At 52.3% G+C, this 83,592-nt stretch carries 71 protein-coding genes, 2 pseudogenes and 1 other annotated feature (1 of these 74 cut by a window edge); of the genes and pseudogenes, 25 read left to right on the top strand and 48 right to left on the bottom strand.

Going from position 1 to position 83,592, the window contains the following annotated elements:
* Nucleotides 1-1,972, top strand: the 3' portion of a protein-coding gene (locus RB297_RS11975) for an MMPL family transporter (RefSeq protein WP_375120514.1). Its footprint begins 1,196 nt before the window's first position; 1,972 of the gene's 3,168 nt are visible here — the last part of the coding sequence; the start codon falls outside the window, past its left edge; the stop codon is at nt 1,970-1,972.
* Between the two features lie 163 nt (nt 1,973-2,135).
* On the opposite strand, the gene RB297_RS11980 is transcribed toward RB297_RS11975, so the two are convergent.
* Nucleotides 2,136-2,816: an O-methyltransferase gene (locus RB297_RS11980; protein WP_375120515.1), complete on the bottom strand. Its 681-nt coding sequence runs from the start codon at nt 2,814-2,816 to the stop codon at nt 2,136-2,138.
* 133 nt (nt 2,817-2,949) lie between these two features.
* Between RB297_RS11980 and RB297_RS11985 the strand changes: the two genes are divergently transcribed.
* The gene (locus RB297_RS11985) at nt 2,950-3,837 is read left to right on the top strand and encodes a LysR family transcriptional regulator (protein ID WP_096776118.1); all 888 of its coding nucleotides are present in this window, start codon (nt 2,950-2,952) and stop codon (nt 3,835-3,837) included.
* 98 nt (nt 3,838-3,935) lie between these two features.
* Here the strand turns inward: RB297_RS11985 and RB297_RS11990 are convergent, their stop codons facing one another.
* The 6 genes from RB297_RS11990 to RB297_RS12015 all read right to left on the bottom strand — a co-directional run bounded on the left by RB297_RS11990 (nt 3,936) and on the right by RB297_RS12015 (nt 11,027).
* Nucleotides 3,936-4,376 carry a hypothetical protein gene (locus RB297_RS11990; RefSeq protein WP_375120516.1) on the bottom strand — a complete coding sequence of 147 codons (441 nt, stop codon included), beginning with the start codon at nt 4,374-4,376 and terminating at the stop codon, nt 3,936-3,938.
* A 78-nt stretch (nt 4,377-4,454) separates the two neighbouring features.
* Nucleotides 4,455-5,384 (bottom strand): carbohydrate ABC transporter permease, encoded by a 930-nt coding sequence (locus RB297_RS11995; RefSeq protein ID WP_375120517.1) that lies wholly within the window; start codon nt 5,382-5,384, stop codon nt 4,455-4,457.
* The gene (locus RB297_RS12000; RefSeq protein ID WP_375120518.1) at nt 5,384-6,295 is read right to left on the bottom strand and encodes an ABC transporter permease; all 912 of its coding nucleotides are present in this window, start codon (nt 6,293-6,295) and stop codon (nt 5,384-5,386) included. The genes RB297_RS11995 and RB297_RS12000 overlap by 1 nt, the downstream gene beginning before the upstream one ends.
* 10 nt (nt 6,296-6,305) lie before the next feature.
* The gene (locus tag RB297_RS12005; protein ID WP_375120519.1) at nt 6,306-7,922 is read right to left on the bottom strand and encodes an ABC transporter substrate-binding protein; all 1,617 of its coding nucleotides are present in this window, start codon (nt 7,920-7,922) and stop codon (nt 6,306-6,308) included.
* Between the two features lie 334 nt (nt 7,923-8,256).
* Entirely contained in the window at nt 8,257-10,530 is a 2,274-nt protein-coding gene (locus tag RB297_RS12010) for a helix-turn-helix domain-containing protein (RefSeq protein WP_375120520.1), read from the bottom strand.
* Between the two features lie 152 nt (nt 10,531-10,682).
* Entirely contained in the window at nt 10,683-11,027 is a 345-nt protein-coding gene (locus tag RB297_RS12015; RefSeq protein ID WP_375120521.1) for a winged helix-turn-helix transcriptional regulator, read from the bottom strand.
* 199 nt (nt 11,028-11,226) lie between these two features.
* Here RB297_RS12015 and RB297_RS12020 point away from each other — a divergent pair, with 199 nt between their 5' ends.
* The 4 genes and pseudogenes from RB297_RS12020 to RB297_RS12035 all read left to right on the top strand — a co-directional run.
* Nucleotides 11,227-12,402: an MFS transporter gene (locus RB297_RS12020; protein ID WP_375120522.1), complete on the top strand. Its 1,176-nt coding sequence runs from the start codon at nt 11,227-11,229 to the stop codon at nt 12,400-12,402.
* Nucleotides 12,403-12,562: 160 nt separating this feature from the next.
* On the top strand, nt 12,563-13,450 hold the full coding sequence (locus RB297_RS12025; RefSeq protein WP_375120523.1) for a cupin domain-containing protein: 888 nt from the start codon (nt 12,563-12,565) through the stop codon (nt 13,448-13,450).
* A gap of 451 nt (nt 13,451-13,901) precedes the next feature.
* Complete coding sequence (locus RB297_RS12030; RefSeq protein WP_036660112.1) at nt 13,902-15,263, top strand: dipeptidase; 1,362 nt, start codon at nt 13,902-13,904, stop codon at nt 15,261-15,263.
* Nucleotides 15,264-15,973: 710 nt separating this feature from the next.
* Nucleotides 15,974-16,421 (top strand): annotated as a pseudogene (locus RB297_RS12035) (MDR/zinc-dependent alcohol dehydrogenase-like family protein); the annotation flags it as partial.
* A 207-nt stretch (nt 16,422-16,628) separates the two neighbouring features.
* On the opposite strand, the gene RB297_RS12040 reads toward RB297_RS12035, so the two are convergent.
* Entirely contained in the window at nt 16,629-17,000 is a 372-nt protein-coding gene (locus tag RB297_RS12040; RefSeq protein WP_375120524.1) for a VOC family protein, read from the bottom strand.
* Nucleotides 17,001-17,073: 73 nt separating this feature from the next.
* Nucleotides 17,074-18,009, bottom strand: a complete 936-nt coding sequence (locus RB297_RS12045; protein WP_375120525.1) for an aminoglycoside phosphotransferase family protein — start codon at nt 18,007-18,009, stop codon at nt 17,074-17,076.
* Between the two features lie 189 nt (nt 18,010-18,198).
* Here RB297_RS12045 and RB297_RS12050 point away from each other — a divergent pair, with 189 nt between their 5' ends.
* The 3 genes from RB297_RS12050 to RB297_RS12060 all read left to right on the top strand — a co-directional run bounded on the left by RB297_RS12050 (nt 18,199) and on the right by RB297_RS12060 (nt 20,060).
* Complete coding sequence (locus RB297_RS12050; protein ID WP_015736790.1) at nt 18,199-18,696, top strand: DinB family protein; 498 nt, start codon at nt 18,199-18,201, stop codon at nt 18,694-18,696.
* A gap of 63 nt (nt 18,697-18,759) precedes the next feature.
* Nucleotides 18,760-19,752 (top strand): helix-turn-helix transcriptional regulator, encoded by a 993-nt coding sequence (locus RB297_RS12055; RefSeq protein WP_375120526.1) that lies wholly within the window; start codon nt 18,760-18,762, stop codon nt 19,750-19,752.
* A gap of 5 nt (nt 19,753-19,757) precedes the next feature.
* Entirely contained in the window at nt 19,758-20,060 is a 303-nt protein-coding gene (locus RB297_RS12060; protein WP_009591286.1) for a putative quinol monooxygenase, read from the top strand.
* A 70-nt stretch (nt 20,061-20,130) separates the two neighbouring features.
* Here RB297_RS12060 and RB297_RS12065 read toward each other — a convergent pair whose 3' ends face one another.
* Entirely contained in the window at nt 20,131-20,958 is an 828-nt protein-coding gene (locus RB297_RS12065; RefSeq protein ID WP_015736793.1) for an AraC family transcriptional regulator, read from the bottom strand.
* A 119-nt stretch (nt 20,959-21,077) separates the two neighbouring features.
* Between RB297_RS12065 and RB297_RS12070 the strand changes: the two genes are divergently transcribed.
* The 3 genes from RB297_RS12070 to RB297_RS12080 all read left to right on the top strand — a co-directional run bounded on the left by RB297_RS12070 (nt 21,078) and on the right by RB297_RS12080 (nt 24,332).
* The gene (locus RB297_RS12070; protein WP_375120527.1) at nt 21,078-22,427 is read left to right on the top strand and encodes an alpha-L-fucosidase; all 1,350 of its coding nucleotides are present in this window, start codon (nt 21,078-21,080) and stop codon (nt 22,425-22,427) included.
* A 226-nt stretch (nt 22,428-22,653) separates the two neighbouring features.
* Nucleotides 22,654-23,538 (top strand): ATP-binding cassette domain-containing protein, encoded by an 885-nt coding sequence (locus RB297_RS12075; protein ID WP_375120528.1) that lies wholly within the window; start codon nt 22,654-22,656, stop codon nt 23,536-23,538.
* The gene (locus tag RB297_RS12080) at nt 23,535-24,332 is read left to right on the top strand and encodes an ABC transporter permease (RefSeq protein WP_096776130.1); all 798 of its coding nucleotides are present in this window, start codon (nt 23,535-23,537) and stop codon (nt 24,330-24,332) included. Before RB297_RS12075 ends, RB297_RS12080 begins: the two co-directional genes overlap by 4 nt.
* Nucleotides 24,333-24,615: 283 nt before the next feature.
* On the opposite strand, the gene RB297_RS12085 is transcribed toward RB297_RS12080, so the two are convergent.
* The 3 genes from RB297_RS12085 to RB297_RS12095 form a co-directional block, all read right to left on the bottom strand.
* Nucleotides 24,616-25,416, bottom strand: coding sequence for a TetR/AcrR family transcriptional regulator (locus tag RB297_RS12085; protein WP_375120529.1), 801 nt, complete (start codon nt 25,414-25,416; stop codon nt 24,616-24,618).
* Between the two features lie 296 nt (nt 25,417-25,712).
* Nucleotides 25,713-26,453: an SDR family oxidoreductase gene (locus RB297_RS12090; RefSeq protein ID WP_096776131.1), complete on the bottom strand. Its 741-nt coding sequence runs from the start codon at nt 26,451-26,453 to the stop codon at nt 25,713-25,715.
* 69 nt (nt 26,454-26,522) lie between these two features.
* Entirely contained in the window at nt 26,523-26,786 is a 264-nt protein-coding gene (locus tag RB297_RS12095) for an Atu4866 domain-containing protein (RefSeq protein ID WP_096776132.1), read from the bottom strand.
* A gap of 197 nt (nt 26,787-26,983) precedes the next feature.
* On the opposite strand from RB297_RS12095, the gene RB297_RS12100 reads away from it, so the two are divergent.
* Nucleotides 26,984-27,907: an AraC family transcriptional regulator N-terminal domain-containing protein gene (locus tag RB297_RS12100; RefSeq protein ID WP_375120530.1), complete on the top strand. Its 924-nt coding sequence runs from the start codon at nt 26,984-26,986 to the stop codon at nt 27,905-27,907.
* A 116-nt stretch (nt 27,908-28,023) separates the two neighbouring features.
* Here the strand turns inward: RB297_RS12100 and RB297_RS12105 are convergent, their stop codons facing one another.
* From RB297_RS12105 to RB297_RS12115, 3 genes are all read right to left on the bottom strand, one after another.
* Complete coding sequence (locus RB297_RS12105) at nt 28,024-28,857, bottom strand: carbohydrate ABC transporter permease (protein ID WP_009591022.1); 834 nt, start codon at nt 28,855-28,857, stop codon at nt 28,024-28,026.
* 16 nt (nt 28,858-28,873) lie between these two features.
* Entirely contained in the window at nt 28,874-29,764 is an 891-nt protein-coding gene (locus RB297_RS12110) for a carbohydrate ABC transporter permease (protein ID WP_009591023.1), read from the bottom strand.
* Nucleotides 29,765-29,862: 98 nt separating this feature from the next.
* Nucleotides 29,863-31,263 (bottom strand): ABC transporter substrate-binding protein, encoded by a 1,401-nt coding sequence (locus tag RB297_RS12115; protein WP_213579440.1) that lies wholly within the window; start codon nt 31,261-31,263, stop codon nt 29,863-29,865.
* A 282-nt stretch (nt 31,264-31,545) separates the two neighbouring features.
* Here RB297_RS12115 and RB297_RS12120 point away from each other — a divergent pair, with 282 nt between their 5' ends.
* Both RB297_RS12120 and RB297_RS12125 read left to right on the top strand, forming a co-directional pair.
* Nucleotides 31,546-32,031, top strand: a complete 486-nt coding sequence (locus tag RB297_RS12120; protein WP_192570967.1) for an anthrone oxygenase family protein — start codon at nt 31,546-31,548, stop codon at nt 32,029-32,031.
* A gap of 123 nt (nt 32,032-32,154) precedes the next feature.
* A complete protein-coding gene (locus tag RB297_RS12125; protein WP_096776137.1) occupies nt 32,155-32,841 on the top strand; it encodes a G1 family glutamic endopeptidase in 687 nt (228 codons plus the stop codon).
* Nucleotides 32,842-32,923: 82 nt separating this feature from the next.
* Here RB297_RS12125 and RB297_RS12130 read toward each other — a convergent pair whose 3' ends face one another.
* A complete protein-coding gene (locus RB297_RS12130) occupies nt 32,924-34,150 on the bottom strand; it encodes an amidohydrolase (protein ID WP_375120531.1) in 1,227 nt (408 codons plus the stop codon).
* 49 nt (nt 34,151-34,199) lie between these two features.
* Nucleotides 34,200-34,856, bottom strand: coding sequence for an ankyrin repeat domain-containing protein (locus tag RB297_RS12135; RefSeq protein ID WP_375120599.1), 657 nt, complete (start codon nt 34,854-34,856; stop codon nt 34,200-34,202).
* A 142-nt stretch (nt 34,857-34,998) separates the two neighbouring features.
* Here RB297_RS12135 and RB297_RS12140 point away from each other — a divergent pair, with 142 nt between their 5' ends.
* Nucleotides 34,999-35,868, top strand: a complete 870-nt coding sequence (locus RB297_RS12140) for a LysR family transcriptional regulator (protein ID WP_090909331.1) — start codon at nt 34,999-35,001, stop codon at nt 35,866-35,868.
* 78 nt (nt 35,869-35,946) lie between these two features.
* Here RB297_RS12140 and RB297_RS12145 read toward each other — a convergent pair whose 3' ends face one another.
* From RB297_RS12145 to RB297_RS12180, 8 genes are all read right to left on the bottom strand, one after another.
* A complete protein-coding gene (locus RB297_RS12145; RefSeq protein WP_375120532.1) occupies nt 35,947-37,800 on the bottom strand; it encodes an ABC transporter ATP-binding protein in 1,854 nt (617 codons plus the stop codon).
* A complete protein-coding gene (locus tag RB297_RS12150; protein WP_375120533.1) occupies nt 37,784-39,559 on the bottom strand; it encodes an ABC transporter ATP-binding protein in 1,776 nt (591 codons plus the stop codon). The genes RB297_RS12145 and RB297_RS12150 overlap by 17 nt, the downstream gene beginning before the upstream one ends.
* A gap of 264 nt (nt 39,560-39,823) precedes the next feature.
* Complete coding sequence (locus RB297_RS12155; RefSeq protein ID WP_375120534.1) at nt 39,824-41,890, bottom strand: HelD family protein; 2,067 nt, start codon at nt 41,888-41,890, stop codon at nt 39,824-39,826.
* 201 nt (nt 41,891-42,091) lie between these two features.
* Nucleotides 42,092-42,931 carry an ABC transporter permease gene (locus tag RB297_RS12160; protein WP_375120535.1) on the bottom strand — a complete coding sequence of 280 codons (840 nt, stop codon included), beginning with the start codon at nt 42,929-42,931 and terminating at the stop codon, nt 42,092-42,094.
* Nucleotides 42,928-43,878 carry an ATP-binding cassette domain-containing protein gene (locus tag RB297_RS12165; protein WP_375120536.1) on the bottom strand — a complete coding sequence of 317 codons (951 nt, stop codon included), beginning with the start codon at nt 43,876-43,878 and terminating at the stop codon, nt 42,928-42,930. Before RB297_RS12165 ends, RB297_RS12160 begins: the two co-directional genes overlap by 4 nt.
* 62 nt (nt 43,879-43,940) lie before the next feature.
* Entirely contained in the window at nt 43,941-44,759 is an 819-nt protein-coding gene (locus tag RB297_RS12170; RefSeq protein WP_192570959.1) for an NAD(P)H-binding protein, read from the bottom strand.
* A 50-nt stretch (nt 44,760-44,809) separates the two neighbouring features.
* Nucleotides 44,810-45,703 (bottom strand): helix-turn-helix transcriptional regulator, encoded by an 894-nt coding sequence (locus tag RB297_RS12175; protein ID WP_096776146.1) that lies wholly within the window; start codon nt 45,701-45,703, stop codon nt 44,810-44,812.
* Between the two features lie 277 nt (nt 45,704-45,980).
* Nucleotides 45,981-46,739, bottom strand: a complete 759-nt coding sequence (locus RB297_RS12180; protein WP_375120537.1) for an MBL fold metallo-hydrolase — start codon at nt 46,737-46,739, stop codon at nt 45,981-45,983.
* Between the two features lie 126 nt (nt 46,740-46,865).
* On the opposite strand from RB297_RS12180, the gene RB297_RS12185 reads away from it, so the two are divergent.
* A complete protein-coding gene (locus RB297_RS12185) occupies nt 46,866-47,297 on the top strand; it encodes an Lrp/AsnC family transcriptional regulator (protein WP_036660077.1) in 432 nt (143 codons plus the stop codon).
* A 93-nt stretch (nt 47,298-47,390) separates the two neighbouring features.
* On the opposite strand, the gene RB297_RS12190 is transcribed toward RB297_RS12185, so the two are convergent.
* From RB297_RS12190 to RB297_RS12245, 12 genes and pseudogenes are all read right to left on the bottom strand, one after another.
* Nucleotides 47,391-48,662, bottom strand: coding sequence for a Gfo/Idh/MocA family protein (locus tag RB297_RS12190; protein ID WP_192570955.1), 1,272 nt, complete (start codon nt 48,660-48,662; stop codon nt 47,391-47,393).
* Nucleotides 48,663-48,696: 34 nt separating this feature from the next.
* Nucleotides 48,697-50,310 (bottom strand): extracellular solute-binding protein, encoded by a 1,614-nt coding sequence (locus tag RB297_RS12195; protein ID WP_090909321.1) that lies wholly within the window; start codon nt 50,308-50,310, stop codon nt 48,697-48,699.
* A 50-nt stretch (nt 50,311-50,360) separates the two neighbouring features.
* Nucleotides 50,361-51,245 (bottom strand): carbohydrate ABC transporter permease, encoded by an 885-nt coding sequence (locus RB297_RS12200; protein WP_375120538.1) that lies wholly within the window; start codon nt 51,243-51,245, stop codon nt 50,361-50,363.
* 18 nt (nt 51,246-51,263) lie between these two features.
* Nucleotides 51,264-52,223: an ABC transporter permease gene (locus RB297_RS12205; protein ID WP_192570954.1), complete on the bottom strand. Its 960-nt coding sequence runs from the start codon at nt 52,221-52,223 to the stop codon at nt 51,264-51,266.
* Nucleotides 52,224-52,954: 731 nt separating this feature from the next.
* The gene (locus tag RB297_RS12210; protein WP_096776151.1) at nt 52,955-53,995 is read right to left on the bottom strand and encodes a LacI family DNA-binding transcriptional regulator; all 1,041 of its coding nucleotides are present in this window, start codon (nt 53,993-53,995) and stop codon (nt 52,955-52,957) included.
* A gap of 241 nt (nt 53,996-54,236) precedes the next feature.
* Nucleotides 54,237-55,421 (bottom strand): MFS transporter, encoded by a 1,185-nt coding sequence (locus tag RB297_RS12215; RefSeq protein ID WP_375120539.1) that lies wholly within the window; start codon nt 55,419-55,421, stop codon nt 54,237-54,239.
* A 142-nt stretch (nt 55,422-55,563) separates the two neighbouring features.
* Nucleotides 55,564-55,866 carry an ArsR/SmtB family transcription factor gene (locus RB297_RS12220; RefSeq protein WP_375120540.1) on the bottom strand — a complete coding sequence of 101 codons (303 nt, stop codon included), beginning with the start codon at nt 55,864-55,866 and terminating at the stop codon, nt 55,564-55,566.
* A 118-nt stretch (nt 55,867-55,984) separates the two neighbouring features.
* Nucleotides 55,985-57,196, bottom strand: a complete 1,212-nt coding sequence (locus tag RB297_RS12225) for a glucuronate isomerase (RefSeq protein WP_375120541.1) — start codon at nt 57,194-57,196, stop codon at nt 55,985-55,987.
* A 29-nt stretch (nt 57,197-57,225) separates the two neighbouring features.
* Nucleotides 57,226-58,797: an extracellular solute-binding protein gene (locus tag RB297_RS12230; RefSeq protein ID WP_096776154.1), complete on the bottom strand. Its 1,572-nt coding sequence runs from the start codon at nt 58,795-58,797 to the stop codon at nt 57,226-57,228.
* 427 nt (nt 58,798-59,224) lie between these two features.
* Entirely contained in the window at nt 59,225-60,793 is a 1,569-nt protein-coding gene (locus tag RB297_RS12235) for a 2-isopropylmalate synthase (protein ID WP_096776155.1), read from the bottom strand.
* Nucleotides 60,794-60,888: 95 nt separating this feature from the next.
* Nucleotides 60,889-61,118 (bottom strand) — a binding site (T-box leader).
* An 81-nt stretch (nt 61,119-61,199) separates the two neighbouring features.
* Nucleotides 61,200-62,269 (bottom strand): annotated as a pseudogene (locus tag RB297_RS12240) (bifunctional 3-deoxy-7-phosphoheptulonate synthase/chorismate mutase).
* A gap of 428 nt (nt 62,270-62,697) precedes the next feature.
* Nucleotides 62,698-63,906 (bottom strand): DUF418 domain-containing protein, encoded by a 1,209-nt coding sequence (locus RB297_RS12245; protein ID WP_375120542.1) that lies wholly within the window; start codon nt 63,904-63,906, stop codon nt 62,698-62,700.
* Between the two features lie 344 nt (nt 63,907-64,250).
* Here RB297_RS12245 and RB297_RS12250 point away from each other — a divergent pair, with 344 nt between their 5' ends.
* Complete coding sequence (locus RB297_RS12250; RefSeq protein WP_192570948.1) at nt 64,251-64,946, top strand: response regulator transcription factor; 696 nt, start codon at nt 64,251-64,253, stop codon at nt 64,944-64,946.
* Nucleotides 64,943-66,400: a sensor histidine kinase gene (locus RB297_RS12255; protein ID WP_375120543.1), complete on the top strand. Its 1,458-nt coding sequence runs from the start codon at nt 64,943-64,945 to the stop codon at nt 66,398-66,400. Before RB297_RS12250 ends, RB297_RS12255 begins: the two co-directional genes overlap by 4 nt.
* Before the next feature lie 64 nt (nt 66,401-66,464).
* Here RB297_RS12255 and RB297_RS12260 read toward each other — a convergent pair whose 3' ends face one another.
* Nucleotides 66,465-67,421 carry a 3'-5' exoribonuclease YhaM family protein gene (locus RB297_RS12260; RefSeq protein WP_375120544.1) on the bottom strand — a complete coding sequence of 319 codons (957 nt, stop codon included), beginning with the start codon at nt 67,419-67,421 and terminating at the stop codon, nt 66,465-66,467.
* 356 nt (nt 67,422-67,777) lie between these two features.
* Between RB297_RS12260 and RB297_RS12265 the strand changes: the two genes are divergently transcribed.
* Entirely contained in the window at nt 67,778-68,674 is an 897-nt protein-coding gene (locus tag RB297_RS12265) for an NAD(P)-dependent oxidoreductase (RefSeq protein ID WP_375120545.1), read from the top strand.
* 146 nt (nt 68,675-68,820) lie between these two features.
* Here RB297_RS12265 and RB297_RS12270 read toward each other — a convergent pair whose 3' ends face one another.
* Entirely contained in the window at nt 68,821-69,741 is a 921-nt protein-coding gene (locus RB297_RS12270; protein WP_096776162.1) for an aldo/keto reductase, read from the bottom strand.
* Nucleotides 69,742-69,952: 211 nt separating this feature from the next.
* Between RB297_RS12270 and mgtE the strand changes: the two genes are divergently transcribed.
* From mgtE to RB297_RS12285, 3 genes are all read left to right on the top strand, one after another.
* On the top strand, nt 69,953-71,308 hold the full coding sequence (gene mgtE, locus RB297_RS12275) for a magnesium transporter (RefSeq protein ID WP_375120546.1): 1,356 nt from the start codon (nt 69,953-69,955) through the stop codon (nt 71,306-71,308).
* 189 nt (nt 71,309-71,497) lie between these two features.
* The gene (locus RB297_RS12280) at nt 71,498-72,094 is read left to right on the top strand and encodes a DUF1349 domain-containing protein (protein ID WP_375120547.1); all 597 of its coding nucleotides are present in this window, start codon (nt 71,498-71,500) and stop codon (nt 72,092-72,094) included.
* 272 nt (nt 72,095-72,366) lie between these two features.
* A complete protein-coding gene (locus RB297_RS12285; RefSeq protein WP_375120548.1) occupies nt 72,367-73,443 on the top strand; it encodes an SDR family oxidoreductase in 1,077 nt (358 codons plus the stop codon).
* 66 nt (nt 73,444-73,509) lie between these two features.
* On the opposite strand, the gene RB297_RS12290 is transcribed toward RB297_RS12285, so the two are convergent.
* Together RB297_RS12290 and RB297_RS12295 are read right to left on the bottom strand one after the other, a co-directional pair.
* A complete protein-coding gene (locus RB297_RS12290) occupies nt 73,510-73,884 on the bottom strand; it encodes a winged helix-turn-helix transcriptional regulator (protein WP_192570941.1) in 375 nt (124 codons plus the stop codon).
* Between the two features lie 32 nt (nt 73,885-73,916).
* Nucleotides 73,917-75,266: an aminotransferase-like domain-containing protein gene (locus RB297_RS12295; RefSeq protein ID WP_375120600.1), complete on the bottom strand. Its 1,350-nt coding sequence runs from the start codon at nt 75,264-75,266 to the stop codon at nt 73,917-73,919.
* Between the two features lie 167 nt (nt 75,267-75,433).
* Between RB297_RS12295 and RB297_RS12300 the strand changes: the two genes are divergently transcribed.
* Nucleotides 75,434-76,417, top strand: coding sequence for a glycoside hydrolase family 43 protein (locus RB297_RS12300; protein ID WP_375120549.1), 984 nt, complete (start codon nt 75,434-75,436; stop codon nt 76,415-76,417).
* Between the two features lie 100 nt (nt 76,418-76,517).
* Here RB297_RS12300 and RB297_RS12305 read toward each other — a convergent pair whose 3' ends face one another.
* From RB297_RS12305 to RB297_RS12320, 4 genes are all read right to left on the bottom strand, one after another.
* A complete protein-coding gene (locus RB297_RS12305; RefSeq protein ID WP_375120550.1) occupies nt 76,518-77,156 on the bottom strand; it encodes an SdpI family protein in 639 nt (212 codons plus the stop codon).
* Entirely contained in the window at nt 77,140-77,424 is a 285-nt protein-coding gene (locus RB297_RS12310; RefSeq protein ID WP_096776170.1) for an autorepressor SdpR family transcription factor, read from the bottom strand. Before RB297_RS12310 ends, RB297_RS12305 begins: the two co-directional genes overlap by 17 nt.
* A 227-nt stretch (nt 77,425-77,651) precedes the next feature.
* Nucleotides 77,652-78,161, bottom strand: a complete 510-nt coding sequence (locus RB297_RS12315; protein WP_375120551.1) for a GNAT family N-acetyltransferase — start codon at nt 78,159-78,161, stop codon at nt 77,652-77,654.
* Nucleotides 78,162-78,247: 86 nt separating this feature from the next.
* Nucleotides 78,248-78,829: a TetR/AcrR family transcriptional regulator gene (locus tag RB297_RS12320; protein ID WP_375120552.1), complete on the bottom strand. Its 582-nt coding sequence runs from the start codon at nt 78,827-78,829 to the stop codon at nt 78,248-78,250.
* Between the two features lie 278 nt (nt 78,830-79,107).
* On the opposite strand from RB297_RS12320, the gene RB297_RS12325 reads away from it, so the two are divergent.
* Nucleotides 79,108-80,376, top strand: a complete 1,269-nt coding sequence (locus tag RB297_RS12325; RefSeq protein WP_375120553.1) for an MFS transporter — start codon at nt 79,108-79,110, stop codon at nt 80,374-80,376.
* A gap of 202 nt (nt 80,377-80,578) precedes the next feature.
* On the opposite strand, the gene RB297_RS12330 is transcribed toward RB297_RS12325, so the two are convergent.
* Together RB297_RS12330 and RB297_RS12335 are read right to left on the bottom strand one after the other, a co-directional pair.
* Nucleotides 80,579-81,883 carry a stalk domain-containing protein gene (locus tag RB297_RS12330; RefSeq protein WP_375120554.1) on the bottom strand — a complete coding sequence of 435 codons (1,305 nt, stop codon included), beginning with the start codon at nt 81,881-81,883 and terminating at the stop codon, nt 80,579-80,581.
* A gap of 124 nt (nt 81,884-82,007) precedes the next feature.
* Nucleotides 82,008-83,309 carry a DUF1963 domain-containing protein gene (locus RB297_RS12335; protein ID WP_375120555.1) on the bottom strand — a complete coding sequence of 434 codons (1,302 nt, stop codon included), beginning with the start codon at nt 83,307-83,309 and terminating at the stop codon, nt 82,008-82,010.
* Between the last annotated feature and the right edge of the window lie 283 nt (nt 83,310-83,592).

Genomic DNA, 83,592 nt, shown 5'->3' on the forward strand with positions numbered 1-83,592 from the left:
TGATTCGGTCAAGGGCTTTAATATCATTTCGGACAGCTTCGGTCCCGGGCAGTCGCTGCCTTCCACCATCGTGATCAAGAACGATGACCGGATGGATACGGCGGAGTACATGGGACTCGCGGAAAAAATCAGCCGGGAAGCGGAAAAGGTTGAAGGCGTTTCGAGCGTTCGCGGACTTTCGCGTCCAACCGGCGAGCAAATCAACGATTTCCTCATTCCGACTCAAGTCAAAACGTTAAATGAAGGATTGGGAGAGTCCAAAGACGGGCTGACCCAAATTCAGAACGGACTTTCCGAAGCAGGCAAGCAGCTCAGCGAGAATGCGCCGAAGCTGGATGAGGCTGCTGCGGGAGCGCAAGAGCTGACGAAGGGAACGGCCGACCTGAAGGACGGCATCACCGAGCTTGGTCAGGGTCTCAGCGCCATTCAAAAAGGGATTCAAAGCGGAAGCGCCGGCGCCGGCGAGCTGAAAGCCGGACTTGCCAAGGCAGCGCAAAGCGCGAAAGAGTTGGCTGCTGCCCACGACCAGCTGCTTCAAGGCTACAAACAGCTCGACACCGGATTAGCGGCCCTAAACGGCGGCGTTGCCGGAATCCAGGAACAGCTGGGCGGCGTTGCCGCTGCTCTGAAAGGACTTGAAGGCTCCTTCACGGGATTGGAGAGCAGCCATCCGGAACTCGTTCAGGATACCGATTATCAAACGATTAAAGGCACCGTTACCCAAACGGCAGCAGGCACGGCAGAGCTGGCCGCGGGGTTGGGACAGATCTCCGAGCAGCTTAAGGGCGCATCGGCAGGCTTGTCGGAAGCCAACGCCGGCTACGCCAAGGCAGCCGCAGGGCAAACGGCGCTTGCCGACGGTCTGCAGCAGCTTGTGTCCGGGATCGCGGAGCTTCAATCCGGCCTCTCGCAAGCCGCTAACGGGCAGGGCCAAATCGTAAGCCAGATCCCTTCCATTACGGGCGGGCTGGACCAGCTGCAGGGCGGCCAGAAGCAGCTTGCCGACGGGTTCGGCGATCTTACCGGACAGATCGGAGAGCTGACGGAAGGTCTGAATTCCAGCGCCGACGGGCTGAAACAAATTTCGGACGGACTGCATTCCGCTCAGGATTACCTGCAGCAAATTCAGGACGTTCAGGATGAGGACCTCAGCGGATTCTTCATCCCGCAGGAAGCCCTGGAGAACGAAGAATTCCAGACGGTATTCGATACCTACTTGTCCGATGACCGCAAAGTGATGACGCTGGATGTGGTGCTGTCAACCAATCCGTACAGCGAAGAAGCGCTGGGCAGCGTCGAACAGATTCAGGCAGCCGTCGACCGTGCAGTAAAAGACACGAAGCTGGAGAACGCCGAGGTTGCCATCAGCGGCATTACCAGCACCAACAACGATTTGCAGAGCATCTCGAATGAAGATTACACGCGTACCGTGATTCTCATGCTGAGCGGAATCTTCATTATCCTGGTCGTGCTGCTGCGATCCATCGTGATGCCGATCTACCTGATTATTTCGCTTGTCATCACGTACTTTACCGCCGTCGGCGTTACGGAGATGATCTTCGTCCACGGCTTCGGGTATTCCGGCATTACTTGGGCCACGCCGTTCTTCAGCTTTGTCATGCTGATCGCGCTAGGGGTGGATTACAGCATCTTCCTGATGGCACGCTTCAACGAGAACAAAGCCTGGAACGTTCAGGATGCCATTCTCCATGCCATGCGCAACATGGGCACGGTCATTCTGTCCGCGGTGGTCATTCTTGGCGGTACCTTTGCGGCCATGTATCCATCCGGCGTATTGTCCATGATGCAGATCGCCACGGTCGTCTTGGTAGGACTTGTGCTTTATGCACTCCTGTTCCTGCCATTCTTCGTGCCGGTGATGGTTCGCATCTTCGGCCGGGCCAACTGGTGGCCGTTCAGCCCTAAGGAACAGGGCGACGCTTCCAGAACGGGTCATGACCTAAAGATGTAATTAACATATTATGTTGAATACGATAAAAAGGGCTGCACCCTCGTTAGGCATACGGGGGATGCAGCCCTTTTGTCGCTCCCTCCCAAATATCGGAATCTTCATGCCATTCTTCCGTAAGGGCAGGGCTATCGCATTCAGAGCATGGTACGGGCCGTTATGTCCTCTACTGCACAATTCCGATATAAAACCCGTCATATCCCTTGCTTCCAACCGTTTGAATGGCCGTGCCGGCAATCGAGGAGTCTGCCGACAGCATATCCATGAATTTTCGGATGCCATGCACCCGAGGGTCTGTGCTGTGATAATCGACGACTTCTCCGTTCCGGATGACATTATCGCTAATGATGACGGTGCCGGCCTTGGAGAACTGCAGCGCCCACTTCAAATAATTCGGATTGTTCGGTTTATCGGCATCGATGAATATCAGATCGAACGGATCCGCCTTTTCCTTAGCCAGCTGCTCCAGCTGCGCCAATGCATCGCCTACGCGGATGCTGACCCTATCCTCCAGTCCAGCCAACGCTACGTTGGATTTGGCAACCTTCGCATGATGCGGATCGAGCTCCAATGAAATCAGCCGCCCTTCTGCCCCGATCCCCCTAGCCATCCAGATCGTGCTGAAACCGCCAAGCGTACCGATCTCCAAGATTCGTTTCGCTCCCTTGATCTGAACGATCACGTTCAGCAGCTTGCCCTGAGCGGGAGATACATCGATCTCAGGCAAGCCTGCCTCCCGGTTTGCGGCCAACACCTTCTCCAGCACCTCGTCATAAGGAATCAAATGTTCCGTCACATAATCGTCCACTTTACCCCAAGTCGCAGCATCATTCGCATTCGCTTTCATGCCTGTTTCCTCCCTTAAACTTCAAATTGGATTTTACACATTCATTGTATGTGATTTAATATTATAAAAATAATATATAATTAAATGGGTTATATAAATATAATATATAAATTAGACAGGAGTGCGGCTCCATATGAATTTACATGCCTTACGGCTGTTTCACGTCATTGCCACAACCGGCAGCGTCACCCGGGCTGCCGAATTATTAAATATAAGCCAGCCGGCCATAACGGCACAGGTTAAGAAATTCGAAAAGGAGCTTTCCCTTACCCTGTTCAAGCCGCAGGGCAGAGGCATCGGATTGACGCAGGCTGGCGCCGAGCTGCTCCCCCTTGCCAAAAGGCTCTTCTCGGTTGAGCAGCAGATCGAACAATTCTGCCGGGATTACCGCAGCGGTTCGAGGGGGCATATCCGACTGGCCGCAACCTACCTCCCCTCCCATTTTCTTCTGCCGGCCTGGCTCGCAAAATACAAGCAGCGGTACGAAGACGTCGAAATGAGCATTACCACCACGAATTCCAGCGATGCGCTTAAGCAGCTGCTGAACATGGACGTGGATCTTGCGATATACGGCGGCCTCCCTGAGGAATCGCCGGATACGATACAGACCGAGGAGCTGTTCCGGGATGAGCTGTGGTTTGTCGTCTCCCCCGACCACCGTTATGCCAATCAGCATATCTCCCTGGACGAGATGATGAGAGAGCCCTTTGTCATGCGTGAGGAAGGAAGCTCGACGCGGGAACGGTTATTTGCCTTATGCCGCACCCACAGCGCGCCTTCGCCCCGCATCACGCTGCAATTCAACGGCCTGCACGAAGCGATCACGGCCGTCATTGCCGGATACGGAGCCAACTTCGTGTCTTCGCTCGTAGTGCGGGAATACGTGGAGCGCGGTGAGCTCAGCCAGGTATACGTCGATGGCATCGTGCTGCAAAATATCATTGCGGTTTGCACCCGCAAGCATGAAGCGTTATCCGCTGCCGCCATGAATTTCGTGGAGATGATCCGGGAACGGCCATAAGATAATCGTATGTCGTTTGGGAAGATGGAGCTGCGCTTTTTGGAGCTTGCCTGCATTAGTTCCTTTGGGCCTTATCTGAGAAAACAACCCGTATGCTGCTATTCATGTGAAGGATGACCTAAACATTCATTTATGACGATAATAATCTGTTTAATACCGACCTCATCGCCTCCGTGTTCCACGACTTGCGCAAATGCGGCACGCAATGCCTCCGCCAGAATGATGCCCAATTCTACGCCAGCCACTTCAACGTGGAATTGATGGTTGGACAAGTCTCGGAAGGAAGCCAGGATGCTGCCGGACCTGTTTTTCTCGTGCCCTCTGTCCGGGATATATACGAGAACAACCCCGGCAAGCTGCAATTGATCGGCGAACCGGGCGAAACTCCCGACGGCCTCTGGTTGAGTGCCCAGGATGATTCCGGCAACGGAATCTACTTTAAGGATGAAAGCAAGCACGAGTCCTGATCCTGATTTACGCCCGAGGCGCCCCCGGTCTGAAATGCCGGAGGTGCCTTCTCCCGCTATTTGACATAACATAGGGGCCTCCCGCCAGATCCAGGATCTTTCGGGACAGCCCCCTTTTATTGCCTTATCATCTAAGTCGTAAATCGTGCATTAACCTTTAATGGAGCCGATCATGACGCCTTTCTCGAAATATTTTTGCATAAACGGATAAATGAGCAGAATCGGAAGCGTCGAAACGATAATGACGCCGTACTTGATCTGGTCGGCATATCGCTGCGCGTACCCCCCGGCATCCCCGCCCGTTCCCGCACCGCTCGAGAATACCTGGTTCGACAGCAGGATATCCCGCAGAACGATCTGCAGCGGCTGGAGCTTCGTATCCCGGATATAGACCAGCGCCGTAAAGAAATCGTTCCAATGCCCCACCAAATAATAGAGCCCGATGACGGAGACCAGCGCTTTGGACAGCGGCAAAGCCACTTTGAAGAAGAAGGTAAAGTGAGAGCAGCCGTCCATGACGGCGGCTTCATGCAGCTCCTGCGGCAGCGAGTTTTCAAAGAACGTCCTCGCAATGATCAAATAAAACACATTCACGGAGAACGGGAGAATAAACACCCAGATCGTGTTGGTCAAGCCAAGACCCTTCATCAATAAATAGGTCGGAATCAGCCCGCCGTTGAAGAACATCGTGATCACGAAAATAAACATGATGATGCGCCTGGCGCGAAATTCCTTTCTGGACAGCACATAAGCTGCCGGAAGCGTGAACAGCATGTTCACCAGGGTGCCGAACACCGTGTAAAACAACGTATTTCGGTACCCGGTCCAAATCCGCATATCCTTGAAAATTTCCTGGTAACCGAAAAAACTAACATTTTTGGGGATAAACATGACCTTCCCCGTAGAGACGAGCGTTGAGTCGCTGAACGAAGCAATGATGATAAAATACAGCGGATAGGCAATCAGCAGAAAAATCAATACGCACAGAAAACCCAAGATGATCTTAAATCCCAGCTCCTTGCCGTTGATGCGCATTCTGGCAGTTTCATGTTCCACAACCGTTTCTCCTTCCCCGATCATTAGAATAAGCTCGTTTCCGACATTCTCTTCGATATCGTGTTCATCGCATACAGAAATACGAAATTGATGAGCGTGTTAAACAAACCGATGGCCGAAGCCAAGCTGAACTGGTTGGAGATGATCCCGATTTTGTAAACATAGGTGGCTATGACCTCCGAGACGGGAAGGTTCAGCGAATTCTGCATCAGGAATATTTTCTCGAAGCCGGTCCCGAGGATATTCCCCATGCTGAGAATGAACAGGATGATGATGGTTGGAACGAGTGCGGGAATGTCGACGTACCGGATCGTCTGCCAGCGGCTGGCCCCATCGATCTTGGCGGCATCGTACAGCTGGGGATCCACGGTGGACAAGGCCGCAAGATAGATAATGCTGTTCCAGCCGCAGTGCTGCCATATGTCGGAGAGCACGTACACCGGAATAAAGGTCGAGGTGGAGGCTAGCAAATTGATATGCCCCAGCCCCACGGCCTTCATAAAGTGACCGACAACCCCGGTTTCGGAGGACAGCAGCACGTTCAGCATCCCGACCAGCACGATGATGGATATGAAATGGGGCAGGTATACGGTGGTCTGCATCACCTGCTTCATTCTTTTTCGGCGAATCTGGTTTAGAATGAGCGCTAAGATGATCGGGGCCGGAAAGCCGAGCACGATCGTGGCCAGACTGATCAGAAACGTGTTTCGCATCAAATCGGTGAACAGGTAACTGTCGATGAATTGCTGAAAGTAGGCGAGCCCGCGCCACTCTCCGCCGGTCAAGCCTTGGCTGAAATCGTAATCCCTAAACGCAAGCTGGATGCCGTACATCGGCACGTAGTTAAACAACAGAATGACGGCAATCGCCGGAAAAATCATAATCCACAGCTGGTAATCACGTCTGAAGGTGTTCAATCTTTTGCGAGGCCCCATATCCTCCCTCCTAGTTTTGATTCATGTAATCGTCGTAATATTTTTGCATAATCTCAAGATTCTGCTTCAGGCCTGCCTTCTCGCTTTCCTTGATATACGCGTCCCATTCGGCTTCCACGCCGCCCTTGGTGACCCATTTCGCAAAGCTGGATTCCGCCAGATTCATTACGTTCGTATTGTTCAGGCTCATGGCGTTATTGTCCATGGTGGAATACTTGATGAACATGCCGGGGAACACGTCTTTATCGGGATCCACCTCCAAGGCCGCCTCCAGCGGCTCCGATTGACCCAGCACCTCCTGCATATCGGTGCCAAGCGTCAGCTTTAAGGTATCGGGAATATAAAATGCGCCGTGGTCCGCCATCGTCGAGGTCCATTTCCACGTGCCCGGATCCATCTTGGCATCGGCCGGAGGCAGAACGGCATATGTACCGTCTCCGTTATCTTTAATGTTCGGTCCGAGGGACCCGAACAGCACCTGCATGCCCACCTCGGGCGCATAAAGCTCGTTGATGAATTTCATGGCCGCTTCTTTGTTCTTGGTCTTGGCGGACATGACGATATGGTTGGTGCCGTAATTCAGGGAGTAATGATCATAGCTCCAGGACAGCTTCCCTGCATAATCTGCCGATGCCTTCATCGGCGGCATGGAAGCGTACTGCGGTGCCAGCTGCTCGCCGAAGCGGTCGGACGCCACCCATCCCCAGGTAAAGCCGACCTTGGCCGTATCCCCTTCCCCGCGCGCGATGGATTGAAATTTCGTATAATCATGCGTGAACACTTCCGGGTTGACCAGACCCGCCTTGTACAATTTATTCAGAAACGCGACCATCGTTTTGTACCGTTCATCCGTCAGGAAGTTCTTCACCTGACCGTCTTCCACGAAATAACCTTGTCCGCTGCCGTCCGTCAGCGTAATGCCCATGCTGCCCAGGAGCACCGCGGGGTTAAAATATCCGCCGATGCCTCCCGGCCAATCCATCGGAATCTCGTCATTCGGATCGCCGTTGCCGTTGGCATCCTTCTCTTTGAAAGCCACCAGGACTTCATACAGCTCATCCCATGTGGTCGGCATGCTCAGACCGAGGTGATCCAGCCACTGCTGGTTAATGAACTGCCTGCTGGCGGTAGCGGGCCAGAACCGCTGATATTTCGGGAGACCGTAGATTTTGCCGTCCGACTGCGTGGCGATTATTTTCGTATCCGGTTTTTCATTAAACATGTTCTGTACGTTGGGCGCCTGCTCCAGCATGCCGGATAGATCCTGGAACAAACCCTGGAATTGCGCAAAGTCTGCATCCGTAATGACGTTCGGCCCGATGAACAGATCCGGAATATCGCCGCTGGCCAGCATCGTCCCTTTCTTCTGTCCCCAATCCGCGGTAATCTCCTGCCATTCGATGTCCACGCCCGCCGTCTCCTCAACCTTTTGCAGCCACTCCATTTCGGCCAGCGGCTTCGTGAGCGGGTGCTTGGTAATGATGGCGGTAAGCTTTACTTTGCTGCCGGTTTGGTCTCCGGGAGTCTCCGCCGAGTCGTTCTGGCCGTCTCCGGCCCCGCTGCAGCCTGTTAACAACATGGCCGTCATGGCGACAAGCGAGATGAAAACGTTTACCCTTTTCTTCATTCCATTACCTCCTGGTTTCGTTTGTTGGTCTGGTCCATGGGGGTATACGGCCTTGAGTCGGCCTTGCCTTGGGACAGTTTTCACTCTAAATGAAGGCGGCGGGCACCGTAAACGGACAGTTTTTCAGGCATCCTCATTTTTTGAAGGCGCCTATCATCCCATAAATGTAAACGCATCCATTGCAAACCGGCGCTTGGAATTCAAATTTTGTATATGTTCAAAAATTGAAACGTCTTAGCCTGTGAAACAGCTGCCTAGGAATGGCTTCTAAGCAAGCAGGTTTATAAAAGACCGCTGTAATCGGCCTTGTCATCGGCATCAGCGGTCTTTCGTTTTAAGCTTTATGCGTATTTCGATATTGCCCCGGCGTCGTGCCCACCATTTTTTTGAAGGATCGGATAAAACTCGAGGTATTGGTGTACCCGACCTGTTGGGAGATGGCTTCGAGCGTCTCCTCGCTGTCCCGCAGAAGCTGAATGGATTTCTGGATCCGAAGCTGATCGATATGCTCTTTGAAATTTTGCCCCATCGTTTTTTTGAAGTGATGGCTGAAGTTGGAGACCGACATATCAAAATAATCGGCCATCATCTGCAGCGAACAGTTCGGATCCATCCCTTTCTCCGCAATCAGGGACAGGATCTCATCCTGGGTTGCCGCCCGGGAAACGGGGAGGGTTTCCTTGATCATATCGCACAGCTTGGCATAGCTTTCCCTTATGATCCCGATCATCTGTTCCAGCGTATAACGATGGTTAAATGCCGCATCCGTAAGCCGCAGCAGGCTCTGATCGTCATGACGGAACCGCTGGAGGCCGTTGAAGATGACGGTAACGGTATTGAGATACACGCTCTGAATCATATGTGGCGGCAGGCTGTCATTGCTTAGGTAACCGATCATTCTCTCTGCTAGAGAGGCCAGCATGGCTGCATCATTCTTGAGGATCGCAAGCTCGAGGGATTGCAGGATTTCGGCATAATAGGAGACGGCTCCGGTCTGGGGAATCCCGATGTTATCAAAGACCAGCACGGCGTCGGTCTTTCGGATGCGCAGAAACTCCGCCGTTCGGAGTGCCTGCAGATATGAGAGATGGAGGTCCTGCGGAGACGGGGCTTCGCCAGGCTTGCCGATGCCGATCACCGTTCGCCGGCCCGTGTGCTCCAATATTTCATCCTGCATCCGTTCTAGGCAGGATGTGAGCGGGACATTCTCCGCATGGGAGCACACCAGAATCAATTCCTGCGGATAGATGCTTTTAAAGAAATAACCTTGGATATCCTCCGGCAGCCGTCCTTCATAGCGCCGGCAGTAATCCAATATCTTCTCCATCTCTGCTCCATCCGCTTCGCAGCATAGTACGGCAACCGAGAAGCAATCATGCTGAAACCGGAGGCCGACCTTTCTTGCTTCCCGTTCGAAATCATCCCAGCCTGCAAGATGTCCGCTCACCAGTTCAAACAGCAGGTTATCCCGCATAATCGGCAGCGATCCCTTCACATGCTCGTCAAGCTTGCTGTTGGCCATCGAAAGCTCCTCCAGCGTATATTTGATCGTATCGATCTCGTTCATGGGCTTGCGGTCCCGCGGTTCGAAGACTTGAACGGCAAGATCAACCAGACGGCGAATCGGCTGATAGTTGTTCCGGATCGATATATAGATGATAAACACTTCAAGCAGCAGGATCAGGCCGACCAGGATGGCCGTATTCAACTGAATCGTCCGAATGCCCTGAAGGGATGAGGATACCGGCAGCAGGCTCACGTATTTCCATCCATTCTTGTCCGAAACCGAGGACGATACCAGATAATCCGATCCGCTGATCGCATAAATGCCCGAAGAGGAAGATGTCTCATCCCCTATGCCCTGCACAAGCTTCCGGAAGTCATCGGAGGATTGGTATGACGTATCATGGGAAGATACCAATCGCCTTCCCTGGCCGTCAAACACAAAAAAATCGCCGCTATAGGTTTCCGAGACGGACTTCATCATCCGGACGATCGTATCTTCCCTTACCATGATCATGACGGCTCCGGGGGAATTCGTGCCTCCTACCGGCAGCGGCTGCACGAAGGTCAGCATTCGAACCCGGTTATTGCCGGGCACAATCACGTTCTCAACAGGCCTGACGACGGGAGACTCGAGATCATTCAAGGTCTGGATCATATCTTCGCCGGCCCAGTTTTCATAGTAGTAACCGACGCCCGGAATGGACAGGTCGTCCAAACTGTATGCGCTTCCAGTTTTGGAAAACAAATAACCGATGTTCTTTACATACAGCAAGGTGTTGTAAATAAATGCATCGGTTGCATTGTATTTTTTCATCTCATTGGCAATGAGGACACGCTGGTAGTCGCTTTCCTCGGCCTTGTACATCTTGAATTCCCGATTCTGCACCAGCTCGAACGGCAAATTGTATACATACCGGGTAAACGTATCCATCGATGTCATGAACTGCTCCGTAATATGCGCATTCCAGTCCATTTCCTTCTCTTTCACAACGTCCGCCGAATAGGGATAGTAATAACACAGGATGACGATCACGGGAAACATCAGCACGAGCAAATAGGAAATCAACAACTTGGTCAGCAGGTTAATCTTATGGATTCGCAAACGGCAACCACCTCCCTATCACTTCATTCCCATTTTCGAAAATGTTATCTATAAGAATACGAAATTTTCAAAAAAAAGAAAACTCATTTCCGCTGTATACGCGTCGGAAATGAGTTTTCTGATATCATACCATTTTGGTGGCAGCGGGAACGTCAGGAGGATTGTTCCACTCCCCATTTTTCGGCCCACTTCTCCATCTCCTTCAAAGAAGCCAGGAAGTCCATCCCCTTCTCGGTCAATGAATACTCCACGGTGACCGGAACGGTAGGGAATACCTCGCGTCTCACGATGCCGCTGCTTTCCAAATGGCGCAGGACATCCGTCAAGGATTGCGTCTTGATGATGGCTGCATCCCGGTGAAGCTGATTAAACCGTTTCGGTCCTTGGGCTAATTGCGCGATGACAAGGAACGCCCATTTGGCTCCAAGAATTTGCAGCACTGAGCAGATATGATTGAACCCTGGCTTTTCCTGAAAGTCTTCTTTAACCGGCTCCATTGCCTCACCCCATCACTAACTAATCGTAAGTTAGTCAAAATGACTGGATAATATCCAAATACTTTGCCTTCTTACATCATATATGCGCGCTGCTTATAATACAAACACAAAGAGATTTCATGCTTTACTATCCGAAACGGCATGTGCTAGCCATGATCCGATTGAGGATATCGATCTCCCAACGGAAAGGATAATGGATATGAATCGATATACGATATATTTATTGGCGCTCGGGGTTTTTCTTACCGCTACTTCGGAACTGGTCGTCTCGGGTATTCTGTACGCGATTGCTGACGATCTTCATATTTCCTTGGCTTTTGCCGGCCAGCTGATTACCGCCTATTCGCTTGCTTTTGCGATCGGAACACCGTTTCTGGTCTCGCTTACCGCTCGAATCAATCGAAAAAAGGTGCTGCTCGGCTCGCTTCTGCTATTCATTGCCGGCAGTCTTGTTTCTTTTTTTAGCACCGGGGTATGGACGCTCATGGCTTCCCGTGTCATTCTGGGCGTAAGCTCAGGCGTCTATCTCGTTGCCGCAATGGGTACCGCAGCCAAAATGGTGCCACCGGCAACGTTAGGCCGTGCGATCGGCACCATCGTGCTGGGTTTCAGTAGCGCCATGGTGCTGGGCGTTCCGATCGGCATATGGATCACGAATCTGCTGAACTGGCAGTCCATTTTTCTGCTGCTGGCTCTGCTCAGTCTGTTGGTCGCCTTTGTCCTTATCAGGCTCCTGCCGGATGTTCAAGGGGATGCCCCCGTTCCCTTCCGCCAGCAATTCAAAGTGCTGGGAAGTCTCGTTATCGTCAGCGCCCTGCTGCTTACGTTCTTCCGGGAATCGGGCAACTCGGTACTGTTCACGTATGTGACGGCGTTTATCCAGGATATTTTTCGCATCGCGCCGTCCGGCATCAGCATCATTATGCTCGGCTTTGGCCTATTGGGAGCCATCGGCTCCAGGCTCGGCGGTTATGGCGTCGACCGTTTTGGGGCGGGGAAGGTAATTGTCCTCAGCACGCTCGTTCATATTGCGGTATTTGCGCTGCTTCCGCTGCTCGCCGGTCAATCGGTCATGGGACTATCGCTGATGGGAGTCATGGTGATGTCCATGTTTGCGGCGGGCCCGGCGGTCCAGAGCTATTTTATCCAGCAGGCACCGGGTTCTTCCAATCTGGTTCTCAGCATAAACACCTCCATTGTCCATCTGGGGTTAGCCGCAGGAGCGGGTGCAGGAGGCTTCATGGTCAATACGTCATCCACGCTTCAATACCATCCATGGCTCGGGGGAATCGTGCTCGCGCTTGGCTTGGCGGCAGGATTGGTCAGCTTCTCGGCCGGAAGGAAGTCGCCGGTTTCCATCCCGAAATCGGCCTGACCTCGCCAGCTCCACCCTATGAGTGTTTAACGCAAGCCGCCCTGTCAACGGGCGGCTTGCATCCTGCTGATTCTTAAAAATGGGCTCACGGATGTTTGCCCATAGGCATAACGTATGTTATGGGTCAACGCCTACTACATGATGAAGGGCAGGAGTCACAGTGGCAGTCTCTTATATGGATTTCACCTCGCCGTCCGTTCGGTTTACTTACGATATGAGCAATAATCCGTTTTTCAAAAAAGATAGTCAGAATTACATCAATTCTCTCTCCGTAAAAGAATTGAACACGCTCGGCAACGCTTCCCTGCTGGATATATATCTCAGTACCGGAAACGTAGTGGAGCCGCATATCCATCAAAATGCATCGGAGCTGGTATATGTCGTTTCCGGCTCAGCCATCGTTTCCCTTGTCAATCCGTTTACGAAAGAGCTGCTGAACTTCACGGTAACGCCCGGTCAAGTTGCGCTCGTGCCCCAAGGCTGGTGGCATTATGAAATGGCGACGGTCGACAATACGCATCTGATCGCGGTCTTTGACGCGCCGGTGCCTGAATTCATTGGAGGTTCGGATCTCTTGAGATTGACGCCGGCCAGCGTGTTCGCTCACACCTACTGCCTGGATGAAGCCAAAGTCAAAGAGACCTTGGCGCCGATCACCGACACGGTTGTCATCGGGCCGCCAAAAAACTGCCCGCAGCAAGGGCCAGTGCAAGGACAAATGAAACATCAGCCTCACGCATCTCATCTTAATCAGCACTATTATCATCAAGGAGCGCCTGGCCATCGAGATTATGAGCTTCTTCAGCAGCAGCAGCAACAGCAATTCCAGCAACGGCAGCAGTTGTTCCAGCAGCATTTCAATGCGAAGGATCAAACGCAGCATGGAACGTATGCTGCTGAACCGCAGCGAACCCCAACTCAAGCACAAGAGCAGTTCCGTTCGCAACAGCAATTACATGAACAACAGCGTCAGCAGTTCATCCAACAACAGCAGCAGTTGCCATTCCTGCAGCGCCAGCTAATTGGAAACGGCTGGGATAAATTCTGATTAGCCCTTCGGTGATGGAGGGTCATCCATTGAAATACGCAGCATCATGATTCGTCATGATGCTGCGTATTTCTTTTTAATATGGAATTATATGATTTAGGAAGACCGGATGCTCCCGTTATTCTCAGCTTCCGGCTGGGATACGGCATGATTGCGGAAGCCGCGATACAAGAGGTGTGTTGCAGAGGGAAAGCTGCATACACTGCCTATTCCGTCCTGGGTGCCTGAACGCCGGATTTATGCGGTTCGACACCGCAAAAGCTGATCAGTCCGGCACTGCGCATGTTCTGGAGAACCTTTTGGACAATTTTGCATGACAGCTGCCCGATTAGATTCAAGACAGGTTTCCGATTTGATCCGGCTGTATTTCGTATTCTCCGAAAAACGGTTAGAATAGTAAGATACGGCATCTTTTCGAATGCCAATGTAAATCGAAGGAGGATCCATATTCATGAGCGTTGATTATAAAGCGTATTTCGCTGAACACCGCGAAACCCATCTGAATGAATTGAAGGAATGGTTGTCCATTCCGAGCATTTCCGCCTTGTCCGAGCACAAAGGCGATGTCGCCAAGGCTGCCGAGTGGCTCGCAGGCAAGCTGACCGAAGCGGGACTTGAGCATGTGGAGGTTCACCAGACGGCCGGGCATCCGATTATTACGGCAGACTACCTGCATGCCGAAGGCAAGCCGACCGTGCTCGTTTACGGCCACTATGACGTTCAGCCCGTAGATCCGCTTCATCTATGGGAGACGCCGCCGTTCGAGCCGGCTGTCCGCAACGGCAAATTGTACGCGCGCGGAGCAACGGACGACAAAGGCCAGCTCTTCCTGCATGTCAAAGCAGTCGAAGCCATTTTGAAGCAAGAGAAGGAGCTTCCGGTCAACATCAAATTCTGCATTGAAGGCGAGGAAGAGGTATCCAGCCCCAACCTGCCGCTCTACCTTGACAACAACAAGGACAAGCTGGCGGCAGATGCCATCGTGATCTCGGATACATCCCTGCTCGCGCCTGGCAAACCGGCCATTTCCACGGGCCTTCGCGGGCTGTGCTCGCTGGAATTGTCCCTGGAAACAGCCAACACCGATCTTCATTCCGGTACATACGGCGGCGGCGTGCCGAACGCCCTGCACGCAATGGTGTCCTTGCTCTCCTCGCTCCATGACGAGCAGGGCCGCGTCGCGGTTGAAGGCTTTTATGACGGCGTACTCGAACTGTCGCCCGAAATGCGCGAGGAATTTGCCAAGCAGGAGTTCGACGAGGATAAACTGAAGCGGGACCTCGGCCTTGATTCCTTGTACGGCGAAGAAGGCTTCTCCTTCGTTGAACGCGTGGGAGCGCGGCCGACCCTTGAGCTGAACGGCGTATACGGCGGGTTCCAGGGAGAAGGCAGCAAAACGGTCATTCCGAAGGAAGCCCATGCGAAAATCACCTGCCGCTTGGTCGCCGATCAGGATCCGCAGGCTGTTCTTGACGCGATCGAGAAGCATCTGCATGCGCACACCCCGGTCGGAGCCAAGATCACCTTCCAGCCGAAGGAAAAGGCATTCGCCTTCAATATCGATCCGTCCCATCCGATGCTGCAAAAAGCCGCAGACGCCTTCGAGAACGTGTACGGCACGCGTGCACTGTTCACGAAAGACGGAGGATCGATTCCGATCGTGGAGAAGCTGTCCAGCACGCTGAACGCCCCTGCCGTCATGATGGGCTTCGGCTTGCCGGACGAGAATCTGCATGCGCCGAACGAGCATTTTAATTTGGAGAATTTCGATAAAGGCTTGCTGACGATCGTAGAATATTTGAAGCTGGTGTAACGGTGACGCCGACAATCCGAAAGTAACATAGTAACATCCTAAATAAGAACGCGTATGGCGGGATAATTGAATCCCTTCCAATACGCGTTCTTTTGTTTTAGTGAGAGTCCCTTGCCATTATTAAGCCGGCCATTGGCGTGAGAGCCACTTGCCATTCTTAAGCCGGTTATTGGCGCGGGAGCCTCGATTTACCGACGAAAAACGGCCATGGACGTGTCTACGCGACTAAACACCTGCAAATCCCCAATCAGACGGTGCCATATTAAATGGTTGCCGGTCCTATGTATGCGGTGGTTTCCCTACCAACAGACAGCTCTTCACCACGCATGTGGTTTCCACACCAACAGGCAGTTTCTTCAACACACTTGTGGTTTCCATTCTAAACAGGTAGCTTCTTCCCATCACATGCGGTTCCCACGCCAAACAAGCGCCGTTATCCCCATACCCATCGGACTACAGATCCGTTATTTACCACAAATCAGGCCATTCTCTAAGTGCAACGGACACCAGTTCCGTTATTTAACCCTTTCGCCGCCAAAAAACGGACTTTTTATGCAATTAACGGACCTCATGTCCGCAAGCATCAAAGTTTAGCTCTTATCAGAGCAAATAACGTATCCTGTGTCCGCTAAATCCCGAAGTATACAATATGGTAGACAGCCGTTACATGTCTCGGACCACGTACCGTTCGAACAGGGTGCAGGGCGCCTGAAGAATATGACGATATGGGCGAATACATTCGAGAGATTACCAAAGGCGGCACGGATATCGTGATCGACTGCGTCGGCATGGACGGGAAGAAGTCGACGATGGAAGCCATCGGCCAAAAGCTGAAGCTCCAGGGCGGAACATTGAGCGCGATTGATATCGCCATCCAGGCCGTGCGCAAATTCGGCACCGTCCAGCTGACCGGCGTATACGGTTCGCTGTATAATATGTTCCCGCTCGGCCATATTTTTGAACGAAACATTACCCTTACCATGGGGCAGGCCCCCGTTATTCATTACATGCCGGAGCTGTTCAAGAGGATCACCGCCGGCGAATTTGATCCGAAGGAGATTATCTCCCACCGGCTTCCTCTGGAACTAGGCAAGCGATGCCTATCGGATATTCAGCGATCACGAGGACGAATGCACCAAGGTCGTTCTAAAGCCGTAGCGTAATTCCACAGAAAAAAGATAAACCAAGCATTCCCTGTCACATCCTTTATCTTGGATAGGAGATGCTTGGTTTTTTGTGTCCCGGTTCATGGAATTTAGGGAGTGAGCCTAAAATTTCGCCGGGTGCGAGTTAGGCGCTTCGACATAACTTCGCACGTCTAAGGGGTGCGTAGTCAACGGCAACCACATTTACCGGGTAGGCTGTCTATTCACTCGCTTTTCTGGGATTCACCCGGATGATCGTCCCGCACGGATCCGATATCCAGTAGCCCCGCGAGTTCTCGTAAACCTCCACCTCATCCCTGCGGTCCACCCGGTGCTCTCTCAAATATCGGGCAGCCTCCTCCGGATCCTCCGTGTTGACCTCGAGCCAAACATCCTGCTGCGAATAGTTGAGCATGCAATCCAGCCATAAGGTATTCGGGCCGTGCTGAAAAGCATGCGACCCGTCCCTGAAGCCCAAATATGGCAGCCTTAAAACCTCTTTGTAAAAATGCACGGTCTCCTCATACTTGTGCTTCGGAATTTTAATGGCAACATTATTTCCGCCGATAAACTGAATGTCCGCTGATGTCATGAGTACAAACCTCCATTGTGGTTTTTTGCCATTGTATCATGCAGCAGCTTGGTTAAATTCTTCCGGATTGCTGTTATTCGCGGCGATTTGCCATAACCTCGGCATTCGTTATATACCAATTGGGCACATGCGTCCGGAATCCATCATACCAATTCAGCACGGTTTGGGCCTGGTTCATCATAACCTCCACTTCCTGCTCTCCGAACGGGATGGCCCAATGAATGGAGGATATCTGATTGCTTGCGATATAAAGCGCCATTAATCTGAAAAATGAATCCGGCACCTCTAGTCCTTGGAAATATCCGTGAATACGACCCGAAGCGAACCACGGGCTAATCGCGGCATCCCACGTAATCCGGTTAAACTCCTCCCAAGGATCACCGTAGTCCGCCCGGTTGAAATCAATGATGCCGAGTTCCCCTTCAGGCGTAACCACCATGTTGCCGACATGATAATCCCCATGTTGAAAAGCAACGGGACGCTCTTCTAGCAAATACCGGTGCGCCTCCATAAATCGGACGATGTTCTCAGCGCCGGCAAGCCGGATGCCGCAGCTCTCATAATTTTTTATGTATCGATCCATTTTTGAATTATAGTAAGACGCCCACGTATCCAATCCGCTGTCGGCCGGAACGCCATGCATCCTGTTCAAATATGCGCCGGCCTGAACGCCAAGCCGGTACTGCTCCTCTGAATCCAGCAAAGGAATCGCCTCCCTTGCATCTTCTCCCGGAACCCAGGTGAACAGGGAATACACTTGCCGGCCACCATGACAGACGCCAAAATCAATCGGGCGAGACGTTCGCATTTCGATGGGATCCAGCTTTTTAACCGTTTCAAACTCCCATTTCTTCCTCTCGAACTGAGAGATATCGGATAGCCGGAGGAGCCGCTCCTCGCCTTGCATATCCTGAATATAATATTTACGATCTGCCGACCAGCCCTTGTCAACCGCTTGAATGGCAATCCATCCATCAGCCCCCGGGATATCACGAATCGCTTCCTGCATGCCATGCACCTCCTGTATCCAAAATCCTTAACGATCCTTGAGCCTTATTCATTATAAATGAAGATGGATACTTAGGGCATACAATCCCATTTTTTTATTTTGGCCCATAATCACTGACCGTAACTGTCAGGAATGATGTAATATACTCGTTTTGCAGCACACATCCTAAACCAAAGCGAGGGTTAACACATGAACATGAGCAAAGCGGATTTTACGACAGAATGGTTAAAAGAGGCGCATATAACGGAACAAGTCATGAACGCTTTAACCGACGATTCGCTTAAAACCGCCATGACGGAGCAGCATCGCACGCTCGGTCAGCTGGCATGGCATTTGGTCATGTCGATTCAATACATGACCATGCTCGGTTTGCAATTTGAGGGCCCGTCCCGCGAGCAGAAAATTCCCGATTCGGCTGCCGAAATTACCGACAGCTACCGCCGGATCCGGCATGCCCTTCTGGATGCGGTTCAGTCGCAGTGGAGCGAGGAGGATCTTCGCGCTACCCGTGAATTCGACGGAGAGCCCTGGACCAATGCGGCATTCCTGCATTTTACCCTGGTTCATCAAGCGCATCACCGCGGACAGATGACGGTGCTGATGAGACAAGCCGGCCTGCGGATTCCCGAGCTCTACGGTCCGACCTACGATTCCTGGATCGACAAGGGCATGGACCCGCTCGTATAAAAAAGATACAATCTACTTAAAAGTAAACGGTCGGGATCGTCCCTAAGGAAGGAGCGCGTTTTGATGTCCAAAGCGGATAATATGCTGTCGATCCTGTGGATGCTTCGCTCGGGCAAAAAGATGACCGCGCAGCAAATCGCCGATGAGCTGGAAATCCATGTTCGAACGGTGTACCGCTGCATCGATTCGTTATGCGCCAGCGGCGCGCCCATCATCGCCGATTCCGGGCCGAACGGCGGCTTTCGGATTCTCGGACCGTTCGCCGAGTCCCCGCTGATGTTTGATGCGGAAGAGCAGAAGGCTTTGGTGCATGCCTCGATTTTTGCCAAAGAAACCGGCTATCCGTTCACGGACGCGCTGGAGCGGGCGATCGGCAAGCTGAAGCTTTATACGAACGAGGAGCAGCTTCATCAGATCGAACGGCACAGCAGCGGCGTCGCGGTTTTGCAGCCTCCGGTCCATGACGGGCTTCGCCCGCTGCTGCAGACGCTGGAGAATGCCGCGGCACAGGGACAAACCCTGAAGATGACGTATTCGAAGGGCCGGGAAGGCTCCGGAACCGTCCGAGACTTCGATCCCTACGGCATTATCCATTGGAAAGGCCAATGGTATGCTGCGGGCTACTGCCGTCTGCGCCAAGAGATTCGCAATTTTCGCGTGGACCGGATCCTCGGTCTGGAGACGACAGACCTGGTCTTTGAGCGGCCCGTTGATTTTTCTGCCAAGGATGTCTTGCTTGGCAGTCTTCTCCCGGATCCACGCAGCACGGAACCCCTGGTCGATGTTGTCATCCAAGCCCACGAGCATGTTCTGAATGAATTGAGCCAGCATTGGTTGTTTGGGCATACCCTCGTGTCGCGTCATGATGGCGAGGCTCGTTTCGGGCTGGACACGTCTTCGCTGACGTCCTATGTGCCCTACTTCCTTCTCCCCTACGGCAAAGCTTTAACCATTCTGGAGCCAGCTTCGCTCGTCCTGAAACTGTCCGAGATCACGACAAGCCTAGCACTCCATTACGAACGCATGTTAATCGGCATGACCAAAAAGGAAGGATGATATCCATGGAGAAATTTGCAATGTACGGGAAACTGATCGCCCATCCGGGCAAACGGGATGAACTTGCGGAGATACTGCTTGAAGCAGCCGCGATGCTTCGCGATAACGAAGACTGTGAGCTTTATATCGTCAACGTCTCGGACAGCGATCCGAATGCCGTATGGGTCACGGAATTGTGGAGCAGCCAAGACGCGCATGCCGCTTCCTTGCAGGGAGCGGATACGTCCGAGCTGCTGCAGCGCGGGCGGGCGCTGATTGCCGGCGCAGAGCCGCTCAGGCTTAAGCCGCTTGGAGGCAAAGGGTTTTAGGCAATTCAATTCCGGTTAGGAATAAAAGAGGCCGTTCCCGAATCGAAATTCAGGAGCAGCCTCTTTTTTGCTATATATTGTTACGATATTCCGAGGGGCTGTAGCCTACCTCTTTCCGAAAGGTTTTCGAGAAATAGTTCGCCGATTCAAAGCCGGTGGCATCCGCAATTTCCTTGATGCTTAGAGACGTCGTCCTCAGCATGAGTTTGGCCTGCTCCATCCGTTTGAGGCTTAAATATTTTTGCGGCGTGATTCCGAAATGCCGTTTGAAATACTTAATAAAATAATTCGGGTGCAAATGCAGCGTTCCCGCCATCTGCTCCAGCGTAATTTCCTCATGCAGATGATTTTTGATGTACTGCTGCACTTTGTGGAGCCTGCCCATATCCTCCATTTTGTCCGCATGAATCTGCGGCTGCTGGTGTTCGAACACGCGGGAGAGAATGTCCAGCATCACGGACTTTTCCCTCAATCGCGCGGCGAGGGTATCGGAACGATGCGCATCGACGAGCTGCTGGAATAATGCCGGCATCTCCGCGTTCCCCGATAAATCGTAGCAATGGGGCACGTTCAGCCAGGAAAACACATCGGAATCGCCCACGGTCGCCGAGAAGTGAGACCAGTATTTCAGATAGGGACGGCCGCTGATGACAGAGTAGGATTGCCGGGTCCGTGCCGGCATCAGAACCAATTGACCCGGTACGGGATACAGCTCCTCATCGCCGATCTTCACCCACCCTTCCCCATCCAGGATAAAATAGAGCTTGTTGTACGACACGGTGTAGTCGAATTCCTTCCATTCCGGCCAGCACTGCGTTCTTTCGGCCTCCCAGATCTGAACCTGCATGTTCAGGAGCATCTGCTGAATGGCTTCATGTTCATTTCGTTCATTCTTCATCTTCAATTGTCCTCTAAAGTTATTATAATACCCGTCGGAGTTAAGTAATTATCTATTCATACTAACACATTCTTGTTAAAATCAAACTCGACAATTCCAAGAATCGGAGGTTTGAATCCATGACAACGACTACCACTCCAACCAATCAAGTCATCCATGATCGAAACCAGCGCGTGCAATGGTTCCAGAACGACCGTTTCGGCATGTTCATTCACTGGGGGCTTTACTCCATCCCGGCCCGAGGCGAATGGCTCCGAAGCACGGAACAAATGAGCATCGAGGCCTATCAGGCCTATTTCGATGAATTTGATCCCGTTGATTATAATCCTCGGGAGTGGGCCAAAGCGGCCAAGAAAGCAGGCATGAAATATGCGGTGCTGACGGCCAAGCATCATGACGGATTCTGTTTGTTCGACAGCAAGCTGACGGAATATAAGTCAACGAATACCAAAGCCGGCCGGGATCTCGTGCAGGAATTTCTGGAAGCTTTCCGTGAAGAAGGCCTTAAAGTCGGCCTCTATTTCTCGCTGATCGACTGGTATCATGAGGACTACCCGGCTTATGGAGACCGGATTCACCCGATGCGGGCGAACGAAGCCTTCAAGCGCGATCCGAAAAACTTCGACCGATACCTGGATTACATGCATGGACAAGTGCGTGAGCTGCTCACAGGCTACGGCAAACTCGATATCATGTGGTTTGACTTCTCTTATGATAACATGCGCGGCGAGGTGTGGCGCGCCACAGAGCTGATGAAAATGATCCGCGAGCTTCAGCCGCACATTCTTATCGACAATCGGCTGGAGGGAAGCGGCGAGAGCGGGGGCAGCATCTATACCACCGATCCGTCCGTATACAGCGGCGACTTCGCGTCGCCGGAACAGATCATTCCGCCGCACGGGGTTGTGGACCAGACAGGTGCCCCGATTCCATGGGAAGCCTGTATTACGCTGAACAACAACTGGGGCTATGCCGCAGCTGACCGCAATTACAAATCGGCAACCACCATCATCCGCAAGCTGGTGGAATGCGTCAGCAAGAACGGCAACATGCTGTTGAACGTCGGTCCTGACGCGAAAGGCTCCATCCCGAAGGAGAGCCTCGACGTGCTGGAGGAGATCGGCGACTGGATGAGCAAGAACGGAGACAGCATCTATGGCTGCGCGGCTGCCGATTATCCGAAACCGGAGTGGGGTCGTTATACCCAAAAAGGCAATACACTGTATGCCCACGTCTTTGAGGAGTCCATCGGACCGATCAATCTCATCGGCATGGCCGACAAAGTGAAGAAGGCCCGGCTGCTCGCGGACGGATACGAATTGTTCCTCAGCCGCCCATGGAGCGCGGCCGAATTCGTCGAGGACGCATTCGTGAACTTCGCGCGTCCCGAACACTTTACCTATCCGCTCCCCGACAAACGCAATACCGTCATTGAACTGGAGCTTTATGACGAATCGGATCGTTCGTAACGATAAGATCGCTTATACATGAACTAATCCCTATAAGAGACTGACTCGATGTTTCGTTACATCGCGTCAGGCTTTTTTATGTCCGGACGCCTCGTCCTCCCAAGATCATCATGCCGTTTTCAAAACGCAAAAAAATCGTATTGCACAATAACTGTTTATGCAATATACTAATTATCAATTAAACTGTTTATATAATACACAATTATTTAAAGGAGATGTTCGGTTCATGATTACCTATGCTGTTGAAATTCGTCAGCTTCGCAAAAGCTTTGGGCACCAGACCGTTCTGGACGGGATCGACCTGAGCGTGCCGCAAGGAAACGTATTTGCTCTTCTCGGTCCTAATGGGGCCGGCAAAACAACCTTGATTCACATCCTGTCCACGTTGGTGACGCCCGATGTCGGGAGCGTGAGGATCAACGGGTTCGATCTCCGCGATCACAAGCAGGAGGTTCAGCAGTCCATCAGTCTGACCGGCCAGTTCGCGGCCGTTGACGAAGTGCTGACCGCCGAAGAAAACCTCAGGATGATATGCAGGCTGTCGGGTCTATCCGCGGCGGAAGCCGGGCGGAGAACCGCCGAGCTGTTGGAGCACTTCGATCTGGCGGCCGCGGCGGCCAAGCGCGTGAAGACGTATTCCGGCGGGATGAAGAGACGGCTTGATCTGGCGATCAGCCTTGTCGTACCGCGGCCCGTGTTGTTCCTCGATGAACCGACCACAGGACTTGATACGCGCAGCCGCCGTGCGCTGTGGGATATCATCCTGCAATTGAAGAGCCAAGGCATCACCATCCTGCTGACCACGCAGTATTTGGAGGAAGCCGACCAGCTCGCGGACCGGATTGCGGTTCTGGATGGGGGACGAATCGTGGCTGAAGGTAGTCCGGCCGAGCTGAAGACCCGGGTCGGTGGTGAAATGCTGGAGCTTCGCGACGCACGCGACGAAGTGATCCACAGGATTCCGACAAGCGGCAGCATCGGCGACGTCGCACATACGCTTCAGGAGTTCATACGCTTGCTCCCGAATGAGACGCGCGTAAGTCTTCACAGACCCAATATGGATGATGTATTCCTGTCGCTTACCGACAAGAAAATGGAGGGAATTGTATGATAAGAGCAACGGCAACGGCTACGAAAACAAAAACAACGTCCTTAGCAGTTACCCAGTCTGTCTTTATCGGCCGCAGCCTGCGTCACAGCATCCGCAACGCGGAGGCGATGATAACGGCAATGGTGCTGCCGATCATGCTGATGCTGCTGTTCACCTATGTATTTGGCGGTGCCCTCGATCCCAGCGGACAGTATGTTAACTACGTGGTTCCGGGGATCATCCTGCTATGCGCCGGCTTCGGATCGTCCAGCACGGCCGTCGACGTCTCCCAGGATATGACCAATGGCATCATTGACCGCTTCCGCACGATGCCCATTCAAAGCTTGAGTGTCATCACGGGGCATGTGGTCGCCAGCCTTGCCCGGAACATGCTTGCGACAGGCGTTGTTATCGCAGTGGCTCTGCTCGTTGGATTCAGGCCATCAGCAGGGCTTATGGATTGGATACTCGCCATCGGCTTGATCGCGCTCTTCATCTTTGCCTTCACCTGGCTCTACGCCGCTATCGGTCTCGTTGCAGGCAGTCCGGCAGCGGCCAGCAGTTATGGATTCATCCTGCTCTTTCTCCCTTACCTCTCCAGTGCTTTCGTTCCCACCGAGACGATGCCGGCTTGGCTGCAAGGGATCGCAAGCAACCAGCCGATTACGCCGGTCATCGAATCCATTCGCGGATTACTGACGGGAGGCTCCATCCAGGATCAGATCGGCTGGGCGATCGGATGGTGCCTGTTCATCCTGATCGGCTCGATGGTATGGAGCATGTGGACGTTTAAGAGGAAAGCCGGACGACGCTAAATACGGGTGGCTGCTTTACTAAGGGCGCGCGAAGGATACTCCATCCGATTCCAAAAGGCTGCCGTGTCCTTCCTATCTCATAGTCGGTCATTCCACCAGTACCCCCGTAACTAACGTTAATGAAAGTCCGGCCGGAACGATACCAACCAACCAGGCGCTGAACAAGTCGGGCTTGGGCCGACTCAATCAGCAAAAAAAAACGATCCTCATGAGAGGATCGTTTTTTTTTGCTCGGCTGTTGCTGCACTTTTTGGATCGACCAAGCCCCGTAACTTGGCCGACATCATGGCTTGTCCGATGGTTCCTGTTGTTTCTTGGTTTGAAAATATTGCTCGATGCCATCCAAAATGCGTTCTAACCCGAAATCAATGTCATTGCCTATCGGATTCACTTCCTCGCTGTCTTCCGTATAGACCCCCGACATCACAACCGGGTACAGGAACGGAAACCGATCCGGCTTCATAAGCTGTTTCAGCGCTTCCGTATAATCGAGTCCACTAAACTGTTCCGGGGTAGAGCCTGCCTGTATGGCGCGGTCCATATCCCGCTGCATCATGCCGCTCGTTCTGGCATAATTGCTTAACAAGAGAATCAAGGACATCCGCTCATAATCATTCAGCGGAAGATCCTTCATGAACCGCAGACCCCAATCGATAAATCGCAGATTGTTCGGCGTAATGGGAATACCCGTAATCGGAATGTCTCCGAACCAGGGGTGATCCCGGAATACCTGCATCGTCGATTTGACGTAGACCCGCATATTCTCGCGCCAGTCAGCAGAATCTTCCGCCGGAATGGGAATATCGCACGCGGCGTTCTGCATCAGCACCAAAAGGTCGTCCTTGCTGGATATGTACCGGTACAGCGACATGGCGGTAAAACCCAAAGTGGACGCAATTCGATTCATGGAGACAGCTGAAAGCCCTTCTTTATCGGCAATGTCGATGGCCGTATCTACAATCTGGGAAAGGCTCATCTCCCGTTTCGGTCCCCGCTGCGGCGGCTTAACCAATCCCCAGCTGAGAGCCGCCCCTCTGGGCAGCTTGGATCCAATATCCGGATCTATCGTCTCATCGTTAGACATGATCATGTTTCCTTTCTGCATCCTTGCATCTGATAATAATTGTTTATATTATAAACAGTATAACATATCTCATCATCCATAGGTAAAGAGGGCGAATCAGAGTCTTAGCAGAGAGCTGCCGGCTTCGCCGCCCCCCTCGGAAGCAAAGCTGATCTGAACGATCTTCTCCTGCGAGCCATAAGTGGTGATCCAGCCGTGAGCCATGATCCTATCCAGTCCCAACACATCTTGATAAAAAGCATAACAAATCCTTCCATCATAAAAAGCTGTTGAGATTGAACTCAACAGCTGATTCGTTAGCTCCCTGATGCCGTTGGCCTAATGATGATTTCATTCACATCGACTTCCGGCGGCTGCTCGATGGCATACACAATCGCTTGCGCAATCGATATCGCCGGGATCGATATTCTTCGATACTCCTTCATGACTTGTCTGGCCGTATCATCGGAAATGCTGTCGGCCAGCTCCGACTCCGTCACGCCCGGCGATATTTGCGTAACCCGGATACCTTTGCTCCCGACCTCCTGTCGCAGCCCCTCCGAGATTGCGCGAACCGCATGCTTGGTGGCACAATAAACGGCAGCGGTAGGCGATACCTCATACGCACCGATGGAAGCGATATTGATAAATTGACCAAAGCCCTGCTTCTGCATCACCGGCAGCCCTGCCGCAATGCCATGCAGGACGCCGCGGACGTTCACGTCGATCATCCGGTTCCATTCGTCCACCTTCAAGGCTTCCAAGGGCGATAGAGGCATGACGCCTGCATTGTTTAGGATGACATCCACCCGCCCGAATCGGCTCACCGCCAAGTCGATGAAGGATTCCATCTGATCGAGATGAACGACATTCAGCGATTGGTAAACGGCTGAGCCGCCTTCCCCATTCAATGCGGCAGCCAGCTTCTCCAGCCTGTCCGTTCTTCTCGCCCCGAGCACCACATGTGCGCCATGCTGAGCGAGCAGCCGGGCCGCCGCTTCGCCGATCCCGCTGCTCGCGCCTGTAATGGCCACGACTTTTCCTTTTACGCTAGACATGCAACAACGCTCCTCCCGTTCCTGTTCTGTATTTCGAAATCCATTCCGCATTTTTGCCATGACACAATGTTAGATTTCCCGATACAATACCATTCCGGCATGATAGAGAACGCCGTCCCGAAAATCGCCGTCGGCCGTGAACCCGGTATCATCCACATATTCGATGTGATCGCCTTCCATGAAATAGCGGCCTTGATAGGCGCTTTGCCGCGGTCCTCTTGCTTCATCATAACGCCCGTTCGGGAGGAGCTCGTGGCGGATATATCCGTCCTTCGTAACCCACATGCCTGCATAGGGATGCTTCGCCCCATTCGCATCAAGAGCTGGATTCATTCCATTCCCTCCTCTTCGCTCTTATCTAATCCTCTTGAGTTTCATTTATAGCTGTCTGCCTTTAACCATTGAGGATAGTTCTATTATGCCTTCACACCGCATTCATCCGGTAGCCGAATCCACCACGATTCTTGCCTATTCCTGCATGATTGATTAAGATTGAACCATATACCATCGGAGGAGGATACCGACCCTGAATGTTCAACCATGAAGGAAGCCATCCGCACAACGAACTTGCAGGATACATAGAAAAATACACGGGCATGGACGGTACATATAGTACGTCGATACCCGCTCTGCATTTTATACGGGCATCCAGCGAGACGGAATTGGTCCACACGATTCATGAACCCGCGCTATGCATCGTGGTCCAAGGGCGTAAATTAATCATGCTGGCACAAGAATGCTATGTTTACGACCCGTCCAGCTATCTTGTCGTCTCGCTGCAGCTGCCCATATCCGGCCAAGTAATCCAGGCGGCACCCGAGCGGCCTTATCTGTGCCTTCGGCTGGACTTTGACAAGCATCAGATTTTCGAGCTAATCAAATCCGGCCAAGAGACCCCTCCCAAGAAATCCGGCTCCCAAAAAGCCCTGTTTGTCAGCCCGATGAATCAAGCGCTGCTGGATGCCGTCGTCCGCCTCGTGCGCCTTCTGGATACGCCGGAGGATATTCCCGTCCTGGCCCCCCTGTTCACGAAGGAAATTCTTTATCGAATCCTTCAAGCCGAGCAAGGGCAATCCCTGAAGCAGTTTGCCGTCAGCGGCAGTCATGCGCAGCGCATCGCGGCGGCTGCCCAGTTGATCGAGCGTGATTATAATCAGCCCTTGCACATCGCCAAGCTGTCCGCAGCCGTCAATATGAGCCCTTCTTCGCTTCATCATCACTTCAAGGAAATCACCGCCATGAGCCCGCTTCAGTATCAAAAGCAAATCCGACTACAAGAGGCCAGGCGTCTCCTTCTCTCGAAAACCTTCGCGGCGGCCGACGCCGGATTTCAGGTCGGCTATGAGAGCCCCACCCAGTTCAACAGGGAATATGCCCGCATGTTCGGATTGCCTCCGATCCGGGATATCAAACGTCTTCGCGACTCATTGGACTTCGGCACGCACGAAACGTAAACCCGATCGGATACGAACAGCAAAACGGAAGGGATTCGCCTGTCAAACATAAAAAAACGGCATTTCTGCCGTTTTTTTATGTCGGGCACCAAGCGGCCCTGCCTTTTATTCGCATGCTATCCTTTCGTTCCGCCCTGCAGCCCGAAGCCCTTGGACATGAACTGCTGGGATAGAATATACATGATGATCGCCGGGATGGCGTACAGCACCGAGAAGGCCGCGAGGCTGCCGTAGTCGACCATGCCGTACTGCCCGAAGAACTGGTACAGCTTCAGGGATGCCGGGAATTTCTCGGGCGATTGCAGCAAGATATACGGAACGAAGAAATTGCCCCAGCTGCCCGAGAACGTAAAGATTGCCACCGTGCATATCCCCGGAACCATCAGCGGCGCCACCACCTTGCGGATCCCCGTAAACACCGAGGCCCCGTCCACCCATGCGGCTTCCTCCAGATCGCTCGGCACGGAATCCATGAAATTCTTCATCATCCATATCCCGTACGGCATGGACGACGCTACATAGAACAAGATGACGCCAAAAATGTTGTCATACAGCTTTAACCCCAGGAACAGCTGGTAGACAGGGACCATAACGGCCGTAATCGGCAGCGAGGTCATGAACAGAATGGTCAGCATGAAGGGCTTCTTATATTTCATCTGATAACGGGATAACGGGTAAGCCGCTAGCAGCGCCAGCAGGACAACCAATACGGCTTGGCCAAGCGACATCACCAGGCCGATCAGATAAGCGCGCTGGTTCTCGCTGCTGGTAATCACCTCTACGTAATTGGCGCCGGTAATCTTGCTAGGCACTTTGAGGGATTGCATTGCATTCGGATCGACGGAAGCCACAAGCACCCAGAGCAGCGGCAGCACGAAGCAAATGCCGATCCCCGCAAGAATCGCATACGGCAGAATTCGATAGACTAATTTACGTTGTTTGGCATTCATATGATTTCACCCCTGGTTACTCTTTCATCGACCTGATATACAGGAGGCTTAACACAATCCCGATCAACAGCAGCAGCAGCGAAATAGCGGTTCCATAGCCTAATTGATAGTTCACAAACGCCTGATTGTACATAAAGATCGGCAGGGTCGTCGTGGAGTTGCCGGGACCGCCTCCGGTCATCGCATAGATGAGCCCGAACACCCCGAGCGTCTGCAAAGTAACCAGCATCATGTTCGTGGTAATGGTGCTTTTGATGTAAGGGATGATGATGCGCGTGAAGATTTTCCACTTGGAGGCTCCATCCACTACCGCCGCTTCCTCGATTTCGTTCGGCACGTCATCCAGCGCGGCTTGAAATACCAGCATCGAGAAGGCCGTGCCGTGCCAAATATTCGCAAGAATGATCGTCAGCATCGGTACGGTAAACAGCCAGGTCACTTCCGAAAATCCGAAAAATGTGATAATCGCATTCAGCGTGCCTTCATCCCCGAAGAAGCTGTACAGACAAAGGGCGCACACGATCTCGGGCGTTACCCAGCCCGCAAGCACAATCGTTCCAATCACGCGCCGAAAGGTCTTGTTCCTCTGCTTCATCAGCAGCGCAATCAGAAATCCAAGCACCTGCTGCCCGATCACCGCCGAACCGATAAGAAAAACCAGCGTGTTCCAAATACTGATCCGAACCGTGGGATCCTGGAACATCCGGGTATAGTTGTCGAGGCCGATAAATTTGAGCTCCCTCGCCGCTTCCCCGGTCAAGGCCAGATTGGTGAAGGAATAGAAGAACGTTAACAGGATGGGATATATAAAAAACACGAGCATAATCGCGATTGAAGGCAGCAAAAAAAAGAGCCAGGTATACGTTTTTCTTCGTTTCGGGTAAACGTCCACGGACAGACTGCTCATGTGTGGTTCTCCTTCCATACGGATGATCTGAAAAACCGCTTGCCCAAGTCTCCGCGATGACGGGAGCGCTTGAGCAAGCCGGTTTTGCTTATAGCAGGTTATTTCTCCACGATATGATCCGCACCAACGATGCGGGTAACATCCTGCGCGTATTTATTCATGGCATCCGCAGGCGATGTTCCGGTTGCTACGGATTCCACCATCGTCTGGATCTGCGTCGACACTTCCGGATACTTCTCCTGAGCCGGTCTAAACTCTGCGTTCTGCAGGTATTCGGTCGCGATTTCGTTAAACGGCATTTTCGTATATTCCGGATCCTTGGCAACATCGGCACGCACCGTAATATTGCCGGAGGACATGACGAGCTTCTGGGTATTTTCCTTGCCCAGCGCATACTTGATAAATTCCCATGCCTCGTCTTTGTTCTTGGAATTGCTTGGAATCGACAGCGCCCAGCCTCCGGCCAGCGTGATCGAGCCGGGCTCCTGTCCTTGGCTGGTCGGCATCGGCGCAAAGCCGAGCACGTCTTTGTATTCTGGCCATGGCGCCGCGCCTGTTTCCATATAGTTGCCCGTGATCCAGGAGCCGTCCAGCGAAATCGCCAGCTTGCCCTGCGGCAGGTATTCGCGGGAAGCCGTGTTGCCTGCCTGGCCGTTCAATACTTTGGAGAGCGGCGGTCCCAGCTTCTCTTTGTTGACCGTTTCCACAAAAGTCAGCGCGTCCAGAATGCCCTGGCTTTTCGTAATCCATTTGCCGCTGGCATCGTCATACAGCCTTTCGCCCGTTCCGTAGAGCAGCATCTCGTAGGTTTGCATGGAGGTTGCTTCGCCTGTAGCCTTGCCCATGTTCATCCAGATCGGTACAACGTCAGGCGCCTTCTCCTTGATCGTTCGCGCAGCGTTTAAGACCTCCTCCCAATTCTTAGGCTGCCAATCCTCCGGAAGACCCGCTTGTTTGAAAATATCCTTGTTATACCAAAGGCCCCTGGAATCCGTGTTATACGGCACGCCGTATACCTTGCCATCGCTGGCAGTGACGCCCTTCTTCATCGCTTCGATGAAGGAGCCGTTGCCCCAGTCTTCCCATCCCGCCAATTTATCATCGAGCGGCTCCAGATAGCCGGCGCTGGCATCCGAGTTCAAGATGAAGGTATCTTCCGTCACGATATCGGGCGCCGTATCTTTGGATTTCAGCGCCAGGGCCACCTTGGCAAAATAATCGCCTTCCGATGCCTGAATCGGTGTCGGCTTAATCTCTACGCTTTTGTCAGGGTAACTGGCCGACACTTCCTTAAGCCATTTATAGAACGCTCCGTTCTCGCCGATCCCGTCATCCCGAAACGTAACGGTAATGATTTTCTTGGCCGTCTCTCCGTCCTTTCCCGGCTCCGGATCGCCGGTATCGGCCGGCGTTCCCTTGCCACCGGTACAACCGAACAACAAAGAAACGCTTAATAAAGCCGTCGTTACTAGCCAAATCCCCCTCTTGCCTGACTTCATACGGATCCCTCCTTTTGGCTGAACACATTGAATATATGATCCAAATTTTGGATACGCTTACGAAAGCGTATATTCAACTCTATTTAGTAAATAGCGTAGATATGCTTATTACCATATATAGTAAAAACAAGTATACAGATCCCTCTATATCTTCATTCCTTCAATTTTAGGTCTTTACTTTTGCCGAAAACGCTAATATATTTGTATGTACAAACAATTATTAAGTGGATATACATGGAATCAAATGTCAGAATCACAGCTAAAACTGGAGGTAACCTGCCCATGAGTGATCGCTTGATTTTTTTGCTGGCTCTATTTTCAGTGACAGGCTCGGGCCTTATAGCCGGCCTGTTCTTCGCCTTCTCATCCTTCATGATGACCGCTTTATCGCGGATTCCGAACGAACAGGGGATTAACGCCATGCAGTCCATCAATGCAACGATACTCAACCCCACGTTCGGTGCACTGTTTACAGGTACCGCCCTAACCAGTATCGTTCTTGCGGTCCTATCCGTCCTCCGCTGGGGAGAACCGGGATCCGTCTACTTGCTGGCCGCCGGTCTGCTGTATCTGACGGGATTCATCGTAACGATGGCCTTCAATGTCCCGCTCAATGACGCGCTGGCTGCCGTTGATCCTGCGAGCAGCGCAGGAAGCGAGGTCTGGAATGCCTACCTAAGTAAATGGACGGCCTGGAACCATGTACGGACGGTCACCTCCATAGGGGCCATGATCCTATTTGTTTTTGCCTTACGGCATATCCCTTAAGACTGGATTAACCTGAAAACTAGATTTAAGAGCCGCCGTTCAAACTTTCTAACACATAACCCATACCAACTCTACCGATCCTTCATTAGATAAACTATCAATCTAGTAAAGGCGGTGGAGATTATGGGGATTTCCACGACAGGTCAGTGGAATCACACATGCCAACTTGACACTTCAGCCAAGCCGCGTCGTAACATCGGATGGATATCAAGCAATTGGAGCGGATACTCTATCACTGGAAAAAAAGGAGCTTTCAAACGGGTCTCCGCCAAATGGAATGTGCCGTTTGTTCGGCCAAGCCGTGGGACGTCCTACTCCTCGGCCTGGATCGGCATTGACGGATTCAGCAACAGCAATTTGATACAGACCGGAACGGGTCATGATTGGATAGACGGCAAGGCTTATTATTATGCTTGGTGGGAGATTCTCCCCGCCTCGGTTACGTTCATTCCGCTGCCCATTCAGCCGGGTGACCGCATGCATGCCAGCATCATCAAGTGCAGCGGGTCGAACTGGCTGATCTGCCTTCGCAACGTATCCCGGAACTGGACCTTTCGAACATTGCAGCGGTATAGCGGTCCGCAGACCTCGGCGGAATGGATCGTCGAAGCGCCGCAAATCAATGGGGCGCTTGCCACGATGGCACGATTGTCCCCCGTTGTCTTCTCCTGCTGCCGCGTCAATGGGAAACGCCCCAAACTCACGGCGGATGATGGGGGCATTATGCTCCAGAATTCAACCGTTACCTCCATTCCCTCCAATCCGAACCGGGCGGGAGACGGTTTCGTTGTCAAAGGCGTTCATCAATAAGGGGCCTGGCGCCTTATTGCCCATCAACCAGCAACAGCCGCTGCACGCCGGAAAAGTCCGGCATGCAGCGGCTGCCCCTTTATCATATTCCGTAAACCGGGTTTCCCTTGAACAGCAAGGCATGGCGGCGGGACCGCCTGGCAACGGCTTCTGCGGAGCAGCTGGCTTCCACAATCACCGCATCCGCCGTATCCCCGACGTTTGGCCACGCATAACGGCCGTATTGGTCTAGCGGCGTCACGCCTCCCGTAATAAACCCGAGGGCCTGTCCGAGCGAACGCTCATCGCTCATATGGAAGCGTTCGGCCAGCGTGCCCGCCTTGTCCAGATTATCCCCTTTGCCGAACGGGGACCAATGGTCCATAATGCTGTCTTGCCCAAGCGAGATGTTCACGCCGCGGCGGTGCAGCTGCGGGATCGGGATGGTTCGGCCAAGCGGTACGGAGGAGGTGACGGAAATACCCAAGTCCGCTAACCGAATCGCCACTTCATCCACCTCGCTTGGTGAGACGTCCGCGAAAGCGAGGGCATGGCTGAGGGTGACTCTTCCGTTCCAACCCGCCTCTTCCGTAAGATCAGCTACCCGTTTAAAGGCATTCAGTCCGATCTGGGACGACTCATGCAGGTGCAGATCAATGCCGGCGTTGGCTTCCACCGCCAGCTCCATCACGGTGTTCAGCGATTTCTCCATATCCTCGTCCACCGTCGTGGGATCCAGCCCGCCTACCAGCGCGGCTCCGTTCCGGAGCGCTTCCCTGACCAGGGATACGGACTGGCTGCGAAGCAAGCCGTGCTGAGGAAAAGCAACGATCTCCACAAAAGCTTTTTCCTTATATCCTTCAACCGCCTGCAAGGTGGCTTCCAAATTTTTCAGACCGACGACGGGATCCACATTGCAGTGGGAGCGGACATGGGTAGAACCGTAACGCAGCAGCAGATCCAGCAGTCCCTCCGCTCGCTCCTTGGCGGTGGGAAGAAGCTCGGGAAGCAGCCTCTCTTCCTCCTCGATCCGGCTGAAGATTCCGTGAGCCGGACGAAGCGGTGCCTTCCATGGTCCTCCATAATAGGTTTTGTCCAGGTGGATATGCATATCTCTAAAAGAGGGCAGCATCAGATTCCCCTTCATATCCCATGTCGGCAGCAGCGAATCCGGCAAAGCCTCCGCGAGACGAATCTCAGAAAAAGCCCCATTCTCTATCTTCACATGAAAAAGTCCCGTTTCGGTTCCGGTCACCACGTCATCCTCGTAGCGGTAACCCGTTTCCAGTCGGACATGCAGCAGCCAGTATGCCTTGCTGTGTTTGTTCATATAACCTTCATCCCCTTCTCGCTTATATCTGCCCTCTTTTCGATATCCCTTAGTTCGCAGCCTCCATTAAGATGCGTTCGATTTCTTGATATCCCCGCTCCCGGGCGTGCTGCAGGGGAGTTACGCCGTTCCCGTCCGGAAGCTCAGGGTCTGCCCCATGATCCAGCAGCAGCTTCACGATACGCTGATAGTTCTCGCTGCCGTCACCGAGAATGACAGCCTCCAGCAGCGCGGTCCAGTTCAAATTATTAATATGGTTCACATCGACGCTGGTCCGGGTCAGCAGCTCCTGCACAATCTCCACATGACCGCGGTCGGAGGCCGGAATAAGAGCCGTACCGCCAAAACGGTTCGTGAGCGTCACATCCGCATCGGCATCAATGGCCAACCTCAGGATGTTCAGCATTCCTTCAGCACCGGCATACAAAAACACATTATTCAGTTGATGATCCCGAATATTGATATCGGCGCCAGCCTGAATCAAGGCGTCTACCGTATCGACATGATTGCGGTAGGTTGCCGCCATCACCGCCGTTCTTCCCTGTTCATCCGTCGCATCGATGTTAGCGCCGGATTGAAGAAGCTGTCGTACTTGCTCCGCATTCCCTTGCTCGGCGGATTCAATGAGTTGACGATCCATATCCTTCTTCACCTCGTGTTTCTCCGAATTTGGTTGACAGGCCGACAGGAAAAGGATCAATAGCATAGCTGTTATACGCAGCACCCGATACTCCCCCTCTTTCTATCGTATATATGGGTATGCTACCATGAGACAGAACCATATGAAAAATACTTAAAAAATTGAATTTATGAAGGTTTTTCATATACAAGGAGGTTTGCATAAGCATATGGATATCAGGCAGCTCCGCTATTTTATTGCCATCGTGGAGGAAGGCACCATCTCGCTCGCCGCCAACCGGCTTCATATATCCCAGCCGCCGCTCAGTCAGCAGCTGAAAGCCATGGAGGAAGAACTCGGATCGGTCTTGGTATATCGAAGAGGGAAGCGGCTGGAAATCACCGAATCGGGGAAAGCGCTGTACAAATACGCGCTCCAAATGACCCAGCTCATGGAAGAGGCTAAAGCCGAAGTGAAAGAGGTCGGGAACGGAGATAAAGGAACGCTGAGCCTTGGTATCAATACCCTGTCTTCGGTAGAGCTGCCGTCATGGCTCCATGAGTTCAGGGCAAGATATCCCCAAGTCTCGTATAAAATTCAGCAAAACGAGTCGTATCAGCTCTGTGAGCTCGTGCGAAACCGGTCGCTCGAAGTAGCGATCGTTCGCCTGCCGCTTGAATTGGACGATTTCTCGATCCTTCATCTGCAGACGGAGCCTTTTTACATGCTCACCTCGGAGCCATCCATCGAACAGGAGACGACCCTCCCCCATATCGCGCAGCATCCGCTTATTCTGCCAAGCACGGAAGGGCTGGGCGTGTATTATACGATCCAGATGGCTTTCTCGGAGCAGAAGCTGCAGCCCAACATCGTAGCCGAATGCTCCGACATTTCGCTGCTGCTGCGCTTGGTCTCTTCGGGGTTCGGCGTGGCGATCGTTCCCGAGACCCTGATCAAACAGCAGCTGCCCGCAGCGGTGCACGCCTTCAAAATCAAGGACACCCCGGCTGCGGCCTCCTCGGCCTTAATCTGGCTGAAGGATCACCATGTCTCCAGAACGGCGCTGAACTTCATTGACCTGTTGGCTAGCACCTTATAGATTTGCGCACCTCATCGGAGGTCCAGAAGCAAAAAGAGGACAGAGCTAATGAAGCTCCGTCCTCCAATCGGGTGCCGTTTATTTCGAGCGATACAACGAGCCTGCGACCCCCTCCCGCTCCTGCTTCTGTCCTTGGGAGTGAAGATACAGCTCTTCGTAATACCCATGGGAATCCAGCAGTTCCTCATGGGTCCCTTGCTCCACGATTCGGCCTCTGCTCATGACCAAGATCCGGTCCGCCCCCATGATGGTGGATAAGCGGTGGGCAATGACAAGGGTCGTCCGCCCCTCGGCAACGAGCTGCAGCGCATTCTGGATGAGCTGCTCCGTGTGCGAATCCAGGTTGGCGGTCGCTTCGTCCAGAATGAGAATTTTAGGCTGGAACACGATGATTCGCGCGAAGGAGATCAGCTGCCGCTCGCCGGCGGACAAGCCGCTGCCCCGCTCCGACAGCCGGGTGTCATATCCCTCCTTCATCCTCCTGATGATTGAATCCGCGCCGATAAAGCGGCAAGCCTCGATCACCCGTTCCCTGGATATGTCCTCATCGAACAGCCGCACATTGTCCAGCACCGTTCCGGAGTAGAGATAGGGCTCCTGCTGCACAAGGCCCACGATCCGATGCAGATCGGACTGCGCCAGCTCCCGGATGTCGATTCCATCAATCCGAATGCTCCCTTCGTTCACGTCGTAGAAACGGCACAGCAGGCTAATGAGCGAGCTTTTTCCCGCGCCGGTGGTTCCGACGATCCCGATCATTTCCCCGGGTTGGATATGAAGATCCAAATCCCGAATGACCGGAGCCCCGCCTTCGTAACCGAACGTGACCCGGTCAAAGTCGACGCGGCCCTGAACCTTCGACTTCTCCAAGGCCTCCGGCATGCGTCGATCCGTAACCTCAGGCTGAATCGCGAGCAGGCTCCATATCCGGTTAATCGCCACCGACGCCGATTGCAGCGTATTCCACTGCTGGGTGATCGTATTGATCGGCTGGAAGAACAAACGGATATACGTAATAAAAGCATACAGCACGCCGAACTCCAGCGTCGTCCCCAGAACGGCTTGCCCGCCGAGCCACGTCACGAACGCAATCGCCAGGTTGTTCAATATCTCGTAGGAGCGGTTAAACAGCACATTGGTCCGGATCTCCCGGATGTTGGCTTTGAAATAAGAGTCGTTCCGCTCCTCGAACTGCTTCTCCTGCTCCTTCTGCTGATGGAACACTTGGATCAGGTTCATGCCTGAGAGATTCTCCGCCACGAAAGCCACCAGCCGGGATAACCGCGTTCTCGCCATCTGGTAGGTGTGGCGCATATACCGCCGGAACGCAATCGCGATCCCTGCAATGATCGGCAGCAGGATAAGGCAGTATAAGGTCAGCGTGACGTCCAGCTGGAACATCATCACCAGGATGAAGATCAGCGTGAAGCCGTCACGAAACAGGCTGAGCAGCACCTGGTTAAAAAACTGGTTGATCGCTTCGGTATCGCTGGATACATGCGTAATCAAGCTGCCGCTCGGCACCTTGTCGAAATACGACATCGACAGCCTCGAGATATGGGCAAACAGCCGTTTGCGAATGCTCGCTACAATGCTCTGCCCCGCTTTTTGCAGCAAATTATTTTGCAGATAGGTAAACATCATGCTGAGCAGCGATAACGAAAAATAGATGCCGCAGATGATCATCAGGCTCTTGTAATCGTTCTTGCCGACCATCAGATTATCGTCGATCGCGATTTTCATCAGGTACGGCTGCAGCAGCTCTGCCGAGATGGCAATCAAGGTGCAGCCGATAAACCCGGCAAAGGTCAGCCGGTGTTCCTTCATATAACCCGACAAAGCCCGGAACGTGGATATATACTTTGGCTTGGACTGCGGGGCGTTCAAATCCGCCTTCTGATCCAGCTGCCAATTGTTAATGGCCTGTGCCATGATGCTTCATCCCCTCTTCCTGAATGTCATGCAGCGTCCGGTACAGTCCGTCCGTAGACAGCAGTTCTTCATGCGTACCCCGCTGGACGATCTCTCCCTGATCCAGGACGATGATCTCATCGGCATGCTTCAATGCACTAATCCGGTGGGCAATGATGATCGTAGTCTTCCCCTGGCGGATATCGCGAATCGTCTCCATGATTTCCGTCTCCGTCACCGCATCGACGGCGCTTACGCTGTCGTCCAGAATGAGGATGGGCGCATCCTTGATGATTCCCCGCGCCAGGCTTGTCCGCTGCCGCTGTCCGCCGGAAAGGGTAATGCCGCGCTCCCCTAAGCGGGTCTCGAACTTGTCCGGAAACTCCGCAATGTTGTCATGCACCCGTGCCTTTCGTGCCGCTTCCTCAACGACGGTCGGTTTCGTGTCCCTTCTATAGAAAGCAATATTCTCGCGGATGGTCGAGCTGAACAGGAAGCCGTCCTGGGGAACGTAAGCGATTCCTTCGCGCAGGCTTTTTAATGTAAGCTTCCGAATGTCCTCGCCGCCGATCAGCACCTTCCCCGGAGGCGGGTCGTAGGTGCGCAGCAGCAGCTTCATCAGCGTGGTTTTTCCGCTTCCCGTACGGCCGATAATGCCCAGCGTCGCGCCGGGCGGAACGCTCAGCCGAATGCCGCGCAGCACCTGCCTGGAACCTCCCTCATGGCCGTCCAAAGCATCGTAGGAAAAAGATAAATCCCGCACCTCAATCCCTGGATACTCCAGATTCAGCTCCTTGGCGCCAGGCAGTTCCTTAATGTCGGCCTGCTTATCAAGCAGATCGTTCAAGCGGTCAAGCGAGGCCCTCGCTCTCTGGACGACATTAATGACATTCCCGATCTGCTGCAGCGGGTTCATCAGCATGCGAATGTAAAGCGTCAATGCGACAAAGTTACCGACCGAGATGCGTCCCATGATCGTTAAGTAACCGCCGAATGAGAGGGCGATAATAAGGGAGGATGCGCCTAGAAACGGAATGATCGATTGAAAGAGCGACGACACGCGCACCAGCCGCAGCTGCTTGTCCCGGATGCTGTCCACCGTCGTCCCGAACCGCCGTTTCATCGTCTCTTCCACCGCAAACTTCTTCGTGACGCGGATCCCGCCAAACTGCTCCTCCGCCGATTCCGTCATCACGCCAAGCGCTTCCTGAACCTGAAGCGATCTTCTCCTGATGATCGGCCCGAGCCAGACAACGATGATCGGTATCAGCAGCAAAGGAACGATGCTTGCGGCCACCAGATACAGCGGAACATTCGTTATCAGCAGCATGACTATCGTGGAGACCAGCAGGATCGAGGCGTTTGCCGTCTGATTGATCCCCATCGAGATCGCTTCCCTTACCGTCGTCACGTCGTTCATGAAATAACTTAGCAGCTTGCCGACGCCGTTCTTGGAATAAAACCGCTCGCTGAGCCCCGTAAAATGGACAAACAGGCGGCGCCGGTTCATAAATTCGAAATAACGTCCCGTGTACATGACCAGAAACTGGCCGATCCCGCCGATGACGGCAAAGCCGACGCCGATACCCAGCAGCGTCCAGCTGTACTGCACAACGCCGCCGACCGACAATAAACCATCCTTCAATTCATCCGTGAAATTGCCCAGCACTCTCGGGAAATTCACGTGGATGATATTGGCTGCCAAGTGACAGCAAATCGACAACACATAAAATGGCCACGTCTTCCTGAAAAAGTCTCCAAGTATTCGATGAGAGTCCAATGTCCCATATCACTTCCTGTCCTGTTATTGGATTATTCAGTCCGTTACGTTCCCCCTTCCATACGTTTGCTGTGATGCTCCCATATTAATAGTTTCTAGATATAAAGGAGTCCTCCTTCCTAAACCGCCTGATGTTTTATTTAAATTTAGACATAACGTCAATCAAGGTCATTTGAGTCCAATAATCTAAAGATAGAGCCGCACCCATGGGGTGCGACTCCGGATAACGATATATTCTTGCGCATGGCAAAATCCTGATCCGGTTTACGCCGAGCCGGCCAACCATACCGCGGGCTCGCCGGAATAGGTCAGCAGCAGCTTATGCATGGCCCGGGTACAGGCAATATAGAGCAAGCTTCGATCCATCTCGGTACGATAGTTTGCGGCGCCCGCAAAAGGAACGATAACCTGGTCGAATTCCAGCCCTTTGGCCATATGGGCGGAGGTAATCGTGATTCCCTCCTGAAAGCGGTCGCTGCTAAAATCGAGCAGGCTCACGTTGTCCGTTAACCCCCTGACCGACTCGTACACCTGCCGGGCTTGCGATGACGTTTTGCATATGATCCCCATCGTCTGCATCCCGGAATTCGGAAAGTTTCGGGTGAGCTCTTGAATGAACGCCAGCTCCTGCGCCGCATCATGACACCCAATCAGCAGCGGTTCTTCACCATGCCGCTCCACGGGAATCATGGTGCTGCGCGGATGGATCCGCTTTGCAAGCTTCATGATTTCCAGCGTGGAACGATAGCTTTTTACCAGTTCGATCGTATCGGCTTGAGGAAACACGCGCTGGATATCGGGCAGCGAGGTTGAAGTATACACGTTGACCGATTGGTTGCTGTCGCCGAGAATCGTCTTTTTGCAAGCAAACCATTTGGAGATGACGGCATACTGAATCGGAGTATAATCCTGCATTTCATCGACCAGCAGATGCTTTACCATATCGAAGGAGGCACTCCCTTCCAGATGCATCTTGAGGTAAATCAGCGGAAAAACGTCAGCGTATTCGATCGTTCTCCTCCCCTTCATGATGAACAGATCCGGTATGTTCCGATATGAGAAGAATGCCTTGTACAGGCTTAACGCATTTTGATATGTGAACATTTTCCGGATCGCGGCTTTGACTTTATTGGCTTCCGCCGAAGTCAGCCTCTCGCCGTCCTCCGTACGGGCCTGCCCCGACAGGACCGAGGCGGTCTTCTCCAATCGCTGCCTGACCGGCAAACTCATGCTGCCAAGGTATTTATCCATAACCTCCGAGGCCGGTATGAGCACCCCCTTCATCTGAATATCCGTTGGCTGGAAAAATTGCTGATCACCATATTCCAGATAAGCATCCAGCTCATGCACAAAATCCAAACCGGCCTTGTACCGGATCCGTTCGATGGCCTGCTCGTCATGGGCGTGTACGATTTCGTCCACCTGTTCGGAGAAGGTCTGGAACTGGCATAATCCTCGGAGCTCTTTGGCAGCAAGCTCCTCCATCGTGACCTCCATGATTTTCTCTTCGCCAAGCTCCGGCAGCACGCTCGATATATAATCGGAGAACACTTTATGGGGGGATATGATTAGCACGTTGCTGGAAGTCAAGGTTTCCTTATGGCGATACAGGAGAAAGGCCACCCTGTGCAGGGCCACCGAGGTTTTGCCCGAGCCTGCCGCTCCCTGAATGATCAGCTCATGCGCTGTTTCGTTTCGGATGATGGCATTTTGCTCCTGCTGGATGGTAGCCACGATATTCTTCATCTTCTCGTCCGAGTTGCTGCTGAGCTCCTTCTGCAGCACGTCGTCATTGATGTTCATGGAGCTCTCGATCATATATTCCATGTGGCCGTCTTTGATTTTATACTGCCTTTTGACGGTAATTTCGCCCTGCAGCCTCCCCATGGGCGCTTCATACGACGCAGGGCCGGCATTGTAATCATAAAACAGGCTGGCAACCGGCGAGCGCCAATCATAGATGAGATGCTCCTGACTCTCCGGGTCCGTGAACGAATGGGTGCCGATATAGTAGGCGCCTTCTTCTTCCTTCGGTTCATTCGTACGAAAATCCACCCTCCCAAAATAAGGCGAGGCAAGCAGCTTGCGCATCCTCTGCAGCCTGGCCGCCTGTTTCTCTCCGGTATCGATCGACAAAGAAATATCAACCCGGTTGGCCGCACGCTCCGCCGCATCCAATTGGGCCATGTTGACCCACAGGTATTTCTTGGCTTCAATGATATCCTTATACGAATCGGACACCTTCCCCTCTAATTCCTCCGATGCCCGTTGAAGCTCCTTTAATACCAATGCAAGATATTCCCGCTCTGCGTTTTCGTTTGGATTCAGCACTCCGATTTCCCCCTCTTCGCTAAAGAATAGCTCTAAGTATAGGGGTTTCCCGAAAAAAATATAGACTTATACTTTCCGTTGTAGTATTGTGTATTTATCGTGGGTCCAAAAATAGCGATACGATGGACATAGACTGCAAATGACGTACCATAGATAAAAACCAGGCTGCATGTTCATGCAGGCCTGGTTTTTTTGTGCTTGTTACCGCTCGTTTTTCGTCTGGTACAGATAAAGCGTAAGCGGGGCAAATATCCCCATAAACAGCGCGCAGACTCCGATTCCGGTCATGATCACGGCCGGGCCTGCCGTACCGCTCATCAGCGCCCTGACGGTGGTTGCCGCCATACTGACGGGATTCAGATCAATGAGGGTCGCTGTCCATTTCGGCATCGTCGACGAATCCACCAGAATGCTGCTGGCGAACAGCAGCGGATATATCGCGATCATGCTGGACCCCGACACCGTCTCCGTACGCTTGGCCACGACGCCGACCAGCGCAAATATCCAGCTGACGCTGAAGGCAAACAACAGGATGAAGGCTATGGCGCACAACACCTGAACGGCACTGCCTTCGGGGCGGAAACCCAGCGCCACGCCCGTACCGAGGGCAGCAGTAACGCCGGCCGCATAACGCAGCCCATCCGTAAGGATGGAGCCAATCACGGATGCGGGCTGCCAGAAGGGCAGCGTTCGGAAACGATTGTACACCCCTTTGGTAATATCCGAGCATATCGTGGTTCCGCTGTACACTGTCATGGGAACGACCGTCAGGATCAGGATGCCGGGCAAGAGGAATTGAATATAAGCCCCGGTTGACCCGGCCATGGCACCGCCGAACAGGTAACTGAAGATGAGCAGCAGCAGAACCGGCGACAGAACCGCATCCATCACCAGACCAAACCCGTTATGCTTGGTATGCTGCCAGGTTCTCCACATAAAGATTCGGATCGACGTCAGGATAGAGGGAGGATCGATGACCGCTCGCCGAACCGTCGGCAAGCCGTCCTTATTCGCTGTCGCTGTATGCTGGTTTGCACTCATGGAGCGCCTCCTTTCGACTTTGCGTCGGTCAGGGACAGAAAGACCTCATCCAGACTCGGCTCGCTTAAGGCAAAATAGTCAATGGCGAACCCGTTCTCCATCAGCGTATGGATGGCCTGATGAGCAGCAATCGCATCCTTCACCGGGAACTTATGTACCAACGGATGATCGTCCTGCAATACGGTCAGGGCGTGCGCCTCGTATAACCACGTACCCAATTTATCCCGATCGGCCTGCTCGTTGAATTGGACGGTTAACGTCCTGTCGCCAATCGAAGCCTTCAATTGCCGGGGCGTCCCTTCGGCTATCAAGTTCCCTTTATCCATCACGGCAATCCGGTCCGCCAGTTGATCAGCTTCCTCCAAGTATTGGGTTGTGAGCAGCACCGTAGTCCCCCGTTTCAAGAGCGACCTTACAACATCCCACACTTGAACACGGCTTTGCGGGTCCAGTCCCGTCGTCGGCTCATCCAGAAAAATAACATCGGGCTCGGTAACGATACTGGCGGCAATATCCAGCCGCCTCCGCATCCCGCCGGAGTAATGCTGCACCGCGCGATCCTTCGCTTCGCTGAGTCCGAAGGCTTCGATCAGCTCCTCGCTTACGGACCGGGCCGCTTTTGCCGAATGACCGTAAAGCCTGGAGATCAGCTTTAAATTCTGAAGACCGGAGAGTCCTTCATCCAGTGCCGCAAACTGGCCCGTAAAGCTAATCCTTCTCCGAACGTTTCGGGCATTACCCACGATATCAAATCCGGCTACGCTGGCGCACCCGCCATCCGGCTTTATCAGGGTGGATAACATATGGATGGTGGTTGTTTTTCCGGCGCCGTTCGGACCTAACAAGGCAAAGAGCTCTCCTTGTTCGACTCGCAGATCGATTCCTCGAACGACCTCCGTTCCGTTATAGGATTTACGAAGCCCTTTCGTTTCAATGGCGTAAGACAAGTATCACATTCCCTTCTCTTCCTTTATCATCGCGGTCTCCATCATCTTAAGAAGGCCCGCTCTTAAAAATCGTCCAGATGATCACGGACCCAATCGGCAAGCGTTGCTGCCGGCCGCCCCGTGACCTCCTCCACCGTCGGCAGTACCGTATAACCGATCTCGGGCGGATTTTTTCCCATTTGCACAAAAAACTCAATCGACTCTTCGTCGTAGCCCTGCTCTCTCCATTGCTCTCTCGCCTGTTCCTCGGTCAGTTCGACAAAACGGATCTCCTTGCCTGTTACCTCGCTTATGATCCGAACCGCTTCCGTTCGCGAGAGGGCCTCCGGTCCCGTAAGGAAATATTCTTGTCCATGGTGACCTTCCTCCAGAAGTGCGGCAACGGCCACGCGAGCGATATCGGCTTCATGGATTCTCGCACTCAACGCATGGCCGAACGGCTCGCGGACAACGCCTTCGTCACGGATCGATTCCTGCCAATCGGTCCGTATATTCGCCATAAACTCACCGGGCTTGAGCAGGGTCCATTCCATTCCGCTGTTTCGCAGAGCTGCTTCTACGGGACCTTCTTCATAGCCCACCAATACCGTTACCCGCTTTACGCCCGCCTTCTCGGCCAGCTCGATAATCCGCGGATCCGTCTGAAGGGTTCCGTAAGCCTCATCGCTGGAAATGATCAGATGCATCGCGGTTACGCCTTGCAGGGCGGGGATCAGACTATCCGGGTCATTGAGATTGCCGGCATACATCTGAACGCCCTCGGGCACTTTCGCCTGCTGCGGATGGCGTGAGATCGCTCTCACTTCGTTTCCTTGCAGCACAAGCTGCTGCACGATGTGTTTTCCAACGGTTCCGGTAGCGCCTGTTATTAAAATGGTCATATGGAAATCCTCCTTGTGCGTTGATTAAAGGTACGCGTATATTTGTTGCGTCATGGTTCGTAACGTTTACGGATGTCCTCCAGCTCTTTCAGCAAATCTTCCTTAAGCTCCGGCGGCGAGAGGATCTCCACCTTGGCACCGTAGCTTAGGATCACCGAGACAGCATACGCTTTGGTGTAGAAGATGGTTTGGACATCCAAGCATCCCTCGCTGGAGGCGCATGCATCCGGAAACTGCTCGATCACCCGCGGACCGGCGGACGGATCGAAACGAAGATGCGCCTCAATTCCCTGCACTTCCTCTTGCTCCTCCCGCTCCAGGCCCTCTCTTCGGAGGAACGTGTTCTCGGATATTTCAAGACCGGTTATGCGAGATACCCTGAAAATTCGCTTCGACTCCTGGAGCAAGCAGTAAGCCTCCAAATACCAGACGCCTTGTTCCCAGTACAGCTGCAGCGGCTCCACTTGCCGCTCTGAGCGGCTGCCGGATGCGCTGGTATAATGAAGGGTTATCAGGTTCGAGCCTTCAATGGCTTTCAACATTTGCCGGACCCATGTCCGCTCATGTTCCGACGTGCTCATCTCGACTATGATTTGTTCATGACATCCTCCGTTCAACAGGGCAGGCTGCAGGGTTCCGAGCTTATTCATGATCGCTGTATATCTCCCTTTCACAGTCCCTTCGATGCCCTTTAAGAGATTATAGATAGCCAAAAAGTCATCCACGGAGAAGTGCTGCCTCGTCAGGTAGAACCCGCTCATCAGTTCAAACCCGCCATCCGCACCGGGATAGGAAGCGATTGGAATGCCGGCCTGATTGATGAGGTCCACATCGCGGTAAATCGTGCGAACCGAAACCTCGTACCTAGCAGCCAGCGCCGTGGCGGTCACTCTTCTTTTGGTCAACAATTCCATCGTAATGCCAAGCAGCCGGTCCAGCTTCATCGTTTACACTCCTTGCGTTTTCGTCCTTTTTGACTTCTGAATCGAATGTTAAACCATAAATCTTGACATCTAGCATGTCAGGATTAAATTACGTTCCCGTTGAAATAGGGATTATTTTTATGAAAAGCAGTAGATGAGGCGGGACAACAAAAAAGCTCCGTATCACGGAGCTTCCTGCATAGATTATATCATATTCAGACGGTCTCACTGCTGCTGAAGCCATCGGATGGCAGCAAGCTTTTCCCGCTGCTATAGCAAACGGCAACGTGTTGCGGTTTTACGCTTTCCACTCGACCCATTGGCCATCCTGCGGAATTTCGATTCGCGAGCCAAGGCCTTCAGCTGCCAGACGACCGGACAGCGCTTCTCTTGTCACTAGGCAGTGGTTGATGGCTTCCATATGGACCGCAACGGCCTTCGTATATGGAGCATACCGCAGCAGTTCGACCACATCGTCCTCATCCATGATGATCGGGTCCCCCGCGAGAAACCGGGCGCCGCCGGCATTGACAACCGTCATATCGGGCTTATGTGCATCGAGCGCTTCTTTCACTTCATCGCACCAGATGGTATCGCCCGCTATATAAAGCGTCGGGTGTCCTTCTGCTTTCAGAATAAAGCCGGATACCTGCCCCATCATCTGGCCGATCTCACCGGTTCCATGCCGGCCGCCGGTTCGGATGATCGAGATTCCTTCATATTCCAAGGATTCCGATACTGCCGTCACGGACGCAAAACCCTGTGAAGATAAGGTATCCTCATCTCCCGGTTGGCACAGGATCGGCGTTGACTTCGGCAGTGCGTAGATCGCGTCTTGATCCCAGTGATCCGGGTGCAGGTGCGTGACCAGCACCGCGTTCGGACGGAGCTTGTCAGCCATGGAGAACGGCAGCGGGACAAGCGGATTCCGTCTGTCATTCGCGGAGTTGAAGACGGGCGGGTTCGCCTTGGCATCGCTAAACATCGGATCGACCAGCAGTTCAAGATGGGCGTACTGTATTCTTAACGTAGCATTACGTATAAGCTGAAGTTTCACTTTCATTTCCCCTTTGTTTCAATTAATATGGTTCTTAAACCCATTATAGAGATCGCTATAATTCCTGCCTACGGCTTCGTGAAAGGAATTAGGGGAACTCACTTTCATCGTGAAAGGAACATTCGCATGCCAAGCGCTCATGAATTCGACGAAGTCGATCTTCGCATATTGCAGCACCTGCTCGAGGATGCAAGCCTGTCTCACAAAGCGATCGGACAGCGGGTGCATTTGACGGGACAAGCCGTCGGGGCCCGCGTTCGCAAGCTGCAGGATCTGGGTGTCATTGAAGGCTTTACGCTTCGTTGGAATCCGGACAAAATCGGTCTGACCGTACACGCTTTTGTCACCGTGTTCTTGGCCTTACATACGGCTCACTCTCCTTTCCTGTCCTTTATTCAGTCGCACGACATGGTCGCCGAAACCCACCGCGTCAGCGGTGAGGGCTGTTATTGGCTCAGGGTACGGGCGGGTTCGCCCAAGGATTTGAACGATTTTCTGGAAGAGCTTCTGAAGTACGGGAATTATAAAGTCAGCCTGTCCATTGACCAGGTCAAATAAAAAGAAGAAGCAGGCTGTCCCCAGGATCAGCCCGCTTCTTCTTTTAAAACTATTGTGAATTTTTCATATGATGAAATTTAAATATACTTCCGTTTATTTTACCGCGTTTTCTTCAGCCATCAATTCCCGCGCATATTCGTTCAGATTGATGGACCGGCCTTGATTCAGCCTCGATTTCTCCGCTGCGAACGCGATAAGATGGCTCCGCACGGAGGCGCTTGCCGACGTCAGGCTCTCCTGTCCATTATAGCTCCGAACCTCTCTCAGGAAGCTGGCCACGATCCCGCTGTCGCCCCCGCCATGTCCGCTGGATTGCGAAGGAATCGTAATCTCCGTCTTCTGACCGGTCAGGAAATCGTATACCGTGATCTTGCCTTCCTCTCCCCGAAGCTCGCCGCGGGTACCCATAATTTGGATTCTGCGCTCCTGTTCATGCGTAAATCCGCACATGCTGAACATCGCGGTGGCCCCGCCCTCAAACTCCATATTGACGACCTGATGATCAACGACGTTGTTATCGCTCCGATATACGCAGCGGCCATAGTCCGTCTCGCGAAGCCCCTGAATAATGTTCGGCTTGGTCAGCTCCTGGGTAAAATGCCTTGCCCAGCCCTTGTACTCATCGCTCAAGTAAAACCGGGGAGCGGAATAGGGACAGACGGGTTCCACTTTGCAATCCAGGCATCGGTCCCCCGAGCCTTCGGGCGCCTGGTCCTCACGAAAATGCATCAGCGAGCCAAACGAAGTGACCTGCGTGCAGGGACGGTCCATCAACCAAGACAGCACATCCATGTCATGGCACGATTTGGCCAGAATCATCGGGCTTGCCTTGTCGGAGTTATTCCAATTCCCCCGCACAAAGCTGTGCGCCATATGCCAATATCCCACGTTCTCGTTCAACTGGATCGAAGCCACCTCGCCGATGGTCCCTTCCTGAAGCACGCGTTTAATGGCACTCCAAAAGGGGGTATACCTCAGCACATGGCATATGGTCAAAAGCCTGTTGTTACGGATGGCGGCCTGCTCCATCTCCAGGCATTCCTTCGGTTCCGGGGACATCGGCTTCTCCAAAAGCACGTGATACTGTTTCTCCAAGGCCTGCATGGTTGGGCCATAGTGCATACGGTCCTGCGTACAAATGACGGCGATATCGGCAAGCCGGGCCTCGGCCAGCAGCGGTTCCCAGGTTTCGTAACACCGCTCCGGCGGGATGCCATGCTCCTCGGCAAATCGGGTGCGCCGCGCCGGATCGGCCTCGGCTACGGCCACGAAGGCCAGTTCATGCGGGTAGTCCAGGGCATAGGGGGCATACCCCCCGGCGCCGCGCGCGCCTGCCCCGATCAATATGGCTTTCAATTGTGTCATCTCATGTCGCTCCTTTAATGTTCTGGTAATTGTCTTATTCGGTATATCGGTCGGCCGCGGATTGATAAATGGACAGATAGCGCTCCGACCCCATCTTTTGCAGGTTAGCGACATACTGGTCCCAGTTATCAAAAGACTCGTTGCCGGCTATGAATTTGTCCCGCATCTCGTCCACGTACGTGTGAATGTCGGTCTGGATTCCGGTAAGCTCGGACTGCTCATCGGCCGTAAAGTTAAACGGCGGCCAGACCTTGTCTTGAGGGATGACGTACGGCTCGGCTTTCTTTGCGTTTTCTACGGACGTCGGCAGGCCTTCCGCTCCCTTGAAATATTTCTGCGTCACGAAGCCCGGATAATATCCGCCGGGCCATATCAGATACTGCCCGACCGCTTGGTCCAGGTTGAGACCCTCCGGATTGTTCTTGATTTCGTCCACGTAATCCACATTACCGGCCGCATCTTCCTTATACGTTTCGTCTTTCCAGCCCATGAAGAACATGCGGATGCCTTCGTCGCTGTAGAAATAATCCATCCAGCGGATCAGCGCGGCCGGATTCTTCGCTTTATCGGTCAGGACAAACATCCCGATGTTCCCCAGCGGGGAGCCTGTAGCGCTGAACATCTGATCGCCGTGCGGCCCCTTCAATACCGGAAGCCCCACATAACCCTCCTGGTTGTAGATGGCGACCGGGTCCACGTTATCGACAACGCCGAGAAGGCCTTCCACGCCTTTGGCGTCCACCTCCGTGCTCTTCACGGACATGATATCCTGCTCCAGCAGGCCGTCCTTATACAGTTTGTTCACGAATTGAAGCAGTTCCTTGTATCTTGGATCCGTCGGAATGAACCGGACCTTCCCGCTCGCCGGGTCGGTATCCACGTTAATGTTCGAGGTTCCGTGATAATTAAGGCCGAACGAACCCCGCAAATAGTTGACGATGCCGGCGGTTCCTACGCCACCCCAAGCATATTCATCCTTCTGGCCGTTGCCGTTCGGATCCTTCTCCTTGAACGCCTTCAACATATCGTAGAATTCATCCAGCGTCTGCGGCTCTTGAAGCCCAAGCTTGGTCAACCACTCCGTCTTCACCCACGGCGTTCCGTACAGCACGGACCGGAATTCCGGGTCATACAGCGTCGGCAGCCCGTAAATGTTGCCGTCCGGCATCGTAATCCCCTTCTCGATGACCGGATATTTCTCCATCAACGCTTTAAAATTCGGCGCGTATTGATTTATCAGGTCATTCAACGGGATAAAAGCGCCCTGCTTGCCGTACTTCAGCAAATCCGCCCTCGGGAATGCGGAAGCATAGAACATCTCCGGATAATCGCCGCCGGCAAGCAGCAGGTTGCGTTTTTCGGCCAAATTGTCTTTATGCACCGTGTCCCACTGCACCTTGATATTGGTCATTTTCTCATATTCCTGCCACAGTTTGATGTTGTTCCAGTCGGCATTGGCAAAGAACTTTCCGGCAAAGCCGGTCACCGTCATCTTGTCGTCGACAATCGGAAATCCCGTTTCATTTATCGCGGCTTTCCCTTCATCGGCCGAGTCCGTTCCGCCCGAACCCTTCGGGCTGCAGCCCGCCGCCAGCGATACCGACAACATGCAGGTCAACAGAAAACTTCCCCATTGCTTCAGCTTCATCCGTAATCCTCCCCTTTATCGTGTTCCATCCATTTATCCATGCAAGGAATTTATCCTTTGATGGCCCCGATCATCACGCCTTTGACAAAATATCGCTGCAGGAACGGATAGAGCGCCAGCACCGGAATATTGGCCACGACCAACACCGCGTACTTGATGCCCTCCACTTCCCTTTGCTGCTTGATCGCCGATTCGGTCGACATTTTGACCATGTCGTTCGTTTGTCCCTGAATCAGGATTTCGCGCAGGATGAGCTGCAGCGGAAATTTATCTTTGTCCGACAGATACAACAGTGCATTGAAGAACGCATTCCAATGACCGACCGCATAGAAGAGAATGGTCACCGCGATAATCGGCATGGACAGCGGCAATATGATCCGGGTCAATATTTTGATGTTCGAGCAGCCGTCGATGGTCGCGGCCTCCTGCAGCTCGCCGGGAATGGACTGCTGAAAGAAGGTGCGCATGATGATGATGTTCCAGATGGATACGGCATTCGGGATAATCATGACCCAGAGCGTGTTCAGCATGCCGAGGTTCTTGATCAGCAAATACGTCGGAATAAGCCCTCCGCTGAAAAACATCGTGAAAACCAATAGTGCCATGATGGCATTTCGCCCGACAAAATCCCTCCGCGACAGCGGATAGGCCGCAAGAATGGTCATCGTGAGGTTGATGAACGTGCCCAGCGATGTGTACACCAGCGTGTTGGTAAAGCCGCTGATGATATCCTGGTTCTGGAATATTTTCGCGTAGGAATTCAGGTTGACTCCCTTTGGCCACAACAGCATCTCGCCCCGCAGAACCGCCTGCGGGTCGCTAAACGATGCGCTGAGCACAAAAAGCAGCGGGTACATGACGATGATGGTGACCAGGATCAGAATCGCATAGTTGATGACATTAAAAATACGGTCCCCTCTGGATTCAATTTGCATGGTTCGATGCTCCCCTCTTTACCAAAGACTTGTTTCGCTAACCCGCTTCGAAATAAAGTTCACCGCAACCAGCAGAATGAAATTGATGACGGAATTGAACAATCCGATCGCCGCGGAGAAGCTGTACTCGGCATTCTGGATCCCCATTCGGTAGACATAGGTGGCTATAATGTCGGAGCTCTCCATATTCAGGTTGTTTTGCATCAGGAGCACCTTCTCGAACCCGATGCCCATAATGCTGCCCATGTTCAGGATCAAGAGGATGATGATCGTTGGCATGATGCCCGGGATGTTAATATGCCATATGCGCTGAAGCCTGGTCGCACCATCGACACGCGCGGCTTCGTGCAGCTGGTTGTCAATGCCGGCAAGGGCAGCCAAATAAATAATGGAGCTCCAGCCCATGGTCTGCCATACATCCGACAGCACGTACAGGGACTTGAACCAGGAGGGCTCCGTCATGAAATTGATCGGCTGGCCTCCAAACATTTCAATGAAATGGTTGATGATGCCGTAACGGGGGGACAGGAAGATCATCATCATCCCGACAACGACCACGGTAGAAAGAAAGTGAGGAGCATAGGTGATGGTCTGCACGAATTTCTTGAAACGTTCGGCCCGTATCTCATTCATGAGCAATGCCAGAATAATCGGGATCGGAAAACCGACGGCCAGGCTGTATAAACCGATGCCCAGCGTGTTCTTGATCAAGCGCCAGAAATAATAGCTGTTGAAAAATCGGTCAAAGTGCTCAAAGCCGACCCACGGACTGCCCCATATCCCTTGCGTTGCAATAAAGTCCTTAAAGGCGATCTGGATGCCGTACATCGGAACGTACTGGAACAGGACGTAATAGGCGATGACCGGTGAAATCAGAGCATAAAGCTGCCAATTACGAAGGATGCGATTCCACATGAAGCGCTTACGCTTCGTATCGGAAACCGCTTTTGCTGCGGGCTGCAGGGTCGTATTTGCCAATGAGCATCACCTCGGTATGTATTGGTTAATCTAGAAACGCCAACAAAACAAACAATTACATTCCATGGTCCCCCTGCTCAACCGGATTCCTTCTGGGGATCGTGTTCTCTTCCTATGGATCCAGCGGGTAAAGCACTCGGTTTACGATTTCCCTCCTTTGCTCCGTTATCGTCATCTGACAAAACGACAACCGCATTAAGGCTCAGTTATTCAATGCGGCATTCCAGGAATTCCATGTCATAAATAATGACACCTTCTGAGTTTATAAATAAAATCCGATGGAGTCGGACGTTATTCTAGTGATTTGGAATTATTTTTGGACAATATCATGTTATATTTGGATTTATTTTGGATAGATATCGATACTTGCATGAGTTTGAACTTGCAAACCGAAGGGTCTTCAACTTCTCTACGGGGAATATTTTGTATCACTATATTACCTTTATATAAAAGGAATGAAAACGCAATCAAATATATGAATGGCATGATACAGGCGTTGATTACCTAACTCCAAAAAAGGAAGATTCAGCGCCAAACACCTCATTGATTTTCACTCATAATAATATAGGCATTTGGCAAAGTCAAACACTTTTTTGGATATTTTTGGCGTGAAATGATTTATTTTTTGGTGAGCAACAGCAAAAAACAGCCGCCGGTTTTCAAGCCGACGGCTGTTTGATCATTTTCTCTCTTCTTCATATGTCAGTTAATTAAACATGATAAGTTATATTTTACTCGTTTCGGGTAAATCTGGAGGATTCCCGCACAATCAATGAGCATGGCAGCAATATCTTGGTTGCCATCGGGAAATGGCCATCCAAATAATCCACAATCGATTTGGCCGCTACCCTGCCGATTTCGTATTTGGGAACGGATACGGAGGACAGCGGCGGCGTTGTGTACTGGGCCACATCGATGTTATCCATTCCTACGATCGCGATATCCTCCGGTATGCGGCCGCCGTTCTCGACGACGGCCCGCATGGCTGGAATGGCAAGCATGTCGCTTGCACAAAAAACTGCCGTCGGCCATTGCCCTTTGGGAAGCCCTCCCAATAGCTCGGACAACTTACTGAAGCTTCGATCCACGTTCCATCCGGTGTTCATCTGCCACTCCTCGCGCACCTCCAAGTTGGCCTCGAGCATAGCGAATTTGTATCCGACATACCGTTCCTCGCTTTCCATCTGCTTGGAATATGCGGGGCCTCCGATATAAGCGATCCGCGAATGCCCTTGGTCGATCAGGTGGCGTACGGCTGCCCTCGCCGATAGGATCCGGTCACAGTCTACTACCGGGACGTTCAGCCGGTCATCATTCAAACTCACGCCCATGATGGCAACTCCGGCCTGCTGCATCAGCTCAAACAGCTCCTTGTCGTACCAGCTGATGGCTACAATACCCTGCGCTCCCGTCTCCCTCAGCATGAGCCGTATCCGGTCCGCATCCCCGACCTCTTCGCATGTGCGGACGATAGCCGGGGGCTGGCCCAGCTCCTCCATTTTTTTATGAAAACCGGCTAGAACCGTTGAAAAATACGGGTGATCGTCCATCAAATGTTGGGGGACGACACAGACAACCCGTTTGTCGGCCGTATTGTAAGCATGTACGCTTCGGGGTGGTTCATGTAGTTTATAACCGAGTTCAAGCGCCGCTTCCCGAATTTTCTGCTTGGTTTCTTCATTGACCGGACGGTTAGCATCGTTGCTGATGGCCCGCGAAACCGTGGATATGGATACGCCGACCCTTTCGGCGATGTCTTTAAGCTTAGCCAATCGATCTCCTCCTCCTGCAAAATTTGGAACCAAATTTTCCGCTATCATTGATCATAGCATAAACGTTCCGGTTGGAGGGCGTCAAATGGATGTCCATTTGGCTGTACGAGGAGTCTCGGCCTCAGCCGTAGCTACTGCTTTCTTCCCTTATCGTATTTTAGTAACAAAGCCGGTCTCAGCAGCGATGCTGCCGGAGCATCGCAGGTCCCGGAGCAGCAGGCTGTTACAATCGGTCATGCCTTCAAGCATCGAGTGCCGCGTGATCCGTGCTCTCCTGCTTATTGGATTGAAACAGTACAAGCGACACAACCGCGGCTATCGCAACGCCCGCAGCGCCGATCCAGGCGATGGACGACAACGAAATTCGTTCGATCGCGATCCCTCCGATACCCGCGCCTGCCGCCATGGACAGCTGCATCATGGACTGGTTCAGGCCAAGCATGACCCCCGAGGAATTCGGCTCCAGCTGGACGAGATTATACTGCTGCGTGGGCCCGGATGACCAAGCGGCCAGCGACCAAATCACGAGTACGGCAAACACGAGCATGACGGATGCGCCCGCATCGGTAAAAGTCAGGACGATTAAAGCAATAATATGCAGAAGCATGCCGCCGATTAAGGTAAGCGGTACTCCCCATCTGTCCGTGCTGAACCCTCCGAACTTGGAGCCGATGAGACTGGCAATGCCGAAGGCAAACAGGGCTGAACTGATCCATTGTTCGTTCAAACCGCTCACGTTCAGAAGATATGGGGACAGGTACGTATAGGCGACGGAATACCCGCCCAGCCAGAAGAACGTAATCGCCAAACCAAGTGCCACTTTGGGTTTCTTGAGCAAGGCGAACTGCTGGAGCAGCGGGACAGTGGCATCGCCTGTTGTTTTGGGAATGGCCTTATGCAGGACAAACATCGAAAGAATCCCCAGGACGGCAATCAACCCGAACACCGACTTCCATCCAAAAGCAGCGGCTGCGACTCGTCCGAGCGGAACGCCTATGATGAGCGAAGCCGTGAAGCCCATGACCACCGTGGCGATCGAACTCGCCTGCTTGCCTGGCGGCGCGATTTTGGCGGCGATTCCAAGCGCCGTGACAACCACCATGCCAGCGCCCATCGCCATAAGTACGCGGGCGATGACAAACGGGATATATCCCGGCAGAGCGAATGACAAAAGATTGGCAACCACAAACACGCCTAACGAATAGACCAGCAGCTTCCGTCTCTCCACCTTAGCCGTCAATGCCATAAGCACGGGAGTCAAGATTGCGTATACCAACGAGAAAATCGTGATTAGCTGGCCGGCAGCGGTGATGGTAATCCCTAACGAATCCGCGATTTTATCCAACACCCCCGATATGATATACTCCGACGTCCCTACTAAAAAACTGACGATTGCCAAAACATAAATTTTCCATGAACCTGTCATGATTCCACTCCTTTATTTTGTATTTACATATCGTGAATTGTCGATATGTTAAACCAATGAAAAGACATATCGCAATATATAGATACGTAATACGGAACAAAACTGAATATTCCTTACTCTAAGGAAACATTCAGTTCCTGTTCTATATCTCCTGCTTCAAATACTCTCCGATTTCCCGGATCACTTCTTCATCCCGCTTATAATACGTAAATTTCCCCAAGCGTTCCGTCTTGATCAGGCCTGCCCGATTCAGAATCGATAAATACTGCGATGCTGTGGACTGCGTCATGTTCAATTTCTCGGTCACCTGGCTTACGCATACCCCGATTTCCCTCATATCAATCCCTTCGTGGGGCGTAAAATGCTGTTCCGGTTCCTTGAGCCACTGCAATATTTCCAGTCTTGATTCATTGGACAACGCTTTAAACACTTCGATTGGTTTCATACGTATCATTATATCGAGATTTATCGATATGTCAATCCTAATTCCTACGGTTTCTTGTTGAACCAGCAAAAGCCGATCCCGTTAGGATCGACTATTGCATAAAAACTTTCGTTGTCCGTCAAGCTCCTCCGGCGGATATGCCGTAGCGTTTCACGGCACTCGCGTAGAACCATTCTTCTGCCGTCTGCAGCGCCGTTTCTTCATCGATCCAGCCCGACGTGACCCGCTCCCACAGAAACTCGGCAGCCAGCTTCTTCACAAGCAGGATCTTGCCGTAGCTCCATTCCATGCATCGGGCATCCGAAACGATCACCGAGCTTTTACTGGCCGGGAGTGCTTCCAGACGGTACTGCATGCTGTCCCGGTACGTGCTTGCCCGGAAGTTGAACCACCACATCCCCCCGACATGAACGTTCGGAAAATTCCAGGCAGCCTGCACCGCATCCAGATTGTTCAGCTCCGACGCAAGCACAAGCTCAAAAGGACAACGGTATGTCTCGAATAAAGCGGCGAGCTTCAGGATCCGCTCCGTATCGTTCGCAGGGAACGCCGTGCCGCACCATGACCTCTCGACGCCCAGAAACAGCTGGACTAGCAAGCCGTTTCGATCGGCTGCCGCACAGATAAAGTGCAGCAGCTCCATCAAGATGTCGTCACGTCCGCTTGCCGAGCCGATCTCCCGGCGGAGGTTCGCGCTCGATTCATACCGCGGCAGCGTGGTCATAATGCCCGGGCAGCCCGCATCTTTATAACCGTCAAGCTGCCGGTTTATCTCGTCCCGTACCGCGTGAAACGTCCAGGCCGGTTCGTCGGATTGCACGATCTGATCGACCCATCGACCCAGCGCTCCGTCAATCCGGGGAATCCATACCGCAGGATCCCGCATGCCTTGAAATGCAGCGTGCTCCGGATGGTTCACGACAAACCGGCGGATATTCATCCGGTCTGCCGTTTGCTGTGCCCATCCCTCTTCGGCGGCCGAATGCCGCACTGCGGTTATGGCTTCCCTGATCGAATCTTCATCCTTGATCCCGATCCCGTATAACTCGCGCATAATGGAAGTGAATGTCCAGTTCATCAGCGTGCTTCTCGTCGAGCGGTAGGCATTCAGAAATACAGCTATGCGTTCCTCCTCAGGCAGCTTCTCCGCTCCATCCGGATAGCCTCCGGCTTGGAGCTCCCGATAGAACCAGAAGTAGTGCGCGATTTCCCAGAAATCCCTTGCGCCAAGCCGATCGCCGACAAGGTGGGTATGGGTATCAAAGACCGGCAGTCCCATAATTCGCTCAAAAAACACGGCTTGTTTGCCGCCGTTATCATGCAGGCTCATGCCAACATCTCCTTCGCTTCAAAAATCGCCTACTTTCGATTTTCCGAAACGACGACGCCCTTCCCTTCGTTGTAACGGTCGGTCGCTTCCTTGATGATTTCAAGGCCGCCTTTTTTCTTATATTCCTCGATTACGTTCGGCCAGTCCGAGATCGGTTCCCTGCCATAGATCATTTTGATCATATGATCAAGAACCAGCTTCGGGCCCACGTCATCGCCCTGCGGGGCAGCATCCGGATATTTGGCATACGCGTCCAGTGCAGGCGAGAAGCGTATCGATCCGAGCCCTTCCTTGAAGACCACGGTATCCATATACTTGATCATGTCCCGCCCGTCTTCCGTCAGCTCTTCTCTTGCCTTGTTATAAACCATATCGTGCACAAACCAGAACATGGCGCGGAAGCGGTCCTCATCCATGGCCTCCGGCGTAGTCGGCGCCGTGAACTTTACCGTTCCATTCTCATTCGTATAGGTTTCGCCTTCAATTCCGAACGAGAAGTACGTTTCCGCCTCCGGCGTCAGCATCCAATCGAAAAACTTGATGATGCCGATCGCCTTTTCCTCCGACACCTTGCTGTTAATGTAGTAAGACGTATTAATGCTGGAGTATAGCAGATGGCCTCCGACGTTCTCGGGTCCTTTCGGCGCAGGAATGATGTCCAGTTTAGCCTCCGGCACGGCGTTCTTCAGCTTGCCTCGGTATTCCGCGAGCAGCTGCGCGTTGGCCGACCACATGCCCGATTTGCCGCTCTCGTTGTTTTTGCCGTAGTCACTGGATGTCAAGGTTGCAAAATCCTTCGGAATCAAGCCTTCGTCGTACATGGTCTTATAGGTCTCCAGCGCCTTCGTCATATTCTCCACGTCGAAGAACTTGGGTACGACCTCCCCGTTCTGCAGCTCAAACTGGGACGGCAGCACATCAAAAGCGCCTAATATCGTATCGGCATATTTAAAATTCTCCCGCATCTGATACGGGAATTCCACGCCTTCCTTCTTCATCGCACGCATCACGTCCAGAAACTCGTCCACCGTCTTGGGCGCCGGAAGGCCGGTTTTCTCCAGCAGATCGGTACGGATGAACAACGCCCGCCGGGACGGATTGGACAGCCAGGCCGGGATTCCGTATATTTTGCCGTCATAGCTGGTCTCCTGCCACGCTTCCTTCGGCACGCTCTTCATCAAGTTCGGCGCATGCTCCTTCAGCAAATCGTCAAGCGGCATGAATACGCCGGCCTCTACGGAGCCGGACATCCCCTTGCTCGTGGCCCCTCCCACGTTCTGGACAACGTCAGGAATATCGTTGGAAGCGAACATCAGCGTCATTTTGCTATCGAAATCCTTCAGCGGAAGCATCGTCAGATGAATGTCCGTATTGGTCCGCTTCTCAAGCTCCTTCACCCATCTCTCTTCGTTCACATCCTTCGAACGCTCGGCGTGTTTGTTCCCGCTGGTTGCCATGGACATCGTAAAGGACAGCCTGCCATCAACCGCGGCCCCGGACGAACCGGCTTTCCCTCCATCCGCTTCCTTGGCACCGTTACAGCCGACTGCCGTTAAGGCGATTAGCGCACTCATCACAATAAAACTCCATTTTCTTCTCATCCACATCGCTTCCTTCCCTATTCTTGCAGATTGCCTATCCAGTTGCTTCTACATGACTGCCCGGATTTCGAGTCTCACCGGCTTTGGATGAAGCCGGATAGCCCGCTCCCCCCGAAGAGTATCACCATAGGTTATAAAACGCTTTCATAATATCATTCAAATCCCGTCGGTTGACATGTACTTTTTTCAGCTCGCCTGTGTTTTCCTATGCTGGCCCGTTATATGCCCGGATCGGAACGCTGTCATCAACGCTACTTTACGCAACGCACAAAAAAACCGACTCCGGGGCTACGCGAAGTCGGTTCTTTCATTTATATTACTTACTGTTATTACTTGCCCTTCGGTGAACGCAGCCAACTCATGGGGCGTACAGGCAAACACGGCTTTCGGATGTCCTGCCGCTGCCCAAACCGTTTCATCGGCATTATTATCGTGCACTCACCGGCGCTTGCGCCTGAGCCTGCGAATCGTGGCCGGCATCAAGCAATACCGCGTTGATTCCGTTAAGAAATGCCAGCGCGCTGGCCTTGATAATATCCGTATCCATCGCGCGTCCGGAATAGATTTTGCCCTGGTATTCGATACGAATGTTTACCCGGCCGATGGCTTCTTTTCCCCTCGACAGACTGTTGATTTTGTAATCCTTCAGCTGCACGTCCAAACCGACCAACGCTTTAATGGCGCTGTACAGCGCATCGATCGGACCATCCCCCACCATACTGTCCCTGAATGTCTCGCTGCCTTTCTTCAGCTTCACGGTTGCCGTCGGATACAGATCATTGGTAACGACCTGGAAGGAGTCAAGCTCGTACAGATGGCTGCTGACTTCTTCATGGGTGCGGTGCTGGGTCACCAGATAAAAGACGTCATGGTCATATACTTCCTTCTTGGCATCGGCCAGCAGCAGGAATTTCTCAAACAGCGCTTCAAAATCTTCGCCTTCGCCTGTCTCGAAGCCCAGCTTCTCCACCGCGTTCTTGAACGCATGCCTTCCCGAACGCGCCGTCAGGATCAGCTCCATGCTGTCGGCGCCGACTTCCTCCGGCGACATAATTTCATAGACCTGCTTATCCTTCAGCAGACCGTCCTGATGAATACCGGAAGAGTGCGCGAATGCGTTCTCGCCCGTTATCGCTTTGTTCACCTGCACATCCAGGCCCGTCAAATGCGTCAGCAGCCTGGAGGTTCGGATCAGCTCCTTGAGCCGGATATTGGTGGAAGCTTTGAAATGATTCTCCCGGACCTTCAGTCCCATGACCACTTCTTCCAGCGAAGTATTGCCTGCGCGCTCCCCTAAACCATTGATGGTGCATTCCACTTTCTCGGCGCCGTTCCGCACGGCGCTGAGCGTGTTCGCCGTAGCAAGTCCCAGGTCGTTATGACAGTGAACGCTGAGGATCACCTGATCGTTCAGGTTTTTCAAGCGTTCGTTGATTTTGCGGATCAATTCGCCGAATTCGTCCGGCACGGCATAACCGACCGTGTCCGGCACGTTGATCATCGTTGCCCCGGCCTTTACCACGGCCTCGATCGTTTTCCACAGATATTCAAAATCGGACCTGGATGCGTCCTCCGTCGAATACTGAACGTGAGGCAGCAGCGTTTTGGCATACTTCACGGCATCTACGCCCATCTGAAGCACGGCATCCTTGGAGCGGTTGAATTTCTTCTCCACATGGATGTTCGAGGTACCGAGCACGATATGAATCAGCGGGTTTTGCGCAAGCTTAATGCTTTCATATACGGCATCGATATCGCCCTTCACCGCGCGCGCAAGCGCAGTGATCGATACGCTGTCGCCCACGGTGCGGGCGATTTCCTGAACCGCCTGAAAGTCTCCTGCCGAAGACGCGGGAAAGCCCGCCTCGATAATATCGACGTTCAACCGCTTCAGCTGCTGCGCAAACTCGATTTTTTGCTGTACGTTCAATTTGGCGCCGGGAACCTGTTCTCCGTCGCGCAAGGTTGTGTCCAATACGATAATATTTCGTTCCATTCGGAATTCCTCCTTGGTCGCTGATCTTGGTTTATCTATATCAAGCAGGGTTGGTTAAACCCGGAATTTAACCAACAAAAAACCCCGCCTCTACGTATAGAGGCGGGGTTGAACCCGCGGTACCACTCTAATTCATTTTATGCAAAATGATCTTCTTCGATGGCCATCACCATCTATCCCTGTAACGGTGGAACTCCGGCTAACCCTACATGTTCAGGCAGCTGTTCATAGACGAGTTCAAAGGGAACGACGTTACCGTTTCGCACCTGCCAACGGCTCTCTGAAAAGTCATTTCGCTTTTACTATTTCTAATCAAAACATTTCGATATGAATTTTGATAACTATCTTAGGGAATGAACGGCGATTTGTCAACCCTTCATTTTCCAGAAGTTAAAAACGACGCTTCTTACAACAATCCAGACTTCCTTACGTTAGCCAGGAAATCATGGAACTCCGGAATATTCAGCTGCTGCGCCGCATCGGACAACGCCGTGGCCGGATCGGGATGAACCTCGACCATCACGCCGTCTGCACCCGCAGCCAGCGCCGCTCTGGCACAGGGGGCCAGAATGTCTTTGCGCCCCGTGGAATGCGTCACGTCCACCAGCACCGGCAGATGCGTTTCTTGTTTCAGGATCGGCACCGCCGAGATGTCCAAGGTGTTTCTCGTTGCCTTCTCGTACGTCCGAATGCCGCGTTCAATCAGCATCACCTGGGTATTGCCGCGGGACACGATGTATTCCGCAGCGTGCACGAACTCATCGATCGTAGCCGCAAGCCCGCGTTTCAGCAGCACCGGCGTTTGGACATCCCCCGCCGCTTTCAACAGCTCGAAGTTCTGCATGTTCCGCGCGCCGATCTGAATGACGTCAATGTATTCGCACGCAAGCTCGATATGGGCAGGGTCCACGATTTCGCTGATCGTCTTCAGCCCGAACTCGGACGCCACTTCCTTCAGAATTTTCAGGCCTTCCACGCCCAAGCCCTGAAAATCGTATGGCGATGTTCTCGGCTTGAACGCTCCTCCGCGCATGACGGTAATGCCGGCTTCCTTGAGGGCTGCCGCAACCTGGCGCACCTGCTCATAACTCTCAACCGAACAAGGTCCTGCAATCATCACCGGCGTGCCGCCGCCGATCACCGTGCTGCCCAGCTGAATCAGCGTATCCTCCTGCTTCTTCTTCCGGCTCACCAGCAGATGCTTCTTATGATCGACCTGCTGCAGCTTTAAGGATGCCTGAAAAATCTGTTTGAACAAATGACGCACCGTCTCATTATCGAAAGGGCCTTGGTTATGTTCCACCAAGGTGTCCAGCATTTTCTTCTCGCGTACCGGATCGAAATCTGGCACTCCCTGCTTCACTTTCTCCTGACCGATTTCCTTGGCGATCCGCGCCCGCTCCGACAGCAGCTCCACAGCTGAAGATTGACGGTATCAAGCTCCGATCTCAATTGCTCCAAACGTCCTTGACTCATCTAGAATCTCTCCCTCGCATTTTTTCTGGTATATATAAACAAAAAGACCCCCCGCCCGGAAAGGGACGAGGAGTCGTGGTACCACCCTTATTAGATATGCGAAAAATATAGCAAGCACATCTCACTTGAACCTCTTAACGCAAGGGTTACGGGTAAACCTACGGCTTGCACGAAACATGCAAACGATCAGAATACCAGCTCCGGAATGAACTTCGGCGGAGAACCTTCACCTGGGCGCTCTCAGTCGGTGGCAGCCCTTTCCTGTCAGGAACGTTCTTTCGCTTACTCTTTCCATCATCGCTTGTTATAACATATCGTGTTGGTTAATTAAGAAGCATTGTATTACACCCCGGATTGAAATTGCAAGAGTTTTATTTAAAGCTTGGGTGCTTTGATGCAGCGATGATTTAAATGGGCGGCCTGATTCTTCAGGAACGAGCATGCACCCTTTCTCTTTGTTTCACGGGATTTCCCCAATACGTAAACAGGCGCCAAACATATTCGAACGGGCCGATCGGGAGCCGTTTGAACCAGACTTTGCTGCAGGCTGCTTGCACAATAAAAATAATCACGGCCATCAGCATCTGCCAGACCGGCTCAATGGTTCCGTACCACCCCAGACCGTAGCTGTAAAAAATCAATCCGCACAGGATCGATTGAAGCAAATAGTTGGTGAAGGCCATTTTGCCGGGATAGGAAAACCCATGTAGCACCTTCTTCCAGAAATTATTCTGGTATAAAAGTGCAAACGCTCCGATGTAGGCCAGCGCCAAGAGCGGTGCCCCCACGAACAAGGCTGCGGCCTCGACCCAGGACGGAAGTCCAACCGCCAGCGTCATCACGACCTGAAGCGCAAGACCTGCGATTCCGCCCAGAAGGGCCAATCGGATAATCCCTTGCCGGTGCTTCGGGACCTCGTGCAATATCCGGCGCTTGCAGAAGTAGGCGCCCATCAGGAACATGCCTAAAATTTGCGGGTAAAATATCACCATATTGAATATCGAGCTGATATAATCGTTCAGCCGCTGAGCCATGATCTGGGCCATCGACCCTTCCCCGTAAATAGCGGCATCCCGCTCCTGGAAATAGATCCCCATCTGATGGGCATCCGTCGGGCTAAACGGCTCGAATACCTGGCCGGATGCCGGGTTCAGCAGGCTTGCCCCCGTTAGCAGAACGGGAACGAGCAGCAGCAGGGATACCGACCAGATCAGCAGCGTTTTCGGCTTGCAGCGCTGAAACAGCATCAGGAGGAATCCCATAAGCGCGTAGTGCGTTAGAACGTCCCCGTACCATATCAAGATTCCGTGGATCAGGCCGATCAGAAGCAGAGCCGTTAATCTTCGGGCATAGATGCGGTTAAAACTGCGGCCTTTCGCCTGACTGCTTTCCCGTAACAGCACCATGCCGTAGCCGAACAGGAAGGAAAAAATCAAAATGAATTTGCCGTCAATGACAATCCCGCGCAGCATCATCAGGACTTCATTGTACCAGCCCGACCATAATTCGACCCCGAATGAAATGGTTTGCAGCGATGTCGTAAAAAACGTAATGTTCACCAAAAAGATGCCTAATAGTGCAAATCCCCTCAAGCTATCGATGAGCTGTATTCTGGGCTGTGAATTCGTTGCCATCATCGTACCTCCTTATCATTGTGCCTACAGGTTAAGGTACAATCATAAAGAAAGGATAAAGAAACTCAAATTGGCCTGTAAGTATACAGCAGCTTAAGCATCACTGCGCATGCGGATCATTCTTCCGATCGCTGTTGCCCCCAGATTTCTATCTATCCATTTAAGAATGGTTGAAATCCGGGGGCAAAGGCGACCGCTTCCGCTTCTCCAGAACGATTCCGCCTGCTCCGTTGAAGTAGGGGCATATATAAACTTCAAGTAACAGGCCATTTCTTTATTCTTTCTTTAGAAATGACGTGTACACTTACCAGATAGACCTTTTGAATAGCTATTTCTTGGAGGATGTAATGGATATGGCAAACGAAACGATCCTATTGGTGGATGACGAAGAAGAAATCATCTCTTTTATACAAGATTCATTGGAGCTTGAAGGCTACCGCGTACTCACGGCCGGAAGCGGACAGGAGGCGTTAATCCAGAGCAAGCAGCATCCGTCCCTGATCATACTCGATGTGATGATGCCCGAGATGGACGGCATTGAGGTCTGCAAGCAGCTAAGGGAAACGACGTTGTGCCCCATTGTGTTCCTGAGCGCCTGCCAGAGTGAAATGGACCGAATTAAAGGTCTGGCGGCAGGCGGGGATGATTATCTGCTCAAGCCCTTCAGCCTCGCGGAATTAAAAGCCCGAATCCATGCCCATCTGCGGCGGGAACAGCGAATCCACACGCAAAAAGAACAGGGCATCCTGCGGTTCCAAGCCCTGACGATCGATTGCAGGGGGCATGCCGTTAGCTGCAACGGGCACGACCTCACGCTAACAAATAAGGAATTTCAGATCGTAGAACTGCTGGCGATGCATCAGGGACAGGTCTTTTCCAGGGAGCAGATTTACGAGAAGTTATGGGGTTTGGACGCCGATGGGGACGACTCTACCATCACCGAGCATATCAAGAAAATCCGGGCCAAGCTGGCCGCCCACGCACAGAACCGCAGCTTTATTCAAACCGTCTGGGGCATCGGCTACAAGTGGGATCCCCAATGACGAAACAGCGTTCCATCAAAAATACGTTCGCCCGCCATTTCGTCTCGATTCTGCTCTGCAGCTTGCTGGCTACGCTTGTGACCTGGGGACTGCTCGTGATGCTGCTGGGTTACTTGTTCAACCATGACATCGCGCTCCCGGCAAATCATTACGAGGCGCAAATCCCCGTGATTACGGAATACGCCCAGAGCCGGGGCGACTCCATCATGAGCACGGAGGGGCAAGCCGAGCTGGAAAAGGTGATTCCCTCACAGGGCATGTCCTACCTGGTCGTGTCCCTTACCGGCAAACCCTTGTACGGGGATCTTCATATCCATGAATCGCTTAGCCGGCAGAAGATCCTGGCGCGATTAAACCAGACGCGCAGCGGCATGAATGAAATCGTAGTATACAAGCCGGTTGTCTCCCGAGACGGCAATCTGATCGGGGCTCTGCTGGTTGGATACAGCCTGAAGGTAACGGCGGCCAATCCTGCGCTGAATCCCTTGGTGACCTTTGGGTTCCTTGCGTTCTTCCTGACGCCATTTTTGTATATCGTTTTGTTCACCTTGGTATTCGGCAGGCGGTTCAGCCGAAAAATCAGCGCTCCGCTGCAGCAGCTTCTGCAAGGAGCCGAAATGATTAAAGAGCGTAATTTAGGCTTTAGCATGTCCGGGGCTTCGTCCATTACGGAGGTAAACCGGCTAACGAAGGCTTTTGAAGACATGCGTCAGGAGCTGGAGCATTCCATCGAGCGGGAGTGGAGAATGGAGCAAGAACGAAGCACCATGTTTGCGGCGCTCGCTCATGACCTTCGGACGCCGCTAACGATTGTTCAAGGCCATGTCGAGGGGCTGGAGCAGATGAACGGGGAGCCTGATGAAGGCAAACGGCTGCAGCACCTGCAGGTCATCAAACGGAACACAACCCGCGCTTCGAAGCTTCTTCAAGACATGAACACCATGGCGGAGATCGAGAAGGTGTCTTTTCGGCTCCAGCCGCTTCCCGTGGATATCGAAGAATTGGCGGACGAAAAAACCGGGGAATATGCCGCTTTATGCAGGGGGAAGAACATCGCCTTCCAATCGAAGGTTTACGATAACCGAACGGCCAAGACTCCGGTCATGCTCGATCCCTATCGCATCATCCAGGTTCTGGACAATCTCGTATCCAACAGCCTTCGCTACACCCCTGAAGCCGGGCGGATTCTATGGCACATCGAGATCACCGAGCAGCAGGTAGTGATGGCCGTCACGGATAACGGAACAGGCTTTGGGCAGCAGCGGCATCTGCAGCAGGTGTTTAAGCCTTTTTATCAGGGTCAGGTGCATTCCTCCAGGCAAAAAGGGCATTCCGGTCTGGGATTGTATATCGCCAAACTTCTCGTTCAGCACCATGGAGGACATATTGTAGCCGAGAACAACCCGCTTCGCGGGGCAACGGTGCGTTTTACGCTGCCGATCCAGGGAGCATGAGCCTTCCTGCGCCATAATGAAAAGGCATCCCCACAATCCAATGGATCGGGGAATGCCTTCATCGTCATACCTTCAACCGATAAATCGCTTTATTATCCAGGCCGCGGATCATCGGTGTCCATGGCTCCGTTTCAAGCGTCGTATTCAGGGCGTCCTCTACCATCTGCAGCTTGGCATCCAGCAGATCGATATGATGCAGCGCGACGGCCTCGGCCGTTTGCGGCTGAACCGGGCTGCCCCACTCTCCGAGGTTATGATGGGAAAGCACCAAATGCTGCAAGCCCAAAACCACTTCGGATTCAAGCGCGATGCCGTTCTCGATCGCCGCCTCCACGATCCAGTTGGACGCCAGGGCGATATGCCCTATCAGCTTGCCCTGGTTGCTGTAATCCGTTACGATGCCCATCTGCGCGATCATCTCTTCCGGCTTCGCGATATCATGCAGGATAATGCCCGCCCTGATCAAATCCGGATTCAGAAACGGCCGCTGCTTGCAGATGAAATCGCCAATCTCCAGCATGCGGACGATATGGTAAGCCAGCCCGGCGTAATAGGCATGATGATAGGTTTTGGCAGCCGGATAATGCATCAGCTTCTCTTCCACCTTCGACACGCAATACTGTACGATGCTTCGCACCTGCGGCTCCGTAATCTCGTTCATCGTAAGTTTGATCGTATGTAACAGATCCACGGGGCGAATGGGCGCCGCCCTCACAAAATCCGTTAACGAGACGCCATCCGCATCGGTGGCCTTGCGGATACGGCTGATCTTGACTTGAGGCTGGTCCCTGTAGCTCAGTACGGTCCCCTGGATTTTGACCAATTGCATCGGCAGGAACGTTTCTTTATCCTGTATGGTCACATCCCAGTACTTGGCCGATATTTGACCGCTGGCATCCGCGAGAACAATATCGAAATAGTCTTTCGGCGGCGTGCCGTTGGTCTGTCTCATATTCAATTCTTTTAACAAATAAAAACCGACAAAATCATCTTGTATGCTGAGTTTATTAATAGGTTTCATCTGTTCCTCCCCAAAAAATCCCGTTACGTTTACTATAACAAAGTCCCGTACAGTGAGTCTATTACCCTGTAATAGCTCTGCAGCATCGTCGAGTCTTGCATGGGCAAACTCCAATTAAGTACAAAAGTCGCTTAACAAGGCATCTTTGGTTAGAAACGTCAGCACTGTCCATGGCATCAGCCATGTCTTTGCCGTCGTGAAGCAAATAAAAGCTTTCAGCCACATGCAGACAGGATTCATCCAGATCTGGCCTTGCATAATTGATAATGATTCTCAGCAACAAAGATCTTGACTTTGACACTAGTGTCATCGTTTAGCATTTGGTCAGACTTATTTGAAAGGAGCTATAATTCAATATGAGAAACAGTAATCCAAGTAGTAACTCCGTGACGATCATAGGCCTGGGGCCGATGGGCCAAGCGATGGCACGCACTTATCTGAGCCATGGTCATGAGGTCACTTTGTGGAATCGTACGGCCGGCAAAGCCGATGAGCTTGTCGAACGGGGTGCGGTCAGAGCCGTCACTATTAAGGAAGCACTGAACGCTAATGAGTTAGTAATTCTAAGCCTTACCGACTACGATGCGATGTACGCCATCCTGGAAAATGCCGCGGACATACTCGCGGGTAAAGTCTTCGTCAATCTTAGCTCGGATACCCCGGAGAACGCCAGGAAAGCAGCCAAATGGCTGGCGGGCCACGGTGCCATGCACCTTACCGGCGGTGTGCAGGTTCCTCCTTCGGGTATAGGCAAACCGGAGTCGTTCACTTTTTACAGTGGTCCCATCGAAGTTTTCGAGGCACATAAAGAAGTGCTTGAAGTGCTGACAAGTACGGATTACCGGGGTGAAGATCCAGGACTCGCCGCGCTTTATTATCAGATCGGAATGGATATGTTCTGGACAGGGATGCTCAGTTATCTTCACGCTGTTGCAATCGGCCAAGCAAACGGCATCACGGCGGAGCAATTGAAGCCCCATGCGATCAGCACCATGTCTTCGCTGCCGGAATTCATTGAATTCTATACGCCGCGCATCGATGCAGGAGAATATCCGGGGGACGTGGATCGGCTCGCTATGGGTGCTGCCAGCGTTGAGCACATCGTTCATACCACACATGACGCAGGGGTGGACGCTTCATTGCCTGAGGCGGTTCTGCAGATCTTCAAGCGGGGGATGGCGAACGGCCGTGAAGGGGACAGCTTTACCAGCCTGATTGAAACGTTCAGGAAGAGCGCGGCATCCACGCATTGAACCTACCCTGCCCTAATCGAGCGATCATTACTTACCGGTTATGCCTGTTTGGAGAAGATTTAGAATAGAATTCTTCCAATACCTATGGAGGACACAAGAAAAAGCACCTGTATAGGTGCTTTTTCGATCCTCGCCCTATTGGCGGCTTATTTGTTCCAGGCTCCCGGATGGTCGTCCTGCACCAAATCCAGCTCCACGGCCTTCGCGTTCATCTCCACCTGTTCCACGCTCTTGCAGCCGGGAATGACGCAGCTGACGGCCGGATGCTTCAAGCACCAGGCCAAGGCCCACTCGGCCATATTCACGCCCTCCGGCACTTCATTCTGCTTGATCTCCTCCACAAGCTTCAGCTTGGCGTCGATCTCATCCTGGTCACGGTTCTTGCGCACATTGTCGCTGAACACCGTGCCAGGCTTGTATTTTCCGCTTAAGTAGCCGCTCGCAAGCGGAACTCGCGCCAATACGCCAAGATCCTGCTTCAAACATGAAGGGAGAACCTCTTCCTCCGGCGCCTGATCGAGACGGTTATACACGACCTGGATGGCTTTGGCATTCACCTCCGCCGCCTTGTCGGTTTGATAGATATTTCTGTTGCTTCCGATGGATATGCCCAGATTTCGGATGGTTCCCGCTTGGACCTGCTTGTCCAGCATCGTCCACATCTCATCATTGTTGAACACTTCATCCGAGCCGGAATGGAATTGATACAGGTCGATATAATCGGTACGAAGCGCTTTAAGTGATTCCTCCAGCTGAATTCGGATCTGCTTCGCATCCCAAGCATTCTCCCATTGCTCATGCCATCGATGGCCAAACTTGGAGGCAATGACCCAATCCTCGCGGCGGTCGCGCGCCAAGAAATCACCGATGAAATTCTCGGACATATGATGGGGCCCGTAACATTCGGCTGTATCCAGCAAATTAATGCCCAGCTCCTTGGCATGCGTCAAGATGGCATCGACTTCCTTTTGGTTGAAATCCTTCCCCCAATCACCGCCAAACTGCCAGGTTCCCACACCGACTACCGATATTTTCAAATTGGTTTTCCCGAGACGTCTGTATTTCATATACTCACCCCTACTCATGAATTTGTGCGCCTATATCTTATTGTAAAATGCAAGCGTTTGCAACTCTTGCCGAGGATTCTTTTTTCGTTCGCCAATCCTTTTTTCATGCACTTGCCGTATCCATGCTGTTTAACAACAAGTCGTTATGGTGAACCCTATAATACGTACATTTCGTTATCATGGGACGGAACAAGAAAGGAGGAGTCATGGCGTGAATTCCCGGACACTTGAGCAATGGATGCCGGACATTACAGAGAGTCTAAAGGCAAAGACGTCAAATGATTTTCAGCGCATCATCGACGAATTTCTCCCTTATGACCTGGCAAAAATACATAGCCACCTGAGCGACACGGACCAAACCCGCTTTCTGCAGTTTCTGAACGAGGAACAACTGGCCGACATGATTCAGGAAATGGAGCATGACCGGCAAATCGAAGTTCTGGGCAGGCTGGGCAAAGAGAGAACGGCCATCATCCTGGACTTGATGGATAACGACGACCTCGCCATTCTGCTGGACGAGCTGTCACCCGAGCAGAAGGACGAATTTCTCAAGGGAATGCGGGACGAGGAATCCCAATTTGTCCTGAACCTGATGAAATACCCGCCGGAAACCGCCGGCCGAATCATGACGAACCGTTATGTGTGGATCCCCCAGCATTACACCGTTTCGGAGGTGGTCCAGAAGCTGAAAACCTACGTCTCCATTTCGGAAACCATCAACTATCTGTACGTCATTGATCATGACAAGAAGCTGATGGGCGTGGTGTCTTACCGGGGACTCATCTTGGCCGAGCCGGAGGAATATATCGTGGACATCATGCACAGCCGGGTGCTGTCCGTGCCCGTGGATGCCGATCAGGAGGAAGTTGCGCACATAATCCAAAAATACGATTTGGTTGCCATCCCCGTCGTTGAGCAGGACAACCGTCTTGTTGGGATCATTACGGTTGACGATATCCTGGACGTCGTCATTAAGGAAGCCGATGAGGACATTCGGAAAATGAACGCCACCGGAGGCAAAACCATCGACTTCAACACCAAAGCAACCGTTGCCGCCTATCGAAGATTGCCGTGGTTGATCCTGCTCTTATTCATCGGGCTGATCTCGGGAACGATCATTTCCAGATTTGAAGAGACGCTGGCGCAGGTTGTGGCGCTGGCCTTCTTCATGCCCATGATTGCAGGAATGACCGGAAATACCGGAACGCAGTCGCTTGCTGTCATCGTAAGAGGCTTGACCACCAAAGAAATGACCAAATCGCTGGTGTTTCGGCTGTTAGCCAGGGAACTGAAGGTCGGGCTGATGATCGGGGTGACGTGCGGCATTCTGATTTCCCTGATCGCATACTTTTGGCAGGGCAACCTCTACTTGGGGTTTGTGGTCGGAAGCTCGTTGATTGCCACGCTGATCGTGGGCACGATGGCCGGCACCGTCATCCCCCTCATTCTGTTCAAATTCAAGATCGATCCGGCTGTGGCTTCCGGTCCGCTCATTACAACCATTAACGATATTCTCTCGCTTGTTATCTACTTTGGCATCGCTACCCTGTTTCTTACCTATATCTAACCGAGCACTTGGGATTAACCATCCCTCTCGATAAAAAGGCTTCCGGGAAATTACCGGAAGTCTTTTTTGGGATCCGCCAGTTTAAGGATATCTTGATCTCAAATCGTCTGGGTCTTATGGGATAATGAGGAAAAAGTTTGCAATGGATGCTATCCGCGTTATCATATACGTAAAAGAGGAGAAATGGCGATGAGTAAAAATTTATTTCATCCTGAAGCAAGAGAGAAACTAATGTGGCTTAATGAACCTGGACATTGGGAGTTTACGACAGATGACGGGCTCATCATGGATGCTCCATCGAAAGCTGATTTTTTCAAAGACCCTGCAGGAAAACATTTTGCTCATTCTGCACCCTATCTTCATCTTCAGGTTGATTCAACATTCCAGCTAATAACGCAGCTTCAGGTAGACATGCATCATTTATATGATTCCGGGTGCTTGATGTTGATGGCAGACGAGAACAATTGGGCCAAGCTATGTTATGAATTCAATGGTGAACATGCAACCATCGTGTCCGTCGTTACTCGGAACGGTGTTTCGGATGACTGTAATTCTGAGCGTGTATTCGTCAGCAATCCTTATTTGAAAATGACGAAGAAAGACAAAACGATTTCCTTTTACTACTCATCCGATGGTGAAGTTTGGAAATTGATTCGATACTTCGGAATGGATGCCCCGATTCCTTTTACTGCGGGTGTGGTCGCTCAATCACCGATGGGAGCAGGCTGTCGAGTCCAATTTCTGTCTTTGTTATTATCAGAATCCGATGAGGAAAGCAGGTTTTAGAAGTTAGCTCATGAGCTGCTTCTTTTTTTGGTTTACGGACGCAAATCGTGCCCTACACTTAGCAGCATTACACGGCTATTGATAAGGATACACGTTGCAAGTTCTTGTCCTCAATAAATGCAGTTCAAATATTTCCTTGGTTAAAAGGGATGGTACTGCTTAAACGTTACCAAAAAGTAATTACATCACTTCAAAGTGCGTACTTTTCAAGCCGAACCCTAACGTGCAAAATGACATTAAATCAAGAACATGACGTTAGGAGATGAACTTATATGAATACAGATCAACGTTCACATCATTCGCAAAAAACGGCTTTGGTTGTAGGGGCCAACGGGGTGATCGGCCGCAACCTCATCGAGTACCTTGCGACGCTTCAAGGCTGGGATATCATCGGCGTATCGCGCCGAGGCGGGGAATCCACGAACCGCGTACGTTATATCTCCGCGGACCTGCTTGATCGGGAGGATACGATCGCCAAATTAAGCTCCTTGACCGAAGTGACGCATATCTTCTACGCAGCCTATCAGGACCGGCCAACATGGGCCGAACTCGTCGCGCCGAATCTGGCCATGCTCGTTCATGTCGTGGAGGCGATCGAGCCCATTGCCGACAATCTGCAGCATGTCAGTCTGATGCAGGGCTATAAGGTATACGGCGCGCATCTCGGTCCGTTCAAGACGCCGGCCCGGGAAACGGATGCGAATCATATGCCGCCGGAGTTCAATGTGGATCAGCAGAACTTCCTGGAGGTACGGCAGCAAGGCAAAGCCTGGACCTGGTCCGCGCTGCGCCCCTCCGTTGTCAGCGGATTTGCCCTTGGAAACCCGATGAATCTGGCGATGGTCATTGCCGTCTATGCCTCGATCTCGAAAGAGCTCGGCATTCCTCTGCGTTTTCCAGGTAAGCCGGGAGCCTATCACAGCCTGCTGGAGATGACCGATGCCGATCTGCTCGCGAAGGCGACCGTTTGGGCGGCGACCGATCAACGCTGCGCCAATCAAGCCTTCAATATTACGAACGGGGACCTGTTCCGCTGGAACGAATTGTGGCCGAAGATCGCATCGTATTTTGAGATGGAAACCGCACCGCCCCTGCAGATGAATCTGGAAACGGTCATGGCGGATAAAGAGCCGGTTTGGAATCGCATGATTGAGAAGCATGGGCTTGCGAAGCACGATTATGAAGAGCTTTCATCCTGGAAGTTCGGTGATTTCGTGTTCTCCTGGGATTATGATTTCTTTGCAGACGGCTCGAAGGCCCGCCGCTTCGGGTTTCATGAGTATGTCGATACGGAGGCCATGTTCATGAACATCTTTGACGAGCTCCGGCGGCGTAAAGTCATTCCATAAGCGAACGCGCAACCTGCATGACGAAGAGCCGACTATAAGAGGAATAGCCGGCTCTTCTCCTGCAGGTTAATGCGTTTCTTCAAGTGCAGGCTTTTCCAGCACGATTGCGGACTCGCCGTATTTTCGCTCGATATGCGCATCTCCCCATCGGCACATCAGATGAAGAATCTCCTTCAGGCTCCAGCCATACTCGCTCAGTTCATACTCCACCTTGGGTGGAACCTGATTGTACGTTTTGCGTACTATAACGCCCTCCTCTTCCAGCTCCCGCAGATGCTGTGTCAGCATTTTCTGGGTGATCTGGGGAATCAGGCTTAAAAATTCGCTATTTCGCCTTTTGCCGAAAGTAAGATGAAAGAGAATGACCGGTTTCCACTTTCCGCCAATGACCTCCAGCGTAGCTTCGACCGCCGTGTTGTACACTTTTTCTTTAGACTCCATGCAAGCCTCGCTCCTTCGTTACACATATGGCATTACCACAGATTTCCGATCTCCCGCTTTACTTCTTCCACTATAACACGAACACCTTCCTCGATCTGATCCAATCGCGCTCTGGAAATGCTGATACGTATAAACTTCTCGCGCATCAGGTAGTCGGACAGATAAAACAGCTTGCCGGACACCACATGAACGTTCCGTTCCTTCAGCCGCCTGATCAACCGCTCCAGGTTCACGGTCTGGGGCAGCTTAAACAGCTGATATATACCGCCGTCGCCGGGCACGGCTTCAATGAACCCGGTCCCCTCGATCCGCTGCACCGCAGCGTTCAAAGCTTGCATTCGGGTTTCGTACTGGCTGTAAATTTTCTGTTTATGCCGCTCGTACATCCCGTTGCTGATATAAATTTCGAGTGCCGCTTGGGAAAGCAGCGACGTATCCCCGTAACTTTTGTAGGCATGGAACGTTTCGAGCAAACGTTCCGGCAGGACGACGGCCCCTAATCGCAGTCCGGGAAAAATGATCTTTGAGAAGCTCTTCAGATACACCACGTGCGAGGATCTGTTGTACGCATAGATTGGATCGTATCCCCGTTCTTCGCCTAAATCGGCCATATAGTCGTCTTCCACAATATAAACGCGATATCGGGTCGCCAGGTTTGCAATGGCCTTCCTCTGCTCGGCGCCGTAGGAAGTGCCCAGCGGATTATGATATCTCGGCATCGTATAGAAAAATTTAATGCGTCCGGTTCGGAATTGCTCCTCCAAAGCCTGCAGGTCGATGCCAGCTGCCGTGCGCGCGATTCCGATAACGGGGAACCCCTCGCTCTCCAGAAACTTCAGGTAGTTATTGTAGCTGGGCTGTTCCACCAGAATGATGGACTTTCCGCCAGGGAACGGCATTTTCGCCAAGATCTCGAGCGCCTGCTGAGCGCCTGCCGTGACCACGGTTCTCTCGGCGGTAGTGAACACCTGATTTCCGGCCAGGTGAGAGACCAGGGTATGGCGAAGCTTCTCCATCCCTTGCGTATCGCCATACGTAAACAGCTCATATTTATAGGTATCAATCGCCTTGTTCAGGCAATGTTGAAAATCCAAATACGGGAATACATTCACGTCCGGGGAGGCCGAAGAAAAATCGATCATCGCATGAACGCTCCCGTCCTCCTCCGATTTCGGACGGTCAACCACATAATACCCGCTTTGGGATACGGAATAAATCGCATGCCGTTTCTCCAGCTCGGCGTATGCCCGCAGTACGGTGCTGATGCTGCATCCGTACATGGCTGCCGCACGCCGCACGGAAGGCAGCTTCTGCCCCGGACGATACTGTCCTTCCGAAATTTTGGTTTCCAGCTCCGAGAGAATGGACAAGTATTTTTGCATCATGCACCTCCTGTCTTTTCTATGCTTGATTATATCCGACTCCCCTTTATCCCAAAAGATCTAATATTTTTAGGTGAAAAACCTAATTTTATTAGGTTTTTTGAGTGGAAAGCGTCTGATAAAATATATACAAGCGCTTACAATGCAAGAATCGAGGAGGACATGTGATGACCAAGCCCGTAAAGCCTAACGAACCGATCGTAACCCATATCTATACCGCAGACCCTTCCGCCCACGTATTCGAGGGCAAAATTTATATTTATCCATCCCACGACCTGGATCACGAGAACACGTCCAATGATAACGGCGACCAATATGACATGGAGGACTACCACGTTCTCTCGATGGAGGATGTGAACGCTCCATGCGTGGACCATGGCGAAGCCCTTCATGTGAAGGATGTTCCATGGGCGAAGAAGCAAATGTGGGCACCGGATGCTGCCTTCAAGAACGACACTTACTATTTATATTTTCCTGCCAGGGACCATGACGATATTTTTCGTCTTGGCGTAGCTACAAGCTCTTCGCCTTCCGGTCCATTCAAGCCGGAGCCCCATTACATTCCGGGCAGCTACAGCATCGATCCTGCCGTATTCGTGGACGACGATAACCGGGCCTATATTTATTTCGGCGGTCTCTGGGGCGGACAGTTGGAACAATGGCAGACCGGTTCACACATTCCGGATGCGGAGGGACCTGCAGCAGATGCGCCTGCCATCGGACCGCGGGTCGCTGAGCTGAGCGACGACATGCTTACTTTTAAGGAGTCGCCCCAAGAAATATCCATCGTGGATGAGAAGGGCAACCCGATCGTTGCGGGGGATGAAGAGCGAAGATATTTTGAAGGGCCTTGGGTTCATAAATACAAAGGCATCTACTATCTATCGTACTCCACCGGATCAACGCACAAAATCGTCTATGCCACGAGTGAAAGTCCGACGGGCCCCTTTGAGTTCAAGGGCACGATTCTGACACCCGTTATCGGCTGGACGACCCATCACTCCATCGTTCAATTCCAGGATAAATGGTATCTCTTCTACCATGACAGCTCCCTGTCCGGCGGAGCAGACAACAAACGCAGCGTCAAATTCACCGAGCTGACCTACAACGAGGACGGCACCATCCAGACGATTGACCCATACGGCAAATAAGCCGTCACAAGCTATGCCGTAAAATAAACAAGCTGACCCACATTATGGAGTCAGCTTGTTGCCGTTCGCAATATTGTTCATCTGTTGCAGGCCCCGTCCGTTACACGCCCTTTTTAAACAAAGAAAAAGAGTAAATCGCCGGAGCCGCCGCGATCAGAATAATGACAGGGACGATGGCGATGGCAAGGTTCACCTTCAGAAACGCCGTCAGGATCATGAACGCTCCGCCTGCCATCCACAGGTACCCGGCAAAACGATGCGTTTTATTCCAATTATCCTGGCTGTTCAGCGTCCAAGGCAGCTTGATGCCCACCGTATAGTTCTGTTTGCTCTTCGGCAAATAATTGCCGGTGATCACGAGCAGCATGCCCACTAGAGCCGGTGCAATCGTCTGGATCGGCAGCTCGGCCCCCATAGCCTTAAACAGCGTGATTGGCATGAGAATGAAAGACAGTGCGGGGATGAGCCATAGACCCATCGTTCTTAAAACCGGGGCAGCGTTCATTTTCTTAGGATCGTTGTTAAGCCCCACATTGACAATGACGTTAATAACCGCCGTAATCAACGGAAGCACAAACGCCGCAACCGCCTTAGGCACATAATTATCCGGATTGCCCGCCGCATTCCAGTGAACAGCCACCTGCTCAGGCAATTGGCTGTACAGCGTCATCGATAAAATAATCGGCAATAAGCATATCAGCGTTGTTAAAACCAGCATCGAGCTATTTTTTTTCCTCATCTTGTTTCCCCCCGTTAAATTGTGAAAACCACAGCATGATTTCTTCGAAGACGGATACGTTGATCTCATAGTAAATATAATTTTTATATTTTGTTTCAAATATCAGTCCGGCCTTCTTCAGCTGCGACAGATGATACGAGATGGTCGCCCCGGTCATATCGAAATGCTGACCGATCTCTCCGGCTGACATTTTGCCGCGTTTGAGCATAACCAGGATGTCCCGTCTCACCGGATCAGATAACGCCTTGAATGTTTCCGGAAACCCCAATGTGCATCACCCATATTTCTATTTAGAATTTCATCTAAATACATTATCGCTTACATCTGCATTCAATTGCAATACCTATTTTGAAAAAAATCTAAATAGAATGCAAAATGGGCATCCCGTCAAGCCCCATCGCCATGGTCGTAATTATTGTTTGCCTATAAACGACGAAAGCCCGCCACGGACCCGCGTTACGCGCTGATCCATAGCAGGCTTGCTCCACGGCCTGTTTATCCAAGCACCTTCTCGAATACCGGAAAGCTTGCCGCTCTCCCTGGGAAATTCACTTCTCCCCGCAGGTCATAACCTAAGCCTTGATACAGCTTAAGCGCAGCCGTATTCTTGGCATAGGTGTCCAGTCGTAAGCTTCGGTAACCCTGGCGCGCGCCATACTCTTCGGAGAAAGCTACCAATGTTCGCGCGATGCCCTGCCCGTGTGCTTCCGGATCGACGGCAAGGCGATGCATCATAAGATGCGGTCCCTCGTCCTGCTTCCAGCAAATGGTTTGGTACTGTTCTGCCTGCGATTCGTCGAGAACAACGATCCCTAAAATACGGCCTTCGCCTTCAGCCGCAAACAACGTTCCGCGCTGTAAATCCTCACCGATTACCTCCCGGTTCGGATATCGATCATCCCATTGATCGCTGCCTCCAGCCTGCATAAACGTAACGCAGCGTGCAACCAAAGCCATGATTTCCTGAAGGTCTTCTATCCGTCCCGTCCGTATGTTCATATTCATCGAAACACCTACTATTGTTTTTTTAGAACAGTTTACTATGGTTGGACGGCTGCAACAACTCGTAACGCATGACCCTCGAAAGCATCCTATTTAAGCAATGTAAGAGTCACCTCTATCGTATTGTTTACGAAAGAGCGCTCCGGACGGGATTTCAACATCACGGTCAGCCCAATCAAGGATACGATGAGCGCTTGCGATAAAGCTTTGGCGTCTGTGCCCTTCGCAAGCTCGCCCGATTGTATGCCCCGCTCAATGGTTTCTTGGAATATGACCGCCAGATACATCTGATGCTCCCTTGTCAGAATTTCAAATTTCTCATCATGAGGCGCAAGCTCGACCATCGTGTTAATGCAAAAACATCCGCGGCTGCGGCTTTCGGCGTATTCCTCATCCACTACATTCTCAAAATAGGCTCGAAACGCATCCCTGACCGATCGATGATTTTGCAGCTTGGTTCGCACCTCGGAAGCATGCCCTCTCGTGTATTTGCGCAGCGCGGTTTCGAACAGCTCTTTTTTGTCTCCGAACGCAGAGTAAATACTGGGCCGCTGAATGCCCATTATGGAGGTCAAATCGCTTAATGAAGTAGCCTCATATCCCTTCTCCCAAAACAGCTGCATCGCGGCATCCAATACCTTCTCTTCATCAAATTCGCGGACTCGTCCCATCGTTAATCACCTCTCGTTACTTTAGATTTAAAGGAAGCTCGATGATCACAGGCGGTAAGCAAATAGTTTAATTTCATTACCAATCAGTAAAGTAATTTTAAGATCTACGAATGCTTTTGTCAATCACCGAACATCCGATTTTTACATTTATATCAACACCCGCAAGTATAATTCTAATCATTTCAATAAACGTATTGACATGAATTGTCATTGTGGGATATATTTATCGATGATTTTATTATACCGATCAGTACACAAAAAACGAAAGGATTGGATGCATGAAACTGGAGGGAATGCTGGATAAAAAAGCGGCCCGTAACGAAACGGGGGCTGATACGTCACAGGGGGCGCCAAGTTCGTCTGAAGGCATTTATGCTGCTCCAATGACTCGTTACGTGACGTTATTGTTTGCGATTGCCTGCGGCATGTCGGTTGCTAACATCTACTTTGCACAGCCGCTGCTCGATCAGCTGTCAATCGAGTTCAACATGGATTATTCCATCATCGGCATTGTGATTACCGTCACGCAGGTCTTCTATGCAATGGGACTGCTGCTGCTCGTACCTCTGGGAGATTTGCTGAACCAGCGCCGATTGATTATCGGTCAGATGACGATCTCCGCAGCAGCTCTGGTTATCGTTGGTACTGCTTCCTCCGGTGCGATGCTCTTCGCAGGGTTGGCTTTGGTAGGACTGCTTGCCGTTGTGACGCAGACCATCGTGGCATTCGCGGCAACTATGGCTGCCCCTGCCGAAAGAGGGCGTGTCGTCGGCATGGTAACCAGCGGAATCGTGATTGGGATCCTTCTTGCGCGAACCGTTTCGGGATTCCTGAAGGATCTTGCAGGATGGCGCTTCGTTTATTTGGTTTCGGCTGCGTTGATGCTGCTCATGGTTTACGCATTATATAAGGTGCTGCCAAATGCTGCGCGCAAGGTAAAGACTCTTTCTTATGCTCAACTGCTTAAGTCGGTATGGATGTTGTTCCTGCAAGAACGGCTATTACGTATCCGCGCTGTGTTGGCTATGCTGATTTTTACGGCTTTCAGCATGTTGTGGACTCCATTGGTACTGCCTCTGAGCTCGCCGCCGCTATCCCTTTCGCACTCGGCTATCGGGGCGTTCGGCCTCGTGGGCGTCGTTGGGGCAATGGCTGCAGCAAAGGCCGGTAAGCTGGCCGATCGAGGTTATGGACAGCGAACGACGGGAATTGCATTGTTCCTGCTATTGCTGTCATGGCTGCCCATCGGCTACACGGAACGGTCGCTGTTCGCCTTGGTCATTGGCATTATTCTGTTGGACTTGGCGGTACAGGCCGTGCATGTCACGAATCAGAGCATGATTTTTGCATTGCGGCCGAAGGCGCGCAGTCGGATCGTTGGCGGCTACATGATGTTCTACTCCATCGGAAGTGCTGCCGGTTCCATAACTTCGACCCATGTTTACGCACACTTCGGCTGGCATGGGGTATGCGTGCTCGGGGCCTCCGTCAGCGCTGTTGCTCTTATTTTTTGGGCCGTGACCAAAGGCGCTAAAGGTGCCCACTGATAGTAATTCAAACTACAAAAGATCGCTTCCCTCGGAAACGGGGGGGCGATCTTTTAGAATATCCACGAACAGTGGCGAGCTTCCAGCCCATACGTCAATTATTTTGGAAGCTCTCTATTTATCGTTATGGATACAGTTCCTATGGATGCAGTTCCTCAAAATAACGAAAGACACGCCGTTTGGGCGTGCCTTCATCCTATTCTTATGGCGTTTTCCCCAGGATCACTTCGCCTGTCGTCTTATTCCAGGACATCGGAATGCCAAGCTTTGATGTGATCAACTCCAATGGAAACATGGTCGAATTCGCCAGGAATGGAACGCTTGCATCTTCTCGCGTCACCTTCCCGTTCACCAATACAACGGCGGGATCACTGGATTTAATGGATACGGTATTTCCGCCATAAGAGAAAGACCAAATCGGAAACCGCTGTTTTCCCTGTTTCGGATCCGGATTGGACTGTCCGCGCTTCACTTTGATCCCCAAGGCTTCAAATACGCTATTATACGGTACATACAGCTTGCCTTCCACCATGGCGGAAGAACCGTAGAAGCTAACCGTTTGTCCGTTTACCGTCCAAGATAAAGGAGGCTGCACCATGACCGGATTCCCATCGTTCTCGTTAGGCGAGCCGCTGCCTTGATATTTCTCTTCTCCCCAAGCCAGGACCTTGCCGTCCTGATTGGTTGCATAACCGGTATATCCCTTGCTTCCCCAAAGTGCCGTTATACCTGTCAGACCTTTCACTCGAAAAGGTTTTGCCGTCGGATCGTTGTAATTCCACTGCCAGACCGTGCCGTCGTTTTTAAGCATAAATAAACGGTTGTTCCCCGTTCTTATCTCTTGGATATCGTTTAATCCCTTCACCGCAGCCGGCGCTTGCTGCTTCGTGTTCACATTCCACCGCAGCACCGTTCCGTTCTCATGCAGCAGAAACACGTCATACCAATGCGCGGCGATTCCGGTAATGGAGGAAGCAACCAGCGGTTTAACTTCGCGAAACTCGCGTTCCAGGCGGAACCGGCCGTAGAAACTATTATATACCGTTAACATATCGACGCTGCCGTCTTTAGCGAGAATCAGGGCCTCATGTCCGGCGACCACTATTGTTTTTGCATTCGTGACTCCCTTGATAGGAAAGTATTTTACCGTCATCTTTAAATGATCATTCGGATCAAACGTCGGACTCCATATCGTTGCAGACCCATCCTTATGCAATGCGACAGAACCATGGTTTGAAATGGCCAGGCTGGCTACATCCTTAAGTCCTTCCAGCTTGATCAGCCCTCCCCTTTTTTGGAAAGGCAACAACGGATCCCCGTTAATATAAGGCGAGTAATAATCGCCCCAAGCCCACACGTCCCCGTTCTTGTCCAAGGCAAATGAAGAATTGTCGCCTGCCGCCACCTGAACAATATCAGTCAGACCCGCGACTTGCTTGGGCACCAATTGATGAATGCTGGTCCCGTCACCTACTTGACCTGACTTGTTATAACCCCAGGCGGTCACGGAGCCGTCGCTCCATGCCGCAACACCATGTCCGCTGCCCCCAGCCACGCTTACCGTAGGGAAAAAATAGTATACTCGCTTTCTGATAGCTGGAAGCCGTTATTCAAACATGGCAGGATTCAGCCTATGTTTGTTGGAATAGAGTTGCCGTGACCTTGCAGTCCGCGCACAGGAACATATAATAGATGCCTTCCCCGTACTCCTCGATCTGTTCCCAATCCAGCTGCCCGATGAATGTCATGCTTCGGGAACAGCAAGGGCAGGAAGGATAGACGGCGTCCTGGATCCAAGCCGGATAACCGCCGATTTGCGAGACCGCCGGACCGAGCGCCCAATAGGCGGCATAATAGCTGCTGCGAGGCTTGTCCGCAATCCGCAAGGAGCTTCCCGCCGCACTAAAGCTTCGCTCATCCTCCCCGGAATCAGGCCCAGGCACATATTCCGGTTTAATATTAGCCTGGCTCCATTCGGATTTTCCGTGAAAATCCACATCCATGTATATCGTTTCGTAACAACTGCAGTTCACGCAGGTGCTCACACGAAGCCTCTCTCCGGACAACCCCAGGAATCGAAGCTTCGGATGGCTGTTGTCCAGATCCGCCAAAATGGTCAGGCTGCTTCCGCACCATGGACAGGAAGCGGAATCCTCCTTCAAAAATTGTGCGGGCTCGGGTTCAACTGCATAGGTGCTTTCTGTTGGCACTTTTTTCGCTATGGCGTAGCTGTCATGGTAGAATAGTCGGCGCTTGCTCCCATTCTCCGTTAGCTCCCAGCCCCCCTCATGCGCATAAGCTTCCGGCGGGACATACAACTCCTTAGCCCAAGATGGAGGATCGGACCTCCATTCTTGAAATTGGCGCACAACCTGATCATCGCCGATCCAAGCCAAGGCCAACAGCAGATGGTTGCGGTTCTCCCTGTCCTGCTCAACGAATTGAAGCATCCGGTCCCGGCCTCGGGCAGGGGCATCTTTGAACAAAATGCCGGGGTAATAGATCCCCCGCTCCAGCAGTATCGGTATGCAGGATTCAAGCGAGTAGTCCCGATAGCAGATCAGGGACACAAGAATCTCCTGGCAGGTGTCCTCATCGCCCGATTCGAGCAGTTCAAGGGCTGCATTCAGCATGCGGTCGGCGTCACCCTCAGATAAAGCGGAATATACCTCTTCTCTTTTCAGATGATAGGGAATATATCGGATTAATGGATCCCGCATCACCGGGGCATGCATGATCTTAAGGATCTCTACCGGGTCCGTTATCCCCTCGTACAAGTCGATATCTCTCCGGTGCTGTTCTATGTAACGCTGCCGTTCTGCGCGCTCCATCTCCTGCTTGCACGGCATGCAATAACCGCCGGTTTTGGCCGCGGTTGCCGGCAATATCGTTGCCGAACATCCTTCGCTTCGGCATGGCAGCCGTTCTGTCATGCGGTCCCCTCCTTATTCTAGTAAGTCCACTCAGCTGGAGCCCGGCTCCTATTCTATGGTAAGTCTACCTCAGCTGGAGCCCGGCCCCTATTCTATGGTAAGTCTACCTCAGCTGGAGCCCGGCCCCTATTCTATGGTAATTCCACCTCAGCTGGATCCCGGCCCCTCTTCTATGTTCCTTCCACCTCAGCTGTAACCCATCCCCTTTTCTGTGTTACCATCACTCCAACGAGACCCCGTCCCCTAGTATTCGGTCACCACATTAAACCTAGGACCGGCTACC

Source organism: Paenibacillus sp. CR_12, assembly GCF_041953985.1.
Classification (GTDB): domain Bacteria; phylum Bacillota; class Bacilli; order Paenibacillales; family Paenibacillaceae; genus Paenibacillus_AQ; species Paenibacillus_AQ lautus_A.

Coding starts and splice junctions, on each gene's coding strand:
- RB297_RS11980 (WP_375120515.1), bottom strand. CDS start 2,816: ATGAAAGCGAATGCGAATGATGCTGCGACTTGGGGTAAAGTGGACGAT.
- RB297_RS11985 (WP_096776118.1), top strand. CDS start 2,950: ATGAATTTACATGCCTTACGGCTGTTTCACGTCATTGCCACAACCGGC.
- RB297_RS11990 (WP_375120516.1), bottom strand. CDS start 4,376: ATGTTATGTCAAATAGCGGGAGAAGGCACCTCCGGCATTTCAGACCGG.
- RB297_RS11995 (WP_375120517.1), bottom strand. CDS start 5,384: ATGATCGGGGAAGGAGAAACGGTTGTGGAACATGAAACTGCCAGAATG.
- RB297_RS12000 (WP_375120518.1), bottom strand. CDS start 6,295: ATGGGGCCTCGCAAAAGATTGAACACCTTCAGACGTGATTACCAGCTG.
- RB297_RS12005 (WP_375120519.1), bottom strand. CDS start 7,922: ATGAAGAAAAGGGTAAACGTTTTCATCTCGCTTGTCGCCATGACGGCC.
- RB297_RS12015 (WP_375120521.1), bottom strand. CDS start 11,027: ATGGAGCCGGTTAAAGAAGACTTTCAGGAAAAGCCAGGGTTCAATCAT.
- RB297_RS12020 (WP_375120522.1), top strand. CDS start 11,227: ATGAATCGATATACGATATATTTATTGGCGCTCGGGGTTTTTCTTACC.
- RB297_RS12030 (WP_036660112.1), top strand. CDS start 13,902: ATGAGCGTTGATTATAAAGCGTATTTCGCTGAACACCGCGAAACCCAT.
- RB297_RS12040 (WP_375120524.1), bottom strand. CDS start 17,000: ATGACATCAGCGGACATTCAGTTTATCGGCGGAAATAATGTTGCCATT.
- RB297_RS12045 (WP_375120525.1), bottom strand. CDS start 18,009: ATGCAGGAAGCGATTCGTGATATCCCGGGGGCTGATGGATGGATTGCC.
- RB297_RS12050 (WP_015736790.1), top strand. CDS start 18,199: ATGAACATGAGCAAAGCGGATTTTACGACAGAATGGTTAAAAGAGGCG.
- RB297_RS12055 (WP_375120526.1), top strand. CDS start 18,760: ATGTCCAAAGCGGATAATATGCTGTCGATCCTGTGGATGCTTCGCTCG.
- RB297_RS12060 (WP_009591286.1), top strand. CDS start 19,758: ATGGAGAAATTTGCAATGTACGGGAAACTGATCGCCCATCCGGGCAAA.
- RB297_RS12065 (WP_015736793.1), bottom strand. CDS start 20,958: ATGAAGAATGAACGAAATGAACATGAAGCCATTCAGCAGATGCTCCTG.
- RB297_RS12070 (WP_375120527.1), top strand. CDS start 21,078: ATGACAACGACTACCACTCCAACCAATCAAGTCATCCATGATCGAAAC.
- RB297_RS12075 (WP_375120528.1), top strand. CDS start 22,654: ATGATTACCTATGCTGTTGAAATTCGTCAGCTTCGCAAAAGCTTTGGG.
- RB297_RS12080 (WP_096776130.1), top strand. CDS start 23,535: ATGATAAGAGCAACGGCAACGGCTACGAAAACAAAAACAACGTCCTTA.
- RB297_RS12085 (WP_375120529.1), bottom strand. CDS start 25,416: ATGTCTAACGATGAGACGATAGATCCGGATATTGGATCCAAGCTGCCC.
- RB297_RS12090 (WP_096776131.1), bottom strand. CDS start 26,453: ATGTCTAGCGTAAAAGGAAAAGTCGTGGCCATTACAGGCGCGAGCAGC.
- RB297_RS12095 (WP_096776132.1), bottom strand. CDS start 26,786: ATGAATCCAGCTCTTGATGCGAATGGGGCGAAGCATCCCTATGCAGGC.
- RB297_RS12100 (WP_375120530.1), top strand. CDS start 26,984: ATGTTCAACCATGAAGGAAGCCATCCGCACAACGAACTTGCAGGATAC.
- RB297_RS12105 (WP_009591022.1), bottom strand. CDS start 28,857: ATGAATGCCAAACAACGTAAATTAGTCTATCGAATTCTGCCGTATGCG.
- RB297_RS12110 (WP_009591023.1), bottom strand. CDS start 29,764: ATGAGCAGTCTGTCCGTGGACGTTTACCCGAAACGAAGAAAAACGTAT.
- RB297_RS12115 (WP_213579440.1), bottom strand. CDS start 31,263: ATGAAGTCAGGCAAGAGGGGGATTTGGCTAGTAACGACGGCTTTATTA.
- RB297_RS12120 (WP_192570967.1), top strand. CDS start 31,546: ATGAGTGATCGCTTGATTTTTTTGCTGGCTCTATTTTCAGTGACAGGC.
- RB297_RS12125 (WP_096776137.1), top strand. CDS start 32,155: ATGGGGATTTCCACGACAGGTCAGTGGAATCACACATGCCAACTTGAC.
- RB297_RS12130 (WP_375120531.1), bottom strand. CDS start 34,150: ATGAACAAACACAGCAAGGCATACTGGCTGCTGCATGTCCGACTGGAA.
- RB297_RS12135 (WP_375120599.1), bottom strand. CDS start 34,856: ATGCTATTGATCCTTTTCCTGTCGGCCTGTCAACCAAATTCGGAGAAA.
- RB297_RS12140 (WP_090909331.1), top strand. CDS start 34,999: ATGGATATCAGGCAGCTCCGCTATTTTATTGCCATCGTGGAGGAAGGC.
- RB297_RS12145 (WP_375120532.1), bottom strand. CDS start 37,800: ATGGCACAGGCCATTAACAATTGGCAGCTGGATCAGAAGGCGGATTTG.
- RB297_RS12160 (WP_375120535.1), bottom strand. CDS start 42,931: ATGAGTGCAAACCAGCATACAGCGACAGCGAATAAGGACGGCTTGCCG.
- RB297_RS12170 (WP_192570959.1), bottom strand. CDS start 44,759: ATGACCATTTTAATAACAGGCGCTACCGGAACCGTTGGAAAACACATC.
- RB297_RS12175 (WP_096776146.1), bottom strand. CDS start 45,703: ATGAAGCTGGACCGGCTGCTTGGCATTACGATGGAATTGTTGACCAAA.
- RB297_RS12185 (WP_036660077.1), top strand. CDS start 46,866: ATGCCAAGCGCTCATGAATTCGACGAAGTCGATCTTCGCATATTGCAG.
- RB297_RS12190 (WP_192570955.1), bottom strand. CDS start 48,662: ATGACACAATTGAAAGCCATATTGATCGGGGCAGGCGCGCGCGGCGCC.
- RB297_RS12195 (WP_090909321.1), bottom strand. CDS start 50,310: ATGAAGCTGAAGCAATGGGGAAGTTTTCTGTTGACCTGCATGTTGTCG.
- RB297_RS12200 (WP_375120538.1), bottom strand. CDS start 51,245: ATGCAAATTGAATCCAGAGGGGACCGTATTTTTAATGTCATCAACTAT.
- RB297_RS12215 (WP_375120539.1), bottom strand. CDS start 55,421: ATGACAGGTTCATGGAAAATTTATGTTTTGGCAATCGTCAGTTTTTTA.
- RB297_RS12220 (WP_375120540.1), bottom strand. CDS start 55,866: ATGAAACCAATCGAAGTGTTTAAAGCGTTGTCCAATGAATCAAGACTG.
- RB297_RS12225 (WP_375120541.1), bottom strand. CDS start 57,196: ATGAGCCTGCATGATAACGGCGGCAAACAAGCCGTGTTTTTTGAGCGA.
- RB297_RS12230 (WP_096776154.1), bottom strand. CDS start 58,797: ATGAGAAGAAAATGGAGTTTTATTGTGATGAGTGCGCTAATCGCCTTA.
- RB297_RS12235 (WP_096776155.1), bottom strand. CDS start 60,793: ATGGAACGAAATATTATCGTATTGGACACAACCTTGCGCGACGGAGAA.
- RB297_RS12245 (WP_375120542.1), bottom strand. CDS start 63,906: ATGATGGCAACGAATTCACAGCCCAGAATACAGCTCATCGATAGCTTG.
- RB297_RS12250 (WP_192570948.1), top strand. CDS start 64,251: ATGGATATGGCAAACGAAACGATCCTATTGGTGGATGACGAAGAAGAA.
- RB297_RS12255 (WP_375120543.1), top strand. CDS start 64,943: ATGACGAAACAGCGTTCCATCAAAAATACGTTCGCCCGCCATTTCGTC.
- RB297_RS12260 (WP_375120544.1), bottom strand. CDS start 67,421: ATGAAACCTATTAATAAACTCAGCATACAAGATGATTTTGTCGGTTTT.
- RB297_RS12265 (WP_375120545.1), top strand. CDS start 67,778: ATGAGAAACAGTAATCCAAGTAGTAACTCCGTGACGATCATAGGCCTG.
- RB297_RS12270 (WP_096776162.1), bottom strand. CDS start 69,741: ATGAAATACAGACGTCTCGGGAAAACCAATTTGAAAATATCGGTAGTC.
- RB297_RS12280 (WP_375120547.1), top strand. CDS start 71,498: ATGAGTAAAAATTTATTTCATCCTGAAGCAAGAGAGAAACTAATGTGG.
- RB297_RS12285 (WP_375120548.1), top strand. CDS start 72,367: ATGAATACAGATCAACGTTCACATCATTCGCAAAAAACGGCTTTGGTT.
- RB297_RS12290 (WP_192570941.1), bottom strand. CDS start 73,884: ATGGAGTCTAAAGAAAAAGTGTACAACACGGCGGTCGAAGCTACGCTG.
- RB297_RS12295 (WP_375120600.1), bottom strand. CDS start 75,266: ATGCAAAAATACTTGTCCATTCTCTCGGAGCTGGAAACCAAAATTTCG.
- RB297_RS12300 (WP_375120549.1), top strand. CDS start 75,434: ATGACCAAGCCCGTAAAGCCTAACGAACCGATCGTAACCCATATCTAT.
- RB297_RS12305 (WP_375120550.1), bottom strand. CDS start 77,156: ATGAGGAAAAAAAATAGCTCGATGCTGGTTTTAACAACGCTGATATGC.
- RB297_RS12315 (WP_375120551.1), bottom strand. CDS start 78,161: ATGAATATGAACATACGGACGGGACGGATAGAAGACCTTCAGGAAATC.
- RB297_RS12320 (WP_375120552.1), bottom strand. CDS start 78,829: ATGGGACGAGTCCGCGAATTTGATGAAGAGAAGGTATTGGATGCCGCG.
- RB297_RS12325 (WP_375120553.1), top strand. CDS start 79,108: ATGAAACTGGAGGGAATGCTGGATAAAAAAGCGGCCCGTAACGAAACG.
- RB297_RS12335 (WP_375120555.1), bottom strand. CDS start 83,309: ATGACAGAACGGCTGCCATGCCGAAGCGAAGGATGTTCGGCAACGATA.